This window comes from Myxococcus llanfairpwllgwyngyllgogerychwyrndrobwllllantysiliogogogochensis (assembly GCF_006636215.1).
GTDB classification, from domain to species: Bacteria; Myxococcota; Myxococcia; order Myxococcales; family Myxococcaceae; genus Myxococcus; species Myxococcus llanfairpwllgwyngyllgogerychwyrndrobwllllantysiliogogogochensis.
Window position 1 is genome coordinate 1 of sequence record NZ_VIFM01000010.1, and the last position, 92,248, is coordinate 92,248.

General features: G+C 69.0%; 39 protein-coding genes and 1 pseudogene. 15 read left to right on the plus strand and 25 right to left on the minus strand.

Going from position 1 to position 92,248, the window contains the following annotated elements:
- Positions 1-296: 296 nt before the first annotated feature.
- The 4 genes from FJV41_RS04075 to FJV41_RS04085 all read right to left on the minus strand — a co-directional run bounded on the left by FJV41_RS04075 (position 297) and on the right by FJV41_RS04085 (position 3,709).
- On the minus strand, positions 297-1,727 hold the full coding sequence (locus tag FJV41_RS04075; RefSeq protein WP_141641076.1) for a hypothetical protein: 1,431 nt from the start codon (positions 1,725-1,727) through the stop codon (positions 297-299).
- An 83-nt stretch (positions 1,728-1,810) separates the two neighbouring features.
- Positions 1,811-1,984 carry a hypothetical protein gene (locus FJV41_RS52045; RefSeq protein WP_181790370.1) on the minus strand — a complete coding sequence of 58 codons (174 nt, stop codon included), beginning with the start codon at positions 1,982-1,984 and terminating at the stop codon, positions 1,811-1,813.
- Positions 1,985-2,000: 16 nt separating this feature from the next.
- The gene (locus tag FJV41_RS04080; RefSeq protein ID WP_141641077.1) at positions 2,001-2,732 is read right to left on the minus strand and encodes a helicase HerA domain-containing protein; all 732 of its coding nucleotides are present in this window, start codon (positions 2,730-2,732) and stop codon (positions 2,001-2,003) included.
- Positions 2,729-3,709, minus strand: a complete 981-nt coding sequence (locus FJV41_RS04085; RefSeq protein WP_141641078.1) for a hypothetical protein — start codon at positions 3,707-3,709, stop codon at positions 2,729-2,731. The genes FJV41_RS04080 and FJV41_RS04085 overlap by 4 nt, the downstream gene beginning before the upstream one ends.
- Positions 3,710-4,042: 333 nt before the next feature.
- Here FJV41_RS04085 and FJV41_RS54915 point away from each other — a divergent pair, with 333 nt between their 5' ends.
- Positions 4,043-4,294, plus strand: coding sequence for a MerR family transcriptional regulator (locus FJV41_RS54915; protein ID WP_141641079.1), 252 nt, complete (start codon positions 4,043-4,045; stop codon positions 4,292-4,294).
- On the opposite strand, the gene FJV41_RS04095 is transcribed toward FJV41_RS54915, so the two are convergent.
- The 6 genes from FJV41_RS04095 to FJV41_RS04120 all read right to left on the minus strand — a co-directional run bounded on the left by FJV41_RS04095 (position 4,274) and on the right by FJV41_RS04120 (position 8,776).
- On the minus strand, positions 4,274-5,689 hold the full coding sequence (locus tag FJV41_RS04095; protein ID WP_141641080.1) for a hypothetical protein: 1,416 nt from the start codon (positions 5,687-5,689) through the stop codon (positions 4,274-4,276). The two genes, FJV41_RS54915 and FJV41_RS04095, sit on opposite strands and share 21 nt — an antisense overlap.
- 693 nt (positions 5,690-6,382) lie before the next feature.
- Entirely contained in the window at positions 6,383-6,823 is a 441-nt protein-coding gene (locus tag FJV41_RS04100; protein ID WP_141641081.1) for a hypothetical protein, read from the minus strand.
- A complete protein-coding gene (locus FJV41_RS04105; RefSeq protein WP_141641082.1) occupies positions 6,820-7,092 on the minus strand; it encodes a hypothetical protein in 273 nt (90 codons plus the stop codon). Before FJV41_RS04105 ends, FJV41_RS04100 begins: the two co-directional genes overlap by 4 nt.
- Positions 7,089-7,514 carry a hypothetical protein gene (locus tag FJV41_RS04110; protein ID WP_174455522.1) on the minus strand — a complete coding sequence of 142 codons (426 nt, stop codon included), beginning with the start codon at positions 7,512-7,514 and terminating at the stop codon, positions 7,089-7,091. The genes FJV41_RS04105 and FJV41_RS04110 overlap by 4 nt, the downstream gene beginning before the upstream one ends.
- Positions 7,507-7,758: a hypothetical protein gene (locus FJV41_RS04115; RefSeq protein ID WP_141641084.1), complete on the minus strand. Its 252-nt coding sequence runs from the start codon at positions 7,756-7,758 to the stop codon at positions 7,507-7,509. Before FJV41_RS04115 ends, FJV41_RS04110 begins: the two co-directional genes overlap by 8 nt.
- Complete coding sequence (locus tag FJV41_RS04120) at positions 7,748-8,776, minus strand: hypothetical protein (RefSeq protein WP_141641085.1); 1,029 nt, start codon at positions 8,774-8,776, stop codon at positions 7,748-7,750. The genes FJV41_RS04115 and FJV41_RS04120 overlap by 11 nt, the downstream gene beginning before the upstream one ends.
- Before the next feature lie 655 nt (positions 8,777-9,431).
- Between FJV41_RS04120 and FJV41_RS04125 the strand changes: the two genes are divergently transcribed.
- The gene (locus FJV41_RS04125; RefSeq protein ID WP_141641086.1) at positions 9,432-11,822 is read left to right on the plus strand and encodes an ABC transporter permease; all 2,391 of its coding nucleotides are present in this window, start codon (positions 9,432-9,434) and stop codon (positions 11,820-11,822) included.
- A 252-nt stretch (positions 11,823-12,074) separates the two neighbouring features.
- Positions 12,075-14,201: a S46 family peptidase gene (locus tag FJV41_RS04130; RefSeq protein ID WP_141641087.1), complete on the plus strand. Its 2,127-nt coding sequence runs from the start codon at positions 12,075-12,077 to the stop codon at positions 14,199-14,201.
- A 119-nt stretch (positions 14,202-14,320) separates the two neighbouring features.
- Here the strand turns inward: FJV41_RS04130 and guaA are convergent, their stop codons facing one another.
- The gene (gene guaA / locus FJV41_RS04135; protein ID WP_141641088.1) at positions 14,321-15,874 is read right to left on the minus strand and encodes a glutamine-hydrolyzing GMP synthase; all 1,554 of its coding nucleotides are present in this window, start codon (positions 15,872-15,874) and stop codon (positions 14,321-14,323) included.
- A 99-nt stretch (positions 15,875-15,973) separates the two neighbouring features.
- On the opposite strand from guaA, the gene FJV41_RS04140 reads away from it, so the two are divergent.
- Positions 15,974-16,594 carry a hypothetical protein gene (locus tag FJV41_RS04140; protein WP_174464523.1) on the plus strand — a complete coding sequence of 207 codons (621 nt, stop codon included), beginning with the start codon at positions 15,974-15,976 and terminating at the stop codon, positions 16,592-16,594.
- Between the two features lie 83 nt (positions 16,595-16,677).
- Here FJV41_RS04140 and guaB read toward each other — a convergent pair whose 3' ends face one another.
- On the minus strand, positions 16,678-18,135 hold the full coding sequence (guaB, locus tag FJV41_RS04145) for an IMP dehydrogenase (protein WP_141641090.1): 1,458 nt from the start codon (positions 18,133-18,135) through the stop codon (positions 16,678-16,680).
- 175 nt (positions 18,136-18,310) lie between these two features.
- On the opposite strand from guaB, the gene FJV41_RS04150 reads away from it, so the two are divergent.
- From FJV41_RS04150 to FJV41_RS04165, 4 genes are all read left to right on the plus strand, one after another.
- A complete protein-coding gene (locus FJV41_RS04150) occupies positions 18,311-20,614 on the plus strand; it encodes a TIGR02266 family protein (protein ID WP_141641091.1) in 2,304 nt (767 codons plus the stop codon).
- A gap of 152 nt (positions 20,615-20,766) precedes the next feature.
- Positions 20,767-67,377: a non-ribosomal peptide synthase/polyketide synthase gene (locus FJV41_RS04155; protein ID WP_141641092.1), complete on the plus strand. Its 46,611-nt coding sequence runs from the start codon at positions 20,767-20,769 to the stop codon at positions 67,375-67,377.
- Positions 67,378-67,680: 303 nt separating this feature from the next.
- Complete coding sequence (locus tag FJV41_RS04160; protein WP_141641093.1) at positions 67,681-68,493, plus strand: GNAT family N-acetyltransferase; 813 nt, start codon at positions 67,681-67,683, stop codon at positions 68,491-68,493.
- 79 nt (positions 68,494-68,572) lie between these two features.
- Entirely contained in the window at positions 68,573-69,283 is a 711-nt protein-coding gene (locus FJV41_RS04165; protein WP_246136980.1) for an iron-containing redox enzyme family protein, read from the plus strand.
- Between the two features lie 61 nt (positions 69,284-69,344).
- On the opposite strand, the gene FJV41_RS04170 is transcribed toward FJV41_RS04165, so the two are convergent.
- The gene (locus FJV41_RS04170) at positions 69,345-70,439 is read right to left on the minus strand and encodes a helix-turn-helix transcriptional regulator (RefSeq protein ID WP_141641095.1); all 1,095 of its coding nucleotides are present in this window, start codon (positions 70,437-70,439) and stop codon (positions 69,345-69,347) included.
- Between the two features lie 404 nt (positions 70,440-70,843).
- On the opposite strand from FJV41_RS04170, the gene FJV41_RS04175 reads away from it, so the two are divergent.
- From FJV41_RS04175 to FJV41_RS56875, 3 genes are all read left to right on the plus strand, one after another.
- Positions 70,844-71,197: a DoxX family protein gene (locus FJV41_RS04175; protein ID WP_281291374.1), complete on the plus strand. Its 354-nt coding sequence runs from the start codon at positions 70,844-70,846 to the stop codon at positions 71,195-71,197.
- 106 nt (positions 71,198-71,303) lie between these two features.
- On the plus strand, positions 71,304-72,212 hold the full coding sequence (locus FJV41_RS04180; RefSeq protein WP_141641097.1) for an alpha/beta fold hydrolase: 909 nt from the start codon (positions 71,304-71,306) through the stop codon (positions 72,210-72,212).
- A 10-nt stretch (positions 72,213-72,222) separates the two neighbouring features.
- Entirely contained in the window at positions 72,223-72,405 is a 183-nt protein-coding gene (locus FJV41_RS56875; RefSeq protein ID WP_438616730.1) for a DUF4287 domain-containing protein, read from the plus strand.
- Here the strand turns inward: FJV41_RS56875 and FJV41_RS04185 are convergent.
- The 3 genes from FJV41_RS04185 to FJV41_RS04195 all read right to left on the minus strand — a co-directional run bounded on the left by FJV41_RS04185 (position 72,383) and on the right by FJV41_RS04195 (position 76,089).
- A complete protein-coding gene (locus FJV41_RS04185) occupies positions 72,383-73,201 on the minus strand; it encodes a helix-turn-helix domain-containing protein (protein WP_141641098.1) in 819 nt (272 codons plus the stop codon). The two genes, FJV41_RS56875 and FJV41_RS04185, sit on opposite strands and share 23 nt — an antisense overlap.
- A gap of 384 nt (positions 73,202-73,585) precedes the next feature.
- On the minus strand, positions 73,586-75,127 hold the full coding sequence (locus FJV41_RS04190; protein WP_141641099.1) for an alpha/beta hydrolase: 1,542 nt from the start codon (positions 75,125-75,127) through the stop codon (positions 73,586-73,588).
- 185 nt (positions 75,128-75,312) lie between these two features.
- Positions 75,313-76,089, minus strand: coding sequence for an AraC family transcriptional regulator (locus FJV41_RS04195; RefSeq protein ID WP_181790372.1), 777 nt, complete (start codon positions 76,087-76,089; stop codon positions 75,313-75,315).
- A gap of 510 nt (positions 76,090-76,599) precedes the next feature.
- Between FJV41_RS04195 and FJV41_RS53100 the strand changes: the two genes are divergently transcribed.
- Positions 76,600-78,093: a hypothetical protein gene (locus tag FJV41_RS53100; protein ID WP_220137828.1), complete on the plus strand. Its 1,494-nt coding sequence runs from the start codon at positions 76,600-76,602 to the stop codon at positions 78,091-78,093.
- Positions 78,094-78,296: 203 nt separating this feature from the next.
- On the opposite strand, the gene FJV41_RS04210 is transcribed toward FJV41_RS53100, so the two are convergent.
- The 3 genes from FJV41_RS04210 to FJV41_RS04220 all read right to left on the minus strand — a co-directional run bounded on the left by FJV41_RS04210 (position 78,297) and on the right by FJV41_RS04220 (position 82,231).
- Positions 78,297-79,385: a hypothetical protein gene (locus FJV41_RS04210; RefSeq protein WP_141641102.1), complete on the minus strand. Its 1,089-nt coding sequence runs from the start codon at positions 79,383-79,385 to the stop codon at positions 78,297-78,299.
- Between the two features lie 201 nt (positions 79,386-79,586).
- Positions 79,587-80,921, minus strand: coding sequence for a PQQ-dependent sugar dehydrogenase (locus FJV41_RS04215; RefSeq protein WP_174488700.1), 1,335 nt, complete (start codon positions 80,919-80,921; stop codon positions 79,587-79,589).
- Between the two features lie 368 nt (positions 80,922-81,289).
- Complete coding sequence (locus tag FJV41_RS04220; protein WP_141641104.1) at positions 81,290-82,231, minus strand: hypothetical protein; 942 nt, start codon at positions 82,229-82,231, stop codon at positions 81,290-81,292.
- Between the two features lie 425 nt (positions 82,232-82,656).
- Here FJV41_RS04220 and FJV41_RS04225 point away from each other — a divergent pair, with 425 nt between their 5' ends.
- The 3 genes from FJV41_RS04225 to FJV41_RS04235 all read left to right on the plus strand — a co-directional run bounded on the left by FJV41_RS04225 (position 82,657) and on the right by FJV41_RS04235 (position 86,672).
- Positions 82,657-84,075 carry a Kelch repeat-containing protein gene (locus tag FJV41_RS04225; protein ID WP_181790374.1) on the plus strand — a complete coding sequence of 473 codons (1,419 nt, stop codon included), beginning with the start codon at positions 82,657-82,659 and terminating at the stop codon, positions 84,073-84,075.
- 86 nt (positions 84,076-84,161) lie between these two features.
- Positions 84,162-85,481, plus strand: coding sequence for a carboxypeptidase-like regulatory domain-containing protein (locus tag FJV41_RS04230; protein WP_141641106.1), 1,320 nt, complete (start codon positions 84,162-84,164; stop codon positions 85,479-85,481).
- A 267-nt stretch (positions 85,482-85,748) separates the two neighbouring features.
- The gene (locus tag FJV41_RS04235; RefSeq protein ID WP_141641107.1) at positions 85,749-86,672 is read left to right on the plus strand and encodes a fibrinogen-like YCDxxxxGGGW domain-containing protein; all 924 of its coding nucleotides are present in this window, start codon (positions 85,749-85,751) and stop codon (positions 86,670-86,672) included.
- 250 nt (positions 86,673-86,922) lie between these two features.
- Here the strand turns inward: FJV41_RS04235 and FJV41_RS04240 are convergent, their stop codons facing one another.
- From FJV41_RS04240 to FJV41_RS04265, 6 genes and pseudogenes are all read right to left on the minus strand, one after another.
- Entirely contained in the window at positions 86,923-88,248 is a 1,326-nt protein-coding gene (locus FJV41_RS04240) for a tetratricopeptide repeat protein (protein WP_181790376.1), read from the minus strand.
- Positions 88,249-88,297: 49 nt separating this feature from the next.
- Positions 88,298-88,675 (minus strand): hypothetical protein, encoded by a 378-nt coding sequence (locus FJV41_RS04245; protein WP_141641109.1) that lies wholly within the window; start codon positions 88,673-88,675, stop codon positions 88,298-88,300.
- A gap of 17 nt (positions 88,676-88,692) precedes the next feature.
- Positions 88,693-89,505 carry a DUF2092 domain-containing protein gene (locus FJV41_RS04250; RefSeq protein ID WP_141641110.1) on the minus strand — a complete coding sequence of 271 codons (813 nt, stop codon included), beginning with the start codon at positions 89,503-89,505 and terminating at the stop codon, positions 88,693-88,695.
- 157 nt (positions 89,506-89,662) lie between these two features.
- Positions 89,663-91,051 carry an MATE family efflux transporter gene (locus FJV41_RS04255; RefSeq protein ID WP_141641111.1) on the minus strand — a complete coding sequence of 463 codons (1,389 nt, stop codon included), beginning with the start codon at positions 91,049-91,051 and terminating at the stop codon, positions 89,663-89,665.
- Between the two features lie 154 nt (positions 91,052-91,205).
- Positions 91,206-92,018, minus strand: a complete 813-nt coding sequence (locus FJV41_RS04260; protein ID WP_141641112.1) for a DedA family protein — start codon at positions 92,016-92,018, stop codon at positions 91,206-91,208.
- A gap of 16 nt (positions 92,019-92,034) precedes the next feature.
- Positions 92,035-92,248: pseudogene (locus FJV41_RS04265) on the minus strand (hypothetical protein); the annotation flags it as partial.

The following is a 92,248-nucleotide window of genomic DNA, read 5'->3' on the forward strand; positions in this document are numbered from 1 at the left end:
GCGGTGGAGCTGGCGGAGGGGGAGGCTCGGGCGGTGGAGCTGGGGGTGGAGCTGGCGCGGGGATGGGCTCGGCCTCGTGGACTGGCGGAGGTGGCGCCACCTTGCTCGGGTCCTCCGATTCGACGGGCTCCGTCTCGGCCTGCGCCTTCACCGCGCCACGCACAGGCGTGCGCACGACGCGAGCAGCGCCAACGACCGACAGCAGCGCAAACGCCGCGAATGGCAGGACGGGCACGGGGCACCTGGTGCTTGTGGTGAGAGGGCGAGGGAGCGCCGTGGGGCGCCCCCTCGGGACGTCAGAACGCGTTGGCGAGTTCGGCCCACTTCGACGACGCGGCGCCACGAAGGATGGCGGTCACGTCCTGGCGGACCTTCGAGATGACCTCGAATCCGCCCGGGTCCGTCACCGCACCCGGCACCCACCGGCACTCGTCCAACACGATGGACCGGACCAGCCGGCGGTTGCCGGTCGGGTGCTGCGGCGTGCTCGCCATCGCGTCCTTCACGCGGTAGGCGGCGGCCCGCTGGCGCTGCTCGGGGACGACGACGTACGGCTTCCCGCCGGCGGCGCAGTAGAGCCCCGGGTAGTCGGAGAAGCCCTCTTCATCGTCTCGGAAGATGGTCATGCCCGTGTACGGCAGCATGTGGTCCGCGACGGACATGCCCTCATACATTGCCGTGCAGACCGCCAGGATGGCGCGGCCGCGCTCAATGCGACCGGCGTACTGCTCGACCATCGAGCAAACCTGGTCGTGCGTCAGCAGCGGGATGTAAAGCACGCGTCCCGCCCACTCCGTCGCCTTCTCCTTCATCTTCGCGCTCACGCTGCCGGCGTAGTGGCGGGTCAGGACGTTGGGGGCGATGACGAACACCGGAGTGCGGTACGTCGTGACCGTCTTCTCCTCGGTGCTCGCTCCGGGGTACTTGCGCAGCCAGTCCGCGTAGATGGTCGCCGGCGTCGCGGGGTCATCGGCCACCAGCACGCCACCGGCGCGCACGGTGAGGGCCCCCAGCAGGTTGCCCGCCAGCGCGCCGTCGTGCGAGAGGTCAACCACCAGCCCTTCGGGCGTGGTGATGGTGTCGGACTCCGCGTTGACGACGCGGCGGACGTGCGGCGGGATGCCCAACCGCCGCGCCTCGGCCTTCTTGAATCCCGGCGAAAACGTGACGCGCACGCTCGACAGCGCCAGCGCGGCCGCTGCCGTTTTGAAGGGGTCCGCGTCGCTGCGCGACAGGGTCAGCTCCGCATCCAGGAGCTGCTCAACCGACAGGCCGGTGAACAAAACGGCCTCGCGAATCTTCGCGACGTGCCCCGTGGGGAGATAGGCGCGGAACTTGAGGCTGTTGTTGCCCGTGACGAACGCCGTGGCGAGGCCACCGGACGCGGCCGCCAGGCCCTCGGCGTCCTGCTCCAAGAGCCGCAGCGCGTCCAGTCGCAGCCGGTCCAATGTGACGGACTGGAAGGGCTCCAGCGTGGCGCCGGTGTCCCCCAAGTGGAGCTTGAGAGACACCGAGAACGCCGCGAGGACGGAGATTTGCTGCGGGAGAGTGAGCGCCGCCGTGTTGGCGGACGCCGTCACCGTCAGCTCGCAATCCATCACCACCGCATCCGTCACGGTCCCCACAGGGGCCCGCATTTCCCCGCGAGCAAAGCCCGCGTCTCGTTCGAGGTTCTGGCGCCCCTTGGGAAAGGGCACCGTGGTCGTCAACGTACTTTCCTGGGGCATGGCTCTCTCGTTGCGCGCTCGTGAGACGAGCAGCGCGCGGGTTGATAGGGATTGGTTGTGGAGCGGTGGGGTGGGGTGTCGCGTCAGGCCGGCTTCGTCGCGGGCGCGCTCGTGCTGCCGGGCGTCAGGTTGACCCGTCCCGTGAGGTGACCGACGGCCGCCGTGCCCGCCGCGCCAACCACCACGCCGGCCACGAAGATGCCGATGCTCGTGCCCCAGTTCTCCGCGTTGTCCTTGTCGCCCTTTTCGCTGCTCATCGCTGCACCTCTCGCGTCACCGCGTGGGAATGCCCGCGGCGAACCGCGAGCGTGAGACACCGACGTGAAAACATCGCTCAGCCGCGTCGCGCAGCGCGTGCGCGAACGCGTCACCGAAGTCGTTGGCCAACATGCGCCGGTCGCTGTCCTTGCCCATCTCGGCGGCAATGCAGGTGGACACCTGCTTGCGCACGATTTCGGGGACGCCCCCGGGGTACTGGCTCAAAAAGAACGGCGTCACGCCGTCTTTTCCCAACTCACCTGCGGCGCGGTACAGCTCGGGCGCCAGGTGGCTCCCGTATTTTTGCAGCTCGTCGAATCCGACGACCGCGTTGCCGCGCGCGTAGAGCAGCCGCAACACCGGGCGGATGTGCTCGGCCAGGGCCTCGCCCGCGTCCGTCACGGTGGGCACGATGGCCACCGACGCGTTGCGCTCCAACACGATGCGAGGGTTGCGCAGCGCTCGCGCCATGAACTCGGGCACCGTCAACCGCGTGCGCAGCGGCCCCAGCTTGAGCGTGCCGCCGCGACTGTTTCCCTGGGACGAATACTCGTCGCCCACGTCCAGGACGAACGTCGCTCGCCCTTCCTCCTGGAGCTGGGCAAGCCACTGCTTGAACAGGTACGACTTCCCGCTGCCGGTCATCCCGAGCAGCATCAGGACTTCATAGGGCCGTGGGCTCCACGGCCGGATGAATCGCTGCACGCCCACGGGGTACGAGCGTCCGCAGCCCTTGCAGGCCGTCATGAGCGCCCCCGTGAGAAGAGACGCCCGAGGCCACCGGCCGCGCCCTGCGCGCCGCGCAGCAGCCACCCGCCCACGGACTTGGCCGCACCGCTCACGAGGCCCACGTTCGGCAACGCGACCGCGCCAGCAAAGGCCAAGCCCAGCGGCACCAGCTCCCAGGCCACGGAGGGGTGAGCGACGCCGCCATCCGTCGCGGCGCTCGCGGCGGCGGCCTGCACCCGTCGAGCGATGCCAACGCCGGCCAGCTCGGAGAGCCTGGTCACCGGGTCCGCGCGCACGTCGCGGGCGAACGGCGTGCCGGCGAACAGGGTTCGCTCCACGGGCCGTGTCAAGTCGAGCAGCCCACCGCGCGTCAGCTCCGCGAGCGCTCCGAGGACGAACAGGGGCCCGCGTGCGCACGCCTCAACCAGCTCCGGCGGCTCACCCATGTACGTGGGGTGCGTCGGGTCCGTCGGCTGGGGCGGTGGGCGCGGCCCGGCATGGCCAGGGTCCGGCTCCCCGTCGTCGGACGGGTCGTCATGCGCCGCGTCTCCCAACGGTCGGTCGAACACGGACGGGTCCACGGGGTCCACCAGCTCCGGGCCCTGCTCGGGCTCGGCTGGAGCTGGGGGCGGTGGAGCTGATGGCGGCGGCGCGCTGGGCGGTGGGGGCGCTGCCGGCGCGGCGCGCTCGCGGGAGTGCAGCTCCACCAGCTCGGCCGCACCGTCCACCGGCACGTCGTGGGCTCGCGCCCACGCGTTGGCCTCGCAGATGGCCGCCACGTCCGCGCCAGCCGCGCGCAGCTTGTCGCGGTACGTGCGCGCCTGACGGTGGGGATTGGACGCGGGACGGCCGCCTCGGCGTGCCGGGCTCCGCTTGCTCCTCGATGACTGCGCGCGGCGAGGCTCGCCAGCCTTGGCCGGGGCACCCATGACGGAGGATGACTGCTCGCTGCGCGCGCTGGCATCCTCCTGGAGCTGCTCGGCCTGGTCGGTCATCGCGCCTCGCGTAAGTGGGTGACGGGGAACGGCCCGGGTCCGCCCCGGCCTCCAGGGCGCGCACTCCCGTCCGGAGAGGGGAGAGGTTGGGGACTCGGCGCACCGAGCCGCCCCCGTCGATGGGCAACGTGTCTCGCGATTCGCGCCGCCAAAACAGGCGGGTTGCTCGCCACGACTCGCCACCGCCGCGCCTGTCTCAATCCGTGTCGCCATGGGTGGCGTCTCACCCGGTGAGATCGCCACGCACCCGTGGGCTCTCGCCATTTTCGCCATGGGTGGCATCGCGTCGGAGCGCTGCTCTACGCTCACGGTGTCGCACGCCGGAGACCCCCAATGCCTTGCAACACCTATGAGCTGCCCACCTCGGGGCCTCCAACCCAATGGCCGAGCATTAAGGAGGCCGCCCACCTGTCCAACATCAGCGCCCGCACTCTCAACCGCTGGGCGGATGAGGGACTGATACTCGCGGACAGGCTCGGCTCAGGACGTGGCGCGTGGCTGGTAGCGCTCAACGCGCGAAACCTCCCCATCAGCACCAAGCCGTTTCGCGCGGACGCCACCGCGTCAGGCGAAACCTCGGCGTAGCACCCATTTCGGTTTCGCAACCGTCTTCTCCGGGTCCTCCCCTCGCGACAGTGCCTCCGAGCAATCCTGCGCGTAGTTGAAATATCCGGAGAGAAGCCGCGAAAACTGCACGTCTCCCGCGTCTCGCTTGCGCCGCTCAGGCTCGCGCAGCTCGTACGGACGGGTCCCCTCGTCCAGCTCGGGTTCCGCCGCTCGCTGTGCTGTCGCCGCCGCTGCGTCCGCGCGCATGTGCCATGCCTCCAGCACATCCTCACTGGGGCGCAGACGTTTCGCCTGCTCCAGCTCCGCGAGGTTTTGCGCGCGCCGCGTGGCCTGCCGATATGCCCCGATGCTCAACACGTCCGCCAGCCCCAGGACGGGCAGCGGCGGGGGCGGGGGCTCGCGCGGTGCCATCCGCTGCGCCTCCAGCCACGCCGGCACCGGTACGCGCGCAGCCTCACCGCGAGCGGCGGCGCGGAACGCGTCGCGTTCGGCATCAACCGGCGTGCGCCACCACGCGCCGAGCTGCGCCCCGGACAGCACGGGCTCCACGTCTCGCATCCCGAGGATGCGCACGTGCCCCAGCCGCGCCGCCCGCCACCAGCCGCGAACCGCTGGGCGCCAGCCCAGCACCGTGCCCCACGTTGCTTCCAGGGCCGCGCGCGCCTCCTCCTGGCGCTGGCGCATTACCTCGGGCGTCGGGTGGAGCATCAGGCCGCCCTCGCGCTCTGGGTCTGGTGGCTTTCGCGCGGGCGGCAAAAAGCCCTTGCTGGACCGCACGCGCCGCATTCGCGGCGGCGCCGCGACTGGGAGTTGCGCCAGCTTGACGACTTCGCCCACCATCGTCGGGTGCGGCACCGCGCCCTTGCTCACCTTGACGCTGTAGCTCGCCACGTCCTCCTTGCTGCGAGCATGGCCGATGGACGACAGCGGGCCCCAGCCGCAGTGCGCGACCAGGGAGCGCCACCAGCGCGGCCCCCGTTTCGCCGCCACGTCCCCGTCGGTTGGCCCGTACTCCCGGAGGTGAGCGGCCAGCTCGGGCGAGTGGATGATGACGTTTACGTGCGGCTGGCCGCTCCTGTGTTGCTCCACGACACTCACAAAGTCGAACCGCCCCATGGCGGGGATGGCGCCCTCCAGCCAGCCGCGCGTCAGGTACTTTTGCAGCATGGCCCAGCGCGGCTGGAGCCCCTGGTATTGCCCGGCCAACGTGGGTTCTGCCCGAGCAGGGTCGAGAGTCAGCACCACGAGCACCAGGTCAGCCACCGCCACCGGCTCCAGCGCGGCCATGATTCGCGCGTAGTCGCGCTGGGAGACCCACCGGGCGCAGTCCCCCTCGTGGCGCCAGCTCCTGCATTGGTAGGTCCACCATTTGCGCTTGCTGGGGTCGGTTTCGCCGCGCGGCCAGGTCGCCACACTCCACGCCTTGGCCGCGCACGCGTGGCACCCGCCAGGGACATAAAGGCCAGGGGGGGCTTTTGCCGGCCCCGTCCGAGGGGACGTGTCCGACTTAACGTGACTACGGACAAGCCCGGGGACTTCGCCCCCGGGGACCCCCGCGCCGTTGCCAGCAACGGGCGCACGCGCCAAGGGCGCCACGTCGGCCGCAGCCGCACGTTTCGCCGCCGCGCGCACTACCGCAGCCCTCCAGCGCCAGCACGCCCACGGGCCGCCCCAGGCGTCCGCAGCGCAGCACCGACGGGGCAACCGTGGGGGCGGGGTTGCGCACATCCACCGACAGCGCAGGTGGACGCGGGGCGCCCCGCGTCCCACGCCGAGCACACCAGCTCCGGACACACGCTCTGCTGCTGCCGCCAGCCGGCCGCGACGCGGGTGCCACGCATCGGCCCGTGCGCGCGCAGCTCCGCTGCACGGCCGGGCCTCTGGCGACGTACCGCAGTGCTCACCGGACCGTGGGGGGCTCCTGGTTTCGCGCGCACAGCACGGCACCGCCCCCGCCCAGCGCTGGTGATGCCAGCGGGGCAGGGGAGGCGCGTCGTGCAGCACAACGGGCAGCGGCCATTGCGCCGCGCCGGGCTCACGGACCCATGGCAAGGGTCCGTGCACCGAGCACAGACAAGTTGGTGCTACAGCATGAGCGGCAACGCATTAGAGCGCGTCTCCGTCCATGTACTCCGCCCACGTCCTGGCGAGAGGTTCAGGCGGCGCTGGCGCCACCGGTTCCCGCGAGTACAGCTGTGATGCCACTTCGGCCGCCCACGCATCAGCCGCGCGCATGACGCGCAACGAAGCGGCCTCCAACTTCGCCGCACCCGCGAGCGTGAGCACGCGCGCAGCGTCCCACCGCATGCGTGCCGTGTTGGCCGACGACGAGCACGGGCCGTGCTCCGCTATCGCTGCGACGTACGCCTTTCGCGCCTCACCTTCGGCCGTAGCAGCGGCGACCATCTGCTGGCGCTTCGTCGCGTGGTGAGCGATGGCGACCGCATAGTGCTGCTCGCAGGTTGTCTCGGGGCAGCGCCCTCCCCAGCGCGTCACCTTGCCACCAGGGAGGATGACGAGGCTCGGGTCCAGAGGCTTCCGGCTCATTGCCGCGCCTCAATGTGCACGGCAGTCATCGCCGCCGATAGCGACTCGGCCGCCGCGTCGAGATCGAGCGCGAGCTGCGCGCGCCGGGCCCTCGCGTGGTCGAACGCCAGCCGCGCCTCATCAACCAGTCGCGCTCCGGGGCCGTAGTTGAGCAGCGCATCCGCCCATCGCGTGCTCGCCGTCAGCTCGGCCCGCTGCGCCGCGTGCAGCGATATGCCGGCCGTGGCATGCCTCACCTGGGCCTTGCTCGCCTCTGTTTGCAGGCTCACGCGGCACCTCCCATCACGACGTGCAACCGCACTTCGCCAGGGCACGTGGGGCGCGGCAGGTAGAGCACCCGCGCGCCCTCTGGCACCTCCACAACGTCCTCGGGGGCCGCGTCGGGTGCCTCGTCAGCGTCAGGCGCGAACAGCGCGAGCTGGACCGCAGCCGGGCGCACAACCCGTGGTCGGCGGATGCTCTCGATACGCGCGTTGACGGCCCGGAGGCGCAGCGCGCGCAACACCAGCTCCGCGCGTGCCAACATCGTGCGCAGCCATGCTGCGCGGTGCTCGTTCGGTGGCACCGTCGCAACGGAGTGCCGCCGGCCGCCGCGTGAGCGCGACAGCTCGGCCTCCAGCAGCTCCAGGTCCTCGCGCAACACAGCGACTCGGTGGCGTGCCAAGGTGATGGGGTCGGGCGACCTACCCATTGCGCACCTCGGCGTCCAGGTCGACGGACTCAATGACGGGCCGCGAGCGCAGCAGCGCAACGGTGTCGTCAACCTGGGCGCGCAGCGCGTAGTTCGCCCGGCGGATGACATCCAGGTCCACACCACCGTCGGTGCAGCGGCGCAGCTCCAGGCCCGCCGCACGGAGTTCGTCCAGCGCCCGCTCGTAACGCGTGGCAGCCATCACCAGGAGAGCCCGCGCCTCTGCTCGCGATTCAGCCGACATGGTGGCCACCTCGCGCGATTTGCTGGCTCAGGTGCCGCATGAGGCTGGCCGCGTCCTCGGGCATGCGCGTGTATCCGGACGCCACCAGCACGCCCTGGGCGTCGTGGAGAGCGATGCCGTAGCCCTGCCGGCGTCCGTGGCCGATGCGGCCCAACCAGCGCCAGCCCGCTGCCAGCACCGCAGCTTTTGCGGGCCCCTCCGTCCGGTCCGCGATTTCGCCCATCCTCACGGACAGGGCGCGGCGATAGAGCGTTTCAGCGTCAAGCGAGAGGCCGCGCACGTCGTCGTGCAGCTCGGCGCCATGCTCCGAGTCCCAGTCACGGCACGAGCCAGTCACCCGCGCGGCCAGCGCGAATTGCGCCCGGGCGCGGTCGAGCAGCGCCAGCCCCTCGTGTAAGGCACTGCGACGTTGCGCCTCGGGCGTCACCAGCGGTGGCACCGTGGGAATAGGAGTGAGCTGCCGCGCTGGCCGGGCCTCGCTCGTGGCGGTCGGCGCCGACAGAATCCACTTCATGGCGCCCAGTGCATCCCAAACGCCCTCCACGGCTTGGGCCGCATCGCTGAAGATGCCACTTACGCGCGGGCAGCGGTCCATGGCCGACCTCAACGCTCGCGTCAGGTCTGCATGGGTGGCGTCGCGACTCGACAGGAGGCGGTGTATTTCCTCCAGCGCTTCACGGGTGCCAATCAGCGACAGGCGCAGGTCTAGCGGATAGTGCGGGTGTGCCGACGGGAGGCAGGACCGTGCAGCGTCCAGCTCCAGTTGGAGCGCCGCGTTCGGCACGGGTGGCTCGTCGACGGCAGGGCCCACCGCGCCGGGCTGCTCGGGCTTGTAGGTAACAGCGGCCCGCATGAGTGCTCGGCACTCGCTGCACGACACCGGGGCCTCGTCGGACTCCTGGCTGTGCCAGCGCACATCCGCGAGGCCGAGGCCGCAGGCGGTTGAGTCGTCGCGGGAGAGGTTTCGCACCCAGTGGATGGGACGCTCAGGCAGGAGGCTCCCGGCGCGAATCACCATGGCAACCGGGGCCTGGGTAGCGAACGCCTGCTGATACGCGACCGTGCGCCGGCACCGCGCACAGGTGACAACGGCTGCGTCGGCGGACGCGGGCGCGGCACCACCTTGGCCGCAGGCGTCGCGAGTGCCTCCTACGCGCAAATGGACAACGGGTTGGGACGGGGCGCCGTCCTGGGGGACGGGCCGTGGGGTTTTGCTGGTCATGGGTTGGGCTCGGATGCCGCGCGATGGGGCAAGAGCCGTGCCCACACGTGGGGCCCCGTGAATGGACGGGGAACACCACGTGGGGACACGACAGGTCCGAGCGACCCGCGCGGGATTGTCGCTTGGACTCAGTTGGGAGGCGAGGCGCGCGAGCCCGAGGGCTCCAGCGGCAGACTGCGCAATACCTCGTAGGTGGTGTCCAAACGACCCAACCTTGAGGCCAAAATCATGAACTTGCGTGCAGGGCGGAGAACCTGCGAAGCCCTTGAAATCACTAGTGAATGCCCGTCCAGAAGGTCCGATAACATGCGTTATGTAAACTAAGTGAATGGGAAACCAGGGGTCGTTTTTCGAGGGTTCTTCCCCGCTGTTCCCGGGCCATCGGCGCGCGGCGGTCGGCCAAGATGCGGGCCTTCCAAACCTCCACCACGGCGTTCCCGGACCGGCCCCTATGAGATTCCTCGACGACCTGCTCGCGGATGCGCGCTTCGCGTTCCGCACGTTCCGACGTGCGCCCGGCTTCGCGGCCGCCGCCATCCTCTGCCTGGCCCTGGGCATCGGAGCCAACGCCGTCATCTTCAGCGTGGTCCACGGCGTGCTGCTCCGGCCTCTCCCGTACGCCGAACCCGAGCGGCTCGTGTCGCTCGTCGAACTGCGCGCCCAAGGCTCAGGCGGCCCGGTCTCCTGGCTCACGTTCTTCGACTGGCGCGACCAGGCCCGGGCCTTCGAGCACATGGCGGCGTTCACCGTGGGCGGCTCGATTCTCCGCGCGGACGACGATTCCGAGCGCCTGGAAACCACCCGAGGCACCGCCGACTACTTCACCGTGCACGGCGTCCCCCCGTTGCTCGGCCGGACTTTCGCGCCCGGCGACGACCAGCCTGGGCATGAGCCCGTCGCGGTGCTCAACGAGGCGCTCTGGCGACGCCGTTTTGGCGCGAATCCCGCCGTCCTCGGCCGCACGGTGCTCCTGGACAACGTCCCGCATACCGTCGTCGGTGTCATTCCCGAGTCGTTCGCCCCGGACATGGACGTCTGGCTGCCGATGGTGGCTCCGCCCGATGCCCGTGGCGGTCGCTATTCCACGGTGCTCTCCGTGCGCGCCCGGCTGGCGCCCGGAATCACCCTGGACTCGGCCAACGAGCAGCTCAAGGCCGTCACCGCCGGAATCGCGGCCGCGGGCCCGGATGCCCTCAAGGAACGCACCGCCCGGGTCGACTCGCTCGCCGAGGCCCAGACACGGCTCTGGAGCGGCCCACTGAAGCTGCTGCTCGGCGCCGTGGCCCTGGTCCTCCTCATCGCCTGCGCCAACGTCGCCAACATCCTGCTCGCGCGCGCTGGTGCCCGCCGGCAGGAACTCGCCGTCCGCGTGGCGCTCGGCGCGACCCGCGCGCGCGTCATCCAGCAACTCCTCGTCGAAAGCCTCCTGCTCGCGCTCACGGGCGGCGCCCTGGGTGGACTGCTCGCGCACTGGGGCCTGGACGCGCTGCTCGCCGTGGTCCCCGAGTCGATGCCACACCGGGCCGCGGTCTCCCTCGATGGGACGACCTTCCTGTTCCTCGCCGCCATCTCCATCGTGAGCGGCCTGGCCTTCGGACTGCTTCCCGCGATCCAGGTCTCCCGGCTCGACCTTCGCGGGGCCCCCATCCAGGGCGGCCGACGCCTCCGATCCACGCTGGTCGTCGTGGAGCTGGCGGTCTGTCTGGTGCTCCTCGTGGGCGCGGGCCTCCTGGGCCGGGGGTTCTTCCAGCTCCTCGGCACGTCCCCCGGGCTCGCGCCCGAGCAACTGCTCACGCTGCACATCGCCATCCCCGACAGCCGTTTCTTCACCGAGCAGGGCCTGGACGGAAACGTGCCGAGCACCCTGCTGGAGCCCATCCTCGACGAGGTGCGAGCGCTGCCCGGGGTGAGCGCCGTGGGAATGACGTCGCTGCTGCCCATCCAGCGCGCATGGAACAACGCCCGCTATGTCATCGAGGGCGAACCGCCCCCGGAGGCCGGCTCGGAGCCAAGGGCCGAGCGCCGCTCCACGAGCCCCGGCTTCTTCGCCACGGTGGGAATCCCGCTCAAGCAAGGCCGCGACTTCACCACCGCCGACGCGGCCCCCGGTCAGCCCGCCACGGTCATCATCAACGAGACGCTCGCGCGCCGGCACTTCCCGGACGGCAACGCCCTGGGCCGCCAGCTCCGACTCGGCACCGGGGCCCACACCATCATCGGCGTCGTGGGCGACGTGCGACAGGCCGGCCTGGACAAGACGCCGCTGGCCGAGCTCCACGTCCCCTACGGCCGGCCCTGGGGCGACGACAGCCTGGTGCTCGTCGCTCGAACCTCGGTGCCACCGGAGACCTTGCTGCCCTCGGTCCGCGAGGCCGTGCGCCGGGTTGACTCGAGCCTGCCCGTCTTCCGCGCCCTCACGATGGACCAGGTCATCTCCCAGTCGCTCGGCTTCCGGCGGCTCGTGCTGTGCCTGCTCGGCGGCTTCGCGGCGCTCGCCCTGGTGCTATCCACCTACGGCCTCTATGGCGTCATCTCGCTGCTCGTCTCGCAGCGGACGCGGGAGCTCGGCATCCGCATGGCGCTCGGGGCACGTCCCGGAGACGTCCTCCGACTCGTGCTCGGCCAGGGCGCGAGGCTCGCGGGAGTGGGCATCGCCCTGGGGCTCGTGGGCTCCCTGGCGCTGACCCGGTTGCTCGAAAGCCAGCTCCACGGAATCACCGCCACGGATCCCCTCACCTTCGGCGCCGTGGCCACCCTGTTCGCCCTCGTCGCCCTGCTGGCCTGCTGGTTTCCCGCGCGCCGCGCCACCCGCGTGGACCCGCTTGTGGCCATGCGCACCTGAGTCACGGCGACCCGACCCGGAGCGGCGGGTTCTCGACGCGGTGCGATAGCCAACCCTGGGGAGCGGTCATCCGCTCGAATCATGCAATCACGGGCAGCGACATCTCGTAGGACTCCGCGCACTGACGAGGAATCCCCCGGCCGCCTGGATGTTCCAGGGGTTGGGAATTCTTCCCAGCTTTTTTCCCGGTTGACCGAGGCAGTGGGTTACCGCAGAAACGCGACACCCCCGGCCCTGGAAAGGACCTGTCCAATGAAACGGTTGTTCCTGATTGCCACCCTTGTCGGCGCCGCCCCCGCGCTGGCCGACGAAGGCATGTGGACGTACAACAACTTCCCGTCCGCGAAGGTGAAGGAGAAGTACGGCTTCGAGCCTTCGCAGGAGTGGCTCGACAAGGCCCGCCTGTCCTCCGCGCGGCTCGCGGGCGGCTGTTCCGCCAGCTTCGTGTCCGCCAACGGCCTGGTGATGACGAATCACCACTGTGCTCGCGGCTGTATCGAGCAGCTCTCCGGCGCCAAGAAGGACTACATCGCCAACGGCTTCTACGCGAAGACCGAAGCCGAGGAGACGCAGTGCCCGGCGATGGAGATCAACCAGCTGGAGCAGATCACCGACGTCACCGAGACGCTGAACAAGGCGACCGCGGGGCTGTCCGGCAAGCCTTATAGCGACACCCTGAAGGCGAAGATGTCCGAGCTGGAGCAGGCTTGCTCCGCCGGCGACGCCAAGGTGCGCTGCGACGTCGTCACCCTGTACCAGGGCGGCAAGTACAACCTCTACAAGTACCGCCGCTTCCAGGACGTGCGCCTGGTGATGGCCCCCGAGCACGCCATCGCCTTCTTCGGCGGCGACCCGGACAACTTCGAGTTCCCCCGGTGGGACCTGGACGTGACGTTCCTGCGCGTCTACCAGGACGGCAAGCCGGCCAAGACGGAGAACTTCTTCAAGTGGTCCGAGAAGAGCGCCAAGGAGGGTGACCTCACCTTCGTGTCCGGCCACCCCGGCCGCACCTCGCGCGGGCTGACCATCGCGGAGCTGGAGTATCAGCGCGACGTGGCCATGCCGAAGATGCTCTTCATGATGTCCGAAGTGCGCGGCATGGTGACGGAGTTCCAGAAGCGCGGCCCCGAGCAGAAGCGCATCTCCAACAACCTGCTCTTCGGCGTGGAGAACGGCCTGAAGGCGACCAAGGGCCGCCTGGAGGCGCTGCAGGACAAGAAGTTCTTCGGCCAGAAGGTCGCCGCCGAGCAGGAGCTGCGCAAGAAGGTCGACGCCAACCCGGAGATGAAGAAGAAGTACGGCGCGGCGTGGGATGAGATCGCCAAGGCGCAGGGCCAGCTCGTCAACGTCCGCAAGGACCTGGCCTTCGTCGAGCAGGGCAACGGCCTGTCCTCCAGCCTGTACAGCATCGCCAAGACGCTGGTGCGCGCCTCCGAGGAGCTCCCCAAGGAGAACGGCCAGCGCCTGCGTGAGTTCAACCAGGCCAACGTGCCGGCCCTCACGGCCGGGCTGCTCAGCCCGGCGCCCATCTACCCGGAGCTGGAGATCATGCGCCTGTCGTTCGGCCTGACGAAGATGCGCGAGGAGCTCGGCTCCAACCACCCGTTCGTCAAGAAGGTCCTGGGCAAGGAGTCCCCCGAGAAGCTGGCCGCCCGGCTGGTCAAGGGCTCCAAGCTCTGCGTCCTCAAGGACGTGAAGGGCTCCAAGGTGTGTGACGTGGCCGTGCGCAAGGGCCTGCTCGACGGCGGCAAGGCGGCGATTGCCGCTTCGAAGGACCCGATGATCCAGCTGGCCCTCGCGCTCGACGCGGATGGCCGCGCGGTCCGCAAGAACTACGAGGAGAACATCGACGCGGTCATCAAGAAGAACGCGGAGCTGGTCGCCAAGGCGAAGTTCGAGGCCTACGGCACCAACCAGTACCCGGACGCGACGTTCAGCCTGCGCCTGTCCTACGGCTCGGTGAAGGGCTACTTGGAGGACGGCAAGAAGGTGGAGCCCGTCACCCAGATGGCCGGGACGTTCGAGCACGCCACGGGCGAGGAGCCCTTCGCCCTGCCGCCTTCCTGGCTGAAGTCGGAGAAGCTGCTCGACGGCGCCACGGCGATGAACCTGGTCACCAGCAACGACATCATCGGCGGCAACTCCGGTTCCCCGATGATCAACAAGGACGCGGAGATCGTCGGCCTGGTGTTCGACGGCAACATCCAGTCCCTGGGCGGTGAGTACGGCTTCGACGAGTCCGTCAACCGCACCGTGGCCGTGCACAGCGACGCCATCATCGAGTCGCTGAAGAAGATCTACGGCGCCACCCGGGTGCTCGAGGAGCTGCGTCCGGGCAGCACCAAGATTCCCTCGGTCCCCACGAAGCCGGCCGGGTGATTCACCCCGCCTGAAGGGGCCCGGGCTCAACCCCCGGACCCCTGAAGCACGAAGAGGCTGCCTGGGCACGTTCGCCAGGCAGCCTCTTTCGCGTTTCCAGCGGGCACCCTACTCCCGGCTCACTCCCACTCGATGGTGGCCGGGGGCTTGGAGGACACGTCGTAGGCGACGCGGTTGATGCCACGCACCTCGTTGGTGATGCGCGTGGAGATGCGCTCCAGCACGGGGTACGGCAGCCGGGCCCAGTCCGCCGTCATGCCGTCCACGCTGGTGACGGCGCGCAGCACGCAGGTGGACTCGTAGGTGCGCTCGTCGCCCATGACGCCCACGCTCTGAACGGGCAGCAGCACGGCGAAGGCCTGCCACAGCTCCTTGTAGAGCCCCGCGGCGCGAATCTCCTCCTGGACGATGGCGTCCGCGCGGCGCACCAGCTCCAGGCGGGCTTCCGTGACTTCGCCCAGCACGCGGATGGCCAGGCCGGGACCGGGGAACGGCTGGCGGTTCACCATGTCCTCGGGCAGCCCCAGTTCGCGGCCCAGGGCGCGGACCTCGTCCTTGAACAGCTCGCGCAGCGGCTCCACCAGCTTGAGCTTCATCGTCTCCGGCAGGCCGCCCACGTTGTGGTGGCTCTTGATGGTGACGGAGGGGCCCTTGTACGAGACGGACTCGATGACGTCCGGGTATAGCGTGCCCTGTGCCAGGAACCCGGCGTCCTGGATGTCGCGCGAGGCCTCCTCGAACACGGCGATGAACTCGCGGCCGATGATCTTCCGCTTCTTCTCCGGGTCCGTCACGCCGGCCAGCGCGTCCAGGAACCGGGCCCGCGCATCCACCGTCTTCAGCGGGACGTGGAAGCGGTCCACGAAGAGCCCCTCCACCTGGGCGCGCTCCCCCTGCCGCAGCACCCCGTTGTCCACGAAGATGCACTGGAGCCGGGGGCCGATGGCGCGGTGGAGCAGCAGCGCGGCCACGGAGCTGTCCACGCCGCCGGACAGCGCGCAGATGACCCGGCCCTGCTCACCCACCTGGCGGCGGATGGTGGCCACGGCCTCGTCGATGAAGCCCTTCATCGTCCACGAGCCGCTCACCTTGCAGTCGTTGAAGAGGAAGGCGCGCAGCATGGCCTTGCCTTGCGGGGTATGTACGACTTCCGGGTGGAACTGGAGGCCGTAGAAGGGCTTGGTCTGGTGGGCCGCCGCCGCGAAGGGCGAATTGCCACTGCGACCAATGGCCTCGAAACCGGGCGGAAGCTCCTCCACCCGGTCTCCGTGGCTCATCCACACCTGGACCCGGTCTCCGGGTTTGAACTCCGAGAAGGGCCCGCGGGGGGCGAGGACTTCGACCTCCGCGTTGCCGAACTCACGGTGTGCGCCCCGGTCAATGCGCCCGCCCAGGAGCTTGGCGGTGAGCTGGAGGCCGTAGCAGATGCCGAGGACGGGCACGCCCGCCTCGAAGACGAACGGGTCACACCGGGGGGAACCAGGCGCCTCCACGGACGCCGGGCCTCCGGAGAGGATGATGCCCCGGGGGGCATAGCGGCGGATATCCTCCGCCGGGAGGTCCGGGCGGTGGATTTCGCAATAAACGCCCAGTTCGCGCACCCTCCGGGCGATGAGCTGGGTGTACTGACTCCCGAAATCGAGGATCAGGATCTTCTCGGCGTGCAGGTCCACCGGAGGTTCTCCAAGGGGCGTCGTTGACGGCTGGGGGCCCTTATCGCTACAAACTTCCGGAAAGCAACGCCCAAGTCCCCTCAATTGTTCGAGGTCCGGATGCTCCGCCGCCTGTCCGCTTCCACTGCTGCGACCCTCTTGTTCCTCTCCGCCTCTGGATGCGTGAAGGAAATCTCCTCCGACGAGCGACTGGACCGCGAGACCCAGAACCTGGCTGTCAAAGACACGCCAGGGGTCTCCGATCTCCAGAAGCTCACCTGTGACGACACCACCGACGCACTGGGCAAGGCCCGCAACGTCAATCGCCCCGAGACGGACCGCCTCGTCGACTACATCGAGCTGTACTCCTCGCTGCGCAAGCGGACCACCACGTTCGAGGAGGCGATGAACCGCAACCCGGACCTGAGCTACCGCGAGGGCAGCCAGCAGATCGTCAATGCACGGGACACCTGCATCCAGCAGACGGCCGACGTGAAGGTGGAGTTCGAGACCTACATGCGCGAGCTGGTGATGGTGCCCACCGTGCAGGAGATCAAGGGCGGCAACACCGTCACCATCGCCCGGCTCGACTTCAACACCCTGCGCCAGGCCATTGAAACGCTGGAGCCCGACGACAAGGACGCCCTGCTCAGCCGCGTGGCTGGCGCCGAGGGGAAGATCTCCGCCGCGTCGCCGTCCTCCGACGACTCCGGCTCCGGCGGTCGCAAGGGCCGCAAGTAGCCGCCTTCCCGGCCGAAACGACCGAGGGCCCCGCCGCCTGGCGTGGGCCCTCTTTTCGTTCCAGGAGCCGCCCGTCCTGGCGCCTACTCCACGCGGTAGTTGGGGGCCTCTTCGGTGATGATGACGTCGTGGACGTGGCTCTCCTTGAGGCCCGCCGAGGTGATGCGCACGAAGGTCGCGTTCTTGCGCAGCTCGTCGATGGTGCCGCAGCCCACGTAGCCCATGCCGCTGCGGATGCCGCCCAGCATCTGGTGGACGTTCATCGCGAGCGTGCCCTTGTACGGCACCCGGCCTTCGATGCCCTCGGGAACGAGCTTCACCGCGTCCACGTCCGACTGGAAGTAGCGGTCCTTGGCGCCCTGCTTCATCGCGCCCAGGCTGCCCATGCCCCGGTAGCTCTTGTAGCTGCGGCCCTGGTACAGGATGACGTCTCCGGGGGCCTCTTCGGTGCCGGCGAAGAGCGAGCCGATCATCACCGTGCTGGCTCCGGCCGCGAGCGCCTTGACGATGTCGCCCGAGTACTTGATGCCGCCATCCGAGATGATGGGGATGTCGTGCTTCTCCGCCTCGCGGCAGCAGTCATCCACCGCGGTGACTTGCGGCACACCCACGCCGGCGACGACGCGGGTGGTGCAGATGGAGCCGGGGCCGATGCCCACCTTCACCGCGTCCACGCCCGCCTGGATGAGCGCGCGGGTGGCCTCGGCGGTGGCGACGTTGCCGGCGATGAGTTCGAAGCCCTTGAAGTTCTTGCGCGTGTCCCGCACCCCGTCCACCACGCCCTTGGAGTGGCCGTGCGCGGTGTCGACGACGATGACGTCCACGCCCGCCTTCACCAGCGCGTCGATGCGCGCCTCGCGGTCCGGAGACACGCCCACGGCGGCGGCGCACAGGAGGCGCCCCTTGCCGTCCTTGGCCGCGTTCGGGTTCGTGCGGCGCTTCTCGATGTCCTTGATGGTGATGAGGCCGCGCAGCTCGAAGTCGTCGTTGACGATGAGCAGCTTTTCGATGCGGTGCTCGTGCAGCAGCTTCTGCGCATCCCCCTGGATGATGCCCTCGCGGCCGGTGACGAGCTTGCGCGTCATCACCGCTTCGACCTTCTGCGTGAGGTTGGTCTCGAATCGCACGTCGCGGCTGGTGACGATGCCGACGAGGCGACGCCCCTTCACCACGGGGATGCCCGACACGCCATGGTGCCGCATCAGCTCGATGGCGCGGCCCAGCGGGGCCTCGGGGTCGATGGTGACGGGGTCCACCACCATTCCACTTTCGAACTTCTTGACCTTGGTCACCTCGAGCGCCTGCTGCTCGGGGGTCATGTTCTTGTGGATGACACCGATGCCGCCCTCTTGCGCCATGGCGATGGCGGTGCGCGACTCCGTCACCGTGTCCATCGCCGCCGACAGGAGCGGGATGTTCAGGCGAAGGTTGCGCGTGAGGCGGGTCGACAGGTCCGCATCCTTGGGGACAACCGAACTTTCGGCGGGCACCAGGAGGACGTCATCGAAGGTGAGTGCGAGCCGGATCTCGGGGTTCAACATGGGCGGCGCTCCCGGGGCGAAGGGCCCACGAGGCACCAGCGCCCCGAGGGTGCGGTTCCATACGAGGTACGTTGTCCCCACGCAACCTGGAAGGGTGGACTTTTTGACGCCCGTTCACTCGCACTTCAAGCGATAATCCGACCGGGCTTTTCACTCACGTCTCAGGAACCGGGCTTTGACGGAATCGAATCAGGCGGCGGTCGGGTTGGTCGTGAAGCTGCCATTCGCGACGCCGGAGGAGTTCCTGGCGAAGTACGGCGGCAACGTCACCCGGGGTGGCATCTACCTGCGCGCTCGCGCGGTGAAGCCTCCGGGGACGGCCGTCACGCTGGACCTTCGGCTGGCGAGCGGCGAGCGGCTCATCCACGCGCAGGCCGTGGTCCACTTCGTCACCGGGCAGGGAGGCCAGGGCGTGGTGGGCATGGGCCTGCGCTTCCTGGGGATGGACCCCCAGACGCGCCGCTTCCTCGACTTGGCGGTCGCCGCCCTGCCCCACGCCCAGTCGGACGTGCCCCCGGTCCCCACGGGCGTGGGTGCTCCGGACTACACCGTCCCACCTCCGCCACAGCAGGCGAATCCCCAGGTCGTCGCCGCCCAGGTCGTCCCTCCTCCGGGCGGAGTCACCCCGGTGCCCGCGACGATGATGTCGGACGCGGCGTTGGACCTGAACACGGCGGAGCCCAAGCGCGCGGGTGTGGTGATTGGCATCGACCTGGGCACGACGAACTCGTGTGCCGCCTATGTGCGCAACGGCAAGCCCGGGGTGCTCAACAGTCGCGAGGGCCACAACACGGTGCCCTCCATCATCGCCGTGAACACGCGCGGCAAGCTGGTGGTGGGCCACCCCGCCAAGGGGCAGATGCTCACCAACCCCCGGCACACGGTGTACGGCGCCAAGCGCCTGGTGGGGCGCGCATACGAGTCCGCCATCGTCGGGGCCATCAAGGACAAGTTCCACTACGAGATCACCGCAGGAGAGAACGGTGACGCGGGCGTGAAGCTGTCGGACCGCGTCTACACGCTCCAGCAGATCTCCGCGCTCATCCTGCGCGAGGTGCGCGAAGTCGCCCAGAACCAGCTGGGCCAGCCCGTGTCCCGCGCCGTCATCACCGTCCCGGCGTACTACAACGACAACCAGCGCCACGCGGTGCGCGAGGCCGGCAAGCTCGCGGGGCTCTACGTCGAGCGCATCCTCAACGAGCCCACCGCCGCGGCGCTCGCGTACGGCTACGGCCGCAAGCTCAACCAGCGCGTGCTGGTGTACGACCTGGGCGGTGGCACGTTCGACGCGTCCGTGCTGGAGCTGGCCGACAACGTCTACGAGGTCATCTCCACCGGCGGCGACACCTTCCTGGGTGGCATCGACTTCGACAACGCCATCGTCGCGTACCTGCTGGAGGAGTTTCAGAAGAAGACGGGCCGGGCCTTCCAGGGCGACCGGGTGGCCATGCAGCGCATCAACGACGCGGCGGAGCGCGCGAAGTGCGCGCTGTCGGAGCGCTCGGAGATGCGGGTGCATGTGGCCTTCGTCACGATGATCGAGGACAAGCCGTACGACCTGGACGTCACGCTCACGCGGCAGAAGCTCATCGAGCTGACGGAAGGCCTCGTCGACCGCACCGTCCAGGTCTGCGAGGAGGTCCTGCGGGTGAAGAACCTGGGCCCCAAGGACATCGACGAGGTCATCCTCGTCGGAGGCCAGAGTCGCTTCCCGCTGGTGCACGAGAAGATCACCCGCTTCTTCGGCAAGCCGCCGAGCAAGGGCGTCCACCCCGACGAAGCGGTGGCCCTGGGGGCCGCGCTCCTGGCGCACAGCCTGGGGCAGTTGGAAGGCGTGGTGCTCATCGACGTGCTCCCCATGGCCATTGGCGTGGGCCTGCCCGGTGGACGCTTCAAGCCCGTGCTGGAGCGCAACACCTCGCTGCCCTCCACCAAGAGCTACACCCTCTCCACGCACCGCGACGGCCAGACGGAGCTGGAGCTCACCGTGTTCCAGGGTGACTCCGACAAGGCGTCCGACAACGAGTACCTGGGCACGCTGAAGCTCGCGGGACTGCCCAAGCTCCCGCGTGGCGCCGTGCAGGTGTCGGTGACGTTCGAGGTGAACAACGAGTCACTGTTGAAGGTCACCGCGCGCGAGTCCTCCTCAGGGCGCGAGGTGACGAGCACCTTCTCCACGCGCGACACGCCCGACGCCGTGAAGGCGAAGCTCGCCCAGTTGGACGCCGAAGGAACCGCCGCCGCGGCACAGGCGACGGGCTCCACGCCGACGCGCACCGTGAGCACGACGGGAACAGGCACCGCCAGTCCGGCGCCGATGAGGGCTCCTGCGGGCGTGACAACTACCTCGGCCCCACGAATCGCTCCTCCGAAGGTCACAGCCGCGCCGCAATCCAACGTCCACGCGGTACCGGCCTTGGTGAGCGCGAAGTCGCGAGGCTTCGTGCGATGGCTCAAAGGCTTGTTCGGTAGGGCCTGAGTCTCGATTTCTTGCTGAGAGTGGATCAGTCCTCCTTCCACTTTCACGCTGGGAATGAAGATGCATGTGGGTAGGCGTTGAGGCCCGCGATTGTCGGCCTCGCCTGTTATTAAGCCGCCGGCCGCAATCAGCCCGGACGAGCTCCACACCCCATGCATGCTCCCTTTCGAATCCTCAATGACGCCCTCCGTGCGCGCGCAGTCGGAGAGTCGTCGCGGCAGCCGCTCTACACCTTCCTCGGAGAGTCGGACGGCGACGAAGCCGCGCTGACCGCACCCGATCTGGAGCGACAGGCACGTCGCATCGCCGCCGCGCTGCAAGCGCGTGGGGCCGTGGGCCAGCGAGTGCTGCTGCTCTATCCGCCGGGGCTCGACTACCTCGCGGGTTTCTTTGGCTGCTTGTATGCGGGCGCGGTGGCGGTGCCCGCCTATCCGCCGGACCCGACGCGGCTCGAGCGCACCCTTCCCCGCTTGCGCGCCATCATCCAGGACGCGGAGGCGACGGTGGTACTCACCACGTCGGGCATCCTGGGCCTGGCGGACTTCGTCTTCGAACAGGCGCCGGACTTCCGAGCGCTTCAGTGGTTGTCCACGGATGACCTGCCCGTGGGCGGCGAGGACGCGTGGCGCGAGCCCGACCTTGGCTCCGACACGCTGGCGTTCCTCCAGTACACGTCGGGCTCCACGGGGACGCCCAAGGGCGTGATGCTGTCCCACGCCAACCTGCTGCACAACCTGGGGCTCATCTCCGGTGCGTTCCAGGTGCGCCGCGACAGCGTGGGCGTCATCTGGCTGCCGCCGTACCACGACATGGGGCTGATTGGCGGCATCCTCCAGCCGCTGTTCGGCGGCTTCTCCGTGGCGTTGATGTCACCGATGTCCTTCCTCCAGCGTCCCATGCGCTGGCTGGAGGCCGTGTCCCGCTTCCGGGGCACCGTCAGTGGAGGCCCGAACTTCGCCTTCGAGCTGTGCGCGCGTCGCGCCACCTCCGAGGACGTGAAGGCGCTCGATTTGAGTTCGTGGGAAGTGGCGTTCTGCGGAGCGGAGCCCATTCGCGCCGCCACGTTGGACCGCTTCGCGGAGGTGTTCGCTCCGGCGGGCTTCCGTCGCGAGGCGTTCTATCCCTGCTATGGGCTCGCCGAGGGCACGCTCATCGTCACCGGTGAGCAGAAGGGCCGCGTTCCTCGCGTGCACGTGCTCGACGAGGCTTCGCTGTCTCGTGGCACGGCTGTCCTCGCGGCCCCGGAGACCCCGGGCGTCCGCGCGCATGTGAGCTGCGGTGCGACGCTGGCCGAGCAGCGGCTGCTCATCGTCGATCCCGAGACGAAGGTGCCGCACGCCGCAGGTGAAGTGGGCGAAATCTGGGTGTCCGGCGGCAGTGTGGCGCTGGGCTACTGGCACAAGCCCGAGCAGTCGCAGGAGACGTTCCAGGCACGCCCCGTGGGCGCCGAGGACGGACCTGCCTATCTGCGCACGGGGGACCTGGGACTGCTCCTCGATGACGGGCAGCTCATCGTCACCGGGCGTCGCAAGGACCTCATCATCCTGCGGGGTAGGAACCTGTACCCGCAGGACGTGGAGGCCGTGGTGGAGCGCGCGCATCGGCGTGTGCGGCCCGGTGGCGTGGCGGCCTTCGGAATCGAGACGCCGGAGGGTGAGGCCCTCGCGGTGGTCGCGGAGGTGGCGCGCGAACTTGCGGAGTCGGGAGACACCGAGGCGCTGACCGCCGTGGCGGACTCGGTGCGGCAGGGCATTGCCCGTGAGCTGGAGGTCCAACCCAGGACGGTGGCACTGCTTCCGCCCGGCTCCATCCCGAAGACGTCGAGCGGGAAGATCCAGCGCTTCGCCTGCCGCGCGGGACTGGCCTCGGGCGAGCTGCCCGTGCTGTGGCGCTCGGACCTGAACCTCGGGGGCACACCTGGGACGATTCGGGATGCAACCGCTGGGGTCGTTGAGAAGGAGCCTCGAGCAACCGGGTCGTCGCTGCTGGGCACCGCTTCGTCCGTGAACGTTGGTGGGACCGCGGACGCTCAGTCCCGCACCGCGTCGACGATGGGCGTCGGCGTGGCCGCACAGTCCGGCACCGCGTCGACGGTGGGCGTCGGTGTGGCCGCTCAGTCCGGCACCGCGCCGTCCGCGAGCGCCGACGTGGCGGTTTCCGCTGGCGCGCTCGTGGAACCATCCGCGAGGACTTCGGGCTTGTCCTCCGCGGAGCTGGAGCGCGCGCTTCGCGAGGAACTCTCCGCCGTACTGGGTGCCTCCGCTGGCACCGTGGACCTGGATGCTCCGTTGACCCGATTGGGGATGGACTCCCTGGGCGCGGCCGACCTTCAGGTGCGCATCGAGAAGCGCCTGGGCGCGCGCATCTCCGCCGCTACGCTGCTTCAGGACGTCAGCCTCCGGGGACTCATCACAGAGGTGTCGACGGGGGCCCAGGGCTCGCTCGCACCGCGTTCCGGTCCGGTGGCGCGGGGCAGCTCGAACGCTGGGCCTCTGCCGGCCTCCTTCGCGCAGCAGCGACTCTGGTTCATCCAGCAGCTCGAACCGGCCTCGACCGCCTACCACATCCCCCTCGCCTTCACGTTGCGGGGACACCTGGACACTGCCGCGCTGGAGCGCGCGCTGAACGAACTGGTCCGTCGCCACGACGTGCTGCGGACCACGCTCACCTCGAAGGACGGTGAGCTGCTCCAGCACGTCCACGCACCGACGCCCGTGGCCATCGAGCGAGTCGTCACTGACGCCGATGACCTCGCGGACCGCGCCTCCGTGCTGGATGCCGTGGCCGTACGAGATGGCCAACGTCCCATGGACCCGGCGACGGGTCCGCTGCTTCGCTTCAGCCTCGTGTGCTTCGCGGCCGAGGACCATGCCCTCGTCGTCTCCGTGCACCACCTGGTGGCCGACGGCTGGACCGTGGGCCTGATGGCGCGCGAGCTGGCCACCCTCTACGGGGCCTTCAGCGCGGGACAACCCTCGCCCCTGCCCGAGCCGGCGCTCCAGTACGGAGACTTCGCCGCGTGGCAGCGTGAGCACCTCACGCCCCAGGCACTCAGGAAGGAGCTGACGTGGTGGAAGCAGGCGCTCGCGGAGGCCCCCTCCCTGCTCGCCCTTCCCACCGACAGGCCTCGGCCGCAGCGCCTCTCGTTCCACGGTGCGCGCCGCTCGCGGCTGTTGCCCGCGGCGCTGATGGCGAAGTTCCATGCCCTGGGTCGACGTGAAGGCGTCACGCCGTTCATGAGCGTGGTCGCCGCGCTGTCCACCGTGCTGCATCGCTGGAGCGGACAGGCCGACTTCGTGCTCGGCTCCGCCATCTCCGGCCGCGAGGTCCCCGGCATTCGCGGGCTGATGGGCGACTGCACCAACTTCATCCCGTTGCGCGTACGGCTCCCGTCCGAGTCCACCGTGACGGGGCTGCTCGCGGCGGTGAAGCAGAGCACCCTGGGCGCGCTGGCCCATGGGCATTGCCCGTTCGACCACGTGCTCGCGGCCGTGCAGCCCGGCTCGCAGCGGCGCGAGCTGTACAACGTCGCTTTCGTCCTCGACGACTACGACATTCCGCGCGACCTGGCCGTCGGCAACGGCCTGACGCTGGGCGTGTCCCTGCTGGACAACCGCACCACCGAACTGGACCTGACCTTCGAGGCCGCGCACGGGCCCGACGGACTGCTCATCGGCTGCAAGTACGCGTCGGACCTCTTCGATGCGGAGACCATCGACCGGCTGCTCGGCCACCTCGAAGTGGTGGTGGGCGGCATGGTGGACGCTCCCGGCCAGCGCATCGCCGAGCTGCCCTTGATGACGGAGGCCGAGCGTCAGCACGTGCTGCACGCCTGGAACCCCCGCACCGAGTCGCCGAGTGACGGCACGCTGGTGGAGCGCTTCGAGGCGCAGGTGGACCGCACGCCGGACGCCGTCGCCGTCACGTTCGAGTCCAGTCACCTGACGTACCGCGATCTGGATTCACGCGCGAACCGGCTGGCCCAGGTGCTGCTGCGCCATGGCGTGGGCCCCGACGTCCTCGTCGGAGTGTGCCTGGAGCGCGGGCTGGACCTCATCGTGGCCCTGCTCGGCATCCTCAAGGCCGGCGGTGCGTACCTGCCGCTGGACCCGTCGTATCCCCGGGAGAACCTCGCGTTCATGCTGGAGGACGCGCAGGCCCCCGTCCTCATCACGCAGACCTCGCTGGAGGACCGCGTGCCCGCGCCCGGCGCCGCCGTGGTGCGCCTGGACATGGAGCCGTCCGACTCCGCCCCCGCGCCGCGCCCGCCGCGCTGCAACGCCCCGAGCGACCTCGCCTACGTCATCTACACCTCCGGCTCCACGGGGCGCCCCAAGGGCGTGATGGTGCGGCACGACAACGTCGTGCGCCTCTTCACCGCCACCGACGCGTGGTTCCACTTCGGACCCGAGGACGTGTGGACCCTGTTCCACTCCTACGCGTTCGACTTCTCCGTCTGGGAACTCTGGGGCGCGCTGCTCTACGGCGGCCGGCTGGTGGTGGTGCCGTACTGGGTGAGCCGCTCTCCCGAGGCCTTCCATCGGCTGCTCGCGGACGAGCGCGTCACCGTCCTCAACCAGACGCCCACCGCGTTCCGCCAGCTCATCCATGCCGAGCAACAGGCCGCCGCGCGCGGTCCGCTCCCCACGTTGTCCCTGCGCTACGTGGTCTTCGGCGGTGAAGCGCTGGACATGGCCGCGCTGCGTCCGTGGTTCGAGCGGCATGGCGACGCGCGTCCGACGCTCGTCAACATGTACGGCATCACCGAGACGACGGTCCACGTCACCTACCGTCCCGTGCGGATGGAGGACGTGGAGCGCCCCTGGTCCAGCGTGATTGGCGCGCCGATTCCGGACCTTCAAATCTACCTGCTGGATGCGCTCGGCCAGCCCGTGCCCGTGGGCGTCCCGGGAGAAATCCACGTTGGTGGCGCGGGTGTGGCCCGTGGCTACCTGCGGCGTCCCGAGCTGACCTCGGCGCGCTTCGTGGAAGACCGCTTCGGCCCCGTGCGCGGACGCAGGCTGTACCGCGCGGGAGACCTGGCGCGACGCCTGGCCAATGGAGACTTGGAGTACCTGGGCCGCATCGACAACCAGGTGAAGATTCGCGGCTTCCGCATCGAGCTGGGGGAGATCGAATCGGCGTTGAGCACGCATCCCTCGGTGCGAGAGACCGTGGTGATGGCCCGCGAGGACTCGCCGGGAGACAAGCGCCTGGCGGCGTACGTCGTCCTCGGGGACCTGGACACGTCGGGCACCGTGGAGCAGACGGCGCAGTGGAAGGCCGTCTACGACGAGACCTACGCCCAGGGGGAGCGCAGCGAGGACCCCACCTTCGACATCTCCGGCTGGAATGACAGCTACACCGGCGGGCCGCTCCCCGCGCCGCAGATGCGCGAGTGGGTGGACACCACGGTGCGGCAGATCCTCGCCCTGCGTCCTCGCCGGGTGCTGGAGCTGGGCTGCGGCACGGGCCTCCTCCTGTATCGGCTGGCGCCTCGGTGCGAGGCGTACTGGGGCGTGGACTTCGCCCGGCCCGCGTTGGATCGCATCGAGCAGCAGAAGGAACGACTGGGCGACGCCCTTCGCTCCGTCTCCCTGCTGCATCGAAGCGTGGATGACCTGTCCGGCATCGAGCCCCACTCGTTCGACACCGTCATCCTGAACTCCGTCATCCAGTACTTCCCGAGCGGCGACTACCTGCTCCAGGTACTGAGCGGAGCGGTGAAGGTGCTCAAGCCCGGGGGCCGCATCTTCCTGGGCGACGTGCGCAACCTGGAGCTGCTGGAGTCCTTCCGTGCCTCGGTGCGCCTGCATCGCGCGCCGCCCAACCTGTCGACGCCGCAGCTCCAGTACCGCGTGCAGCGAGACGTGCTGGCCGAGGAGGAGCTGGTCCTCTCGCCCACGTACTTCACCTCGCTGCCCGCGCGGGTGGCGGGCATCTCCCGAGTGGAGGTCCTGCCCAAACACGGTCGCTACGACAACGAGCTGAGCCGCTTCCGCTACGAGGTCATCCTCCATGTGGGCGAGGCCACCGCGGCCTCGCGTCCTGACTGGGTGGATGGAAGCAACCTGTCGCTGGAGACCCTGCGCCAGAAGCTCGAAGCCCAGCCTTCGATGCTGGCCGTGCGCGGCCTGCCCAACGCCCGCGTGCTCGATGACACTCGACTGGTCGCGCTGCTCTCCGGCACCGGCCGGCCGCCGCACGTGGGCGCGCTGCGCGAAGTGCTCCGCGACTGGCCCGGCTCACGAGGCGTGGAGCCGGAGGACCTCTATGCCCTGGGCGGAATGCTCGGCTACGACGTCCGGGTGAGCTGGGCCGGCGCGCATGCGGACGGCGCCCTGGACGTGGTGTTCTCACGGCCCGGTGAGGCCACTCGACTCGACCTCACCCCGGAGGCGGCCGGTGACCTCGCGCCCGTGTCGCGACTCGCGAACGACCCGCTGCGCGGGGCCCGGAGCGCTCGCGAAGTGGCGCGCATCCGGCAGTCGCTCATGGAGCGTTTGCCGCCGCACATGGTGCCGTCGGCCTTTGTCGTGCTGCCGTCGCTGCCGCTGACTCCCAGTGGCAAGGTGAACCGTGGCGCGCTGCCCGCTCCGGAAGCGGACCGCTCCGTCATCGAGGACGAATACCTCGCGCCGAGAAACCCCACCGAGGAGGCCATCGCTCGCATCTTCTCCGAGGTGCTGGGGCACTCCCGCGTGGGTGCCCGGGATGACTTCTTCGCGCTCGGTGGACACTCGCTGCTGGCCACGCAGGTGGTGACGCGGCTGCGCGCTCAGCTCGGCGTCTCGTTGTCCCTTCGTGCCCTCTTCGAAGCGCCCACCGTCGAACGGCTCTCCGAGCGCATCGCTCCACTGCAAGGCGCGGCTCCGACACCGAGCGAGAGCGTGCCCCTGGAGCACCTGACTCGCTCCGGAACGGTGGACGCGCTCGCCGTGTCCTTCGCGCAGCAGCGCCTCTGGTTCCTGGAGCAGCTCCAGCCCGGACAGGCCGCGTACAACATCCCCGTGGCCCTGCGGCTGACGGGACGACTCGACGTCGAGTCCCTGCGTCGGACCTTCGCGGAGGTCGTCCGTCGGCACGAGCCCCTGCGGACGACGTTCGCCTCGCGCGATGGCCAGCCCGTGCAACTCGTCCATCCAGCGCCCGAGGCCTGGCCTCTGGAGGTCGAGGACCTGAGCCCCCTGGAGTCCTCCGCGCGCGCGGCCGCCGTGGAGCACCGCGTCTCCGAGGAGGCGCACCACGCGTTCGACCTGGAGCACGGCCCCCTGCTGCGCACGGCGCTGCTCCGCCTGGGAGCCGAGGAGCACCTGCTCCTGTTGTGCATGCACCACATCGTCTCCGACGGCTGGTCCATGGGCGTGCTCGTGCGCGAGGTCGCCATGCTCTATGCGGCCGCCTCCTCGGGCCGCGCGGCCACCCTCCCCACACTCCCGGTCCAGTACGCCGACTACTCGGCCTGGCAGCGGCGCGTGCTGGAGAACGAGACCGAGAACACCCAGCTCGAAGCCTGGCGATCGCACGTCCAGGGGACCCCCGTCCTCGAGCTGCCGACGGACTTCCCGCGTCCCGCCGTGCGCGGCTCTCGCGGAGCGACGGAGTTCTTCACCGTGCCGGCTGACCTGGTCTCCCAGTTGGAGAAGCTGGGCCAGTCCGAGGGCGCCACGCTCTTCATGGTGCTGCTCGCCACCTGGCAGACCCTGCTCGCGCGGTACTCCGGCCAGACGGACTTCTGCGTGGGCACTCCCGTGGCCCATCGCACGCGTCCGGAGCTGGAGGGGCTGATTGGCTTCTTCGTCAACACGCTCGCGCTGCGGGCACAGCTCGCGGGCGACCCGACCTTCGTAGAGCTGGTGGGCCGGGTGCGCGAGGAGTCCCTCGCGGCCTTCGCTCATCAGGACGTGCCATTCGATCGGCTCGTCGAGGCCCTGGGCGGAGAGCGCGACCTGTCGCGCACGCCCGTGTTCCAGTCGGTGTTCGTGCTCCAGAACGCTCCGCTACAGCCTCCAGCGCTGCCGGGCCTGAGCGTGGACCTCCTGCGGACGGCGACGAACACCTCCAAGTTCGACGTCACCGTCTCGCTGATGGAGCGCTCGGGCACCCTGGAGGGACAGCTCGAGTACAGCCTGGACCTCTTTACCCCGGACACCGCGCGGCGACTGGTCGACCACTTCCAGCGCTTGCTGCGCGGCGTGGTGGAAGACGCGCGACGCCGGCTCTCCGCACTGCCGCTGATGTCCGAGGCCGAGCGACACCAGGTGCTCGTCTCCTGGAATGACACCCGCGCCGAGTACCCGTCCGAGAGCACGATCCACGAGCGCATCTCCGCGCACGCGCGGGCCAGACCCGACGCCGTGGCAGTGGTTCACCAGGGCCACGGTCTCAGCTACGCGGAACTCGAGGCACGCTCCAACCAGCTCGCGCGCCACCTCCTGGCCCGGGGACTGGGGTCGGAGCCTCGCGTGGGCCTGCTCCTGCCGCGAAGCACGGAGCTCGTGGTCGCCATGCTCGGTGTCGTGAAGGCTGGTGGCAGCTACGTGCCCCTGGATCCGGCGTGGCCCGAGCAACGACTCGCCTTCGTCATCGCGGATGCCGGCCTCTCCACGGTGCTCACGCTGGAGGCTGTCGCCTCGGTGCTCCCGTCCGTCGCGCCTTCGCGCGTGTGCCTGGACTCCGAGTGGGCGCACATCGCGCGCCAGTCGACAGACGAGGTGACGCTCTCGACGAGCCCGGACCAGCTCGCCTACGTCACGTACACCTCTGGATCGACGGGCATGCCCAAGGGCGTGGCCGTCACCCACCGGGCCGTGCTGCGTCTGGCGTCCGGCCTGAGCCTCGCCACCGGACCCGAGGACGTCGTCCTCCAGATTTGTGCGCCCACGTTCGACCCGCTCGCCCTGGAGGTCTGGACCACGCTGCTGTCCGGCGCACGGCTCGTCGTGTACCCGGCTCAAATGCCCGAGGTGACAGAACTCGCACGCATCCTCGTCGAGGAGCGAGTGACCGCCGCCTTGCTGCCCACCGCGTTGTTCGACGTGATGCAGCAGCATCAACCGGAGGCCCTGGCCCAGGTGCCTTGGCTGATCGTGGGTGGAGACGTGCTGCCCGTGCCCCGGGCGCGGGAACGACTGGCCCAGGGCCGCTCGCTCATCAACGCCTATGGCCCCACGGAAGTCTCCGTCGCCACCACGCAGCACCCCCTCAACCCGGGTGACACGCTGGGCGACTCGATTCCCATCGGTCGCCCCCTGGCCAATACCCACGTCTACGTCGTGGACCCGAGCCTGCGGCCCGTGCCCGTGGGTGTTCCGGGCGAGCTGCTCATCGGTGGAGCGGGACTCGCTCGGGGCTACCAGGGCCAGCCCGCGCTCACCGCCGAGCGCTTCGTCCCGAATCCCTTCGCCTCCACGCCCGGCGAGCGGCTGTACCGCTCGGGAGACCGCGTGCGCTGGCGTCCGGACGGCACCCTCGAGTTCCTGGGGCGCATCGACTTCCAGGTGAAGGTGCGTGGCTTCCGCATCGAGCTGGGTGAGGTGGAGTCCGCCCTGCGCGCGCACGCCGAGGTCGGTGAGGCCATCGCGGTGGTCCGAGAGGACGTTCCGGGTGACAAGCGACTGGTGGCCTACGTCTCGCCGGCCACCGTGGACACGGAGTCGCTTCGCGCCCACCTGCGCCAGCGCCTCCCCGAGTACATGGTGCCAAGCGCGTTCGTCGCGCTGGAGTCGTTGCCCCAGACGTCCCACGGCAAGGTGGACCGCAAGGCCCTGCCAGTCCCTGACTTCGCTGCGGGAGCCTCCAGCTTCGAGGCCCCCCAGACGGAGCTCCAGCGTCAGCTCGCGGACGTGTTCCGCGAAGTGCTGCGCGTGGAGCGCGTGGGCCTGAATGACGACTTCTTCCTGCTGGGCGGGCACTCGCTGCTCGCCACGCAGGTGGTGACGCGACTGCGTGCGCGGCTGGGGAGCACGCTGTCGCTGCGCGCGTTCTTCGAGGCGCCCACCGTGGCGCGGCTCGCGGAGCGACTCGAAGCCTCGCTCGCGGCGTCCGCCTCCGAGCTGCCGCCCCTGGTCGCCCTGCCCCGCGCTCCGGAGGGAATGGAGCTGTCCTTCGCCCAGCAGCGGCTGTGGTTCATGGACCAGCTCCAGCCGGGCCTCGTCGCGTTCAACATGCCCGCCGCGCTGCGACTGCGTGGGACGCTCCAGGTGGACGTGCTGCGCCGTGCCTTCCAGGAGGTCGCCCGTCGTCACGAGACGCTGCGCACCACCTTCACGTCCCGCGAGGGACGGCCCGTGCAGTACGTCCATCCCGCGCCCGAGACCTGGGCGCTGCGAATCGAGGACCTGAGCGCGCTGGTGCCCTCCGCGCGCGAGGCCACGGCCGCGCGCCGCATCAGCGAAGAGGCACACCGTCCCTTCGACCTGGAGCGCGGCCCGTTGCTGCGCACCGCGCTGCTGAAGCTCGGGGAGCAGGAGCACGTCCTCCTGCTGTGCATGCACCACATCATCTCGGACGGCTGGTCCGTGGACGTGCTGGTGCGCGAGGTCGCCGAGGTCCACACCGCGCTCCTGGAGAACAAGAGCGCGGCGCTCCCGGAGCTGCCGGTGCAGTACGCCGACTACGCGGCGTGGCAGCGGCGAGTGATGGAAGACAGCGCGGTGAGCGCGCAAGTCGACTGGTGGCGCTCACGGCTCCAGGAGGCTCCCGTGCTGGAGCTTCCCACGGACCATGCACGTCCCGCGTCCCGCAGCTTCAGGGGCGCCATGCACTCCTTCTCGTTGCCCGCGGAGCTGGTGTCGGCCCTGGAGGTCGTCGGTCGCGAACAGAGCGCGACACTGTTCATGGTGCTGCTGACCGGCTGGCAGGCGTTGCTGGCTCGGTACTCGGGGCAGCGCGACTTCACCACGGGGACCACGGTGGGTCACCGCGAACGGCCGGAGCTGGAGGGGTTGATCGGCTTCTTCGTCAACACCGTCCCGCTGCGCTTCCAGTGGGACGAGGACCCCACCGTCGCCACCATGGTGCGGCAGGTGAAGGAAGTCGCCCTGGCGGCCTTCTCTCATCAGGACGCGCCGTTCGACCGGGTGGTGGAAGCCCTCGGCGGTGAGCGAGACCTCTCGCGCACGCCGCTGTTCCAGACCCTCTTCGTGCTCCAGAACACGCCGATGCGGGCGCCGTCGCTCACGGGCATGCAGGTGGACCTGCTTCCGTGCACCACGGACACGGCGCGCTACGACCTCACGCTCTCCCTGATGGAGCGGGAGGGCGCGCTGGAGGGACAGCTCGAATACAGCACCGACCTCTTCACCGAAGCGACGATCCACCGGATGGCGGAGCACCTGCGCGTGGTGCTCCAGGCGGTGGCTCGCGGAGGTCTGGAGCAGCGCCTCAGTCAGCTGCCCCTGATGACCGAGGCCGAGCGTCATCAACTGCTGCGCGACTGGAACGACACGCAGGTGGAGCTGCCCGCCGTGGCGACGATTCCCGCGCTGTTCTCCGCGCAGGTTGCTCGCACGCCGTCGGCCGTGGCCGTGGATCATGACGGTCGGACGCTCACGTACGCGCAGCTCGACGAGCGGTCCAACCAGCTGGCGCACCACCTGCGAACCCTGGGCCTGGGCGCCGAGTCGCGCGTGGGCGTGTGCCTCCACCGGAGTCTGGAGATGGTGGTGGGGGTGCTCGGCATCCTCAAGGCCGGGGGGTGCTACGTGCCCCTGGACCCGTCGTACCCGGCGCATCGGCTCGCGTTCCTGTTCGAGGACTCGGGCGTGGCGGCGGTGCTCACGCAGGCGTCGCTGGAGGACGAGCTCCCCTCGGGCTCCCAGCCCCTGGTGAGCCTGGACTCCGAATGGAGCGTCATCGCGCGGCAGCCCACGCACGCGGTGAACTCGGACATCGGACCGGACCAGCTCGCGTACGTCACGTACACCTCCGGCTCCACGGGAACGCCCAAGGGCGTGGCCATTCCGCACCGAAGCGTGGTGCGCCTGTTGACCGGCGCGCGCTTCGTCGACCTGGGCCCCAAGGAAGTGGTGCTCCAGCTCGCGCCGCTGGCGTTCGATGCGTCCACCCTGGAGCTGTGGGGCGCGTTGCTGCATGGCGGACGGCTGGTCATCTACCCGCACGCGACGACGGACCTGGAGGAGCTGGGCCAGGCGCTCGTGCGGCATGAGGTGTCGCTCCTCTGGTTGACGGCCGCACTGTTCGACCAGATGCAGCAGCATCAGCCGGAGGCCCTGGCCCGGGTTCCGCAGCTCCTCGCGGGCGGCGACGTGTTGCCCGCGCCACGGGTGCGCGAGCGACTGGCCAGTGGCCGTGGTCTGGTGAACGGGTACGGCCCCACCGAGGGGACCACCTTCACCGCCTGCCACCGGCTGTCACCGGGTGACGAGGTGGGGACCTCCGTCTCCATCGGTCGGCCCATCGGCAATACCCAGGTCTTCGTCCTCGACGACGCTCTTCAGCCCGTGCCCGTCGGTGTCCCGGGTGAGCTGTTCATCGGAGGAGACGGTCTGGCCCGGGGCTACCTGGGTCAGCCTGCCCTCACCGCGGAGCGCTTCGTTCCTCATCCGTTCTCCTCCACGCCGGGCGCTCGGCTGTACCGCTCCGGAGACCGGGTGCGGTGGACAGCGGACGGCACGCTCCGCTTCCTGGGCCGCACGGACTTCCAGGTGAAGGTGCGTGGCTTCCGCATCGAGCCGGGCGAGGTCGAAGCCTCGCTGCGCACCCATCCGGGCGTGCTCGAAGCCACGGTGGTGGTGCGCGAGGACACACCGGGCGACAAGCGCCTGGTGGCGTACGTGGTGCCCGCGACGCTGGAGAGCGGCGCCCTGCGTGAGCACCTGCGTCGTCAGTTGCCGGAGTACATGGTGCCGACGGCGTTCGTCGCGCTCGACGCCCTGCCCCTGTCCCCCAACGGCAAGGTGGACCGCAAGGCGCTGCCGACGCCGGAAGTGTCCTCGTCCTCGCCTGTCTCCGAGGATGCCCTCCCCCTCCTCCAGCAGCAGCTCGCGGCCCTGTTCCGCGAGGTGCTGAAGGTGGACCGGGTGGGTCCGGACGACGACTTCTTCGAGCTGGGTGGCCACTCCCTGCTGGCCACGCAGTTGGTGACACGGGTGCGCGCGCGGCTCGACGTGGACCTGCCGCTGCGCGTGTTGTTCGAGGCCCCCACGCTGGCGGGGCTGGCGCAGCGAATCGAGGCGCTCATGCTGCACGCCTCGCGCACGGCGATGCCGCCGCTGCTGACGGTGGCCCGTGACGAGGCGATGCCCCTGTCCTTCGCCCAGCAGCGCCTGTGGCTCCTGGAACAGCTCCAGCCGGGCCAGGCCGTCTACAACGTGCCCGTGGCGCTGAAGATGTCCGGCGCGCTCGACGTGGACGTGTTGAGGCAGACCTTCGCCGCGCTGGTCCTCCGGCACGAGGTGCTCCGCACGACCTTCCTCGCCCGTGAAGGACTTCCGTTCCAGCGCATCCAACCCGCGCCGACGCGCTGGTCCCTGCCCGTGGAGGACCTGAGCTCGCTGGCTCCCGCAGCGCGCGAGACCGCGCTCCGCGCTCGGATGGTCGAGGAGGCGCATCACCGGTTCGACCTCCAGACCGGTCCGATGCTGCGCACGGTGCTCGTCCGTACCGAGCCCACCGAGCACATCCTGTTGCTGTGCATGCACCACATCGTCTCGGACGGCTGGTCCATGGGCGTGCTGGTGCGAGAGGTGGCCGCGCTCTACGAGGCCATCGCCGAGGGCCGTGAGCCCACCTTGCCCGAGCTGCCCGTGCAGTACGCGGACTTCGCGGCGTGGCAGCGGCAGTGGGTGCGCTCCGAGGGCATCCAGGGACAGCTCGAATCCCTGCGCGCCCGCTTCGTCGGGGCTCCCGCGCTGGAGCTTCCGGCGGACACCGTGCGTCCCGCGACGCGGACGATTCGGGGTGGCAGTCACTTCTTCACGCTGCCCCCGGAGCTGGTGGCGGAGCTGGAGAAGCTGGCTCGCGCCGAAGGGGCCACGCTGTTCATGGTCCTGCTCGCCGCGTTCGAGGTGTTGCTGTCGCGCTACTCCGGGCAGCAGGACTTCTGCATCGGAAGCCCCGTGGCCCAGCGCACCCGAGCAGAGCTGGAGCCGCTCATCGGCTTCTTCGTCAACACGCTGGTGCTGCGAGCCCGCGTCGATGGCAACCCGACCTTCACGGAGCTGGTGGCGCGAGTCCGTGAGGAGTCGCTGGCCGCGTACGTCCACCAGGACGTCCCGTTCGACCAGCTCGTGGAGTCGCTCGGCGGCGAGCGCGAGGGCCGCAGGTCTCCGCTCATCCAGGTCATGTTCGCGTTGCAGAACGCGCCCATGCAGCCTCCGGCGCTGCCCGGCGTCCGGGTCGACGTGTTGAAGACCGCGACGAACACCGCGCGGCTCGACCTCACGATGTCCCTGATGGAGCAGCAGGACGGCGGACTCGACGGCGCGTTGGAGTTCAGTCTCGACCTGTTCTCCCCTGCTTCCGCAGAGCGGCTGGGCCGACACTTCCGCGTCCTGCTGGAGACCGTGGCTCGCGATGCGAAGAGCCCCATCGGACAGCTTCCGCTGATGGGTGAGGAGGATCGGCGACAGGTGCTGGTGGAGCTCCAGGGCCGCACGGAGGCCTACCCGCGCGATGTGTCCCTGCACTCGCTCATCGAGGCCCAGGTCCTTCGTTCTCCCAACGCGGAGGCCGTCCGCTTCGAGGACTCCTCCCTCTCCTTCTCCCAGCTCGACTCTCGCGCCAACCAGCTCGCCTGGCACCTGCGCTCTCTCGGTGCTCGCCCCGGCGTCCTCGTCGGTGTCTGCCTGGAGCGCTCCCTGGACCTCGTCGTCGCGCTCCTCGCCGTCCTCAAGTCCGGCGCCGCCTACGTCCCCCTGGACCCGGCCTACCCCCGCGAGCGCCTCGCCGGAATGCTGGAGGACGCGGATGCGCCCGTCCTCGTCACCCACGAGCACCTCAAGTCCGTCCTGCCTCCTCACGCTTCTCGCGTGCTGTGCCTGGACTCCGACGCGACCGCTGTCTCTCGTCAGCCCTCGACGACTCCCTCGCCCCTGGCCGGCGCCGACTCGCTCGCCTACGTCATCTTCACCTCGGGCTCCACCGGCCGCCCCAAGGGCGCCATGAATGCCCACTCCGGCATCGTCAACCGCCTCCTGTGGATGCAGCAGCAGTACGGCCTGTCTCCCGACGACTCCGTCCTTCAGAAGACTCCCTTCTCCTTCGACGTCTCCGTCTGGGAGTTCTTCTGGCCCCTCATGACGGGCGCTCGCCTCGTCCTCGCGAAGCCGGGCGGACACCAGGACCCCGCCTACCTCGTCCGCCTCATCTCCGAGCAGCGCATCTCCACCCTGCACTTCGTCCCCTCCATGCTCCGCGCCTTCCTGGAGGAGCCGGGACTCGAGAAGCTCTCGGGCCTGCGTCGCATCGTGTGCAGTGGTGAGGCTCTCTCCTCGGAGTTGGTGGCCCGCGCCCACTCGCGCCTGCCCGCCTCCGCGGAAGTCCACAACCTCTACGGCCCCACCGAGGCCGCCGTCGACGTCTCCTTCTTCCACTGCGCTCGCGGCTCCTCTCGCTCCTCCGTCCCCATCGGCAGGCCCGTCGCCAACACCCGCCTCTACGTCCTCGACTCCCTCGGCCAGCCCACTCCCATCGGCGTCCCGGGTGAACTCTTCATCGGTGGCGTCCAGGTCGGTCTCGGCTACTGGCGCAAGCCCCAGCTCACCGCCGAGCGCTTCATCCCCGATGCGTTCTCCGACGCTCCCGAGGCCCGCCTCTACCGCACCGGCGACGTCGCTCGCTGGCTGCCCGACGGCACGCTCGAGTACCTCGGCCGCTCCGACTTCCAGGTCAAGCTGCGCGGCTTCCGCATCGAGCTCGGTGACATCGAAGCCGCTCTCCTTTCACACCCCTCCGTCCGCGACGCCGTCGTCCTCGTCCGCGAGGACGTCCCCGGCGACCAGCGCCTCGTCGCCTACGTGGTCCAGGAGTACGCGTCGTCCGACACGACCGGGCTGAAGGACCACCTGGCGACCCGACTCCCCACCTTCATGGTGCCCTCGGCCTTCGTGAGCCTCCCGGCCTTCCCGCTGTCCCCGAGCGGGAAGCTGGATCGGAAGGCGCTCCCGGCCCCGGTGGCACCGACCACGGCTGGAACCACCGTGCCCACCGCACCTGAACGACTCACGCCCTTCCAGCAACGGGTCGCCAGCGCCTTCCGCGAGCTGCTCCGCGTCGAGCACGTGGGGCTGCATGACGACTTCTTCGCGCTCGGCGGACACTCGCTGCTCGCGACCCAGCTCGTCTCTCGCATCCGCACCACGTTCGGCGTCGAACTCCCCGTGCACGCCCTCTTCGACGCACCCACCGTGGCCCGAGTCACGGAGCTTGTCGAAGAGGGAATGCTCTTCCGCTCGACACCGTCGCAGGTGCCGCCACTGCGTCCCATTCCTCGCGACGGGGAGCTGCCGCTGTCGTTCGCGCAGCAGCGGCTGTGGCTGCTGGACCAGGTCCAGCCAGGAGGCACCCAGTACAACGTGTCCGGCGCGGTCCGACTGGAAGGCGCCTTGAATCCCGAGGCGCTGCGGCAGGCGCTGGACCTCCTCGTCTCCCGTCACGAGCCCCTGCGCGCGACCTTCGCGCTCAAGGACGGCCAGCCCACGCAGACGTTCCATCCGCACAAGCCGTGGACCCTGCCGCTCGCCGACCTCACGGATGTCTCGCCTTCGGAGCACGAGGCCGCGGCGCGCAAGTACGCCGCCGAGGAGGCCAGCCAGCCGTTCGACCTGAGCACCGGGCCGCTCCTGCGCACCGTGCTGGTGAAGCTCGACTCGGAGCTGCACGTGCTGGTGCTCGTCATGCACCACATCATCTCGGACGGCTGGTCCCTGGCGGTGATGGTGCGCGAGGTGGCGTTGGCCTACGAGGCCTTCTCCGCGCAGAAGGCTCCGGCGCTGTCTCCGTTGCCGGTGCAGTACGTCGACTTCGCGGCGTGGCAGCGCCAGTGGCTCCAGGGCGACACGCTCGCCAGGGAAGTCGCCTGGTGGAAGCAGCGACTCGAAGGCGCGCCTCACGTCCTCGATCTGCCCACCGACCTGCCGCGTCCCGCGCTGCGCACGCCGCAGGGGGCCTCGCACGCCATCCAGCTTCCTCGCGAGCTGGTGAATCGCGTCGTTGCCCTCGGACGGCAGGCAGGGGCCACGCCCTTCATGACCTTGCTGGCCGCGTGGCAGACGCTGCTCTCGCGCTACAGCCGGCAGGAGGAGCTGCTCGTCGGCTCGCCCATCGCGGGCCGCCGCCATGGCGAGCTGGAGGGACTGGTCGGGTTCTTCGTCAACACGTTGGTGCTGCGCGCACGGGTGCGTCCGGAGGACTCCTTCCGCGCATTGCTCGCCCAGGTGCGTGAGACGACCCTCGCGGCGTATGAGCACCAGGACCTGCCCTTCGAGCGGCTCGTCGAGGAACTCCAGCCCCAGCGAGACCTGGGACGCACGCCGCTGGTGCAGGTGGTCTTCGCGCTCCAGAACACGCCCGCCACGACGATGAACGTGCCCGGCCTGACGTTGCGCCAGCTCGACGTGGACAACGACACCGCGCGCTTCGACCTCGGCCTCGTCCTCGTGGAAGAGGCGGACGGGCTGCGTGGCGTCATCGAGTACAGCACGGAGCTGTTCACCGCGCCCACGGTGGCACGCCTCGCGAGCCACCTGAGAAACCTGCTCGAAGCCGTGGTGGCGACTCCTGACCGTGCGCTGGGGACGCTGGACCTGCTCTCGTCGGACGAGCGCCATCAGCTCGTGGTCGACTGGAGTGACACCGTGCGGCCCTTCCCGGCGGATGCCACGTTCGTGGACGGGTTCTCGCGACAGGCGAACCTGCGCCCCGATGCCATCGCCCTGGAGTCCGGCGAACAGAAGCTGACGTACAGGGAGCTGGAGGCACGCGCCAACCGCCTCGCGCACCTGCTGCGTTCTCGCGGTGTGGGGCCCGAGGTCCTCGTCGCCGTGTGCCTGGAGCGCGGCTTCGACATGGTGGTCACCATCCTCGCCGTGATGAAGGCGGGTGGCGCCTACGTCCCGCTCGACGCGGCGTACCCGGCCCAGCGCCTGGCCTTCATGGTCGAGGACGCGCGGCCGAAGCTGCTCGTCTCCTCGCGCGCGCTAAGGGAGCGGCTGTCCCTCCCTGACTCGGGACTGGAGAGCCTGAACCTGGAGGACCTGAAGCTGGACTCATGGCCCACGACGCCACCGAGCTCCGGCGCGGGCCCTCGCAACCTCGCGTACGTCATCTTCACGTCCGGCAGCACGGGGCGGCCCAAGGGCGTGGCCATCGAGAACCGGGGCCTGTTGCGCCTGTGCCACGCGGAGCGGTACGCGCGGTACGGAGCACGAGAGACCAGCATCCTGCTCGCGCCCATTTCGTTCGATGGCTCGGTGTTGGAGCTGTGCCCCTCGCTGCTGCACGGCGGCCGAGTGGTCATCTACCCGGCCAACGCCGTCCCCAGTGACCTGGACACGCTGGGCGCGGTCATGGAGCGGCATGGCGTTACGTTCACGCACCTGCCCTCGGGGCTCTTCGCGCAGCTCGTGGAGCACCGTCCCGACATCCTGGAGCGCCTGAAGGAGATTCACGTCGGCGGTGAGGTCCTCTCGGCGCCCCATGCGCATCGCGCGCTGTCCACGGTGCGCGGCTCGCTGACCAACGCCTATGGGCCCACCGAGGTCTCGGTCATCGCCACGGCCTTCTCCATCCAGCGGCCGATGCCGTCGGGCGTGTCGTTCCCCATTGGAACGCCCATCGACAACACGCAGGCGTATGTCCTGGATGCCCGGCAGCAGTTGGTGCCCGTGGGCGTCCCTGGCGAGCTGTACCTCGGTGGCCTGGGCGTGGCTCGCGGCTACGTGTCGCGTCCGGACCTGACCGCCGAGCGCTTCGTCCCGAATCCCTACGGCAACCTCCCGGGAGAGCGGCTCTACCGCACCGGTGACGTCGTCCGCTGGCGGGCCGAGGGCGTGCTGGAGTTCATCGGACGCACGGACCAGCAGGTGAAGATCCGCGGCTTCCGTATCGAGCTGTCCGAAGTGGAAGCCGCCCTGGCCTCCCAGCCCGCCGTGCATGAAGTCGCCGCCGTGGTTCGCGAAGACGTCCCGGGTGACAGGCGACTGGTGGCCTACGTCTCCGCGCGGGAGGGCCAGACGCTGGACACGGCCGACCTGCGCGCGGGGCTGCGCCAGCGGCTGCCCGAGTACATGGTGCCGTCGGTCATCGTCACGCTGCCCACCCTGCCGTTGAGTTCGACGGGCAAGGTGGACCGCAAGGCGCTGCCGAAGCCGGATGCCGCGTCCACGGGACGACAGGGCCGCTTCGTCGAGCCCGCGAATCCGCTGGAGCAGCGCATCTCCGCCATCTGGGCGAAGGAGCTGGGCACCGAGCGCGTCGGCATGCATGACCACCTCTTCGAGGAGCTGGGCGGCACGTCGCTCTCCGTCGTGCGCATCGCCGCGCGTTTGCGTGAAGAGCTGGGCCAGCCGCTCCCCGTGGTGTGGCTGTTCGAACACCCCACCGTCCAGGGGCTCGCCCGTGCCCTGGAGAAGCAGGTCGCGGAGGCCGCCACCACGGCGACGCCTCACGTCGAGCCCGAGCCTCAGCGCCCCGTGTCCAAGCCCTCCACCTCGGGGGCCGTCGCCATCATCGGCATGGCGGGACGTTTCCCCGGCGCGAGGTCCGTGGGCGAGTTCTGGCGCAACCTGCGCGGAGGCATCGAGTCCATCACCTGGTTCAAGCCCGAGGAGCTGGAGCGCATGCCCGGCCTCCCCGAGGGCATCGACCTGAGCCAGCACCCGGCGTTCGTCCCGGCGGGGGGCGTGCTCGAAGGCGCGGACCGCTTCGACCACGCGTTCTTCGACATGTCCCTGCGCGAGGCGCAGTGGTTGGACCCGCAGCAGCGCGTGTTCCTCCAGTCGGCCTGGACGGCGCTGGAAGACGCGGGCATCGACCCTGATCGCTTCCCGGGGGCCATCTCCCTGTACGCGGGGGCCATCGACTCCGGCTACACGGAGGCGGTGCGCGCCACGGTGCCGCTGGATGGCGCCGCGCTGTTCGAACTCTACGGCACGGCCACCCACGAGAGCCTGGCCACGAAGACGTCCTTCAAGCTGGGCCTCACCGGTGAGAGCGTCCTCATCCACACCGCGTGCTCCACGGGGCTGGTGGCCGTCCACCTGGCTTGCCAGAACCTGCTCGCGGGAATGTCCGACGTGGCCATGGCCGGGGCGACGCGCCTGTCGGTGCCCCAGCGCACGGGCTACGTGTACCAGGAGGGAATGATTCTCTCGCCGGACGGGCACTGCCGCTCGTTCGACGCGGCGGCGCAGGGCACCGTCTCCGGCAACGGCGTGGCCTGCGTCGTCCTCAAGCGCCTGGAGGACGCGGAGCGGGATGGCGATGCCATCTACGCGGTGATTCGCGCGACGGCGACCAACAACGACGGGCGCGACAAGTCGGGCTTCACCGCGCCCAGTGTGCAGGGGCAGTCCGCGGTCATCCGCCAGGCGCTCGCGCGCTCCGGCGTGCCGGCCTCGGACATCGGCTACGTGGAGGCGCACGGCACGGCGACTCCGCTGGGAGACCCCATTGAGGTGACGGCGCTCCAGCGCGCCTACGGCCTGGGCCCCGAGCACCGAGGCACCATCGCCCTGGCCTCGTTGAAGTCCAACGTCGGCCACCTGGACACCGTCGCCGGACTCGCGGGCCTCATCAAGGTCGCGCTGTCGCTGCGGCACGGGGAGATTCCCCCGAGCCTGCACTTCGAGCGCCCCAATCCGCAGATTGATTTCGACGCCACGCCCTTCTTCGTCAACACCACCCTTCGGCCGTGGCCGAGGAGCGAGACCCCGCGGCGCGCCGCGGTCAGCTCCTTCGGCATTGGCGGCACCAACGCCCACGCCGTGCTCGAGGAGTCCCCGATGTCTCCGAGCGGCAGCAGCTCCCGCACCCATCACCTGTTCGTCCTGTCCGCACGCACGCCCGAGGCGCTGGATGCGGCCTCGAAGCAGCTCGCCTCCCATGCGGAGGCGCATGCCGAGGCCCTGCCCGTGGCGGATGCCGCCTTCACGCTCGCCGTTGGCCGCAAGGTCTTCGAGCATCGCCGCGTGGTGGTGGCTCGCGACGCGGCCGAGCTGACGAGACAGCTCCTCAAGCCCTCCACGCCGACGAAGGTGAAGGACACGGAGGCCGCGCGTCGGCGCCGCATCGCCTTCATCTTCCCGGGCCAGGGGAGCCAGCAGTTGGGCATGGGTCGAGAGTTGCTCGACACCGAGCCCACGTTCCGCGCCCATGTCGAGGCGTGCCTGGCGCTGCTGACTCCGGCGCTGCGGGCCCAGGTCCGCACGCTGCTGACCTCCGCACCGGGACAGGAGGCCGAGCACGCGACGCTGCTCGCGGACACGCGCGTCGCGCTGCCGGCGCTGTTCACCGTCGAGTGCTCGCTCGCGCGGATGTGGATGGACTGGGGCCTGAAGCCCCATGCCGTCCTGGGACACAGCTTCGGTGAGTACGCCGCGGCCTGCGTCTCCGGAGTGTTGTCGCTGGAGGACGGCCTGAAGCTGGCCGTGGCCCGAGGCGAGCTGATGCACCGGATGCCGCCGGGAGCCATGCTCGCGGTGGCGCTGCCCGAGTCGCAGGTGCAGCCGCTGCTGTCGGGCCGGCTGTCCCTGGCCGCGGTCAACGCGGTGGACCGCTGCGTCGTCGCGGGCCCCGTGGCGGAGGTGGAGCAACTCCAGGAGACGCTGAAGCGCCGGGACGTCGGTGTGGTGCGGATGCCCGCGCCCCATGCGTTCCACTCGGCGGATGTGGAGCCGCTGATGCCCGAACTCTCGCGGGTGGTGGCCTCGCTGCGCCGCTCCGAGCCGACCGTGCGCTACGCGTCCAGCGTGACGGGCACGTGGGCACGGACCGGGGCGCTGGCCGAGCCTCGGTACTGGGCCGACCAGATGCGCGAGCCGGTGTTGTTCGCCGACGCGGTGGGAGCGCTGCTCGAAGAGGGATGCAGCGTGTTGCTGGAGGTGGGCCCTGGACAGGATTTGACGCCGCTGGTGCGCGCATCGCTGGGCCAGGACAAGGACCGGGTGAAGGCGCTCGCCACGCTGCGGCGGGGGACCTCAACGCCCGAGCACGCGAGTCTCCTCGCGTCCGTGGGTGAGCTGTGGACCCAGGGTGTGGAGGTGGAGTGGTCCGCATTCTTCGCGCATGAGCAGCGCCACCGACTGCACCTGCCTACGTATCCGTTCCAGGAGAAGCGCGTCTGGGTGGAGGCAAAGCCCGGCGCTGCACCTGTGCAGCCCCTGGTCGTCGCGGAGTCCGTGCAGCTGAGGGCCGCGTCCGGAGCACCGACGCCGGTCGCGCATCTTCCGTCTGTTACGGCCATGGCGTCTGGGACGGAGCCCGGGCGTCCGACGACGACGGGACTCGTGCCCCCGCCGGCGTTGCTTGCTCCGCCGGAGTCGTCTGGGTACAGACCTGCTCACGTGGTGCCAGCGGAGGCCACTGGCGTCCGGCCCGCCCACGGAGTCCCGGCCGGGTCCCCAGACTCACCGCCCGTGCACGGACTCCCGTCCGAACCCGCTGGCTCACGGCCCACTCGCACCGTCCAGAGTGAGTCCGCTGGCTTCCGCCCTGTCCACGTAACACCGTCGGAGTCCTCGGGCTTACGGCCCACCCATGGGGCGCCAGTGGAGGCACCTCGGTCGCCACCGGTGACTCCCGAGCCGGAGCCCGTGGAAGCCACGCCGACTCGCGAGGACGCACCGCGCGGTGCCATCGAGGAGCGACTCGCGGGACTCTGGCGTGAGCGTCTGGGCCTGGAGTTCGTCGGCCGTGATGACGACTTCCTGGAGATTGGCGGCAACTCGCTGATGGCCGCGCAGCTTCTCAACCAGGTCCGAGAAGCGTTCGGCGTGCAGCTCCCCCTGGCGGCGCTGTTCGAGGCGCCCACCGTGGCCGGCATCGCTCTGCGTATCGAGCCGATGCTGCGGCAGGCCCCCGTCGCCGCGCCGACTCGCGAGCTGCCCCTGGTCCCCCTGCCCCGCACAACCGAGCTGCCGCTCTCCTTCGTTCAGGAGCGTGTCTGGCGGCTGGAGCAGCACCTGCCCGGCCTCTCCGCGTACAACATCCCCTTCGTCCTGCGACTCGAAGGCGATCTGGACGCGGCCACGCTGGCGCGCGCGGTCCAGGAGGTCGTCCGACGGCATGAGGCCCTGCGCACGACGTATGACGTGGTCGACGGCCGGCCCGTCCAACGGTTCCACCACGACGTACACATCCCCCTCCCCATCGTCGACGTACACGGAGCCACGCCCGAGCTGCGCGAAGCCGAGGCCATGCGCCTGGCGCGCGAGGAGGCGATGCTCCCGTTCGACCTGGTGAACGGGCCCGTCATCCGGACCTCACTGCTCAGCCTGGAGCCTGGGCACCATCTGCTGCTGGGCAGCATCCACCACGTCGTCTGCGACACGCTCTCCACCGCGCTCTTCATCAACGAGCTGGTGCAGCTCTACGGTGCCTTCAAACAAGGCCGCCCATCGCCCCTGCCTCCCCTCCCCATCCAGTACGCGGACTTCGGCGCTTGGCAGCGCGGAGGCATCCGCGAGGGCCGCTTCCCCGAGCAGGAACAGTGGTGGCGTCAGCGGCTCGCGGGAATGCCGCGTCAGCTCGAAGTGGCCACGGACCGCAAGCGTCCCGCGAGCTGCCCGCTCACCTCCGTGCGCCTGCCCGTGGAGTTCCCCCGAGCCCTGGCCCGCGAGCTGGGCGCGTTCGGTAAACGCGAGGGCTTCACGTCGTACATGCTGGTGCTCGCCGCGTGGCAGACCTTGCTGCACCGCTACAGCGGACAGACGGACATCATCGTCGGCACGCCCCTGGGCAATCGCACCCGGCCGGAGCTGCTGCCCCTCATCGGATACGTGGCGCACTCCGCCGCGTTCCGCACCAGCTTCGCGGACGACCCGACGTTCCGTGAGCTGCTCAACCGCGTGCGCCAGGAGCTCAACGAGGTCCAGTCCCGTCCGGACGTGCCCTTCGAGTACCTGGTGGAAGCACTCGTCCCCGGCAAGGACATCGGCCGTGGGCGCATGACGGACACCGTCTTCGTGTTCCACAGCGGCATCAGCGGCGGAGCGGCGGCCCTGGAGATGACCGGGGTCCGCGGCTCCATCGTCGAAGTCCCGGACGGCCCCGTGCAGTGGGGCACCACGCTGTCTGACTTGACGCTCGTGCTCGGTGACGAGTCGGGCCGCGTCCACGGCGCGCTGGAGTACGCCACGGAGCTGTTCGACGCGGCGACCGCCGGTCGGATGGTGGACCATCTCCACGTGCTGCTCGCGTCCGCGATGGCTCGTCCGGATGAGCGCGTCTCTCGCCTGCCCTTGGCCACCGAGACCGAGCGCGCCACCTGGCCCGCGCCGCGTCCCGTGCGTGTCTCCACCTCCGTTCCAGCCCAACTCGCTGAGCGCTCGAAGCGGAGCCCGGGCACCGTGGCCGCCATCATCGGGGACCAGTCCTGGTCCTGGGCGGAGCTGACCCGGCGCGCGGAGAACGTCGCCGCGAGACTGCGTGCCACGGGATTGAATCCCGGAGCCCCTGTCGCGGTCTGCCTGCCTCCGTCCCCCTCGAAGCTGGCGGTCCTCTGGGGTGTCCTCGAAGCCGGAGGCGCGGTGGTGGCCCTCGGCGCCACGGACCTGGGTGGGCTTGCGGCCTATGCGCCCCAGGGCGCGGCAACGCCCCTGCTCATCACCTGGCGAGGGGTCGTCACCTCCTCGAAGCTCGATGCCGCGCGCACGCTCTACCTCGAGGATCTCCTCGATGCCTCGGTGCCCGCGAGCACGGGCGCACGTGGAGCCCGCGCGGATGCGGCGGCCTGGCTGTTGCCTTCGGGCGCGGGCCAGCCGGCGTGGACGTTGGACCATCACTCCCTGGCGGAGCTGTTCACCGCGCTGGATGAGCGCCTGCGTCCGTCGGAAGGCGGCACGTGGCTCGCGGCGGTCGACACGTCGGCGGAGCGTCCGGAGCTGGAGGTGTTGTGGGCGCTCTCGCGCGGTCTGCGCGTGGCGTTCCCCTCCGAGCAGGTCTCCGCGCGACTGGTGCGACTGCAAGGCGGCGGTCCTCGCACCCAGGCGATGGACATGAGCCTCATCTACTTCGCCAACGATGAGGACTCGATGACGGGTCCCAAGTACGAGCTGCTCGTCGAGGGCGCGAAGTTCGCGGATGCCCATGGCTTCTCGGCCGTCTGGACGCCCGAGCGGCACTTCCACTCGTTCGGCGGTCTCTACCCGCAGCCGGCGGTCGTCGCCGCGGCGCTGGCCACCATCACCAAACGCCTGCAGTTGCGCTCCGGCAGCGTGGTGCTGCCGCTGCATGACCCCATGCAGGTCGCCGAGCAGTGGTCCGTCGTGGACAACCTCTCCGGCGGGCGAGTGGGCCTCTCGGTGGCCACGGGCTGGCACGTGGCGGACTTCTCGTTCGCTCCGGCCAACTTCGAGGACCGCCGCAACATCCTGATGACGCACCTGGCGACCCTGCGCTCCCTGTGGCGGGGCGAGAAGATGAAGCGGCTGGGTGGTGGTGGCGTGACGGTGGAGGTGGGGCTGCGTCCGAAGCCCGTGCAGAAGGAGCTGCCCGTCTGGCTCACGGCCGTGGGCAATCCGGAGACATTCCGACTGGCCGGCGAGGTGGGCGCGGGCGTGCTCACCGGTCTGCTCGCGCTGTCCATCGACGAGCTGAAGCAGCGGGTCGCCCTCTACCGGGAGGCGTGGCGTCGCAACGGCCACCCGGGCCGAGGCCACGTCACGGTGATGCTGCACGCCTTCATCGGCGACGATGAACAGGAAGTCCTTCGCACGGTTCGCAAGCCGCTGCTGGGCTACTTCCGCAGCTCGGCGGAGATCACCGCCACGCTGCTCGCGGCCCAGGGGCACCAGGGTGAAATCGACAAGGTTTCCGAGGAGGACATCAACACCCTCCTGGAGCACACCTTCGAGCATCACGCGAAGGGCACGGGCCTCATCGGCACGGTGGAGAGCGGCTTCAAGCGCCTGCTCGACGTGAGGGTGGCGGACGTGGATGAGATCGCCGCGCTCATCGACTTCGGGCTCGAGACGCCCGTGGTGCTCAAGGGACTCGAGAAGCTCTCCGCCATCCGAGACCGCCTGGAGCAAGAGGCCGCCACGCGCCACGAGCAGGTCCTGGTGGAAGGCGACCAGGGCGTAGGCGAGGTGCTGGAGCTGGCACGGCAGTCAGGCCAGGTCCTCCTGCACACGTCCGCGCGCCTTGCGCGCACGCTGACCGAGCTGCCCGGTTCCCGTGAGGCCCTAGGGCCCGTGGGAGCCCTGGTGCTCGATGGGGCATCCCCTGAGCTGGCCACGACGCTGCATCAGAGCTCGGGACTCCAGGTTTTGCTCGCGGGCGGCGCACGAGAAGGCGCGCTGGTTCCCCGAGGCCCCGAGGAGCGCATCCCCGCGGGCCTCCGTCCGTGGATTCTCGACGGCGCGGGCCACCCCGTGCCCGTGGGAGTCGTCGGAGAGCTGGCGCTGGAAGGCGCGGGCCTGCCCTCCGGACTGTGGCGCTCCGAAGAGGAGGAGCGCCGTCGTCTGGTGGCCCACCCCATGGGAGGCGCGTCCCAGGTGTTCCGCACGGGTCGCCATGCGCGACTGCGCGCGGATGGACGCGTGGAGAATGTCCAGGTCTCCGTACCCAAGCCCCCTGCCCCCGTGGCCAAGGCGCCACCCGCGAAGACCGAGAGCCCCGCGCCCCGTGCGGCCACGGTGCCCACCGCGCCCACGGGGATTCCGAGGGCACGGCGCGACAGGCCGTTGCCGCTGTCCTTCGCGCAGCAGCGCCTGTGGTACCTGCAGCAGCTCGACCCGACGAGCACCGCGTACAACAACAGCTCCAGCTTCCGGCTCGTCGGTCCGCTGGACACCGACGCGCTCCAGGCCGCGCTGAACACGTTGGTGCAGCGTCACGAGGTGATGCGGACCACGTACCAGCTCACCGAGAACGGAGCGGTGCAGATCATCCACCCCAAGGGTGGCCTGCCCATGCCGCTGGAGGAAGTGGCTGGGGCGACCCCCGAGGAGCGCGAGGCCGAGCTGATGCGCCGCTGCCAGGAGAACGGCGCGCGGACGTTCGACCTGGAGCAGGGTCCGGTCATCCGCGCGGTGTTGCTGCGCATGGGGCCGCAGGACCACGTCCTCAACATGGTCATGCACCACGCCATCTCGGATGCGTGGTGCTCGCTGGTGCTCGCGAGAGAGATGTCGGTGCTCTACGCGTGCTTCAGCGCGGGCATCCCCAACCCCTTGCCCGAGCTGCCCGTGCAGTACGCGGACTACGCGGTCTGGCAGCGGGAGTGGCTGGAGGGCGCGGTCCTCGACGGACAGATTCGCTGGTGGAAGGACCAGCTCATTGGAGTACCCGCGCTGGAGCTGCCCGTGGACCGGCCGCGTCCGGCGGTGCAGTCCTACGACGGTGGCAGCCTGCGCTTCGTGCTGAGTCGCGAGGTGACGGAGCCCCTGCTCGCCCTGGGCCGCAAGGAAGGCGCGACGTCGTTCATGGTGATGCTGGCGCTGTACCAGGCGTTGCTGGGCCGCCACGCGGGACAGGACGACTTCGCCATCGGCATCCCCATCGCGGGCCGCACGCAGCCGGAGACGGAGGGCCTTATCGGCTGCTTCGTCAACACCCTCGCCATGCGCTCCCAGCTCACAGGGACGCCGACCTTCCGCGAGCTATTGGGCCGCGTGAAGAAGCAGTCGCTGGGGGCCTTCTCTCGCCAGGACGCGCCCTTCGAGCGACTGATTGAAGTGCTCCAGACGCCACGAGACCAGAGCCGCACGCCGGTCTTCCAGGTCGTCCTCAACGTCATCAACACGCCTCCGGCGGAGACCACGCATCAGACGCTCAAGCTGAGCCAGCTCGACGTCGCCACGGGGACGTCGAAGTTCGACCTGAGCCTGGAAGTCGTCGAGGGACAGGGCGAACTCGCCTGCCGCTTCGAGTACGCCGCGAAGCTCTTCGATGACGCCACGATGGAGCGCCTCATCGAGCACCTCAACGTGCTCGCGCGCACCGTGGTGGCCTCACCGGACCTGCCGGTGCAGCGCCTCCCGCTGATGGGCGAGGAGGAGCGGCGACAGGTGCTGGTGGAGTTCCAGGGCCGCACGGAGTCCTACCCGCGCGATGTGTCCCTGCACTCGCTCATCGAGGCCCAGGTCCTTCGTTCTCCCAACGCGGAGGCCGTCCGCTTCGAGGACTCCTCCCTCTCCTTCTCCCAGCTCGACTCTCGCGCCAACCAGCTCGCCTGGCACCTGCGCTCTCTCGGTGCTCGTCCCGGCGTCCTCGTCGGTGTCTGCCTGGAGCGCTCCCTGGACCTCGTCGTCGCGCTCCTCGCCGTCCTCAAGTCCGGCGCCGCCTACGTCCCCCTGGACCCGGCCTACCCCCGTGAGCGCCTCGCCGGAATGCTGGAGGACGCGGACGCACCCGTCCTCGTCACCCACGAGCACCTCAAGTCCGTCCTGCCTCCTCACGCTTCTCGCGTGCTGTGCCTGGACTCCGACGCGACCGCTGTCTCTCGTCAGCCCTCGACGACTCCCTCGCCCCTGGCTGGCACAGACTCTCTCGCCTACGTCATCTTCACCTCGGGCTCCACCGGCCGCCCCAAGGGCGCCATGAATGCCCACTCCGGCATCGTCAACCGCCTCCTGTGGATGCAGCAGCAGTACGGCCTGTCCGACTCCGACTCCGTCCTTCAGAAGACTCCCTTCTCCTTCGACGTCTCCGTCTGGGAGTTCTTCTGGCCCCTCATGACGGGCGCTCGCCTTGTCCTCGCGAAGCCTGGCGGACACCAGGACCCCGCCTACCTCGTCCGCCTCATCTCCGAGCAGCGCATCTCCACCCTGCACTTCGTCCCCTCCATGCTCCGCGCCTTCCTGGAGGAGCCGGGACTCGAGAAGCTCTCGGGACTGCGCCGCGTCGTGTGCAGTGGTGAGGCTCTCTCCTCGGAGTTGGTGGCTCGCGCCCACTCGCGCCTGCCCGCCTCCGCGGAAGTCCACAACCTCTACGGCCCCACCGAGGCCGCCGTCGACGTCTCCTTCTTCCACTGCGCTCGCGGCTCCTCCCGCTCCTCCGTCCCCATCGGCAGGCCCGTCGCCAACACCCGCCTCTACGTCCTCGACTCCCTCGGCCAGCCCACTCCCATCGGCGTCCCTGGTGAGCTCTTCATCGGCGGCGTCCAGGTCGGCCTCGGCTACTGGCGCAGGCCCCAGCTCACCGCCGAGCGCTTCCTCCCCGACGCCTTCTCCGACGCTCCCGAGGCCCGCCTCTACCGCACCGGTGACGTCGCTCGCTGGCTGCCGGACGGCACTCTCGAGTACCTCGGCCGCTCCGACTTCCAGGTCAAGCTGCGCGGCTTCCGCATCGAGCTGGGTGACATCGAGGCAGCTCTCCTTTCACACCCCTCCGTCCGCGACGCCGTCGTCCTCGTCCGCGAGGACGTCCCCGGCGACCAGCGCCTCGTCGCCTACGTCACGGGAGACGCGGAGCCGTTGACGGCGGAACTGCTGAAGACCCATCTCCAGCCGCGCCTGCCCGAGTACATGGTTCCGTCGGCCTTCACGCACCTGGGCGTGCTGCCGCTGTCTCCTAGCGGCAAGGTGGACCGAAAGGCTCTGCCCGCTCCTGATGCGCCCGTCGCGCAGCCCGGCAGGTACGTGGCGCCCCGGACACCGCTGGAGGAAACGCTTGCCACGCTCTTCGCGCAGGTGCTCGGCATCGAGCGCATCGGAATTCACGACGGCTTCTTCGAGATGGGCGGCCACTCGCTGCTCGCCACGCAGGTGGTCGTCCGCGTCCGGGGCGCGCTGGGCCTGGAGCTGCCCCTGCGCACGCTGTTCGAGGCACCCACCGTGGCCGCGCTCGCGGCGCGTCTGGATGCCCGATCCCAGGGCACGAGCCCGAGCGGGGAGCAACCGCCCCTGGTTCGTGTGGACCGCACGGGACGACTCCCACTCTCCTTCGCGCAGCAGCGTCTGTGGTTCCTGGATCAGCTCCAGCCGGGCATGGCGCTCTACAACATGCCCGTGGCGCTGCGCCTGTCCGGACGTCTGGAGCACACCGCGTTCCAGCAGGCCGTGGACGAACTGGTGCGCCGCCACGAGTCCCTGCGCACCACGTTCCGCGTGGTGGAAGGCGAGCCTCATCAGGTCATCCACCCCGCCCTGCCCGGAAACCTCCGGGTGGTGGACCTCTCAGGCCGGTCCGCCGAGCGGCGAGCGGAAGAGACGACGCGGCTCGCGATGGAGGACGCGAGCCTTCCGTTCGACCTCACCTCGGGTCCCCTCATGCGCACCACGTTGCTCGTGCTGGAACCGAACGAGCGCGTGCTGCTCTTGTGCATGCACCACACCATCTCCGACGGCTGGTCCCAGACGGTGCTGGTGCGCGAGCTGGTCCAGCTCTACGAGGCTTTCCGCCAGGGCCTTCCGTCACCGCTGCCGGAGCTGCCGATTCAGTACGCGGACTATTCCCTCTGGCAGCGCGACTGGCTCCAGGGCGCGACGCTCCAGACGCAGCTCGACTGGTGGAAGGGCCGGCTCTCGGGTGCCCCGGGCATGCTGGACCTGCTCACCGACAAGCCTCGCCCGGCGGTGCTCTCGCACCAGGGCGCCAGCATCCCCCTGAGCCTGTCACCCGCGCTCAGCAACGCGCTGGAGGCCCTGGCTCAGCGTGAACGCGTCACGCCCTTCATGCTGTTGCTGGCCGGGTTCCAGACCTTGCTGCACCGGTACTCAGGGCAGGACGACATCCTCATCGGCTCGCCCATCGCGGGGCGCCACCACGCCCGGACGGAGGGCCTCATCGGCTTCTTCGTCAACACGCTGGTGCTGCGCGCCCGCTTCGATCCGGACCTCACTTTCCGGGGCCTGCTGGCCCAGGTCCGCGACATGACGCTCGGGGCCTACGAACACCAGGACATCCCCTTCGAGCGGCTGGTGGAGGAGCTTCAGCCGACGCGTGACTTGAGCCGCACTCCGCTGTTCCAGGCCCTCTTCGCCCTCCAGAACATGCCGACCGCGGAGATGGCACTGCCCGAGCTGACGCTGCGAAGCGTGGACGTGGAACACACCGCCAGTCGCTTCGAGCTGGAGTTGGCCCTGACCCGAACGACGGAGGGCTACAGCGGAATCCTGTCCTTCAACACGGAGCTGTTCGAGCGCTCCACCGCCGAGCGCTTCGTGGCGCACCTGCTGCGCCTGCTGGAAGCGGCCGTCGCCGACGCGGACGCGCCGCTCTCCACCCTGTCGCTGATGACCGAGGCCGAACGCCGGCGAGTCCTCGTCGAATGGAATGACACGCGCGCGGACTACCCGTCCGAGGCCACCCTGCCCCTGCTGTTCTCCGAGCAGGTCCGGCGCACGCCCGAGGCCATCGCCCTCCAGTTCGAGGGCCAGCACCTCACCTATGCGGAACTCGACGCGCGCTCGAACCAGCTCGCTCGACACTTGCTGTCCCTGGGCTTGGGGCAGGAGCCGCGCCTCGCCGTATGCATTCCGCGCGGCCTGGAGCTCTACGTGGCGCTGCTCGGCATCCTCAAGGCCGGCGGCTGCTACGTCCCGCTCGATGCGAGCCATCCGTCGCGGCGCATCGCCTTCATGCTCGAGGACTCCAACGTCGCCGGTGTCCTCACCGTGAGCTCGGTCCAGGGCGTGATTCCCTCCGGGCCCTGGCCCGTGGTGGTGCTCGACACCGACTCTCCCCTCATCGCGAGTCGGTCCTCGGAGCCGCTCTCCGTACCGATCTGCTCGGACAACCTCGCGTACGTCACGTACACGTCGGGCTCCACCGGCACACCCAAGGGCGTGGCCATCACCCATCGGGGCGTGCTGCGACTCATCTTCGGCGCGGGCTTCGCGTCTCGTGAGCCTGGCGAGGTCATCCTCCAGGTGATTCCGCTGACGTTCGACCCTTCAGCGCAGGAGATCTGGAGCGCGCTGCTTTCGGGAGCGCGGCTCGCCGTGTATCCGCCGGGGACGCCGGAGGTGACGGAGCTGGCCCGCGTCATCGACGAGCACCACGTCACCACCGCGCAGCTCGCCAGCGCCCTCTTCGACGTCATGCAGCGGCATGAACCGGAGGCCCTGTCCCGACTGCCCCGGCTGTGGGTGGGAGGCGACGTGCTGCCCGTCCCCACGGCTCGCGAGCGGCTGGCGCGAGGGCTCTCGCTCACCAACGTATACGGCCCCACGGAGGCCACCGTGGTGACGACGCTGCAGGTGCTGTCACCGGGCGAGCCCCTGGGCGACTCCATCCCCATCGGCCGCCCCATTCCGAACACCCAGGTCTACGTCCTCGACGCCTCGCTGCGGCCTGTCCCGGTGGGCGTGCCCGGCGAGCTGTTCATCGGTGGCCCGGGCCTCGCGCGGGGGTACCAGGGACGTCCCGCGCTCACCGCCGAGCGCTTCGTTCCGCATCCCTTCTCCACCACGCCCGGCGAGCGCCTCTATCGCACGGGAGATCGCGTGTGCTGGACGCAGGACGGTGTGCTCCGCTTCCTCGGACGCATCGACCTCCAGGTGAAGTTGCGCGGCTTCCGCATCGAGCTGGGTGAAATCGAGTCCTCCCTGCGCGCGCATCCCGAGGTGCGCGAGGTGGCCGTCGTCATTCGGGAGGATGTGCCCGGCGACAAGCGCCTGGTGGCCTACGTCGCCACCACCGACGGCAACGCTCCCACCGGCGAGGACCCCAAGGCGTGGCTGCGGCAACGGCTGCCCGAGTACATGGTGCCCGCGCACGTCATGTACCTGTCCGCGCTCCCGCAGACGACGCACGGCAAGGTGGACCGCAAGGCCCTGCCGGTTCCGGAGACGTCCGTGACGACGACACCGGAGGATGCGGCACCGCGAAGCCCGCTGGAGGCCCAGCTCGCAACCATCTGGGCGGAAGTCCTGCATCGCGACACCGTGGGCCGCCACGACAACTTCTTCGAGCTGGGCGGCCACTCGCTCATGGCGACGCAGGTGGTGTCGCGCATCCGCGCCGCGCTGGGCGTGGAGCTTCCGCTGGCCAGGCTGTTCAGCGCACCCACGGTGGCGGAGCTGGCGGCGAAGCTCGGTTCGGCCACGAAGGTGAAGGCCCCCGCCCTCACGCGCGTCCCGCGCACGGACGACCTGCCGCTGTCGTTCGCCCAGCAACGCCTGTGGTTCATTGACCAGCTCGAGCCGGGGTCCACGCTGTACAACAGCCCGCTCCCCCTGCGCCTGGAAGGCACGCTGGATGAGCGCGCCCTCCGTCAAACCTTCGACGAGCTGGTCCGGCGCCACGAGTCGCTGCGCACCACGTTCCGTTCCGAGGCGGGCCAGCCCGTCCAGAAGATCAGCCCCGCGACCTTCGTGCCCGTTCAGAAGGTGGACCTGTCGGACATGGACCCGGAGGACCTGCGCACCGCGGAGGCCTACCGGCTGGTGAACGAAGAGGCCCGTCGTCCGTTCGACCTGGCACGCGGCCCGTTGCTGCGGACGCTGTTGCTGAAGCTCCGGCCCCAGGAGCACATCCTGGTCCTCCACGTGCACCACATCGTGTCGGACGGCTGGTCGCTCGGCGTGTTCGTGCGCGAGATGACGGCGCTGTACGAGGCCTTCCGTCGAGGGCTCCCGTCGCCGCTTCCGGAGCTGTCCATCCAGTACGCTGACTACGCCGTCTGGCAGCGCTCATGGTTGCGAGACGACACGCTCACGGAGCAGGTCGGCTGGTGGAAGCAGCAGTTGGAAGGAGCGCCCTTCGCGCTGGACATGCCCACGGACAAGCCGCGTCCGGCGGTATTCAGTCACCGGGGCGCCCTCGTCGATGTGCGCCTTCCGCTGAATCTCTCCCAGGCCGTGGAGGCGCTGGCGCACAAGGAAGGCGCCTCGCCCTTCATGGTGCTGCTGGCCGCGTTCCAGACGTTGCTCCACCGGTACTCGGGGCAGGATGACATCCTCGTCGGCTCGCCCATCGCCAACCGCAACCAGGGGGACACGGAGGGGCTGATTGGCTTCTTCGTGAACACGCTGGTGCTGCGCGCGCGCTTCGGCCCGAAGCAGGGCTTCCGCGAACTGTTGGCGCAGCTGCGCGACAGGACGCTGGGTGCGTACGAGTACCAGGGCGTTCCCTTCGAGAAGATGGTCGAGGAGCTCCAGCCGCGGCGCGACGCGAGCCGCACCCCGTTGTTCCAGGCCATGTTCACGCTCCAGAACGCGCCGCTGCCGGAGATCGTCCTGCCGGAGCTGTCCGTGTCTCCGGCCGACCTTGACGAAACGGGCCTCGCCCTGGTCGAGCTGGGGCTGGACCTGACCCGAACCCCCGAGGGATTCAACGGTGCCTTCAGCTACAGCACCGACCTCTACGAGCCCGCGACGCTGGAGCGCTTCTCCCTGCACTTCCTGATGTTGCTGCGAGCCATCGTCGCGCAGCCGGAGACGCCGCTGTCGGAGCTGCCGTTGCTGTCACCGGAGGAGCGCCAGCAGCTGCTCCTGGAGTGGACGGGCGAGCGCGAGGAGCTGCCCGCCGATGCGCGCATCCACGCGCTCATCGAGGCGCAGGTGGCCAGGACTCCCGACGCGGTGGCGGTGGTGTCGGGCGAGGACTCCGTCACCTATCGCGAGTTGGAGGCCCGGGCCACGCGGCTTGCGCGGCGCCTGCGCAAGCTGGGTGTCGGCCTGGAGACGCGCGTCGCCGTGTGCATGGAGCGCTCGGTGGAGTTGCTGGTGTCGCTGCTCGGTGTGCTCAAGGCCGGTGGCGCCTACGTGCCGTTGGACCCGGAGTACCCGGCGGAGCGACTGGCCTTCATGTTGGAGGACAGCGGCGCGCGCGTCGTGGTGTCGCGCGGACCGGCGCGCGAGAAGCTGGGAGACCTGGCCGGGCGCGACTGGCTGGACGTGGACACCGTGCCTCGCGAGGGTGCCGTGGCGGCGCTCACGGTGGACGTGCCTCCGGAGGCGGCGGCGTACGTGCTGTACACGTCCGGCTCGACGGGGCGCCCCAAGGGCGTGGTGGTGCAACACCGCTCGTTGGTGAACTTCACGCGGGCGGCGTGGAAGACCTATCCCGTGGAGCCGGGCGACCGGATGCTTCAGTTCGCGTCCATCAGTTGGGACACGAGCGCGGAGGAGATCTATCCCTGCCTCACGCGAGGCGGGACGCTGGTGCTGCGCACGCCGGACATGTTGGACGCGCCGGCGGTGTTCCTCGCGAAGTGCGAGGCGGCGGGTGTGACGCAGCTCAACCTGCCCACGGCGTTCTGGCACGAAATCACCGCGAGCCTGGAGGAGGGCCGCGCCCGTCTGCCGAAGCAACTCAAGTGGGTGGTGATTGGCGGTGAGCGCGCGGCCCCCGAGCGATTGGCCGCATGGCGGCGCGGCGCGGGTACGACCATTCCCCTGCGGAACACCTACGGGTTGACCGAGGTGACGGCGGTGGCCACGGCGGTGGACCTGATGGCGGTGAGCAACGACGAGGGCGCGCGGGAAGTGCCCATCGGTCGACCGCTGACGAACGTGACGACGTACGTGCTCGACAGTGCCTTCGAGCCCACACCGACGGGCGTGGTGGGCGAGCTGTACATCGGTGGCGAGGGCGTCGCGCGCGGCTACCTCGGACGCGCGGACCTGACGGCGGATCGCTTCACCCCCAATCCCTTCGGCCAGGGCGAACGGCTCTACCGCACGGGCGACAAGGCCCGCTGGAAGCGGGACGGGGGCCTGGAGTACCTCGGTCGAGGCGACACGCAGGTGAAGCTGCGCGGAGTCCGCATCGAGCTGGGTGAAATCGAAGCGGCGCTCCGCGCGGTCCCCGAGGTGCGGGACGCGGTGGCGCAGGTGCGTGAGGACGTCCCCGGCGACAAGCGCCTGGTGGCGTACGTGGTGCCCTCCGGGGCGACGCAGGACGCGGTGCCGGAGCTGGACGTGCTGGCCTTGCATGACCAGCTCCATCGGCGGCTGCCCGCGTACATGATGCCGGCGGCCTTCGTGCCGCTCGCCGTGTTGCCGCTCACGCCCAACGGCAAGGTGGACCGCAAGGCCCTGCCCGCGCCGGATGCGAACCTCCACCGCGTCACCCGGGCGCACGAGCCGCCCGCGACGCCCATGGAGGAGCGACTGGCGGAGCTGTGGCGCGAGTTGTTGCGAGTCCCCACGGTGGGCCGTCGCGACAACTTCTTCGAGCTGGGTGGCCACTCGCTGATGGCCACGCGGTTGGTGGCGCGCGTCCGCGACGAGTTCAGCGTGGAGCTGGGACTACGAGCCTTCTTCGAGGCCCCCACGCTGGCGGGGCTCGCGGAGCGCCTCACCAGCGCGACGTCGAGCAACTCCCTGCCGGAGCTGGGACGGCGTCGTGGACAAGGCCCCGTGCCCCTGTCCTTCGCGCAGCAGCGTCTGTGGTTCCTGGACCAGCTCCAGCCGGGTACGTCGCTCTACAACATGCCCGTGGCGCTGCGCCTGTCCGGGCGCCTGGAGCACACCGCGTTCGAACGAGCCGTGGACGAACTGGTGCGCCGCCATGAGTCCCTGCGCACCACGCTCCTCGCGGTGGAAGGCGAGCCTCATCAAGTCATCCACCCCGCCCTGCCCGGAAACCTCCGGGTGGTGGACCTCACAAGCCGGTCCGCCGAACAACGGGCCGAAGAGACAACGCGGCTCGCGATGGAGGATGCGAGCCTTCCGTTCGACCTCGCCTCGGGGCCGCTCATGCGCACCACGTTGCTGGTGCTGGAGCCGAACGAGCACGTGCTGCTCTTGTGCATGCACCACACCATCTCCGACGGCTGGTCCCAGGCGGTGCTGGTGCGCGAACTGGTCCAGCTCTACGAATCGTTCCGCCAGGGCCTCCCGTCGCCCCTGCCGGAGCTGCCGATTCAGTACGCGGACTACTCCCTCTGGCAGCGCGACTGGCTCCAGGGTGAGACGCTCCAGACGCAGCTCGACTGGTGGAAGGGCCGGCTCTCGGGTGCCCCGGGCATGCTGGACCTGCTCACCGACAAGCCTCGCCCGGCGGTGCTCTCGCACCAGGGCGCCAGCATCCCCCTGAGCCTGTCACCCGCGCTCAGCAACGCACTGGAGGCCCTCGCTCAACGTGAGCGCGTCACGCCCTTCATGCTGTTGCTGGCCGGATTCCAGACCTTGCTGCACCGGTACTCGGGGCAGGACGACATCCTCATCGGATCGCCCATCGCGGGGCGCCACCATGCCCGGACGGAGGGCCTCATCGGCTTCTTCGTCAACACGCTGGTGCTGCGCGCCCGCTTCGCTCCGGACCTCACGTTCCGGGGCCTGCTGGCCCAGGTCCGCGACATGACGCTCGGGGCCTACGAGCACCAGGACATCCCCTTCGAGCGGCTGGTGGAGGAGCTTCAGCCGACGCGTGACTTGAGCCGCACCCCGCTGTTCCAGGCCCTCTTCGCCCTCCAGAACACGCCAGACGCGGAGATGGCGCTGCCGGAGCTGACGCTGCGAAGCGTGGAGGTGGAATACACCGTCAGTCGCTTCGAGCTGGAGCTGGCCCTGACCCGAACGCCGGAGGGCTACAGCGGAGGACTGGCCTTCAAGACGGACCTGTTCGAGCGCTCCACCATCGAACGACTGGGGGCGCACCTGCTGCGCCTGCTGGAAGCGGCCGTCGCCGAAGCGGACGCGCCGCTCTCCTCCCTGTCGCTGATGACGGAGGCCGAACGCCAGCGAGTCCTCGTCGAGTGGAATGACACCCGCGCGGACTACCCGTCCGAAGCCACCCTGCCCCTGCTGTTCTCTGAGCAGGTCCGGCGTACGCCCGAGGCCATCGCCCTCCAGTTCGAGGGCCAGCACCTCACCTACGCGGAGCTCGACGCCCGCTCGAATCAGCTCGCTCGACACTTGCTGTCCCTGGGCTTGGGGCAGGAGCCGCGTCTCGCCGTGTGCATTCCGCGGAGCCTGGAGCTGTACGTGGCCCTGCTGGGCATCCTCAAGGCTGGTGGCTGCTACGTCCCGCTCGATGCGAGCCATCCGTCACGGCGCATTGCCTTCATGCTCGAGGACTCCAGCGTCGCTGGTGTCCTCACCGTGAGCTCCGTCCAGGGCGTGATTCCCCCCGGGCCTTGGCCCGTGGTGGCGCTCGACACCGATGAGGTGCGCATCACGAGCCAATCCGAGGCTCCGCTCTCCGTACCGCTCGGCTCGGACAACCTCGCGTACGTCACGTACACGTCGGGCTCCACCGGCATGCCCAAGGGCGTGGCCATCACCCACCGGGGCGTGCAGCGGCTCATCGCCGGCATGGGTGTCTCGTCTCGCGAGCCCGGCGAGGTCATCCTCCAGGTGACTCCGCTGACGTTCGACCCCTCAGCACTGGAGATCTGGAGCGCGCTGCTCACGGGAGCGCGGCTCGCCGTGTACCCGCCGGGGACACCGGAGGTGGCGGAGCTGGCCCGCGTCATCGACCAGCACCACGTCACCTCCGCGGTGCTCGCCACGGCCCTCTTCGACGTCATGCAGCGGCACGAGCCGGAGGCCCTGTCCCGACTGCCTCGGCTGTTGGTGGGAGGCGACGTGCTGCCCGTCCCCACGGCTCGCGAGCGGCTGGCGCGAGGGCTTGCGCTCATCAACGCGTACGGCCCCACGGAAGCGACCGTGGCGGCGACGCTGCAGGTGCTGTCACCGGGCATGCCCCTGGGCGACTCCGTCCCCATTGGCCGCCCCATTCCGAACACCCAGGTCTACGTCCTCGACGCCTCGCTGCGGCCCGTCCCGGTGGGCGTGCCCGGCGAGCTGTTCATCGGAGGCCCGGGCCTGGCACGTGGCTACCAGGGACGTCCCGCGCTCACCGCCGAGCGCTTCGTGCCGCATCCCTTCTCCACCACGCCCGGCGAGCGCCTCTATCGCACGGGAGATCGCGTGTGCTGGACGCAGGACGGTGTGCTCCGCTTCCTCGGACGCATCGACCTCCAGGTGAAGTTGCGCGGCTTCCGCATCGAGCTGGGTGAAATCGAGTCCTCCCTCCGCGCGCATCCTGAGGTGCGCGAGGTGGCCGTCGTCATTCGGGAGGACGTGCCCGGCGACAAGCGCCTGGTGGCCTACGTCGCCACCACCGACGGCAACGCTCCCACTAGCGAGGACCCCAAGGCGTGGCTGCGGCAACGGCTGCCCGAGTACATGGTGCCCGCGCACGTCATGTACCTGTCCGCCCTGCCGCAGACGACTCACGGCAAGGTGGACCGCAAGGCCCTGCCGGTTCCGGACGCGTCTGGCTTCGACACAGGGAGTCCGCACGAGCCGCCCGCGACGCCCATGGAGGAGCGACTGGCGGAGCTGTGGCGCGAGTTGCTGCGAGTCCCCACGGTGGGCCGTCACGACAGCTTCTTCGAACTCGGCGGCCACTCGCTGATGGCGACCCGACTGGTGGCGCGCATCCGCGACGAGTTCAGCGTGGAGCTGGGACTGCGAGCCTTCTTCGAGTCCCCCACGCTGGCGGGGCTCGCGGAGCGCCTCACCAGCGCGACGTCGAGCAGCTCCCTGCCGGAGCTGGGAAAGCCTCGCGGCCAGGGCATCGTGCCCCTGTCCTTCGCGCAGCAGCGCCTGTGGTTCCTGGATCAGCTCCAGCCGGGCACGTCGGTCTACAACATACCGGTGGCGCTGCGCCTGTCCGGGCGCCTGGAACCCACCGCGTTCCAGCAGGCCGTCGACGAACTGGTGCGCCGCCACGCGTCGCTGCGCACCACTTTCCGCGCGGTGGAAGGCGAGCCTCATCAGGTCATCCACCCCGCCCTGCCCGGAAACCTCCGGATGGTGGACCTCACGAGCCGGTCCGCCGAACAGCGGGCAGAAGAGACGACGCGGCTCGCGATGGAAGATGCGAGCCTTCCGTTCGACCTCGCCTCGGGGCCGCTCATGCGCACCACGTTGCTGGTGCTGGAGCCGAACGAGCACGTGCTGCTCTTGTGCATGCACCACGCCATCTCCGACGGCTGGTCTCAGACGGTGCTGGTGCGCGAGCTGGTCCAGCTCTACGAATCGTTCCGCCAGGGCCTCCCGTCGCCCCTGCCGGAGCTGCCGATTCAGTACGCGGACTACTCCCTCTGGCAGCGCGACTGGCTCCAGGGCGCGACGCTCCAGACGCAGCTCGACTGGTGGAAGGGCCGGCTCTCGGGTGCCCCGGGCATGCTGGACCTGCTCACCGACAAGCCTCGCCCGGCGGTGCTCTCGCACCAGGGCGCCAGCATCCCCCTGAGCCTGTCACCCGCGCTCAGCAACGCGCTTGAGGCCCTCGCTCAACGTGAGCGCGTCACTCCCTTCATGCTGTTGCTGGCTGGGTTCCAGACCTTGCTGCACCGGTACTCGGGGCAGGACGACATCCTCATCGGCTCGCCCATCGCGGGTCGCCACCATGCCCGGACGGAGGGCCTCATTGGCTTCTTCGTCAACACCCTGGTGCTGCGCGCCCGCTTCACGCCGGACCTCACGTTCCGGGGCCTGCTGGCCCAGGTCCGCGACATGACGCTCGGGGCCTACGAGCACCAGGACATCCCCTTCGAGCGACTGGTGGAGGAGCTTCAGCCGACGCGTGACTTGAGCCGTACGCCGCTGTTCCAGGCCCTCTTCGCCCTGCAGAACACGCCAGACGCGGAGGTGGCACTGCCGGAGCTGACGCTGCGAAGCGTGGACGTGGAACACTCCGTGAGTCGCTTCGAACTGGAGCTGGCCCTGACCCGAACGCCGGAGGGCTACAGCGGAGGACTGGCCTACAAGAAGGAGCTGTTCGAGCACTCCACCATCGAGCGACTGGGGGCCCACCTGCTGCGCCTGCTGGAAGCGGCCGTCGCCGAAGCCGATGCGCCGATCTCCTCCCTGTCGCTGATGACGGAGACCGAACGCCAGCGCGTCCTCGTCGAATGGAATGACACGCGCGCGGACTACTCGTCCGAAGCCACCCTGCCCCAGCAGTTCTCTGAGCAGGTCCGGCGCACGCCCGAGGCAATCGCCATTCAGTTCGAGGGCCAGCACCTCACCTACGCGGAACTCGACGCGCGCTCGAACCAGCTCGCTCGACACTTGCTGTCCCTGGGCTTGGGGCAGGAGCCCCGCCTCGCCGTGTGCATTCCGCGGAGCCTGGAGCTGTACGTGGCCCTGCTGGGCATCCTCAAGGCTGGTGGCTGCTACGTCCCGCTCGATGCGAGCCATCCGTCACGGCGCATCGCCTTCATGCTCGAGGACTCCAGCGTCGCAGGTATCCTCACCGTGGGCGCGGTCCAGGGCGTGCTGCCCTCGGGTGCCTGGCCCGTGGTGGCGCTCGATACCGACGGGGGACGCATCGCGAGCCAGTCCGCGGAGCCACTCTCCGTGCCGCTGGCTTCGGACAGTCTCGCGTACGTCACGTACACGTCGGGCTCCACGGGAACGCCCAAGGGCGTGGCCATCACCCACCGGGGCGTGCTGCGCCTCGTCTCCGGTATGGGCTTCGCGTCTCGCGAGCCGGGCGAGGTCATCCTCCAGGTGGCTCCGCTGACGTTCGACCCGACGGCGCTGGAGATCTGGAGCGCGCTGCTCACGGGGGCGCGGCTCGCCGTGTACCCGCCGGTGACACCGGAGGTGACGGAGCTGGCCCGCGTCATCGACGAGCACCACGTCACCACCGCGCTGCTGGCCACCGCCCTCTTCGACGTCATGCAACAGCATGAGCCGGAGGCCCTGTCCCGACTGCCCCGGCTGTGGGTGGGTGGCGACGTGCTTCCCGTCCCCAGGGCTCGCGAGCGATTGGCGCGAGGGCTTGCGCTCACCAACGCGTATGGCCCCACGGAAGTCACCGTGGTGACGACGCAACAGGCGCTGCCACCGGGCGAGCCCCTGGGCGACTCCGTCCCCATTGGCCGGCCCATTCCGAACACCCAGGTCTACGTCCTGGATGCGTCGCTGCGGCCCGTCCCCGTGGGCGTGCCCGGTGAGCTGTTCATCGGAGGCCCGGGCCTCGCGCGAGGCTACCAGGGACGTCCGGCGCTCACCGCCGAGCGCTTCGTTCCGCATCCCTTCGCCACCACGCCGGGAGAGCGCCTCTATCGCACGGGAGACCGCGTGTGCTGGACGCAGGACGGCGCGCTCCGTTTCCTGGGACGCATCGACCTCCAGGTGAAGGTGCGTGGCTTCCGCATCGAGCTGGGTGAAGTCGAATCCGCCCTGCGCGCGCATCCCGAGGTGCGCGAGGTGGCCGTCGTCGTCCGGGAGGATGTGCCCGGCGACAAGCGCCTGGTGGCCTACGTCGTCACGGCCGACGGCAAGGCCCTCACCGGTGAGGAGCCGAGAGCGTGGCTACGGCAACGGCTGCCTGAGTACATGGTGCCCGCGCACGTCATGTACCTGTCCGCGCTCCCGCAGACGACGCACGGCAAGGTGGACCGCAAGGCCCTGCCAGTGCCGGACGCGTCTGGCTTCGACATGGGGAGGGCGCACGAGCCGCCCGCGACCCCGTTCGAGTCGAGACTGGCGGAGCTGTGGACGGAGCTGCTCCAGGTCCCCCGCGTGGGCCGTCACGACAGCTTCTTCGAACTGGGCGGCCACTCGCTGATGGCCACCCGACTGGTGGCGCGCATCCGCGCGGAGCTGGGCCTGGAGCTGGGCGTCCGTACACTCTTCGAGTCCCCCACGCTGGCGGGGCTCGCGGAGCATCTCCAGCGGGGGCTGTCCATGGAACGAGGGCTCGCGGTGCTGCCGCCGCTGGTGCCCGTGCCGCGAGGAGGCGCGCTCCCGCTGTCCTTCGCGCAGCAGCGCCTGTGGTTCCTGGACCAGCTCCAGCCCGGACAGGCGCACTACAACATCCCCTGGGCGCTCAAGCTCCTGGGCACGGTGAACCTGACGTCGCTCCAGCGTGCCTTCGACGCGCTGGTCCAGCGTCACGAGTCACTGCGCACGACCTTCACGATGGAGGGCGGCGAGCCGCGACAGGTCATCCATGCGACGGCGACTCCGCCGTTCCACGCGGTGGACCTGACGAAGCTGCCTCCCGAGCAACGTGAGGCCGAAGTGCTCCGCCTCTCCACGGAGGACGCGCTCCGTCCGTTCGACCTGGCCGCGGGTCCCCTGCTGCGAGTCACCGTGCTGCACGTCACGCCGACGGAGCACGTCCTGCTCGTGTGCATGCACCACATCGTCTCGGACGGCTGGTCCATGGGCGTGCTGGTGCGTGAGCTGACCCAGCTCTACGAGGCCTTCCAGCGAGGAGCGCCGTCGCCCTTGCCGGAGCTGCCGGTGCAGTACGCCGACTACGCGGTGTGGCAGCGAGGCTGGCTCAAGGGTGAGGCCTTGAGTGAGCAGCTCGGGTGGTGGAAGCGTCACCTCGATGGCGCCGCCCCCGCGCTGGAGCTGCCCACGGACAAGCCTCGTCCGGCCGCGCTCTCGTCCCATGGCGGACTGGCGTCCCTGCGACTGTCTCCCGCGCTGAGCGACGCGGTGGACGCGGCGACCCGCCGCGAGAAGGTCACGCCCTTCATGCTGCTCCTGGCCGCGTTCCAGGCCCTGCTCCAGCGGTACTCGGGACAGGACGACGTGGTGGTCGGTTCGCCCATCGCGGGCCGTCGACATGCACAGACCGAGGGCATGCTGGGTGTCTTCATCAACACCCTGGCGCTGCGCGCGCGCTTCACGCCGGAGCTGACCTTCCGAGGTCTGCTGGCCCAGGTGCGCGACACGACACTGGGCGCCTATGAGCACCAGGACCTCCCGTTCGAGCGACTGGTGGAAGAACTCCAGCCCGCGCGGGATCTGGGCCGCACGCCCCTGTTCCAGGCCATGTTCGTGCTCCAGAACGCACCGACTCCCGAAGTCGCGCTGTCGGACCTGACGCTCAAGAACGTGGACGTGGAGCACAGCTCGACCAAGTTCGAGCTCAATCTCCACATGGTCCGAGCGACCGACGGCTACCAGGGCGGTCTCGTCTTCAGCACCGACCTGTTCGAGCCGGCCACCGCCGAGCGCCTCATGCACCACTTCCAGCACCTGCTGGAGCGCGCGCTCGCCACGCCGGATGCCCCGCTGGCCACGCTCTCGCTGCTCACGGATGACGAGCGGAAGCGACTGCTCCTGGACGCCCCCTCGGTCGAAGCGAGTGTGCAGCCGGGGCATCCCTTCCATCGCCTCTTCGAGCAGCAGGCCGCGCGGACTCCCGAAGCCCCCGCGCTTCGCTGCGAGGACCAGGCGTGGAGCTACCGTCAGCTCGACCAACGCGCCAATCAGCTCGCGCACCACCTGCGCGCGTTGGGTGCCGGGCCGGATGTGCCCGTGGCCCTGTGCCTGGAGCGTGGCGTGGAGGTGGTCGCCGCGCTGCTCGCGGTCCACAAGGCGGGAGCGGCCTACGTTCCGCTGGAGCCGTCGCAGCCCGCGGCGCGCCTTCGCGGCCTCGTGGAAGAAGTGTCCGCGCCCATCGTCATCACGGAGGCGCGCCTCGCGGGTGCCTTCGACGGACTCGACGTCCGGTGCGTGCGGATGGATGAGGACGCGGCGGTGCTCGCGAACCAGCCTGTCCACGCGACGGGAGTCGAAGTCGGCCTGGAGCACCTGGCCTACGTGCTCTTCACGTCGGGCAGCACGGGTCGACCCAAGGGTGTCGCGGTGCCGCACGGCCAGCTCATGAGCTACGTGCACGCGGCCATCGACCGGCTGCGGCTGACCGAGTGCTCGAGCTTCGCGATGGTCTCCACCTTCGCCGCGGACCTGGGCAACACGGTGCTGTTCCCCGCGCTCGTCACGGGTGGGCTGCTGCACGTGTTGACGCAGGAGCGGGCACGAAGCCCGGAAGGAGTGGCCGCGTACTTCCAGCGCCACGCGGTGGACTGCGTGAAGATCGTCCCGTCGCATCTGGCCGCGTTGCTGACGGTGCCGGAGCCGCGACGTGTCCTTCCCCGCAAGCGACTGGTGCTGGGCGGCGAGTCGTCGTCGTGGGCCCTGCTGGAGAAGGTCCACGCGCTCGCGCCGGAGTGCGAGGTCTTCAATCACTACGGGCCGACGGAGACGACGGTGGGTGTCCTCGCGGGGCGGGTGGAGCTGCCGCCCGGTGACAAGGCCCCCGCGCAGGTCCCGCTCGGTCGGGCCTTGGGACAGACGCGCCTGTACGTGCTGGACGCGGGCCTGCGGCTCGTCCCCGTGGGGATGCCCGGCGAGTTGTACGTGGGTGGCCCCCAGGTGGCCCGAGGCTACTTCGGGCGTCCCGAGCTGACGGCGGAGCGCTTCCTCGCGGACCCGTTCAGCACGGCGAGCGAGGCACGCATGTACCGCACGGGAGACCGGGTCCGGTGGCTCGCGGATGGCCGCATGGAGTTCATCGGACGCATGGACTTCCAGGTGAAGGTGCGCGGCTTCCGGGTCGAACCCGGCGAGATCGCCGCGGTCTTGCGCGAGCACGCGTCCCTGCGAGACGCGGTCGTGGTGACGCGAGACGATGGCGCGGGAGACAAGAGGCTCGTGGCCTACATCGTGGCCTCGACGCCGCCCGCGCCGGATGTGGCCACGCTGAGAACGTGGCTCCAGCAGCGCCTGCCCGAGTACATGGTGCCGTCCGCCTTCGTCGCCCTGCCCGCCCTGCCGCTGACGCTCAACGGCAAGGTGGACACGAGGGCCCTGCCGGAACCGTCCGTCGATGCGTCCGGAACGGAGTCCGCGCTGCCGCCGAGGACACCTCTGGAGCTGCGGCTGGTGCGCATCTGGGAAGAGGTGCTCGGAGTCCGCGCCGTCGGAGTCCGCGCCAACTTCTTCGAACTGGGTGGTCACTCGCTGATGGCCGTGCGCCTCATGGCGGAGGTGAGCGAGGCGGTGGGCCGCCCGGTTCCGCTGGCCGCGCTCTTCCAGGCGCCCACGGTGGAGCAGCTCGCGGTCCTGCTCAGCGACAACGCCCCTCTCACCCCGTCCACCGTGGTGCCCTTCGGAGCCCCGCGCCCTGGCGGGAAGACGCCGTTCTTCTGCGTGCACCCCGTGGGAGGCAACGTCCTCGCCTACGCCGAACTGGCCCGTCGACTCGGAGCGGAGCGTCCCTTCATCGGCCTCCAGGCGCGGGGCGTGAACGGGGAAGCAGCACCGCGAGGCACCGTCGAGGAGATGGCCCAGGCCTACGTGACGGCGATGCGTGAGGTCCAACCCTCGGGGCCCTACCTGTTGGGAGGCTGGTCACTCGGCGGCGTCATCGCCTACGAGATGACGCAGCAGCTCCGCGCACAGGGGGAGCAGGTGGAGCTGCTCGCGCTCATCGACAGCTACGCCCCGGACGTGACGCGGGCCCAGGAGCCGTCGGAGTTGGATCGGTTGCAGGTGGTCGGCATGTTCGCGAGAGATTTGCTCGGGGCGTCGCTGACGAACCTCGCTCTCGACTTCGGCGCGCTCGCTTCGCTGGAGCCGGACGCGGTCCTGGAGCACCTGCTCGCGGCGGGCACCCAAGCGGGAGTCCTTCCTCCCGGAACGGACCCCGAACAACTGAAGTCCCTGCTGCGGGTGTTCGAGGCGAACCTGGGTGCCGCGCGTCGCTACGTGGCGAAGCCGCTGTCCACGCGCGCGGTGCTGTTCAAAGCCACCGAGCACGACGCGGAGCTGCCCACGGATGGCGGCTGGTCCGCGCTCATCGGTGAAGGACTGGAGCGTCACCCGGTGAAGGGAGACCACTACGGACTGCTGCGTGAGCCCGGCGTGCAAACCCTGGCCGAGCGACTGCGGGACGCGCTGAAGTCCTCGCGCTGAGCAGGCACGTGAGGTGGCTGCCGCGACTCGGACATGGAGGTCCGACGCGGCAGCCACGTGAGGACTCGCTTCCACTGCGTCATGTGCATGTTCTCCATTCGTTGTGGGCTCTGAACCCGTCAACGGCTTGGAGAGACCTGGACGCCGTTGTGATGGGGCGAACTGTTACCCGCTGGAGCAGAGCACGTGCGCAGCGGCTCGCGAGGCCTGTCTCGGGGCCGCGGTCGAACTCGAGTCACCTGCGACGAAAGGACGTGCGAGGGCGGTGAGACACCGGCCCGCTTCGCTACCAGGAGAGTACCCATGACGTGCAGGCAATGGCGCTGGCGTGTTGCCGCGACCCAGCGGGAGCTCGATGACGTGGCTCGCATCCGCTGGGCTGTCTTCGGCGGAGAACTGGGATTGCTGCCCGAGCAGTCCGCGCTGTCTCGGCGGGAGGTGACGTGCGTCGACACGCTCGACACCACGGTGCATGTGCTCGTCCATGCCGGCGACGAGCCGGTGGCGACCATGCGAGTCGCGTTGCCCAACGCGGAGGTGGCGGCGAACCTGGGTGCAAAGGTGGGGCTCGAGATGGAGCAGCGAGTGGACCTCTCGGGCCTGCTCCGGCCGGGAAGGCTGTTCGCGGAGCCCTCGCGCTTCTGCGTGTTGCCGAAGTGGCGGCGCTCGGAGGCCGTCACGTGGCTGCAGGCGGGCATGTACGCGGAGAGCCGGCGGCGCGGAGTGACGCACTGGATTGCGTCCGCGAACCTGGAGACGGACTCGCCCGAGGACGCGCTCCTCTCCTGGCAGGTGGCTGCCCACCGGGGATGGCTGAGTCCTCACTGGCGCGTGGCCGTGACCGACCCGTGTAGGGCCCCGGTGCGGCCCCGCAGTCCCTTCTACACGCCCGAAGAACGGGCACAGGCGGCGCAGGGGCTGTTGGACGGACTGCGGCTGCCCAGGGCGCCCTCGCTCTTCGCCAGGACGATGGGGGCGCGCTTCATCGCGGAGCCGCTCTACGACACGTATTTCCAGTGGTTCACGCTGCCGCTCGTCATGGCGCTCGATGAAATTCCGGCGGACTCCGTGGCGCGCTTCCACGCGATGGAGAACGACGTGAGTCCCACCGCCTAGACCGGAGCGGTTGCTCCCTTCCTTTCACCTTCAACACGCGGCGACCGGGAGCCCCATGGGCACCGGACAGGAGACGTACGTGCGAACACAGGCGAAGAATCACGCGGGAACGACTTGGTTGGTGGAGCTGGACGCGGAGGCGCGAGGGCTGGTGGCGGCGGTGGATGCGCGGCCCGACGGCCACCGCCTCTTCGAGGGCACCCTCGATACGGCGGGCTACATCCACTACCTCGTCCAGACGTACCACTACGCCCGATGGAGCACGCCGATCCTCGGCGAGGCGGGCGAGCGGCTGAAGCGGCTGGGCCGGCACCCGGAGCTGGCGCAGTTGCTGATCCAGAAGGGGGAGGAGGAACGGGGGCACGACCGGTGGCTGTTGTCGGACCTGAAGAACCTGGGGTGCTCGGAGGAGTCCGTGGAGACGGCGGCGCGGAGCCCGGCGGTGGAGGCCTATACGGGGTGGAACTTCTTCACGTCCCGCGCGGGCGTGCCGACGGCGGTGTTGGGGACCGCGTACGTGCTGGAGTACCTGTCGCAGACGCGGGCGGGCGTGTGGGCCCGGCGACTGAAGGAAGTGTCCGCCATTCCCAACATCCACAAGTCCGTGACGTTCCTGCGCAGCCACGGGGCACTGGATGGCGACCACGTGGCGGAGATGGCGCGGCTTCTCGGACGACTGACGGAGCCGGAGGACCAGGAGGCCATCCTCTTCTCGGCCCGCGTCGCCCGGAGCGTCTACCCGTGCATCTTCCGTGAGGGCGGCGCCTCCACCCTACCCCTCGCGAGGTAGAGACAACCGCACGCAGGCTGGGGGAACCTCCCGTTGGAACCCTGGCCTTCGGGAGGACGCCTCACACGGGCCTGTTGAGGAGGGCTGCCTGGTAGAGGAAATCGGCGCGACCATCGACGCCCAGCTTGCCGAAGAGGTTTCGCACGTGGGTCTTCACGGTCTGGCCCGAGATCTTGAGCTCATCGGCGATCTGTCCGTTGGACCAGTTTCGAAGCACACCCCTCGCGATGTCGAGCTCGCGGGGCGTGAGCTCGCGCTGCATGTGCAAGGGGAGCGGGATGGAGTGGGGAAACTCGGTCAGCAGGAGGGCCCATTGGCGGGGGCCGTCACTGGCGGGCAGCTCGACGAACCGGCACGTGCGGTAGCCCTCGGGATGATTGATGACCCATAAAGTCCTTCCGAGCCGCGAGTCCAAGTCCATCCGAGCCAGGGCGTCCAGTCGCTCCTTGAGGACGCGAGGGAGGCCGGAGGCGTGTACGTCCGAAGGGGTGAACCAGCGCTCCAGCAGGGCCGTGGCGTGCGGGGAGCGGAACACCTCACGCGTGGGAGGCTCCAGGATGAGGAAGGCGGAGTCCTTGCGTTGGAAGAGCTCCTGGAGCAGTTGGGTGCGGGCAGTCAGGTCCTGGTAGTCCTGGCAGTTGCCCACGGAGTTGGCCAGGTGCCTGGTGAGGCTGGAGAGCGCGGTGATGCTCTGGGAGGAGAAGGCGGACCGCGTGTGCCGGTAGAACGCGAAGGCGCCGACGACGCCGGGGCGGATGGGCACGAGGACGGCCATGATGTGTTCCAGCGGCAGCTCAAGCTCCACGCTGCGTTGGTAGACGAGGGTTCGTTCGTACTCCCCTCGGGAGAGCAGCTGCGTGTCGCAGGTGGGCACTTCGGGCTGGGCGAGGATGGGGGCCCGGAGGAAGTCATGGTCGACCAGTCCGGCGTACTCCTTGAGTATCGGGATGGGGTGGCCGGGGACGTGCCATCGGAAGTCGAGCGAAGGCGCGACGCGCATGAGGCACAGGGCCATGGAGTCGGCCTGGACGAACTCGAGAAGCGGCGCTCGAGTCGCTTCAAGGACCTCCGGAAGGGACCGCGAACCGCCCAGGGCCACGGTGACTGTGTCCCGGACCCTGAGCTCGCGAGACTTGAAGTCCCGTGGGTTGAACATCCGCCGCTCCTTGGCAGGCAACCCCGTGAGGTATGCGGGGCTGTCCCCCGTCCTTAGGTCCGGACTGAAAATCTGTCCCTCGCCCTTCGGGGCAATTGACGGAAGCCTGGCAGCGCTCCTTCCACGCACAACGCCATTCCAGTTCGGAGACCCTTCGAGTTGGAGGCGAGTGATTGAGCATTGAAGAGAGCAGGTCAATGAATTCGTTCAAGACCCATGGCGGGCCAACGAATACTTCTTTGCGGCCAGCCGATGATTTCGGTGGGGCTGGCAAGTCCATGCATCGAGACCGATTTCCCCCTCACGGAGCCCCCTTGACCGCAGTCCACGCCGCTTCGTCCTCTTCCGTTTCAACCCCCCACTCTGCCGGTGCTTCAAAGAAAGCCCTGTGGACGGGGCGCATCTTGAGCGGCCTCGCCGTCCTCTTCCTGATCTTCGACGCCGTAGGCAAGGTGCTCTCCGCGCCGCAGTTCGTGGAGGGCACCCTCCAGCTCGGCTACCCCGCGAGCGTCGTCGTAGGACTGGGAGTGCTCCAGCTCGTGTTCCTCGCGGTGTACCTCATCCCGCGCACCTCGGTGCTCGGCGCGGTGCTGTGGACAGGCTACCTGGGCGGCGCCATCGCGACCCACGTTCGAGTCGAGAGTCCGCTCTTCACGCATGTGCTCTCCCCCGTCTACTTCGCGGCGTTCCTGTGGGTCGGGCTCTGGCTGCGCAATGAGCGATTGCGCTCCATCCTCCCCTTTCGTGAGGCGCAGTGACTCGGGGGCGGCGAATGGCGCAGCCAAGGCCACTCCGAAGAACTCGCAAGCAATCGCTGGTTTTCAACTGAGACATTCAACTCCGCAGGGACTTCAAGAGAACTCCATGAAGACAATGAACAGGTTCACGCTCGCTGTGATGGCCATCCTCTGCTCGACCCTCTGGGTGACGGGATGCGACTCTGAAAACCCGCCCCCCAAGGCCCCGGAGAATCGCACCCGGGGCGCCTACGCGTCGGTGAACGGCATCAATCTGTACTACGAGCTTCATGGCACCGGCAGACCGGTGGTGATGCTCCACGGTGGATTGTCTACCATCGATACGACGGAGCCCTTTCTGTCGACGCTCGCCCGGAGCCGGCAGGTCATCGCGGTGGAGCTCCAGGCCCATGGCCGCACGGCGGACATCGATCGCCCGATGAAGTACGAGCTGATGGCGGACGACATCGCTGCGCTCATCAAGCACCTTGGGTTCGAGAGCGCGGACGTCTGCGGCTTCTCCCTTGGAGGCGGCGTCGCGATTCAGCTGGGCATCCGGCATCCGAGCGTGGTGCGCAAGCTGGTGGTCGTCTCGGCGCCCTTCAAGAGCAACGGCTGGTACCCCGAGGTTCGGGCTGGGATGGCGTACATGGACGCCGACGCGCTGGCAGGCTCTCCCCCGCACGAGGCCTATGTCCGGGTTGCGCCCAGGCCGGGAGATTGGCCCGTGCTGGTGTCCAAGCTGAGGCAGCTGCTGGCTGGGGAAGAGTATGACTGGACGGACACCCTTCGAACCCTCAAGGCGCCGACGCTGATCGTGGCCGGGGACACCGACAACATGCCTCCAGCCCACCTCGTCGAGATGCTTGGAGTGCTGGGCGGCGGTAAGGCAGACGGCGCGATGGGCAACCCGCCGAGCTCCCGCCTGGCCGTGCTGCCGGGTGTGAGCCACTGGAGCATCCTGACTCGAACGGATCTCCTGGAGCCCATCGTCCCGGCGTTCCTCGACGAGCCGATGCCGGCCGCAAAGCCCTGACCTCCGGAGAATGCATGTCATTCAAATCGTGTCTCGACTCCATCAAGGAGAAGACGGGCACGGACTGGAGGACTTCGCCAGGCTTGTCGCCAAGCAAGGATTGACCAGGCACGGAGAAATCGTGGCCTGGCTCAAGGATGTGGAGCCGGGCCCGACGCCGCCCCAACGCGTCAGTAATACTCTTCCGACTTGAAGAAGCGGTTTGGCGCGGATCCTACAGCGGCCCGAAATTCACGGTGGAAGTGAGATTGATCGCAATAGCCAGCGTCGAGGGATAGCCGCGACAGGCTCATGCCCGGTCGGTAGGAGTCGACGACCTGGCGCAACCGGATGATGGACGCAAGGTGCTTGGGTGACGTGCCGACGGTGCGGCGGAAGCGCTTCTCGAACGCGTCCTGGCTGATGTGGAGTGACTTGGCGAGCGCGCCAATCCGAAGCGAGCCGTGAGCCGCGCGGATGGCGCGCACTGCCGCTGCGACAATCCGATCGGGCTCCCGAGGCCTCAACCGTGCGCACAAGAACTGCTCCACAAGCTCCGACCGCTCCGTAGCATTCTCCGAATCCGCTATGCGGGACGAGAGGCGATCCACATCTGCGCGTGGCACCAGATCGTCGAGTGCCTGAATCGTATCAAGGAACTCGTGCAAGGGCTCCGCGAAGAACTGCGCGGCCCCTGCCTCTTTGAACGTCACGAGGACGTTCCCCCCGTTCGCCGAGGCCCGTATCCGGCGCACGATGGAGCCCATGCCTGAGATGGCGCTGCTTGGGAGCTTGCGCTCGGAGCGCCCCTGAATCTGGCTCGCGGAGCCCCTGAAGGCGATGCCGAGAGTGATGCCGGGGTCGGGAAGCAACGTGCGCGTCCCTTCCTGGCCTCCCTCGAGCACCATGATCGAACGCACGAAGGGCGCCAGTTGCTCGCCAGGCGCGAACAGCCTGACAGAAGGCACGAACGGCATCATTTGTTCGCTGGGAGGGAACAGCCTCGGCATGACACATGCTCATGGCACCAAGGGCGCCACGGTTCAACGAAAATGCCAAGACCCGCTCTGCTTCGCCAGCTCAGACACTGAAGTCGCCTCACCCTCGCGGGTCTCGCTCGGCAGCGTGTCTCCAGCGAACAATTCGTGACGAAGCTGCTTTGCTTTCCTTGTCTGAGAAAGCGCGGTCCTCCATGACGATCATGAGCATGCGGTACGCCCGATGACAGACACTTCGGTCACGAAGCCGCACTGCTTGCTCAACGCCATCAGGTGTAGCGTGCCATGCGGGTTGGTAGCACGCGCCCCTGTATTCAAAGTCGGTCCACTCGCCAGAGCGCATGCCCCCAGTCCTGGGCCCGGTACGCAGTCAGCGGCCCTCCTCGGCTCCTCCGCCTAGGGGCCCGAAGGCTTTTCGGGCGCCGGGAAAGCGGGCCGCCTGAAAGGCGGGGCGGGCAGCGTCACGTGGGTCGGTACCGCGCGGGTGTCGCCGGTCTTGAGGAACTCGATGATTGCCGCCCGGGCGGCGGGCTGTTGATCGAGAAGGGCATAGCGAGCGCCGTGCCTGCCGCGGTGCACCAGGATTGTTCGGCTGTTCGGAAAATACGGCAGCATGCTCAGTGTGTTTTCGACGGGCGTAGACGTGTCCCAATCGCCGTGAATGAAGAGCACCGGGGTGGAACTCAACACCGGCACCCGCAGGTCGTCGCCCACGTCCGGGCTTGGCCAGACCGGCGCCGATGCGGTGTACGCGTCGAGTGCGCCCATGCCCAGGAGATCTCCGCCCGGGTCGGTTCGAAGCAGGTGCTCGCGGGCCGTCGTCACCCCCAGGCTCGTATCAATCAGCGGGCCGATGAGGGGAAATTGGTTGTCTTTGTTCTGCTTCACGAGCGCGCGCGCCCAGTCGTCATAGTGGCCATGATAGAGCGACAGAACGAAGGCCGGCCACACGTGGGCGGGCACGACGAGCGAGTCGCGAAGCTCTTTGACCCCGAGCACCACTTCTTGAACCCTCCCCGTCATCTCGTCCTTGACCTTGACCTTGATCGGCGCGCGCGCGAAGCGGTCGCGCACCGCACGCAACGCGGTCATGATGCCGCCCTTCGGCAGGTAGGGCGCGAGCCCGGGGTCTCGGTCGGCGTCGAAGGCGATGCGTTGAAGCGCCGCGAGGACGTGCGAGGGCATGTCGTACCCGAAGTCGAGCGGCTCGACGGCCGCCAACTGCGCGCGGGCCACGATTTCGGGGTGAAGCCGCATCACGGCGAAGGCCCACTGCGACCCGAAGCTCTCCGCGAATAGCGTGATCTTGTCATACCCAAGGGCCCGCCGCAGATCGTTCACGTCTTCGGCGCACTGAACGATGGTGTACCCGGCGAGGTCTTTGTCCGGGTGGGCCGCGATTGCTTCTCGGGCCGCCTTCACCATGTTCGCGGCGTCGGCCGACGGCGAACCCGGCCTGTCCAGGGGTTGTTGTGGCCAGGCGAACTCCAGCACTTCTCCGCGCTTCGAATAGCCGCGTTGGTCGAAGACCACGACGTCGCCCGCGGCGCTGAGCCTTACGAAGAGTTGGAGCAGATCCTGTCCGTAGGGGTCTCCGTCGACAAAGGCTCTGAGATTGCTGCTCCCGGGCCCGCCGGCCATGTCGAAGATTGGCGGAGCGCCGGTGGGCTGTGCCGCACGGATACGGGCGAACCCGATGCCGATGACGCGGCTGCCCGGGACGGCCCGGTTTTCTGGCACGTAGAGGGTGCCTATCTCGAACCGGACCGTCTCGCCCCCGGCCGTTTTCGCCGACGCGGTCTCCATCACCACCTCGCCGGCCTTGTGCGCGCTCGCGGCGTGGGCCTGCGAGGTAATACTGGCGAGAGCGAGGGCCACGAACGCCCCGGCTGTACGACCGAACCACGTCGGTTCGATGCGCGCGATTGATTTCTCCATGGCGAAGCCCTCCTGGTGTGACGCGTGCGTTGGATGGGGCCCAGGCACCTCTCGAGCGTGGGGTGACGTAAGGCCCGGCAGAGGCTCACATTACCTGCGGGCATACGGCGGTTCTTGAACGCGATTAGGGCGGCCTGCCCCGCGACGCGCGTCGTGGGCCGCGCCCCATCCGTCGCGAACGCGTCTCACGTCGGCGACTGCCGTCGCAGCGCCCCTGGCGGGGCGCCCCGCTCGAGGCGAATGGCCCTCGTCATATGACTCTGATCGGCAAAGCCGACCGCCGCCGCCGCTTCGGCGAGCCCGACCCCGCGGTCGATGAACTCCAGCGCGCGAAACACGCGATGGGCGCGCAAATAGTGGCGCGTCGTGATGCCCCAGTGGGCGCGAAAAGATTGCGCGAGATGCACGGGGTGCGCGCCGACGACGCGCCCGAGTTCTCTCAGCGTTGGCGGCCGGACCATGTTCGCCACGAGGAGCTCGCGTGCCTCGTCGAGCCAGGCTGGCGGGCGCGGTCGGCGCATTTCATTGAGAGTGTGCAGAATCATGTGGGCCGCATCACGTACGAGACGGCTCCGGCGCGAGCGGAGCTCGCCGAACGCCCGCACCAGGTGCCCTCCGAGTTGCAGGGCGGTAGCGGGATCGAGGCGGGGCGGGTCGATTGCGGCGCGCGCCCGTCGGTCGTCGGGGTCCATCTGGACGAACAGCAAGCGAGCGCCCTGCGCGTGGTATTGGGTTTCGTGAGGGCGATAGGGTCGACGCGTGAAGAGGGCGAGCGGCGTGTGGCTCTCGAGCTCGACCCCGGCCCGTTCACTGCCCCCGCCCGCCAGCAAGACGCCGAGTTTCGCCGTGTCGTGCGTATGCGTAGGCAAGACGAGCGCGGGCGCGTGACGCACCTCGATGACATGCAGCCCGTCGATTCGCATCTCGTCGTCGATGACAGCGTAGCCTTTGATATGGTTCATCGCACTGGCTCCCTGGAAGAGGCGCTTCGAAGCGTGGTTGGGCGAAGCTCGTGCGTGCGGGGTCTGCGTCAGGACGATTGACGGAAACCTGGCGGGTCTGAAGGCGGCGCGTCAAGACTACCGTGCCTGCCGAGGCGACCGCGCACCTTCCCGTCGGGTCGTTGAACCGGAGCCGGTCATGGTCGAGAGCATGAAAGCACCGCTCCGCCACCTCGTCTCCGCGGTGGGCGGCGGGCCGTACTGAAGAACCCGGCCACGCGTCACGCGCGGAGCCGAGCACCCGGGGTCCGGCGTCACGGGTGCGCGCCGCGCGCTGATGACTGGAGCCAGTCCCCTGATGACTGCAGTCATCGGCTGGGGGCCCAAGTGGAACGCTCCGCTCCAGTGAAGTCGCGGGGTTGCGGAGACAGAGTGGCTGGCATTCGCGCTGCAATGAGGGAATGCACGGGCGAGACGACGAACTCCTCGCCGCGACGGTCCCCCATCGCTGTCCTGAAACAGGTGACGCCCATGATCAAGACCAAGCCCTCGTCTCTCTCCCCCTCCAAGCTGCGTCAGAACACGCCGGACTCCGCCTCGGTCACCCCTCCGAAGAAGACGCCCTCCGCTGTCCCCGCGCAGCAGGACGCGAAGGTTCGCAACCCCTCGGGTGCGCCCTCGCAGGCGCAGCGGCCGACGGATGGGTTCGAGGGCAGGAACCCCGCGTCCGGCGGTCGGGGCACGCGCGCGCTGGATGCGCTCTCGAATGTGTCGGGCGCCGCCCTGCCCGCGATGGAGACGCTCTCGAATGTGTCAGGCGCCGCCCTGCCCGCGATGCAGGCGCTCTCGCCCATGATGGCCGGAGGACAGCCCGCGATGCAGGCGCTCTCGCCCATGATGGCCGGAGGACTGCCGTCGATGGAGCAGCTCTCGCCCATGAACGCCCCCATGCGGATGGGCGGGATGCCTGCGATGGACACCCTCTCGCCCATGAACGCGCCCATGCCGAGGGGCCTGCCCTCGATGGACGGGCTCCCGCAGGGTCTCGGGCTCCCCACCGCGCCGCCGATGATGACGCCGAACATGCTGGAGGGCATGCAGGTGCCCTCGCTGCCGGGCCTCGTCGACTTCGCTCCCCGTGGGCTGCCCTCGCAACTCCAGGACTTCGCTCCTCCGCCCTCGCTTCAGGAGCCCGTCAACCCCGCGCCGCGCGGGCTGCCCCCGCAGTTGAGGGACTTCGCGCCGGCCCGTGAGGCCACGCCGCGCGCCGCGCCGCAGGCCGAGCCGGAGTCCTCGGGCATCCCGAGCGCCAATGACAAGCGCCCGGCCGGGGACAAGCGCTCGGCGGCGCAGATCGTCGACGACTCGCCCGCGCTGAAGAACCTGGGCCGTCAGAAGGACATCAAGTTCGACCAGCTCTGCAAGCAGACGGGCATCGACCCCAAGCTGGACCTGAAGGACGCGAAGCAGAACCCGGACGCGGTGTTCCGCCTGGCCAAGGTGCTGGAGTTCATCGACAGCGCGAAGGCGTCGACCGGTGGGGACCGGGACAGCAAGGTGAAGAACGGCAAGGGTGACGGCAACATCGAGGGCATCACGAAGAGCGGTGATGCGCGGCACGGCACCGAGGCCGGAATGGTGAAGGACTTCGCCGAGCAGGGTTACTCGTTCCTGGGCGAGCAGAAGCTGCCGACGACGAAGGACACGCACGTCAAGGCGGACGGGAGCAACAAGGACAACTTCCAGTGGGCCGCGGGTGAGGCGGGCAAGCACCTGTGGTTCCTGCCGGCGGTGAGCAACGTGCTGACGGGCATCGGCAACTCGGAGGGTGGCGCGAAGGGCGTCTTCGAGGGCGCGGCCAAGGGCTACGTCAACACGCTGAAGGGCGCCGCGGAGGGTGTCCTCGGGGCCGTCACGACGGGCCGGGTGAACCCGGCCTCGCTCCTGCTCGGTGGCGCGGCGGGCGCGCTGGCCAACACGGAGGCCGCTCCGCAGCCGGTGAAGGACATCGCCAGCATGCTGTGAGCTTGAATCGAAGTGGGTGTGACCCGAGCGGGGGATCTGCTCGGTAGAGGGGCCCTCGGAGCAACCTTGCGGCGGCAGGGAAGCTCCGAGGGCCTTTCTATTTCTGGGACCGCGATGCGCCGTCCTGAGTCAGCCATGCGTCTCCAAGGACGTGGCTGAGGGTTCACGTGCATTGACTGCCGGATCAGGCCGAAATCATCGGCCTATTTCCCAGGAGGAGTTTCACCCCTCAGCCACTTGACGAGCCGCGTGCGCTGCCGGCCCCTCAGGCTGCTCATGACCGACACCTGCTCGAGGTCCCAATCGCTCCGCAGCCGCTTCGCGGCCAGGGCCATCCACTCGGGGAACCGCGTGGGCTCGCAGGCCCCCAGCCCGAGCGTGTCGTTCTGGAGCCCCTCGCTGTCGAAGTCGAAGACCGGCACGATTCGCCCTGGCTCCCCGTCCGGGCCCCAGGTGGAGATGGAGAAGCTGAACCAGACCGGAGCCCGGCTGTCGACCGTCAGATGACAGTGGTGGCGGTAGGTCATCGACCGCGCGTCTCCCTCCTCGCCGCCCGCCGCGTAGAGCTTGAACCAGAAGACGTCCAGCTCGCCGAACCCCAGCGCGCGCGCCAGCTCCAGCGCCGGCGAGCGGGCACGACGCGCCTGGAGCAGCGCCTCCATCCGCTCGAACAGGGCATCCAGGGCCGGCGTGGAGCGCGCGTGGGTCCGCAGGTCCTCCAGCCTGTCCAACTCCCACCCCTGAGACTGCACCGCCCGCTCGACATGGGGGATGAGCGCGTCGAGCGACGCCTCGGACGCGTCGATGGTCAGCACCGCCAGCATGTCCAGGGACACCTCCTCGCTGGCCACGACGACAGTCTGGATCGCCTGGAGCAGTACGGGGTTCTCCGCCAGCCCCTGGAGCTTCGCCTTGCGCTGCTTCGAGCCCCAGCCATACGTCACATTCAAATCCAGCATCCCCTGGAGCGCTGTCCGCCACGACGCACACAGGGCCTCGTCGGAGCCCTCCCGGTCCACGCTCTCGCGCAGGAAGAAGACCGCCGGACGCACATCCCCCTCAAGCCGCTCCAGCACCGCGCGGATGACAGGCGCGGGCAACCGCTGACAGTGCTGCCCGAAGGACCCGAAGAACGAGCGGTCCGCTGGAAGGAGCTGCAGCGCCGCCCTCGCCGCGAGCATCGGGTCCACGTCCACCGGGAGCTTCTTGAGCACCTTGATGAGGCGCTCCCAGTCCGGAGCCGGCTCCCCCAGCAGCGCGTGGAGTTCCTCCGAGGAACGTCGTCGACTCATTCCTCCACGTCTACCAGAGCCCCACCCGCACCGCCCCCCGGAGGCGCACACACCCGGGAAGGGGCTGACGCGCGAGGCCCCTGACGGCCAATCGCCAAACGACCGGTCGCCACCACGCCCCTCTCAGCGCGGCGCCGGGACGCGCTCCCCGAGGACCAAGTCACCTGGGGAGCGCGAATCCCGCCGCGGTGGGCGGAAACTTCAGCGCGGTGTGACCTTGAGCAGCTTGCCGTTGGTGGCGTCGGTCAGCAGGTAGAGGGCTCCATCGGGCCCCTGCACCACCTCGCGGATGCGCTCGTTGCGGCCCTTGAGGAGATGCTCCTCGCCCACCACGCGGTCATTGCGAATCATGAGCCGCACGAGGGCCTGGCTGACGAGACCTCCCACGAAGATGTCGTTGCGCCACTCGGGGAACAGGGTCCCCGTGTAGATGGCCATCCCCGAGGGGGCAATCACCGGGTCCCAGTAGTACACGGGCTGCTCCATGCCCGGGCCCTGCGGGCTGTCGTGGATGGGCGCGCCGGAGTACTCCTCGCCATACCCGATGGTGGGCCAGCCATAGTCCTTGCCCGCCTCGGGCCGGTTGAGCTCGTCCCCTCCCTTGGGCCCCATCTCCACCGTCCACAGCCGGTTCTGGCTGTCGAGCGCCGCCGACAGGATGTTGCGGTGACCCACCGACCAGATTTCGGGCTTCGCGCCCTGGGTGTTCACGAACGGGTTGTCCTGGGGCACCGAGCCGTCGGGATGGATGCGGACCACCTTGCCGAAGTGGCTCTTCACGTCCCGAGCCTGCACCCGGCCCGCGAGGATGGAGCGCTCTCCGAGCGTGACGAACAGCTTGCCGTCGGGGGTGAACACCAGCCGTCCCCCCGAGTGCAGCGTCGACTCGAGTGTCGGCATCATTCGGAAGATGACCTGAACGTTTTCCACGCGAGGCTGCGAGCCCTCCTCCACGAGCTTCGCGCGCGCCACCGCCAGCCCGTTGCCACCCTGGCGTGGCTCGGCATAGGTCCAGTAGACGAGTTTGCTCTGCGCGTAGTCGGGACCGACCTCCACGTCGAGCAGTCCGCCCTGGCCACGGGCATCCACGGCGGGCAGCCCCGTGACAGCGGGAGACTTCGCGCCCTGCGGAGTGACGATGTAGAGCGAGCCGGTGGCCTTCTCCGTCACGAGCATGCGCTGGTCGGGCAGGAAGGCGATGGCCCAGGGGTTCCTGAAGCCAGAAGCAATCTCGGTGACCTGGATTGCCGTCTTCGATTGAATGGCCGGCGCGCGTGTCTGCTCGGGGAAGGCTCGAGAGAACTCGGGCACGTTGGGCGGCCCCTGAGGTACCTCGGGGCCGCTGGGAAGCGGATCCGGCGGGACACCCGCATCTTCCGGCGGGACACCCGCGTCTTCCGGGGGGACACCCGAATCCTGTTGGGGGACACCCGAATCCTGCTGCGGGACGCCCGAGTCTTGGGGCGTGGGGTCAGGGTCCTCGCTGCAACCAGCGAGGAGGGCGGCGACGATGAGGGGCACCGAGAGGATGCGCATGCGACTCTCTCCTGGGGGGATGGGGCGGCGGGAAGGTGCTGACCTGCCTGCTGGCGCGCAAGTCTCGTGGCGGGAAGGCCGCGATTCAACCCACGGCCGTGCGGTGCCGGGCATCCGACGATGTAAAATCACCGTGTCACGGGAGGAGACGGAGGGAATGGGCCAGGGGGAGCACCTGGCACACCGGACCTCACTTCGCGCCTGGGAGTGCGGACAGCGCGGATCCCTGCGGCGCGAGCGGAAGGGAGCATCCGGCGGACGTCACCCGTCGGTCGGACACGCTTCCGTGGCGCTCCCGCACTTCGTCTGGTGGGTCCGTGAGCGTTTGGGGCGCCACCCAGAAACCCCAGTGTCCATTCACGGTCGCTTCATTCGCAGTTCTTGCCGCAGACGCTCCCGACCTTTTCTACACAGAGGCTGTCCCAAGAAACGGAGCAGCAGAATGGATCGACCGCGCAGATCGCTGAAACGCAGTCAGCCTTCGCACTGTCACAGTGGTTCACGAGAGAGGCACCTGGCGTGCAGAGCGAATGCGCACAAGTGCCGTCCGATTCCGAGCACGTCAGGCTGCCACAGACTGTTCGGACCTCGCCCACACAACGGCTGTCCCATGAGGAACTGCAGCAGTACGCGTCGGCCGTGCAGACCGACGAGACACACGGGTCGGAAGCCGGTGACAACGGAACTCCGGACGTGCACTTGTCGTGTATGGGGGCGCGCGCCCCGATGGAGAGGGACGTTCCGCTGCTCACGATCACCGCGGTCACCGCCGTGGGGGCCGAGGCGGAAGCAAGGCCAAAGAAGAAGCTCTTTTTTCCAGTCCCGGGACTTCCTCCAGCGCAAACCGGGGTTGCGAAGGTGAAGGTGAATTCATTGCCCACCTTGTTGGCGGAGGAGAGCCCGATGGTGCCGCTCCCACCGGAAGTCACGACATAGACCTGATCGGTCGGCCCCGTGCCGTTGTACTGAAAGGAGGCCACAGGACCGAAGGAGACTCGTAGCGACTGGACGCAAGGGATGTGGGTGATGCCGGTGGCATTGGTCAGGTCGACCACGTACTCGTAGCCGTAGTACCCCTGAGCCGGGGCACCGGTCGCTCCTGTGAACGTGCGCGTCTGCAAGCGCGCGGTCCCGGAGGTTCCTGGCAGAGGGATGGTGGCGCTCGAGTCGGTGACAGACAGCGTGCAACGGGTGTCGAAGACACAGTTGATCGCTGGTGCACCGACATTGACGACGCTGAGAGCTTCGGCTGCGGCAGGCTTCGACAGTACAAGCAGCGTCAACGACACAATCAATTGGATGCGAAGCATGTCATGACCCCATGTGTATTCACTGTGTTCGACATCAGGCTGGACCTTGCTTCTTCCGCAGCTCTGCCATCCCACAACCCGGCTCGCACCTGCTCAGCAAGGCTAGACGGAGAGTGTAGAAAGGAAAAGTCTCGGTGCTATGACAATCGTCGTGAAGGCAGACCACTCTCGGTGGTGGAGTGACGCAAGAGTGATGGAATTACCCTCCGGGCGGCCGTTTCCGATCTCGCCGGACATGTTGGTGCTTCACGCCCACACGGTGACCCACGGGTTCCAGGATGAGACGATGTCGCTGCCTCTCAGCAACGTCATACGTGGAATCCACGATAGTAATTACCTAGCTGCAATCCAGGGATAAGTGATAATCATCGCACCGTCCGTGAACGGGGGTGCGCATGTCAGTGAATAAAGACCTTTCCAGCCGCATGGCCTTCATCATTTCCCTGCTCATCGCCAGCGTGGCGTGGAGTGGGGCCTGGGCAGCGGGTTGGTCGCCTGCGGCGCCGATGTTGGGTCTCCGGTCGCTCCACAGCGCGACCCGGCTGGCGAATGGCAATGTGCTGGTGGCGGGCGGCTTCTACATCACGACGACCTGGAACTTCCCGACCGCCGCCGAGCAGTACAACCCCTCGACCAACACGTGGACATCGGCCGGCACCCTGCTCCGTGGACGCCGGGCCCATACCGCCACCCTGTTGCAGGACGGTAGGGTGCTCGTCACGGGAGGAGAGAGCCCCACCGGCACCCTGGCCCAGGCCGAGCTGTACAACCCGGCGACCAACTCGTGGACGGACGTGGCCTCCATGATCAGCCCGCGCGCCTTCCATACGGCGGTCCGGCTGCGGAACGGGAAGGTGCTGGTCGCCGGGGGCGCTCCCGTCAATTCGTCGACGAACGCGGCCGAGCTGTACGACCCGGCGACCAACATCTGGACGGCCGTGCCTTCCATGAGCAGCGCCCGCAAGCAGCACAGCGCGGCCCTGCTGGAGGATGGAAGGGTGCTGGTGGCGGGGGGCTACAGCGGGGGGACTCCCTTCTGGTCCAGCGCCGAGGTGTACAACCCGGCGACCAACTCCTGGTCGTCCGTGGGCTCCATGAGCACGGCCCGAGCGCTGTTCCCCCTGGCGGTCCTCCCCACCGGCAAGGTGCTGGCGGTGGGGGGAAACAGCGGAACGGGCCTGCCGCCCAGTGTCGATGCATTCGACCCTGCGACCAACACCTGGGCCCCGGTGGCGCCCATGGGAATCGGTCGCTACATGCACACCGCGACGGTGCTCGCGAACGGTCAGGTCCTGGCGGCGGGGGCCTATAGCCGGGACAGCGCCGAGCTCTACGCACCGGCGACCAACACCTGGACGAGCGCCGGCGTGATGAGCAGCCCCCGCGGTGAGCACACCGCGACCCTGCTCGCCAATGGGAAGGTCCTGGTGACGGGCGGAACCGGTGGCAGCGGCCATCTCGCGACGGCCGACCTGTATTCGCCCGACGTGGGGAGCGACCTGGGGAGCAGCCTGGGCTCGGGGCTGGTGCAGGCGGACACGTGCACCGCCACCAACGATTCCACGCCCGCGTGCAGCGCCGGCAGCACCGCGCCGGACCGGAGCTTCACCTGGACGGCGCCCTCGTCCGGCACCTTCACCGTGTCGACGACGGGCTCCTCCTTCGACACCGTGCTGTCCCTCTTCGACACGAACACCGGCGCGGCGCTCGGATGCAACGACGACGTGAACGCCAGCACGTTCCAGTCGTCCGTCGCCGTGACGCTCGCGGCGGGACGGCAGCTTCGCATCGTCGTGGATGGCTACCGGACGCGGTGCGGCACCCTCACCCTCAACATCCAGTAGTCGCGGTGAATCACGGCGGGGCGCCTCCGGAGACGACGGGGGCGCGGTGGATTCGTGTCTGTTCAAACCCAGCATGGAGGCTTGCCATGAATCTGAGACGTCTGTGCAGCATCTTCGTCGTGCCCGCGCTGCTTGCGACTGGCTGCGGAGCGCTGGAGGACTCGAAGGCCGTGGGCGATGAGACGCGGGAGGCTAACGCGGACCTCGCGACGTCGGCCGTCTTCTCGGGCACGGTGCGCAACTCGGCGGGCGCCGTGCAGGCGGGCGTCACGGTGGTCATCAACGGAATCTCCCGGACCACGGACACCACCGGCCGGTACTTCATGTCCGTCGTGGCGTCGGCCAACGGCTACGTCCTCACCCTCCGGAAGAACGGACTGGCCTCGGCGACCGAGTTCTATTCGGCGAGCAAGACGAGCCTCAACCACACCCTGGAGACGGGCTTCGTGCAGACCGTCAGCCCGACGGTGGACAGCACGGTGACCACGCCCAGCGGCGTGAAGGTGAACCTGAAGGCGAACACGCTCGTCAACGCCAGCGGCGTGCCGGCCACGGGCCCGGTCAGCATCACCGTCGCGAGTTATGACCCGATGCGCATGCCGGGCGACTTCACGGCGGTGAACTCCAGCGGGCAGCAGGTCGCGCTCGAGTCCGTGGGCGCCGTCTTCGTGGGCGCCACCGATGCCAGCGGCGCGGCCCTCAACCTGGCGACGGGGGCCACCGCGACGGGCTTCATCCCCGTGCCCACGCAGGTGGGTAACATGCCGGCGTGTGTCTCCGACGGCACCTGTCGACTCGCGATGTGGAAGTTCAACGAGACGACGGGCAAGTGGGAGGAGAAGTCCGCCAACATGCAGTTCGGCCCAACGGGCACCACCTTCACCATGCAGGGCACGAGCAGCATCTCCGGCGCCGTCCCCATCAGCACGGGCGGGCTGGGCATGTGGAACGCGGACATCGAGAAGCGCGAGCCCGCCTGCACCATTATCGAACTCGTGGGTTTCCCGGAGACCTGCTTCGGCACGACGGGCACCGTCCAGTTCAGCCTGAAGCTGCCCAACGCGGCGGGCACGCTCATGCCGCGCACCGACACGATGTCCCAGGCGTCGCCCTTCATCGTGCTCTACAACATCCGCGCGAACGCCTTGCAGGAGGTGGGAATCACGTTCCCGGCCGGCGCTCCCACGAACTGCGCGAAGAACCTGGACATCTCCTCCACGCCCGCCGCCTCGGCCGGCTACCCGTTGTACACCACGGCGGGCGGAGTCACCCGGTTCAACTCGGGCGCTCCGTGGGGAGGCACCGGCTACCCGAAGGACCCGATCGGCAACATGATCGACTTCGACGACGTGGCCCAGGGCACGCACCCCTGCAAGTCGCGCGTGCAGTTCACGACAGAGCTGTAGTCGCTTCCCACCGGCCCGTCCCCTCAAGTCCCGAGCGGGACAGGCCGCTCGTTGCTCGGCGACGAAGCCTCCGACCGTTCGATTCGGAGGGAAATGACTCACAGGGAATGCGGCACCCGGACGAGGAGAAATCCGATGATCAGTGATCGTGGCTGGAGAAGTGTTCTTCTTGGTGCCTGCGCTGTCCTGAGCCTGTCCTGCGGTGAAGGCCTGCTGCCCGAGGAGGAACGGGCGGGTGCTGGCATCCCGGGGAATGAGGTCGGTACCGTGGATGAGGTGGGCCAGGCGCTGACCGACGAGCTCGGCTCCGTGCTGGGCTCACCCGTCGCCACGAACAATACGTGTGCCGCGATCGATGAGCACACTCCGGCCTGCACCACCCAGACCACGGCTCCGGACCGCTCCTATTACTGGACCGCGCCCTCCACCGGCATGTTCACCTTCACCACGACGGGCGCCACCTTTGACACGGTGCTCCTGCTCCTCGATGCGTCCACCCATGCGTCGCTGGGCTGCAACGACGATGCGAGCAGCACGACGTTCCAGTCCTCGGTGACGGTGAACCTCACCGCCGGCACGCGGGTGAAGATTGTCGTCGATGGCTACAGCACCCGCTGCGGCGACTTCGCGCTCAACATCTCCGCGCCGACCTTCGCGGGCTGCGCAGCGGTGAAGGCCGCGATTCCCAGCGCTCCCGATGGGGAGTACGTCATCAACCCGACCGGCGCCCGGCCCATCTCCGCCTACTGCGACATGCGGTTGGGGGTTGAGCTCTGCACGGAAGATGTGGGCGTTCGCCGGGGACGAACGCGTGAGGGCTCGAACCTCGACTACGTCATGATGAGCCTGCTTGCTCGCACGTCCGGGCTCTGTAGCGTGTGGGCCCTCCGCGGCGCCAGCGACAATCGTCCCATCGACGCCCTCGTCGCCGCTGGGAACCCGAGCATGGGGACCTGTCAGGCCCTGGGTTTCGTGAGTGATGGGACAATCACCCTTTGTGATTTCGGTAGCGAGCGGGGGACCTGCGGCTACAACGTGAGCAGCGGCTATTATCGATATGGCAATGGCTGCATGGGTTGTTCCTTGAACGACGGCTATTACACCTCGTACAAGCTCCAGGGCCCGATGCGGATCTCCACGGTCATATCGAGCATGGACGGCAGCACCCGTTCAGTCTGCCGCACGCGCTGACGATAGGGGGCGCTCCAGTCGCCTGGACCTATTCCAGGATGCGCCCATGCTGGAGCACGGACACGATTCGCTCCTCCTGGGTGGGGGATGCGGGGTTGGCCCTGGAGAGAGGGCCAACCCACCCGTTGAATCAGTTGCGGACGATGATGTAGCTGAGCCGAAGCCAACGAAGCTCACGTCGCGCGAGACCAGCAGGTAGCTCACCTGGCCCGCGTTTACGACCGACAGGCCCTTGTTGGAATAGCGGTACTCACTTCGCGCCTGGGAGCGCGGACAGCGCGGCGCGCACCGCGTCCACCGCGTACTGGGAGAACTCCCGCTGCATCCTGGGCAGCCGTTCCGCCTCGGAGAGCGCCGTCTCCAGGTCCTTGCGCGCCTCGTCCTCGCGGCCCGCCCGCTCCAGCGTCCGCGCCCGACTCAGCCAGACCGCCAACCGTCGGCCGCCCTGGGCCCGCTTCAGCGCACGGTCCGTCGCGGCGAGCGCCTCGTCATAGTGGCCGAGCTCTCGGAGGTTCGCGGCCACCCGTGTACTGGCGGAGAAGTCGTCCGGGAGCTCGCGCTCCGTCTGGACGAAGAGTTCGAGGGTGTCCGCCAGGTGCCCGCTCAACTCGGCGGCGCTGTAGAGCTGCGAGTCCCACGCTGCCCTGCCCCGCGCGGTGGTCTCCTCGGCGCGGTACGCGAGCACCTTCGCGTAGTACTCCTCGGAGAGCTTCCGGGCGCCCTCCTTGTCGCCCCTCGCCGCGAGCAGGTCCGCCATGGAGTCGTAGAGCCAGGTCTGGCTCTTCGTGCCGTGCTTCTGGGCCTGCTCGAAGGCCTTCTCGAAGTAGACCTCCAGCGCCTTCATGGCCGGCGCGGCCCAGGGCTTGGGTTCGTTGGCGTAGCTCGCGCACGAGTAGCCGGTGCTCGCCGGGCCCGCTTGCCCCTCCTCGTCGAGGCTGGGGACGGTCCTCACCGCGTACTCCGCGCAGGCCTGGAAGGCCTCCGCGTTCCACAGCGCATTGAGCGCGGACTCCACCGCCCGGGTGCGACGGCTCCAATCCCTGGGGCCCTGCTCCACCGCCTCCTGATACTTCCGCGCGGCCAGTTCGTGCTCCCTCCGGGCATGGGCGCGGTCGCCCTCGAGCAGCAGCAGATCCGGCCCCGACACCTGGGCGCTCAGCGCGCGCCGGGCATCGTCGAGCAGCGCCAGGACATCCTCCAGCGCCGCGCCTCCCATCCAGCGCACCGCGGGCGTCTCCGTCTCGGAGTCGAGCACCAGCAACGTGGGCAGGTTGTCCACCGGGAAGCGCTCGAGGAGCGGCTCATTGATGGGGTCATCCACGTCCACCGCGAGCAGGACGTAGTCCTTCGCCTTCGCGATGAAGCCGGGCGCGGCGAAGACCTGGGCCTCCATGGTCCGACAGGGCGGACACCACACCGCGCCGAAGTCGATGAAGAGCGGCTTGCGCTCGGCGCGGGCCTGGGCGAGCGCCGCGGCGTAGTCGTTCTGGATGAACGTCGCGTATTCGGGCGGACGTGCTTTCGTGGTGGCACAGCCCACGAGGACCATGAGGCAGACGGGGAGGAGTCGCTTCATGGGAAGCGACTCTAGTCCACCGCCCTGCCCCATCCACCGGGCTCGCGGCTCACCTGGGCGGGTTCACCACGACGTAGGAGACCTCGGTACCGGAGTAGCGAGGCTGGTACCAGGTGCCTTCGCAGTTCTGGTACGTGACGCCGCTGACCACGGCCGTTGAACACGCCGGAGGAAGCGAGCGGGCCACGGAGCCAATGGCCGCCGCGGTGACAGTGGCGGTCGCCGTCACGGCGGCGGCCGTCGCGACCGGGTGATAGTTCCGGTCGACATCCACGTCGATGTCGCGGTGCACGTCGACATCCCGATTGACGTTGGAATTGACGTGAGTCCTCGTCGTGGTGCGGACCGCACGCGCCTCGGCGCTTCCTGCGAGCAGTCCGAAGCCAAGGACGACCGCGAGGGACTTCAGGAATGAATGGGGGCTCATGGGTTCAGGCTCCTGGCTCACGGGCTTCTTCCGGGATTCGACGGGCCTGCATCGAATTGAATCCGGTGGGAGCCCTTCGGGGGGTTGAACGCGAACACCGCGTTGCCGACGTTGGGCTTCAGGTTCCAATCGAGGACCGCGACGTGCTGAGGCTGCGTGGGGTCCTGGGTGTTCGTGATGACGAGCTTCCGAGGCAGGGGCTTGTCCCCCTTCTCGATCCAGACCTGCCAGTCCACGCCTTGCTGCTTGAAGGCGTACTGCTCGGTCTCCACGCCGTCGATGGTGGCGGGCCCCACGTCGATAGCCGACTGGATGTCCTTGATGCCGCTCTTGTCCGTCCCCCAATAGAAGAGGTCGACCAATGGAATCTCGACACCGTAGCGATGCTCGGCGGTGGCGATGGTCTGCGCCAGCGTGGGAGGAGCATCGAACGAGGCGTAGTAACCGCCCTTCGGGCCATTCACCGTGAAGGTCTTCCCGTCATAGAAGAACTGGCGCTGCTTCCGGTCAGACTTGATGTCGACCCTGAGCTTGTCGGGGCGGCGCGCGCGGAGCTCTGCTTCCGAGGACAGTTGGATCTTCTGACCACTGTCCAGGACCTCGTCCGTGGTCGTCTCCGCCGTGATCGCGAATGCAGGCAAGCTCCTCAGGAAGCCGCCCATCTCCTCCAAGGCCTTGATGGCGTTGGGGTCGACCGCGGGCGCATCCTGGGGACCCGCGGCTGCCTGCCCTGGTGCCGCGAGCGCGGGCGAGAAACCACTCACCAGTCCGCCCGCGCAGAGCACCAGCGAAAGCAGCCGCTTCTTCGAACCAATGCCTTGAAGCCCCATGCCGAACGCCTCCCCTGCGGATGTCCAGAAGTCAGCTCCGCATCAACTTGGAGATGCGTGGGGCATGAGCAAGTCCAGGCGGGCCTTGCTCACTCCAGGCCACCAGGCCTGGAGCGAGCCCCCGCCGCGCACGCCAGGTCTTTGAGATGACTGAAGGCTACGCGCTCACGACGGCCACCACGGCGGGCGCTTCCACCGGGTCGACCAGGGACTTCTGCTCCCACGCCCTGCTCTTCCACCGAATCCACATGGAGATGCCCCGCAGCCACTCGTCGGCGGCGACAGCCAGCCACACGCCCGCGAGCCCCAGGTTCAGCTTGAAGACCAGGACGTAGCCCAGCGGCAAGCTCATGCAGACCATGGACAAGAAGCCCATGTACACGGTGAACGGAGCATCCCCCGCGGACCGCAGCGCGTTCACCAAGACGAGGTTGAAGGAGCGCCCCGTCTCCAAGAGGAGCCCCATGACGATGACCTGGGACGTGAGCCGCACGATGTCGCCGTCATGGGTGAACAACCCCACCAGCGGCGCGCGGACCAGGATGGCCGCCACGTCCACGACGAAGGTGATGGCCACCGCCCACTTCAAACTCTGGAGCACACGACGGTACGCCTCGTCGACCTGCCCCGCGCCCACCAGCCGGCCCACGATGATGGCCGTGCCCATGCCGACGGCGAGGCTGAACAGGAAGATGTACTGGGAAATCGCATTCGCGTACTGCCGCGAGGCCAGCGCCGTGGGCCCCAGGAACGTCACGTAGTAGAGGAACACCGCCTGGCAGGACTGATACGTGCCCTGCTCCACGGCGGAGGGAATCCCCACCCGGAGGATCTTCCGGAGCGTGTCGCGAGAGAACGTCACGTAGTCGCGCGCCCGCATCTTCACGTCCATCACCCGGTACAGGAGCCAGGCGAACACGACGAGCGCCACCGCGCGGCTTCCCACCGTGGACAGGGCCGCGCCGGCCACTTCCAGCCGGGGAACGCCAAGCAGCCCGAAGATGAGCAGCGCATTGCCGCCCACGTGCAGCGCGTTCATCCCCAGCGCGATGAACATCGACTCGCGCGTGAAGCCGTAGGTGCGAATCAGGCTGGAGCAGACGTTGATGAGCGCCTGGAGGAAGATGAACCCTCCGGCGATTCCCATGTACGTGCGCGCGTGCTCCAACACGATGCCGTGCAGGTTCATCCGCAGCAGCAGCGCATCGCCGAAGAGCAAGAGCCCCGCGCTCACCGTCACGCCGAGCAGCAGGTTCAGGGTGATGGCCACCGCGGAGATGCGCGCGGCCTCCTCCGAACGTCGCGCGCCCAGGTACTGGGACACCACGACGGAGGCACCGTTGCTCACCACCTCCATGATGAGGATGCAGATGAACAGGTACTGATTGACGACGCCGACCGCGGAGACCGCGTCGTCGGACACACCGCTGAGCATCAGCGTGTCCGCCGTCCCCATCATCATGAAGAGGAGGAGCTCCAGGAAGATCGGCCAGGTCAGCCGAAACAACCCCATCCGGGTGGGGCCCTGCACAGTCGTGTCTGCCATGGTCCGCCGCGCTGAACTCGCGCGAGGGACTAACAGTCGCCGCACTGCGTCGCCAGCCCGTTCGCGCCTGCCTGCCATGGACTCAGGGAGCCTCGCGGCTCCTATGAGCTCAAATGACGAACGTGCGCACGTGACGGGCGAGTCACGCGCGTCGTCAGTGCTTCATCAGCTCGCGCGAGGAGTCCACCACCGGCGACTTCTCCGAGGAGGCGGAGCTCACCTTGAACAGCGGCTCGGAGCCGCCCTTCACGTTGTTGCGAGACGCGCTCGGGGGCGAGGACTCGTTGGAGGAGAGCGACGGAGTCGACACGGGCGAGTTGGGAGCCAGGCTCTCCTGCTGCTTCTTCGCCGCCGCGCGGCTGCGTCGCCACAGGAAGTAGCCGATGGCGGCCACCGCGAGCACGCCCATGACGGCGTACTGGCCTTCCTTGAACTTGGAGATGAGCATGTCCAGCTCGCCGCCGAAGTGGAAGCCGAGCCACACGAAGATGGGCGCGGATAGGAGCGCGGCCAGCCCATCCCAGAAGATGAAGCGCCAGTAGGACATGCCCACCGAGCCCGCGGTGAAGTACGTCACCGCGCGCACGCCCGGCATGAAGCGCGCGATGCAGACAATCTTCTGTCCGTGGCGCTCGAAGAGCCCTTCCACCCGCGCGCGCTTCTCCGCCGTGACGATGCGCGCGAAGAAGCCTCCGCCCTTGCCATCGCCGTTGCGCCCCAACTTTCCGCCCAGCCGACGGCCGGCGAAGAAGATGAGGCTGTCACCCACGAGGATGCCGGCGAAGCCCACCGCCATCATCACCGGGAGGCTCGCGGCGCCCTTGTGCGCCAGGAAGCCGCCCAGGATGAGCGAGATGTCCTCCGGCAGGGGAACCCCCAGGCCGCAGGCCACGAGGATGCCAAAGACGGTGGCATAGGCGATGAAACCCTGTGAGTCGCCGAGCAGGTTGGTGAGAAGGTCTTGCACGCGTTGTCCCGTCCGTTCACTTCCGATTGGCTTGCTGGGTCACCGCCCGAGCCAGCCCATCCAGCGCCCACACATCAACCGGGCGCGTGTCCTCAAAACTCCGCGACAGGGTCTTCAAACCGAAGTACCCCTCGCGCTGGGCCGCCTCGTAGGCCCCCGCTGGTGCCCCCGTCGCCGTCAGGGCCAGCGCTCGGCTCAGCAGCGCCACCCCGTAGTCGTCGACCGTCCCC

Coding starts and splice junctions, on each gene's coding strand:
- FJV41_RS04075 (WP_141641076.1), bottom strand. CDS start 1,727: ATGCCCCAGGAAAGTACGTTGACGACCACGGTGCCCTTTCCCAAGGGG.
- FJV41_RS52045 (WP_181790370.1), bottom strand. CDS start 1,984: ATGAGCAGCGAAAAGGGCGACAAGGACAACGCGGAGAACTGGGGCACG.
- FJV41_RS04080 (WP_141641077.1), bottom strand. CDS start 2,732: ATGACGGCCTGCAAGGGCTGCGGACGCTCGTACCCCGTGGGCGTGCAG.
- FJV41_RS04085 (WP_141641078.1), bottom strand. CDS start 3,709: ATGACCGACCAGGCCGAGCAGCTCCAGGAGGATGCCAGCGCGCGCAGC.
- FJV41_RS54915 (WP_141641079.1), top strand. CDS start 4,043: ATGCCTTGCAACACCTATGAGCTGCCCACCTCGGGGCCTCCAACCCAA.
- FJV41_RS04100 (WP_141641081.1), bottom strand. CDS start 6,823: ATGAGCCGGAAGCCTCTGGACCCGAGCCTCGTCATCCTCCCTGGTGGC.
- FJV41_RS04110 (WP_174455522.1), bottom strand. CDS start 7,514: ATGGGTAGGTCGCCCGACCCCATCACCTTGGCACGCCACCGAGTCGCT.
- FJV41_RS04115 (WP_141641084.1), bottom strand. CDS start 7,758: ATGTCGGCTGAATCGCGAGCAGAGGCGCGGGCTCTCCTGGTGATGGCT.
- FJV41_RS04120 (WP_141641085.1), bottom strand. CDS start 8,776: ATGGTGATTCGCGCCGGGAGCCTCCTGCCTGAGCGTCCCATCCACTGG.
- FJV41_RS04125 (WP_141641086.1), top strand. CDS start 9,432: ATGAGATTCCTCGACGACCTGCTCGCGGATGCGCGCTTCGCGTTCCGC.
- FJV41_RS04130 (WP_141641087.1), top strand. CDS start 12,075: ATGAAACGGTTGTTCCTGATTGCCACCCTTGTCGGCGCCGCCCCCGCG.
- FJV41_RS04140 (WP_174464523.1), top strand. CDS start 15,974: ATGCTCCGCCGCCTGTCCGCTTCCACTGCTGCGACCCTCTTGTTCCTC.
- guaB (WP_141641090.1), bottom strand. CDS start 18,135: ATGTTGAACCCCGAGATCCGGCTCGCACTCACCTTCGATGACGTCCTC.
- FJV41_RS04155 (WP_141641092.1), top strand. CDS start 20,767: ATGCATGCTCCCTTTCGAATCCTCAATGACGCCCTCCGTGCGCGCGCA.
- FJV41_RS04160 (WP_141641093.1), top strand. CDS start 67,681: ATGACGTGCAGGCAATGGCGCTGGCGTGTTGCCGCGACCCAGCGGGAG.
- FJV41_RS04170 (WP_141641095.1), bottom strand. CDS start 70,439: ATGTTCAACCCACGGGACTTCAAGTCTCGCGAGCTCAGGGTCCGGGAC.
- FJV41_RS04180 (WP_141641097.1), top strand. CDS start 71,304: ATGAAGACAATGAACAGGTTCACGCTCGCTGTGATGGCCATCCTCTGC.
- FJV41_RS56875 (WP_438616730.1), top strand. CDS start 72,223: ATGCATGTCATTCAAATCGTGTCTCGACTCCATCAAGGAGAAGACGGG.
- FJV41_RS04185 (WP_141641098.1), bottom strand. CDS start 73,201: ATGCCGAGGCTGTTCCCTCCCAGCGAACAAATGATGCCGTTCGTGCCT.
- FJV41_RS04190 (WP_141641099.1), bottom strand. CDS start 75,127: ATGGAGAAATCAATCGCGCGCATCGAACCGACGTGGTTCGGTCGTACA.
- FJV41_RS04195 (WP_181790372.1), bottom strand. CDS start 76,089: ATGAACCATATCAAAGGCTACGCTGTCATCGACGACGAGATGCGAATC.
- FJV41_RS53100 (WP_220137828.1), top strand. CDS start 76,600: ATGATCAAGACCAAGCCCTCGTCTCTCTCCCCCTCCAAGCTGCGTCAG.
- FJV41_RS04210 (WP_141641102.1), bottom strand. CDS start 79,385: ATGAGTCGACGACGTTCCTCGGAGGAACTCCACGCGCTGCTGGGGGAG.
- FJV41_RS04215 (WP_174488700.1), bottom strand. CDS start 80,921: ATGCGCATCCTCTCGGTGCCCCTCATCGTCGCCGCCCTCCTCGCTGGT.
- FJV41_RS04220 (WP_141641104.1), bottom strand. CDS start 82,231: ATGCTTCGCATCCAATTGATTGTGTCGTTGACGCTGCTTGTACTGTCG.
- FJV41_RS04225 (WP_181790374.1), top strand. CDS start 82,657: ATGGCCTTCATCATTTCCCTGCTCATCGCCAGCGTGGCGTGGAGTGGG.
- FJV41_RS04230 (WP_141641106.1), top strand. CDS start 84,162: ATGAATCTGAGACGTCTGTGCAGCATCTTCGTCGTGCCCGCGCTGCTT.
- FJV41_RS04240 (WP_181790376.1), bottom strand. CDS start 88,248: ATGAAGCGACTCCTCCCCGTCTGCCTCATGGTCCTCGTGGGCTGTGCC.
- FJV41_RS04245 (WP_141641109.1), bottom strand. CDS start 88,675: ATGAGCCCCCATTCATTCCTGAAGTCCCTCGCGGTCGTCCTTGGCTTC.
- FJV41_RS04250 (WP_141641110.1), bottom strand. CDS start 89,505: ATGGGGCTTCAAGGCATTGGTTCGAAGAAGCGGCTGCTTTCGCTGGTG.
- FJV41_RS04255 (WP_141641111.1), bottom strand. CDS start 91,051: ATGGCAGACACGACTGTGCAGGGCCCCACCCGGATGGGGTTGTTTCGG.